The following is a 115,343-nucleotide window of genomic DNA, read 5'->3' on the forward strand; positions in this document are numbered from 1 at the left end:
GCGCACGAGGCGGGAGAACACCCTGGGCCGCAGCCCTGAGAACGGCTCGATCCAACACTCCTCAGCCGCTGTCACCACACCCACCCGGGCATCCTAAACCCCTGCAGCACAAGCAATAACGGGACAGCCTTTAGTGTGGTTCGTTGGTCGGGGGAGAGGCGGAGGTAAAGCGATCGGGGAGTTCGGCTTGAGACGCTCTCGACGCTGTATTCTCCTGCCGCGTCTGAGCGCCAAGAAGGGCCTGAAGCTCTGGCGCTACTTGGGAATGGGCCTGACAGGCGCCGGATCAGGGCGTCTACCTGCGGCGGAGTGTTCAAGTAGGCGAGTATTAGCCCGACTTGTGACCGCGTGTGAACGCGTGTGACCGGTTGTGAATAGATGTGAACGGCCGTGGCCGGGTATGATCTCGCGATTGTGCCCGGCCATGGCCGCTGCACTGTTCTGCAACTGTTGAGCTTGCGCGTGGCGTCAACGCCAGAGGATCATGACTGCAGCATCATGGCCATCCTCCGCCGGCCCTCCATGCGGGGCGGCTGTTTCTCGGTTGCACCAGGCGAAGCGAAGTGGTTCAATCGCATAGAAAACGCTATCTAAGCGACCCCTCTCCCCGTTTGGACTGTACTTGCGACGCCTTCACGCCCTGGTCAGCGATCGGTTGATGTTCCTGCGACTCCTCCGGCACGCCGGCACGGGCACACTCTGGGCTGTGGTTGTCCAGGGCCTCATCATGGAGACCCTCCCGGCGGTCGGCGCGGTGGCGACCGGCTGGCTCCTTACACGGTTGGACGGCGACTTCACCGCCCCGCTCATCGTCCTGGGCGCGGTATTCCTGCTTGGGCAGATCAACGGGATCTCCTCCCGCTGGATCGCCCTGCTGGCCATCAGCCGCATCGACAACCACCACAAGTCAGCCGTCGCAACCGTGGCGACCGGTACATCCACAGTGGAGATCATCGAGCGACAAGAGGTCCAGAACCTGCTGAAGAGCGCGGCGGCCGACCCCGGCGCCTGGACCGAGAAGACGCCCGGACAAGGGGCTCTCGGTGCGCTCTACATTCTCCTGCGATACGTCGGCCTCATCGCCTCCGCGTCGGTCGTCGGCGCCTGGTCGCCCTGGCTCGTCCCCATCCTCCTGCTGCCGGCGTTCGCCTTGCGCGGCATCGTGATCCGCATGTGGAAGCGCCACTTCCGGATCTATGCGGGCGGGTTCGAGCACCACCGCCGCTACCGGTACTGGGGCGAAATGCCGCTGAAGCGCTCCGAAGCCAAGGAACTGCGAGTGTTCGGCCTGTCCGAGTGGCTGGTGAACCGACACCAGGACGAGCTGCACAACCACCTTGATCCGGTATGGGAGAACGACCGGGCCATGGCCCGCGCCCAGTGGAGGCTCGCCGCGCTCTCCCTGCTTCCACTGGCCGCGGCCTTCTGCGCGATCGCGTACACGACTGCCGCCCAAGGCAGTTCAGTGGGCGTCGCCAGCGCCGCTCTCACGGCCGCCTGGGGCATTTTCAGCCTGCTCGCCAGCTCCGGCGAGGTGATGAACATGGAGGGTTCGCGCCACGGCATCACGGACCTGGCCGAACTCCGGGAGCGACTGCGTCCCGCAGAACACGACCGACCGCGGACCGGCGGCGAACCGTCCGGTCCTCCACTGATCCGCTTCGAGGACATCGCCTTCGGCTACAGCCCCGACGCACCGGTCATGAAGGGCCTCAACCTGGACATCCGGCCCGGGGAGCGGCTGGCCGTGGTCGGCTTCAACGGCGCGGGCAAGTCCACCCTGACGAAACTGCTCGCCGGGGTGTACCGGCCCACGAGCGGACGCATCCTCGCGGACGGCACCGACATCGCCGACGACCCGCAGTGGCGCTCTCGCCTGGCGGTCGTCTTCCAGGACTTCATCAAGTACCAGTTGACGGTCGCCGAGAACATCGCCTTGGGCAGCCCCGGGGCACCCGACCTGGACTCGATCCGCAAAGCCGTGGACGAGGCCGGATTCGGCGATGTCGTCGACGGACTCGAATCCGGCCTGGACACCCCGCTGGACCGTTCCCGAACGGGAGGTGTCGACCTCTCGGGCGGGCAATGGCAGCAGCTGGCGCTCGCCAGAGCGCTGTACGCGGTCGACCGGGGAGCGCGAATCCTGGTACTGGACGAACCCACCGCGCACCTGGACGTGCGAACGGAGAAGGACCTCTTCGACCGCCTCGGCGGCCACGACGAGCACCTCACCACCGTCTTGATCTCGCACCGGCTTTCGACCGTGCGTGACGCCGACCGGATCGTGCTGCTCGCTGACGGCGCGGTCGCCGAGTCGGGGACGCACGACGAGCTCATGGCGCTGGGCGGCACATACGCCCACATGTTCAACCTCCAGGCGGAGCGCTACAAGTCCGGATTCGACGACCGTTTGGAAGAGGGCGAACTCCGATGAGGAAACTCCGCACGTACGCCCGGCTGCACGCCGAGCTCTTCGCCGTCTCCATGCGGATCGAGCCGGGGATCACCCTCATGATGATCGCGGGCATGGTGTTTGGCGCGTTCACCTTCGCGTTGACCGCGGTGGGGGTGAAGGTCACCGTCGACGCGATGGCGGACCGCGACACGACGATGGCGATCATCGGCGGAGCCGTGGCGGCGGCGGCCTACGCGCTGGACTGGGTCATCGGCGCACTCACCGGCGTCATGACGAAGATGCTGATCGACAAGGCCGGCCACACCGGCATCGAACCGGTCGTCATGCGCAGTGCGGCGGGTGTTCCCGAAGTGGACCACCTCGAGCACACCGAATTCCTCGACCGCGTGACCGCCCTGCGCGGGCAATCGTGGGCGGTCATCTGGGGGTTCACGCTGGCAGTGCGAGCGATCGCCCAGCTGCTGCGGCTGATTCTGGCCGTGGTGCTCCTGGGAAGCGTCAGCCCGTGGCTGCTGCTCATGTTCCCGTGCGTGGCGCTCCAGCTCTGGTTGGACGGACGCGGCCAGGCCCGCGAGCGCCGAGCAGACCTCGCCTTGGCCGAGGACAAGCGGATCCAGGCCCACTTGTTCGACCTGTGCATCAGCGGGTCCGCCGGGAAGGAGATCCGCGCGACCGGGGCCGGCCCCGAGCTGATCGAGCGGCACGACGCCGCAGCCGAACGGGTGCGCTCGACGCGGCTTCGCGGCCAGCTCTCCGGTGGGATCTGGCGGGCCGCCGGGTGGGTGGTCTTCGCGATCGGCTACACGGTGAGCATCGGCTTCGTCGCCGCGCAGGTCGGTCGAGGCGAAGCGACCGCCGGAGACGTTATGATGGCCGCCACCATCGGTGCGCTGCTGCGCGACGTGGTCGGTCAGGCGGTCTCGACGGCCACCAACGCCAGCGGGACCGTGCGGGTCCTGGAACCGTTCCTTTGGCTGCGCGAGTACGCATCCGAACACCAGGACACCGAAGCCCGAACGCCGGCGCCCACTCGGCTGGACCGCGGCATCAGCCTGCGGCACCTGACGTACACCTACCGGGGCACCGACACTCCAGCGGTGGACGACGTCTCGGTCGACATCCCGGCGGGCTCCGTGGTGGCCGTGGTCGGCGAATACGGTTCGGGCAAGTCCACCTTGATGAAGCTCCTCGCGAAACTGCACCGGCCTGTTTCCGGATCGATCCAGGTCGACGGCACCGACCTGGCCGCCATCGACACCGCGCAGTGGCGACAGGCCATGAGCGCCGCGTTCCAGGACTTCGGCCGCTACGAGACCAGCTTCGCCGAGGCGATCACCATCGGCGATCTCGAACGCGGCGGCCACGACGCCCTGGACGCGGCCGTGGCCGCCGCCAACGCCGAAGGCCTTCGGGAGAAACTGCCCGACGGCGACCGGACGCAGCTCGGCACCAAGTTCGGGGGAGTGGAGCTCTCCGAAGGCCAATGGCAGAAGGTGGCCTTGGCGCGCTCGTGCATGCGAGCCGAACCGCTGCTGTTCCTCCTCGACGAGCCGACCGCCTCGCTGGACGCTCCCAGCGAGCAGGCGGTGTTCGACTCGTACATGGCCAGGGCCAAGCAGATCGCCTCGGCCACCGGCTCGATCACGGTGATCGTCTCCCACAGGTTCTCCACAGTGGCCGGGGCGGATCTGATCCTGGTGATGAAGCACGGCCGTCTGATCGAGTCCGGCGGCCACGAGGAACTGCTGGCCGCCGACGGAGCCTATGCCGACCTGTACGAAATCCACGCCACCTCCTACTCGTAAGCGGCTCACTGGCGAACGCAAGGCCCCCGAGATTATTAGGAGGCGCTGTCTCGTGCCGCGCTTATCAGCCGCTTGACACTGCGGATGCTGATGCCATACTGGGTCGCAACGTCACGCTGCCGGACACCGGATGCGAACGCGGCGACCAGCGCGGCGCGCTGGGTCTGGGACAAGCGTCGTCGTAGCGGGCGTGCGATACGCCCAGAAGTGTCCTCAATGGTGAAGCCGGTCGTCGCAGAATGCTGGGATGGGCCCGAAACGCTGTCAACGGCGAGATACGGGCCGGACAGGCGTCCGGGGAGGCTGTCTACCTGCGGTGGAGTGTTCAAGGTAGCGAGTATTAGGTCGACCGTGTGATGTCTCAGGACATCGGAAACAGGTCGAACCTGCAAAGGTTCGGCCTGTTTTGCTATGCAGGTCTGGCGGGGCCTTTGAGACGGCCGGTGGGTTGGTAGTCGCGGGTGGGGGTCGAGCTTCAAAGCTCGGATGAGTTCGCCGGTTGTGGCGTGGATGACGCGGATGTCGAGTCCTTCGACGATCAGGATGACGCGGGTTCTTTCGTAGGTTCGGCCGATGCCGATGTGGTGGAGTTTTCCGTTGTGGCGCAGGGTGACGGATCCGGCTTTGTCGACGGTGTCGGTGCGGATCCGGCCGGGGTCGGGGGCCTGGAGGTCGGTGCCGGGGTGGCTCTGGGCCGGGTGGTGTAGACCGCGGCCGGGGTGGCTCGATGCGGGAGCGACCGGTGGGGCCGGTGGTGGTTGTAGGTCTCGGTGAAGGCGTCGATCAAGGCTTGCAGGTCGGCGAGGGTGGCCGGTTGCGGGTTGGCGGCGGCGAGGTGCTTCTTCATGGTCTGCTGGAAGCGTTCGACTTTCCCGCAGGTGGTGGGCCGGTTGGGGCGGGAGTTCTTCTGGGTGACGCCGAGGCGGGCGAGTTCGTGTTCGAGGGCGTTCTTGCCGCCGCGGCCGCCGGCGAGGCGGGTGGTGAAGACCAGGCCGTTGTCGGTCAGGGTCGAGGCCGGGACGCCATGCGCTTCATAGGCGGCTTGGAAGGTGCCCTGGGTGATCGGGCCGGTGACCCGCTCGTGCGCGGTGACCGAGAGCGCGTAGCGGGTGCAGTCGTCGAGCCAGGTGAGGATCTCGGTGTCGGCGCCGTCTGCGAGGCGGTAGTGGGTGAAGTCGGCCTGCCAGCACTCGTTGGGCATCGCGGCCTCGAAGCGGATGTAGGTGGAGCGCGGACGTTTCCTCGGCGCGGGTTCGACCAGGCCGGCTTTGGTGAGGTAGCGGCTGATCGTGGCGGCCGAGACGGTCGTCTTGTGGTGGTGGGCCAGGTGCCAGGCGATGGTGTCGGGACCGGCGTCCAGGCCCGCCGTGCTGAGCTTCTCGCGCAGTTCTGCGATCAGGCCGACCACGTCGGTGCCGATCGCTGTCGGTGAGGTCTTCGGGCGTCTGGAGCGCGGTTCGAACGCTGCCGCGCCTTCGGCGCGGTAGCGGGCGACGAGCTTGGACACCCAGCCTTTCGAGACGCCGTACTCGTGGGCGACCTCAGTCTGCGAGCGGCCTTCGAGGATGACGGCGGTGATGACCAGACGGGCTTTCGACATGCCCGAGACTAGACACCGAAACGTTTCCTATGACTTGAGAGATGAGTTTCCTATGTCCTGAACGAGGACACTGTCAGCCCGACAGTGAAGCCCCAGGCCAGGGACAATGTCCCAGGCCTGGGGGCATTGTCGTCTGTAGCTCTCGCTTGTCATTCGCTTGTCTCGATGAACCAGGATGCCTCGGTCCGCTTGGGCACGGAACCCTCCAGGTCTATGATCTGGGGCACGCAAGCCTCTGGTTAATCGTTGCTCCAGGTCAAGAGCTGCCATGTCGCAGATGTGAGAGCCACATGGCGAGAGAATATATCGATGGCAATGTATTAGGTCTTGATGGTGGCTCCCGTCCTGGTCGGCTGCGGAATGCAGGCCAGGTGGTCATGCTAAGGATATGAGTGAACGGAGACGGCTCGGCCGGCGTGCAAAGGCGCTGCGGGGGCTCCACATTGCGATCGCTGGGGTCGAACTCGGTAGCCTGGCGCATGTGTGGGTCTGCGCGTTGAGCGGGCGCCCTGACCGAATGCTCCCCTTCTCGATCGCGGCCCTCTCTCTGGAAGGCGTCGGCCTGCTGATCGGTCGGGGCGACTGCCCGCTTACGCCGCTGCAACGACGTGTAGCAGATCCTGTTCCGCTGTTCGAGCTGGTGCTGCCGCCGCGGGCTGCGAAAGTAGCCGTGCCGGTGCTCGCTGCGGTCTCGGTCGGCGGCATCGTCACGGTCGCGCTGCGGTCTCGACCGCGACGCTGAGACCCTGAATCGCGGGCTCGGTCAAGAGGCCAGGCATGGCAGGAGCACCTTGATGCAGCTTTGGGTGCGGGCATCCTCGACGGTAAGGTCGCCGCTGAGGTAGCCGCTCGGCATTGAAGGCAGGTAGCCAATTGCCATTTCAGGACCGTTGCGGGCGTCAGAATTAAAGATGGTCACTTCGGCCAACTGGGCGCTGGGAGCTGATGATCTTGAGAGCCGACAAGAGTCCGCGTGGGGGAGGTCCACGGAGGTCGTCGGAGCCCAGCTCAGTGGGACCAGCGGACACGCTCGAGCGGCGCGGACTCGTCATCGCCCGGCGCTTGACCTACATGATCGTGATGCTGATGGCGGTCTCGTCTGCGGCCGGCTTGTGGATCCCCGGGCTGTATCGCGACGCCCCTGCGACCGAGGCCATGTTCCGAGGTTACGACCTGGTGTCGTTGATCATCGTGTCTCCTGGGCTGCTGGCCGCCACTCTGCTAACGCGGCGGGGCTCGGCGCGGGCGCGGCTCATCTGGGCGGGCTTGCTGGCCTACGGCGTGTACGGATACGCGTTCTATGTCTTCGGGACGGCCTTCAATGACGTGTTCCTGGCCCACGTGGCGGTCTTCACGCTGTCGGTTGCCGCCCTCGTGCTCGCACTGGCGAACCTCGACGTGGTCGGCATCGCCAACAGCTTCGGCGAGCGCACGCCGGTGCGGACCGTCAGCGTGCTTCTCCTCCTTCTGGCGGTTCCCATCGGTGCATTCTGGGTCTTCTTCTCGCTGCGTATGGCTGTCACGGACCAGCCACCTGCCGACACGTTGCTCGTGCAGTCTCAGTCCGGGCTTCACCTCGCGTACGTCCTCGACCTCGCTCTGCTAGTCGTGCCTTATGTACTGGCGGCGGTGCTGCTCTGGCGCCGGGCACCATGGGGCTATGTGGCGGCGGCGGTGCTGTCAGTGTCCGGCCTGGTGCACCAGCTGAGCTACATCGCGGCGCTGGCGTTCCAGGCGCAAGCGGAGGTGCCCGGGTCAACGGCTTTCGACCCCCAAGAGCCCGTGATCGTCGCCGTATTCCTGATCGCTCTCACTCTGCTGCTGGTCAACCTGCCGAGCAGAAAGCGTGCAGCCCGGGCCCGGGCCGTTCCATGAGAACCCGGATAAGCGTCCGAACGAGTCGAACCGAGTGCTGCGGACGTATCCGGTCAGGGCTCAGCGAAGAGCTCGACCGAGGTACCGAATCCCGTAATCAGGACCCTGGGCAGCGCTCGTGAGCCGCCGAAGACCGAAGGGTGTCGGTATATCTTCCCGGGCTGACGACACACCACAGGCTGCCGCAGGGCATGGGCTGGTCGTTCCAGGTCCGCCAGCTGAGGCCGCTGGCCCGGCACTATGACGTGTGGTGGGTGCAGCGCCGACAGGGAATGGCGTCCGGTACCACAATGGCCGACATCGCCGGCGACTACGCCGTCGCGCTGCACCACCAGTTTCGCGACCCGGTGGACATCGTCGGCTCCTCGACCGGCGGATCCGCCGCTCTGCAGCTTGCCGCCGACCATCCCGGGGCCCTGCGCGGGATGGTGCTCCTGTCCTCAGCGGCCCGGCCCTAGAGTTGTCCACCCCGCCCCTCAATGCCAACCAGCTGCACCTCGTGCCCGTGGATGCAACGGACTAAAGGGCTTCGCGGGTGCAACGGAACCGTGAACGGCACGGTGCGTGTCACTTCCGTCGCTTTGCGGTGTTGCTGGCGTGCGCTGCGGACAGGTCGAGGGCGATGGCCAGGATCAATGTGCCGGTCCAGGCGTTGACCGGGTCGAAGAGTAGTGGCTCGTTGGTACCCACGAGGTTCGCGATGAACCAGACGATGAACCAGATGAAAGTCATGACCGGTGCTCCCTTCAGGCTGGTCGTGCGTGCCGGGTGTCTCCTGGTCCAGGTTGAGACCCTTACGGTGCATCCGGTCCTGCTCAGTTTGTCAAGCCAGCGTGACCGGTATTGCCTCTTGTCGAAACTGCGGGACGGTGGACGCGTGATTCCATGCGGAGTTTCCTCGCTGAGGAGCTCAGAGCAGACTGAAGGCATTCTCTTCTTCTTGGGCGTTGTGGAGCCGCATGATCGCGTACAAGCCGTAGAGGCCGGCGCGCAAGTCAGTGAGTTCGTCGGGTTCGGGTTCCTCGCCGATGTCGTCGAAGCCGCGTCGGAGGCGGCGTACCTGGTGCTCGATCTCGGCGTGGGTGCGGCTGAAGGCGCCTGTCGGGTCGGGGCCGCCGAGGGCGCGGGCGATGATGGGAAGGAGCTGCTCCTCCTCTGCCCGTTCGTGCGGCAGCAGGTCGAGTTCGAGCCGGTCGAGCAGTTCGCGCAGCCTCTCCAGGTCGGGTCTGGAGCCTGAAAGGTCGTCGGCGACCGCGCGGACTTGCTCGATCAGCGGACCAAGGGCGGTGTGCTGCTCGTACAGTCGCCGGGCGGCGGCCAGGTCCGCCTCCGATAGAACCACGGTGTGAGTCCGCCCGGGCAGTAGGACTGTCAGCGCCATGGCGATGGCGGCGACGTCGATGCCCTCTTGAAGGATCGCGCCGAGCGTCGGCGTCAGGAGGCCGACCGCGGCGAGTGCCATCGCGGCGGCGGAGAGCGCCATGCCGGTCCCGGCGGCGCGGCGGGCGATGCGGCGGCTGCGGTGGGCGATGAGGATCGCGTCGGCCAGGCCGTCGACGCGGTCGGAGGTGAGTACGACGTCGGCGGCTTCGGCTGAGGCGGTCGCGCCACGCGCGGCGAGCGCTACCCCGACACCGGCGGCGGCCAGTGCGGGGGCGTCGTTGATGCCGTCGCCGACCATGATCGTCGGCGCGGTGGCCTGCTCTTCCTGGACGATCGCGAGCTTCTCGGCGGGGTCCCGGTCGGCGTAGACTGCGTCGGTCCCCACGATCCTCCCGACGGATGCCGCGATGTCGGCGCGGTCCCCGGTAACCAGTACAGTCCGGGTGATGCCCGCGTTCCTCAGCGCACGCATCATGCGAGGCGCGTCGGCGCGGAGTGGGTCGGTGAGGAGGAGGACGCCCGCCGGTCGCCCGTCGACTGCGGCGAACACCGTCAGCGATCCGTCGAGGGCGGCCCGGCGCCGGGCGCGGCGGACCCAGGCGGGGGGCGGGCCTTCAAGGATCCAGGCCGCCTTGCCGAGCCGGACTACGTGTCTGTCCACAGTGCCCCGCAGGCCATAGCCGGGCTGTTCTTCCGCTCCGGACGCACTCGAGAGGGTGAGGCCGCGATCGCGGGCGGCGGTGACGATGGCGGCCGCCAGGACATGCGCCGACGTCTGATCGAGGGAGGCGGACAGGCGGAGGAGCTCGTCGGCGTCCGTGTCGTCTGCGGTGATGATCTCGCTGATGGAGGGGCGCCCGCGGGTGAGGGTGCCGGTCTTGTCGAACAGGAGCACTCGACCGGCGGCGAGCTGTTCGAGGGCGGCGCCGCCTTTGATGATGACGCCGTACCGGGAGGCGCGCGACAGGCCGGACATGATCGCGATGGGGGCGGCCAGCAGCAGCGGGCAGGGGGTCGCGACGACCAGTACCGCGACGGCGCGTACGGGGTCGCCGGAAAGTACCCACGCGAGGCCGGAGACCGCGAGCGTCAGTGGTACGAACGCCAGGGCGAAGCGGTCGGCGAGGCGCACGAACGGCGCAGTTGAGGCTTGGGCCTGCTCGACCAGCCGCACGACGCCCGCGTAAGCGGATCGATCGGCGGTCTCGGTCGCAACCATCCGCACCGGACGCGCGGCGTTGACGACGCCGCTGCGGACATCATCGCCGGCGGGACGCTCGACGGGCATCGGCTCGCCGGACAGTGCGGACTCGTCGAACGAGGCGGATTCAAGGAGCCGGCCGTCGACGGGGACGATCTCACCAGCGCCCACCAGGAGGCGGTCGCCGACCCCGACTTCGGTGACCGGGATTTCGTGAACGCCGTCGTGGTCCTCGCGGCGCGCGATCCGTGGTGCCCGCGCAGCGAGGGCGCCCAGCTCTCGTTTGGCTCGCGCCGAGGCGCGAGCTTCGAGGAGACCGCCCGTGAACAGCATGATTGCGATGATTGCCCCAGCGAGGGGCTCCCTGACCAGCAGTGCGCCGACGAGGGCCAGCCAGGCGATCACGTCCACCGAGGGCCGATGATGCCGCAGCGCCACCGCGATGGTGACCGTGGAGTAGGCCAGGCCGAGCGCGGTCGCCGCGATCCACGGTCCGGCCGCGAGCTCCTCGTCGCGTGCGAGCGCGAACGCAGCGCCTACCAGCAGCATCGCGGTCGCCGCGATGAACAGCAGCACCTCACGGTCGGCTCGCAGCAAACCGAGAGCCCGCCGCAGTCTCGAGGAATTCACGGCATCTGTCGCCTTCCCTTCGGTTCCATGGTCCCACTGGAGGACACCGGTCCCTGGGCTGAACGTCCCGACTCGTTGAAATGCGACGCGATGACCGCCGACCCGCGCTCGTGCGAAACGCTGTTTCAACCCCTGCCGGAGGCATTGCAGGAAGACTGAGACCGAGATCTGGTCGAAGGGAGTGCGGCGGTGTCACGAGGAGTGCGCCACGGACGCATCGTGGTGGGTGTCGATGGCTCGCCTTCGTCGGTCCAGGCCCTGAGATGGGCGTTGGACCAGGCCGAGTTGACCGGTGCGGCAGTCCATGCGGTCAGCGCCTGGGAAGCGCACGGCGGTCAGGGCGGGAATGCGCGGGTCTATCCCGACGATGTTCCGGCCGAGCGGGCGGCGGTTCGGCTGTCCGAGGCGATCGGCGAGGCGGCGACCGGGCGAGCATCGGTCGAGGTGTCGCACAAGATCGTTGAAGGCCACCCCGCAGACGTTCTCATCGAAGCAGCCCGGACGGCGGACATCTTGGTCATGGGCAACCGAGGCCATGGACGGTTCACCGGCGCATTGGTGGGGTCGGTTACGCATCGCTGCATCCAGCATGCGAGCTGTCCGGTCGTGGTGATCAGAGCCGAGGAGTCAGATGACGAGCGACGGTGAGGCCGCCGTGTAAGCGTCCCGAATCCGGCAGTCCGGGTATGACGCGCCTGAGTTGAGCGGCCGTGTGTTCGGGTGGTACGGGGTTGACCGCCGTTCCGGTGCCTATTTCGAATCCGGCAGCGACGACGAGGCGGGGCAGCACGTCGAGGTGCCAGGAGAAGGAGGCCGCGTGCTTCTCCTCGCTTGGGGCGCTGATGATCACGTAGTTGTAGGGGATGTCGCCGAGCAGTCCCCGAAGCGCCACAAGCAGGCGGCGAAGCATTCGGCCCGTCTCGGTGAGTGTCTCGTCGGAGACGTCTGCGAACGAGGCCTGGTGGTCGCGCGGCACCACTCGCATCTCGTAGGGGGCGGTGGAGGCGAAGGGCGCGAGCGCGACGACGTGATCGGACATGGCGATGACGCGTGTGCCCTCGTCGAGCTCGGCGGCGGTCACGTCGGTATTGAGAGAGCTGCCGTGGTCGTCGTAGTAGGCGCGGGCGATGTCGAATCGCTGCCGGAATCGCAGCGGCACGATCGGGACGGCGACGACTTGGGAGTGCGGGTGCTGCAGGGAGGTGCCCGAGGGGGCACCGTGGTTGCGAAACGGCAGCACCAGGCCCGGCCGAGTGGCGCGGAGCGCGCGGGATCGGGCACGGTAGGCCTCGAACACGGCGGTCACTGCTGCATCGTCGAGGTCGGGCAGGTCGAGGTCATGGCGCGGCGTCTCGATGACGATCTCGTGCGCACCGAGGCCGTCGGCCGTGACGAACGGGCCGTTCACGCGGCTTCGGACCGGACCGGATCCGGTGGCCAGGATCGGGTAGCGGTTGGGTACCACCCGAATCGCCCAGCTCTCGTCGGCGCCGTGCAGCCGCCACAACTCCGGTGGGGTGCGGTCCTCATTGCCGGGGCAGAAGGGGCAGTCCGGGTCGATAGCCGGAAGCCGTGCCGATTCGACGGTCGGCTCCGGCACCTGGTGCGGGCGACTGGCGCGTCCTGGAGCGATGACGACCCAGTCGCGGGTGAAGGGGTCCTGGCGCAGTTCCGGCGCCGTATCCTCCGTCCCGGCCTCGCCCTGCAGGGGATGACTCACAGGCCCGCTCGCTTCGCGGTGCGCAGGAACAGCTCCGGGTTCGCGGCGAACTCCCGGGCGCAGGAAGCCGAGCAGAAACGGTACCGCCTCCCGCCTCGGCTGAGCTGGTGCTTGGTGTCGTCGTGAAGCCGCATACCGCACACCGGGTCGCGGTCCTCGCCGGTGATCCCGGCCGCCGCCGGCGTTCGCGGCGGCGCCGGGTGCTGTTCGAGCAGATCGGCATAGAGCCGGAGTTCATCGCCGATGAGACGGGGCAGCAGGAAACGGCGCCGGACCAGTTCGCGGCCGGCGAGCGCGAGGCGGCGACCGGACTCGGGGTCCCTCAACAGGTCCAGGATCCGCTCAGCGCACTCCTCGACGCTGTCGACGAGGTAGCCGCCGACGCCGTCGGTGAGTTGCAGCGGAATGCCGCCTGCCCGGCCGGCGACGACCGGTGTGCCCTTCCAGGTCGCCTCGGAGATGACCAGCCCGAACCCTTCGCGCAGCGACTTCTGGATGACGACTTCGGCTAGGCGCTGGAAGGCGTTGACCTCGATATTGCCCACCCCGGTGAGGTTGGTGAACAGGTAGATGTCAGGGTCGTCGGCCGCCTCCGTGCTGATCTCGTGGTACACCTGCCAACCCTCGGGGTCGTCGAGCGCCATCGAACCGACCAGCGCCAGCTGCACACCCGGCATTCGGCGTTTGACGATCCGATAGGCGGCGATCACGCCGAGCGGGTCCTTCCAGTGGTCGAACCGGGAGACTTGGACCAGCAGCGGCCGGGTGACGTCCACCCCTATCCAATCCAGGATCTCGGTTGTCAGGCCTTTGTCGAGGTCGATGTTCTTCGGGCTGAGCGGATCGATTGCGGGAGGGATGATCTCCACTCGGCCGGGCGGCGCGTCCGGTGGGGCGAATGAACCGAGGGTGTACACCGCGGCGTCGTATTCGCCCAGCAGCGGTGCCAGTTTGGCGAGCACCGCCGGGTCGGGCGCCGAACTGTCGATGTGGCATCGCCAGATCCAGACCGCGTCGCGGCGGCCGACCAGATGCCGCAGCATAAGCGGCTGCGGATCGTGCACGACGACGATGTCGTAGGACTCCTCGACATTCTCGGCTGCCCGCGCGGACGTCTGCTCGTAGATCTCCCATTCGGCCGGCGTCACCCCGCGCGTTCCGCCTTGGAGCGCATTGTGGATCGCCTTTGTCACGGCGAAGAACTCGCTGGAACCGGGAATGGTCTTCCATCTCGCGACGATGCCCAGGTCGCGCAGCAGTGGCACCTGCGACCGCAGGATTTCGGCGACACCGCCACCGTAGGCGGTGGCGTTCAAATGCAGCACCCGCAGCCCTTGCAGCGGCGCCGCCAGCCTGCGCAGCTCCTCCACCGCCGCATCGCCCGCGCTGGCACGGTACGTGTCCAGACTGCTGCGGCCCACCTCAACGTTCTGAAGCATCATCATCGCCTCCGTCAGCTGTACCGGCACAAGATCTTCGCTTCAGCGCAAGCGGCGGGCGATCGGGTCGGGTTCGTCACCGATGCGGGCCAGCCGCAGATTCACGTTCGAGAGAGGGTTGAGGTCGAGTTCGGCGATCTCGGGGACGAGGGAGCCGAACCGGGGATCGTGAACGATGCCTGCCGTCAGTTCGAGTTCGGTTTCGAGCATCGGCTGCAGCACTACAGCGGCCCGCTTGTCGCCCTTGGCGATCGCCGCGACCTGCTTGAAGGCGGCTCTGACTTCTCGCGGGCTGCGCAAGTCGAGGCGGACGGCTCCGGCCTCGGACTTGTGAACCAGCCCTGGGGCATCGGCCTTGACCGCCACGGGGTATCCCAGATCGCGGGCAGCGGCGACCGCCCGCGACTTCGAGCTCACGGTTGCGGTCAGTGCGAGCGGGATGCCGTAGCACTTGAGGATGGCGGCTGCCTCGGCGACCGTCTGCCACTCATTGCCGTCCTCGAGCAGCCGCTCGACGATGCCATGGGCCCTGTGCCGGTCGATGCCCTGCAGCTGCGGTCGTTTACCGAGCGGGCTAGTGCTCCATCGGGCGTATGCGGCGGCGCGGCCCAGAGCGGCGACAGCGGTCTCGGGGAAGTCGAACACCGGGATTCGCCTGGCGCCCAAGTCGGTCGACGCGTCCAAGACGACGACGGCGGGAAGGCCTGGCAGAGCGTCGAGCGCGCGGGCGATCGCAGTCAGGTTTGCCTCTACGTCGCTGGCACCGGTCGCGGCGACGACCGCGAGTTTCGCGTCGACTTCTCGAGAGGCGCCGAGGAAGGCGAGTGCTTCGCCGAACGCCTCGCGTCCCGCGGCCGCACCCAGGTCGACCGGGTTGTCGGTCGCGGCCTCCCTTGAGACGCCCTGTGCGATGTGCCGGCGAGCGTGCTCGCTCAGTGCTTGAACCTCCAGGCCAGCGGCCTGGGCGGCGTCTGCGGCGACGACGCCGACGCCACCGGCGTTCTCGGCGAACCCCGATGAAATGACGACGGCCCCCCGCACCCAGGCTGCGCCCGCCTCGCGCAGGACTTCAGCGACGGCCGGTGCCGGGACGGCCACCACGACGAGGTCGACCGGCTTGGGCGCCTCGGCCAGCGAGGACCAGGTCCGCCGCCCGGACGCTTCGGGGTGGATCGGGTAGACCGGTCCGGTGAAACCGCCGTCGACGATGGACCGGAGGATGCGGGCGCCGATGCCTTTGCCGGAACGGCTGGCGCCGACCACTGCGACCGAGGCGGGGTCGAGCAGCGGCCGCAGCGATATGCGCTCGGAAGCCCGCTCACGCTCGGCCACTTCCTCGGCAAGGGTCTCGTCGAAGTCGGTTTCGACGACCAGGTCCGCCACGCCGCCTTGATACGGCGTGGCAATGCCGGGCACGAGACGCTTCGCCAAACGCAGCATCTGCAAGTTCACGGCCAGCACCTGGCCTGACAACTCCCTGATCCAGGCGGCGGCCGCGGCCGATGCGAGGTGTTCGAGCATCAGCGTCCCCAGACCGCGGTGCTGATGGTCGGGGACGACGAGGACCCCGAACTCGGCCCGGTCGGGGTGATCCGGAACGGGGGCGAAGGAGGCCGCTCCGAGCAGGCGACCCTCGTCCTCGACGGGGAGGGCCGCGCCCTCACCGGTCTCATTGAGACTGATGAGGCGGCCCGCTTCGATCGCGAGAGCGCCCCGACCGCTGCCGAAGAACCGATAGCGCAAGTCCGAAGCGGCGCAACGCTCGTGCCTGGTGATGAGCGCTTCGAGATCGTCCGGAGCGATCGGCCGGAGGCGGACGATCCCGCCGTCGGCGTCGAGCGCGTCAACCGCTGGTGGGGGACGAACGTTCACAGTGCCTCCTTCGAGCGAGGATGTGGCAGCCGAATGTCCGCTGCCCGGGCGAAACGTTCACACTTTGTCGTGGATGACAACGACCGGACAAGTCGCGTGGTGGGCGCAATGGCTGCTCACCGAGCCGAGCAGCGCGCCCGCGAACCCGCCGTGGCCTCGGCTGCCCACGACGAGAAGGTCGGCGCCCTCGGCCTGCTTCAGCAGGACTTCGGCGGGATGCCCTTCGAGGACCCGCCGCTCGACCGGCACCTGGGGCCACTCGGCTGAAGCAGGCGTGATGATCGATTCCAGCGAGTTCCTCGCTTCATCGGCCCATTGCACACCGGACGCCACCAGCTCAGCGGTCCCGTACCCGGTCGGCGCACGCCAGGCCAGCACCGCCTTGATCTTCATCCCGGTGGCTTCGGCCTGCCGCAACGCCCAGTCCAACGCTCGGCGCGACGACGGTGACCCGTCGACACCGACCACGACCACGCCCTGTTCCTGCTTCCGATCGGACATGTCGCTCCCCCTCAAGCTGACTCTAGATCGATCGGTGGGCCGCCGCCCGGCCGAGCGGAAAGTCCTCGCCTGAAAAGTCCGTGCGGTGCCTGGAGCCGCGGCGACTCGCGAGTTTCAGGGTTTCACCGATGAGGCGCATCGGCAAGGGCCACCCTGAACTGTCAGCACACGACGAACAGGGGGGACCGATGGGCAGGCTTGAAGGAAAGGTCGCGCTGGTGACCGGTGCTGCGAGTGGCATCGGGCGGGCCACGGCCCTGCGTCTGGCCGCCGAAGGTGCGGCGGTGGTCGTGACGGACGTCCAGGACGAACCCGGCGAAGCGGTCGCCGAGCAGGTCCGCAGCCTCGGGGCCCGTGCGGTCTACCTGCGGCACGATGTCAGTGACGAGACTTCATGGCAGGTCGCAGTCGACCGGGCGTCCGCTGAGTTCGGCCGCCTCGACGTCCTGGTGAACAACGCCGGCATCGGCGACCTCGCCACGATCGAGGACACGTCAAGGGACGACTGGGAGCGGACGATCGCGGTCGACCAGACCGGCGTGTTCCTCGGCATGAAGACCGCTGCGACGGCGTTGAAGGCCTCCGGCCGCGGCTCGATCGTGAACATCAGCTCTATTTTCGGAGCCTCGGGAGGGTTCGGCACCTCACCTGCGTACCACGCGGCAAAGGGCGCCGTCCGGATCCTCACCAAGAACGCCGCCCTGCACTGGGCGACGGAGGGCGTGCGCGTCAACTCGGTGCACCCCGGCTTCATCGACACGCCGATGCTCGAGGCCGCCAAGGGAACCGAGTTCGAATCCGGGATGATCGCACTCACCCCGATGGGCCGCTTGGGGAGACCCGAGGAAGTCGCGGCATGCGTCGCATTCCTCGCCAGCGACGACGCCTCCTTCATCACCGGTTCCGAACTGTACGTAGACGGCGGCTACCTGGCTCGATTATCGGGAACCCGGATCGAGCGCGCCGGCCGGTCGAACAGCTGCCGACCTCACGGCTCGATGTCGCCGTCCGGCTCGTCAAGCCTGGCTGGGATCACGCTCCGCTTCGGACGACGACGACAGGGCAAGTCGCATGGTGAATGCAGTGCAGGCTCACCGAACCGAGCAACGACCTGGCGAAACCGCCGTAGCCTCGATTCCCGACCACCAGCAAGTCGGCGTCCTTCGCCCTAGCGAGCAGCACGCTTGCGGGATTGCCCAGCACGACGCGGCGTCGCACCGTTACGCCCGAATCGCCAGCGGTGACTTTCCCGATGGCCGCGGCCAATGCCGTTCCCGCTTCAGCTTCAAGGTCCTCGCCTGGTAGGAGCGCGACCGGAGCCCCGAAGCTGATCGGATACTCCCAGGCGTGGACAGCCTCCACCTCGGCTCCAGTCGCTTCCGCCTGTTTCACCGCCCACCGCAGTGCCACCATCGAGGACGGCGAGCCGTCCACACCCACCACGATGCGATCCCGATGCTGTTCCTTCTCGGATGTATTCATTGACCCCTCCCGGCTCCGCCTCTAGCGTGCCTGAGATCAGCAGGCGAGGCGCTCTAACGCGCGGATCTCCGCCGCCACCAAGAGGCGTGTCCGGGTGATTCTTCGAGCTTGATCCGACTGACGGTCGGGCCGCCCGCCCCCTGATATCGTCGAAAATGAAGTCGGGTCGCGTCTTCATGCTCCACGCACCGAGACCTGCTGAACTGAGAGGGGCGAAATGGAGAACCAACGAGTCCCGATTGAACTCGACCCGAAGCTCGCTCTCGGCCTGCTCGGCCACGTCGAATTCGGGCGAGTCGCCTTTGTCGCCAACGGGCTCCCCACGATTCGACCGCTCAATCATGTGATGGTCAGCGGCCAGATCATCGTCCATACACGACACACGACTGCGTTCGCGCAGACTGTGCGCGGGCACGCGGGCCTGCGAGTGGCCTACCAGGCCGACGAGATCGAAAAGGACAGCAGGCTCGGTTGGAGCGTGCTCGTCTCCGGCATCGCCGGTGACATCACCGACAAGCGCCGCGACGAAAAACTCGGCCCGCAGGTCCGGTCCTGGATGGCTCGCCCGCTGGACACCATCATCGCCATCAAGCCTCTGGAAGTCACCGGCCTGCGCCTCACCATCGCGAGGTGACTCCGGCCGTCCCTGATTATTGTCGTCCAGTGGCCGTGCGCGTACGGCCACGACGAGGTCCTAGCGCCGAACCCGGCACCGAGAACCACCAATGCTGACGCGCCGGTGTCGTCGCGGTCGCGCTCAGCGCGCGTCTGCCGGTCTGGTGTAGCGGGCCGGTTCGCTGTCGAACGAGGCAGCACACCCGTCGGAGCAGAAGTAATAGGTGACACCGTCCACCACGCGCGTGTGCGCGGCGGTGTCGGGCGTGATGGTCATGCCGCACACCGGGTCGACGACGGTTCGGCTCGTGTCCTTGGCGTCGTGGTCCATGGTGGACTCCTCACGTGCCGGTCGGTCTGGTTGTGGTGGTCCGGAGGTACCGGTCTGCACTCGCGGCTCGATGGGACGCGGAGCGTCGGGTGCCAGCGGGGCGGGATGCCAGCGGCGCAGCCGGTTGGCGTTGCCGACCACCGACAGCGATGATGCCGCCATCGCCGCGGCGGCGACCATCGGCGAGAGGCGGACGCCCAGGAACGGGTACAGCAGGCCTGCGGCGATCGGGATGCCGACCGCGTTGTAGATCAGTGCGAAGAACAGGTTCTCGCGGATGTTGCGCATGGTCGCCCGTGACAGGCGGATCGCGGTGACCACGCCCCAGAGCGACCCGGAGATCAAGGTGACGTCCGCGGACTCGATCGCGACGTCAGTGCCGGTGCCGATCGCCAGGCCGACGTCGGCCTGGGCCAGCGCCGGCGCGTCGTTTATGCCGTCGCCGACCATGCCTACTCGGCGGCTCTCGGTCTGCAGCCGGGCGATCTCGGCCGCCTTGTGCTCGGGCAGGATCTCCGCCAGCACCCGGGGCACCCCGACCTGGGCGGCGATGGCCGCAGCGGTCCGTGCATTGTCGCCGGTGATCATCACCGTGTCGATGCCGAGACCTTGCAGCGCCGCCAGGGCGTCGACCGAGTCGGGTTTCAGGGTGTCGGCCACCGCCAGCACGCCCGCCGCCCGACCGTCGACCGCGGCGTGGACGGCCGTCTTGCCTTGCGCCGACAGTTCGGCTGTGATCGGTTCGAGAGCGCTGGTGTCGATGCCTGCGTCCGTGAGCAGCCGGGCGGTGCCGACCAGCAGGACGCGCCCGTCGACGCGGGCCTGGATGCCTTTGCCTGTGGTTGAGTCGAACGCGATCGCGCCGGGTAGGTCGAGCCCACGCTGCCGAGCGCCCGCGACGATCGCCGCGGCGAGCGGGTGCTCGCTGTCGACCTCCGCGGCGGCCACCAGCCGCAGCAGCGCCCTCTCGTCGACGTCGCCGACCGGGACGACATCGGTCAGGGCGGGTTTGCCGGCGGTGATGGTGCCGGTCTTGTCCAACACCATCGTGCCGATCTTGTGCGCGGTCTCCAGCGCCTCGGCCGAGCGGATCAGGATGCCCGCCCTCGCGCCCTTCCCGGTGCCGACCATGATCGAGAGCGGGGTGGCGAGGCCGAGCGCGCACGGACAGGCGATGATCAGCACCGAGACGCCTGACACCAGGGCCAGGGTCAGCGCCGGAGGCGGCCCGGCGACGAACCAGATCGCGAAGGCGGCGACGGCGATCGCGATGACCGCGGGGACGAAATACGCCGAGATCCGGTCGGCGAGCCGCTGGATCGGCGCCTTCGACGCTTGCGCTTGCCGGACGAGCCGGATGATCTGGGCGAGCATCGTGTCAGCGCCGACCTTCACCGCGCGCACCCGCAGCGAGCCCGTGGTGTTGATGGTGGCGCCGATGACGGTGTCGCGTTCGCGTTTCGTGTCCGGGATCGGTTCGCCGGTGACCATCGACTCGTCCACGGCGGACTGTCCGGAGAGGACGACGGCGTCGACGGGGATCTTCTCCCCGGGTCGGATGACCACCTCGTCGCCGACGGCGACCTCCTCGACGGGGATTTCGGTCTCGGTACCGCCTCGCACGACGCGGGCGGTGTGGGCCTGCAGGCCGAGCAGGGCTCGGATGGCCTCGCCAGTACCGGCCTTGGCGCGGGCCTCCAGCAGCCTGCCGAGCATGATCAGGGTGATGATGACACCGACGGCCTCGAAATACACCTCGCGGACCTCCGCGGGCAGCACCGCGGGGGCGATCGTGGCCAGCAGGCTGTACCCGAACGCGGCCACCGTGCCCAAGGTGATGAGGCTGTTCATTTCCGCACTGCGATTGGCCAGGGCGAGCCAACCGGTGCGGTGGACGGGCCAACCGGTGTAGAACATGACCGGGGTGATCAGCGCGAGCTGCACCCAGTTGTCGAGCAGGAACGGCGGTACCCACGTCGCGCCGAACAGGCTCTCGGCCATAACCGCGACCAGTACCGGAGCGGTCAGGGCCGCCCCCAGGACGACCCTCCGGGTCAACCCGGCGATCTCCGCGCTGCGTCCGGCTGACTCGAAAGCCTCCTCGTCCGCCGCCGAAGCGGACGAATCCGCAGGTGTCGTGCCCGCGGGCGTCTCACCGGCTCTCGCGTCGGCGGTCTCCCCGGGTTCGACCTGCAGCGTGCCGTGCACCATGTTCATCCCGCAGGCGAACCCGAACGAACCCGCATACGACGGTGTCAGCCGCACCGTGGTCCGCTCGAACGCCGGGAGGACGGCCGATACGGCGAAGTCGCCGAACACCACCCGCGAGGTGCACTCCCCGGACTCCTGCCGGTCGAAGACCAGCTCCACCGGCACGCCCTGGCGGACCCGGATGACATCAGGGTGGTAGCCGCCGCGCACGGTCACCTCGATGCGCTGGACCCCGTCCTCGAACGTCGCGGCGTGGGCTTTGCGGGGTGCGAAGAAGTACCAGGCCAGCGCAATGATCGCAGCTGTCGAAGCGGCGAGGACGGCGATATCGGCAGCGCTCACGGCGCACCTCCAAAGGGTCGGCGAGTCCTGCATCCGACCCTGCCTCGAACGTACCCCGACATGGAGGGGGCGTTGGGCCGATGTCTGAGGGACTCCGGACCATCCCTGACCTGCCGGTTCGCGCGTCGAAGGTGAGTCCTACCGAAAGGGGAATCCGATGCAACACCGACCTTGGGGCCTGTACGCGATTGCGCTGGCCACCGTGATCATGGGCCTCGTATCTAGGCGCATCCGCCTCGACGCTGGCCATCGGTGCGTTGGTGCTGGCCTGCCCGGTGGCGACGATCTTCATGATGCGTGCCATGCACGACGAAGACCGCTCCGACCATGACGCCCATGGCGACCCGCATGAGCATGGAGGGCACAGCGACCGCCGCACGCCACACCTGTGACCGGGACCGAGACGATGGTGTGCACCGGTCTCAAGACGAAGGACTTACCCGTGAGCCGGTCCGACTCGCCGCGGAGAAATCGGCGATCGCGCCGGGGACTGGGGCGATGGCGCGGCGGTACGCGACCGCGACCAGTACCGCCAGCGCCGCGAGCCAGGCCAGGCCGTAGAACAAGGGCCGGGTCTCATTAAAACTGCTGGTGAGAGCGCCGTCGAGCAGGACTCGCGAACACCCGTAACCGGGCAGCAGCTGAGCGGCCGCTGCGGGCTCAGGGCGAAGCATCGGACTCTGGGAGATCCCGATGTCCAGGAACGGCAGCAGGAAGGCCAGGAACACACCGCCAACACGGCCGAAGACCGGTGCGAGCAGCGCGCCGACGAGCGCGTAGGTCAACGCGAGCAGGATGTTCGCCCCGATGTAGACGGGCCAGCGTACGGCGTCGAAGACGACGGCGGTGGCCGCCAAGGAGATCGCGGTCGCGGCGAGCGCAGCGGCCGCGAGCACGCCGAGGCGGGCCGTGAGCAGTGCTCCGGTGCGCATGCCGGCGAGGGCCGCCCGGCGGTCGCCGTCGCGGGCGTCAGCCATCGCGAACAACCCGACCAGGGCAGCCAGCGAGGCGATCGCGATCGGAGCCATAGTCGCACCATGCACCTCTGGCATGGAGTAGACGGCCGGCAGGTGCTCGCCGGCCTCACTGATCGTCAGGGCGATCGGCTGGTTCGGCGTGACCGCGTCGGCGGTCCAGATGAACACCACCGGCACCACCGCGAACAGCACCCACAAGGCAGGATTGCGCCCGGCGTCGCGCCACGCCGCCGCACTGGCCGCGAGGACCTGCGCGTGCACGCCGCCGGGACGTGCCGCGCGCCTGGTCCGGGAGCGCCGGGTGCGGGCGATCGCGACCAGCCAGGCCAGCGCGACCGCGCCGATGGTCCAGGCCAGCGCCCAGCCCAGGTCGCCGAGCCGTCCGCCGTGTCCGGAAGGTAGGTCGACCATCCACAGGGTGACGAAGTGGGTGGGAAACGGGCGGGTCGCCCACCGGTCGGCAGCGGACATCGCCGGTCCGAAGAACACGTCCAGGATCCATACGAACAGCACGATGATCGTGCCGTTGACCGGGTTGCGCACCAGCGTGCCGATCACGGCGCCGATCGCGAGGTAGATGAGTGCGAACATCACCGTTCCGGCGACGATCCGGGCCGGGTCGTCGAAGCCAGTGCGCGCCGCGAGCGCGACCAGGGCGACGGCGGCGGCGAACAACGCTAGGGCGGCTCCGGTGAGCAGCCTTGCCGCGACCATCTGCGCGGGCGGCAGCCCGGCGAGGACCACCCGCCGGTCGACCTCGCGGGTGGCCGCGGTCTGAAAGTACATCGCGACACCTGCGAGGAACGCCGCCGCCCACCCGGCGCTGGCGGTCTCCACCGCCGGACCCGCCGAGTAGCTTCGCGGCGTCGGCGAGGCTGGTGGCGACCACGACCACGAATACCGTCGGGACGAGGGCGAGCAGGAGCAGGTTGACCGGGTTCCGGGCGTAGTCGGCCAGGAACCGGCGCACGAATACGAGGACGGTCACCGCGGCACCGTCTTCCCTTCGGTCAGGTCGAGGATGCGGTCGAACCGCTCCTCGTCGACGACGAAGTGGGAGATGATCAGCGCGCTGCGCCCCGCCCTGCGGCGGTCGGCGACAAGGTGCCAGAACTTCTGGTAGGTGTCGAAGTCGAATCCGGCGTACGGCTCGTCCAGCAGCAGCACCTGCGGGTCCGCCAACAGCGCCAGGCCGAGGTTGAGCTTGGCAAGGGTTCCGCCGGAGAGCTGGTCGGCGCGGGTGCGCGCGTAGCGGGCGAAGCCGAGCGATTTATAGAGCGATTCGCGCGAGGCCTGCACGGCGGGTGCGGTCATGGCGTAGGCGCTGGCGAACAGGTCGAAGTGCTCGTCGCAGGTTAGACGGGGGTATACGAGTGGCTCCTGGGGGCAGTAGCCGAGCCCGCCGACGCGGGTGACCGTGCCGGCGTCGGCCGCCAGGGCGCCGACGAGAATCTTCATGAGCGTGGATTTGCCCGACCCGTTCTCACCGACCAGGCCCACGATCTCTCCTGCGTCCAGGGCCAGGTCGGCGCCGCGCAGCACCGGCACGCTGCGACGGGCCGGCCACAGTCCACGCCGATACGACTTGACGATCCCGGAAGCGGCGAGCACCGGTCCGATGCCGCCCTGTGCCGCCGTCTGAACCGGATCCTCCATCGTGTCCTCCTCACTCGGGTAGGCTGACGCGCTTGAGGCTAAGCGTGCACTAGAACGGCAGGTGGCATGGCGCATCGCGTGTAATCTGACCGTCGGGCCGGGTGGGAAGGTCGCGTTTTCGGGACTTGTCCAAGTCTTCCGTCTAGGGTCCTCCGTAACGCGGTGCAGGCGCTCGGATGCATCCACTTGGGAGGGCGGTGGTTTCGGTGAGCCTTACGCACCATGAATTCTGGACCCTGGTCCACGGGATGGTGTTCGGTGCGGTCTTCCTGCTCGGATTCGCAGGGGGGCTCGAAGGACTGTGGAGCCTGCGGCCACATCTGATGACGGCCGAAGGCATCCGCGGCCGGGCCCTGCGTCTGAAGATCGGCACGACCGCCATGGCCGTCGCCGCCTGGGGCACCGTCTTGACCGGTACCTGGATCGTCTATCCGTGGTACCGCGAAGACGTCCCGGACAGTCCGCGGTCGGTCCTGCTGGCCGACCCGGCCAGGGAGCAGTGGCATCACTTCGGGATGGAGTGGAAGGAGCACATTGCGTGGATCAGCCCGATCCTGGCCACGCTCGTCGCTTTCATCGTCCTGTACTACGGGGCCGGCCTCATTCTCCACGAGCGGCTGCGCAGAACCACGCTCGCGCTGTTCGTGCTCGCCTTCTCCATCGCAGCGGTCGCGGGGATCCTCGGAGCGCTGATCACCAAGACCGCCCCCTTGATCTAGGAGTGCTGCGACATGACCTCGAACGCGGACGCCGGCACGACCGGGCCCGAACTCGGCGACTACACCGACAAACCGGAGGGCCCTGTCACGGCGGCCATCCTCGCCGCCGGGATCGGCTCCTTCGCCTTGGGCCTCTTGACCACGCTGGCGGAGGCCAACGAGCGCATCAAGGAGTTCCTCAACTTCTACGACCCGGTGGGGCCGCTGTCGGGAAAGACCGTCGGAGCCGTCGCCGTCTGGCTGGTCGCCTGGATCGTCTTGCACGTGCTCTACCGGGGTAAGGCGGTTGAGTCCCGGAAGGAACTCGCCATCTCGCTCGTCCTGATCGGCCTCGGTCTCCTCGGGACGTTCCCCATCTTCTTCCAGGCGTTCGCACCGCCCGAATAAGCTCCGGTGGCCGAAATGGGGTATCCCCCCAAGGCCCTGGTCGGACACTAGAAAAACGCTGATCGTCGTCGTCCGCAGCGCGAATTAAGGCCTTCGAGGCCGAAGGCGTCCTGTCCTCCCACCTGGAGGCACCGTGCGCCGGGGGCACTGACCACCCGCGTCGCCGAGCTCCCGCGGCGTGCCTGTAGGGCCGTTGGACTGCCTCATTCGTGACCATGTTCGCTTCAACGCGGGGAGGATGAGAGAACAGGATGGACTCGGCGACTGCGAGGTGGGTCGGATGAAGTATCAGATGTGGCAGAACGATTGGGACGGCCGATCGGACCACATGTCGGGCGGTGACTGGTGGTGGATGGCGTTCATGATGCTGTTCTGGGTGGCGGTCCTGGTGCTGCTGGTCTGGGCGGTGATCAGGCTGAGCCGCGCGATCGAATCGCATCACGTCTCGGCCCAGGGCGTCCAGCCGTCGGGGCACCATGAGGCACCTCGTGAGGTGCTCGACCGCCGCTACGCCGCCGGTGAAATCGACTCCGCGACCTACAGCGAAATGCGTGCCCGTTTGGAAGGCAGCGACCCCGCTGCGGGTTTGGGTTCGAATAAGCGAGAGTTAGGCCGACCGCTAGTCACCGCTTCGATCTGGTCGCCGCGGTGCTGCCGCTGGCCGACCGCCCCGCTCTCGCGGAGGTGCGCCTCGGTGAGCTCGAATCCGAGGTCGGCACGGACCGCTTCCGTCGTCTCGCCGCCGCGATCCAGCGCGTCAGCCGCATCCTGCCCTCGGACGCCGCGCCGGTGTCGGAGTTCGGTCTCCTGACGGCCGCAAGCGAACAGCGGCTCATCGCCGAACTCGGCCGCACGGAAGGCGCCGATGGCGGACTGAGCGACCGGATCGCACTCGCCGCCGGCCAACTCTGATCGTGGGCACCCTCGACTGGCAGTGAGCCACCACAGCCGGTCTCTTTCATGCCTTCTGCGAACCACTGGCCGTAGCACATTCGCGGCATCGGCGGGTGACGCGCTTTCGACCGTGTCCCCATTGGGACATCACTGTTGCATGCGGTGCGCGACTTCGGAAACATTGCGCTCGTCAGCAACCTCACCTACACCAAGTAGGTCTATTTAGGATTGGGGAACGACATGCGCAAGTTCGAAGTCGCTCTTGAGGGGCACGGGAACATCTGTGCCCGCTCCTCCTACTCCCCCCTGATGTCTCCGGACGAGGGGTCCGAGGAGACCTTCGAGGCGGCGCTCATGGCCGCCCTGGAGCAGTCCGAGGCCGTCGAGGCCCCGGCCGCCGAATTGGCGGAAGCGGCCAGTCGTTAACGGCTGACTGGGTTCAACGTGCGAGGACGCATTCCTCCACGTTGAACCGTCAACCCGCCGAGGAGTACAGCTCCCGCGGGATTCGAAGTCACCTCGAAATCGATCCGTGATCGCCAGTACGTCGCAGGTCCCGGTGAATTGGAGTAGAAGCGTGCAACTCTTCCTCGATCGCTATATCCACCTGATCGAACGCCAGGGACAGCATTTGGCCTTCAACAGCGTCAGCCTCGACTCCTGGGAGCTGACCAGCGCCGAAGCCCGGGTGCTCAAGGAGCACGCCGACGGTGCGACGGCAGTGGACACCGTCGGCGTCGACGTCGAGGCCCTGGTCGAGGAGGGACTGCTGGTGTCGGTCCGCACCGAACCGGGCAAGGCGATGGAACGCCTCATGGAGAGCCGCAAGTCCAAGTCCGCCAAGGGCCGAGGCCACTTCAACAGCCTGCGGATGTCGCTCACCGAGCGCTGCAACATGGCGTGCACCTATTGCTTCCAGCAGGCGCTCTACCCCGAGGACCAGCCTCGCATGAGCGAGGAGACGATGGCCCAGACGCTCGAATGGTTCATCGACCAGGCCGAGGGCGACTCCATCAGCCTCCAGTACTTCGGCGGTGAACCCCTCCTCGAATGGCCGCTCATCCAGCTCGCCAACGCGACCGTCGCCAAGGCCCTGGCGGAGGGCCGGATTTCCGGTTACCGCCAGACGATGACCACCAACGGCACCGTCCTGACCGACACCCGGGCGAAGTGGCTCCTCGAGCAGCAATTCGAGCTCATCTTCAGCTTCGACGGCCCTCCCGAGATCAACGACCAGATGCGCATCTTCAAGAGCGGCCGCGGCAGCTACGAGAAGGCCGCCGAGGGCATCAAGCGCTGGTCGGCCCTCGGGGGCGAACCGGCCATCCTGATGACGGCCACCCAGCTCAACCTCCGGTCCCTGCCCCGCTACGTGCGCTGGTTCGCCGAAGAATCGGGCATCAATCCGGCCGTCATCGCGCTGAACTCCCCGCAGCCGACCGAGACCGGTTGGGAGACCGGCGGGGTCGAACTCGCCCAGGCCGTCTTCGAGATGTGGCTGTACTGCGACGAGCGCGGCATCGCCTTCCAGGCCCCGGGCACGTTCATCCCGCTCCACCTGCGTACGAAGATGCCCCAGTCCGACCACTGCATCGACGGGAACCTCTTCGGGACCGAAGCGGGCACCTGGCCCGTGTACGTCAGCGCGGACGGTCGCCGTTCGCTGTGCCTGGTCCACCACAACGACCACCGCGTCGAAGTGCCGAAGGGCGGCGATCCGATCGAACTCGGACGACGCTGGCACTTCGAAGGCCCGACCGTCGAGGAGTGCGACGGCTGCATCGCCAGCCAGATCTGCGGTGGCCCCTGCACCCTCGAGAAGCTGCTCTGGGGTGGCGACAAGCTCAGCGCCGACCGCTGCGACTTCATGCGCACCATGACCACCGAAGTCCTCACCTCGGGCCGTGGGGAATGAACGGGTCCAATCCGGACGACGCCGCGGAGCAGATGGCGGAGGCGATCGACGGACTCCGTCCCACGCCCGGCCGGCTGCTGATCGTCGCGCGCGGAGTCCATCCAGTGTGGACTAATCTGGCGGATCGCTGCCGTCTGCGGGGCTGGACCGTGGTCCAGCGGACCCTGGCGGTCGACGACCGCCGGTGGGCCCCTCCCGTTCCGGACGGCCTTGCGGCCCACGTCGAATTCCAGGGCGAGCGCATCGGCTGCGATCTGGTGGTCTACCACGATCCATTCGGGGGCAACGAAAGCCAGGTAGGCGGACCAGTGTCGCTGCGGCGCCTGTGCGGCGGCGGCATCGCGTTCGTCAGTGTCGACTTCCCGCACGGACTCGCCGACCCGGTCCTCGCGGCGTCGCTGGAGGCGGTCTACCTGCGCGCCCTCGCAACGCCCGTGGCAGCGCTGCGCGACCGCGCCGACCGGCTCGCGTCGACGCTGGCAGACGCGGACTCGATCGAAGTCCACTTCGGAGACCGCCGCGTGCTCCACGTGCGGGGTCCCTGGAACCTCCGTACCGACTTCGGCTCCGCCCAAGCGGACCTGCCGATCCTGCAACTGCCCCTCGGCGAGGTCTGGATCGCGTGCCGGCCCGAATCGGTCAGGGGCGACCTCGAAGTGCAGGATGGTCCCGGAGTCAATGGCCCGCGCCGGTTCACCGTCGAAGAGGGACGGCTCCGCGAACCGCGGAGCGGACGATTCGCCGACCTCCGTCCGGTCGTCGAGATCGGCTTCGGCGTCAACCCGGACGCGCGATGGCTGCCCATGACCTCCTTGGGAGAGAAGGCCGCCGGTTCGATGCACGTGGGATTCGGCGACAACGTGCTCATCGGCGGCGACGTCGCCGACGACCGCCACTACGACCTCCCGCTGCCGCGATCGGCGCAGGTGAAGCTCATGACGGCTGCACGAGGAGCGGAAGCGGTGGCACTGTGAAGCGCATGCCGCTCGCGTTGGACCCCGCCGGCGTCACCGAACCGATCGTCGCGGGCGTCGGCGACCCGGCCCTCGCCGGGTACGAGTTCGACGCCCTCCTCGACAAGAACATCACCGATGCCTTGCGCCGGGAACGGCTCGCATTCCACAATCTCGACGTCTTGGAGCGCCTGGCGGACCCCCGGGTCGGCGAACTCATCGCGGTGCCCGGCGGTGACCACGGATTCGTGTACCGCGCCCGGTTTCGCGCGGACGGCGGATACGACGGCGGCCCGGTCTGGGGCCGACTGGCCTCCGCCTGGCGCTGCTGCCTCGCCGAGTTCGGCCCGATCGACTGGGACGTCGAGGTCTACTCCAGCGGACACGAGTGGCCCCGCGCGCTCTCCCTCCCCGGAACCGTCCTGATCTCGCATCGCCTCCCGGCGTCCTCCGTTGGCGCGCAATGGCTATACGTGCTGCACGAACTGCTGCACCAGTGGTTCGGCGCGCGAATCCGGCTCGCACCCGCCTCCCACGCCAGGTGGGAAGCCTGGGTCGACGCGATCGCCTGGACGATCGCCGCGCGAGTGCTCGGCGCCGAAGCCGACCAGATCTACGCGACCGTGTACAAGCGGCAGATGGTGACGAGCGAGCCGGGCCTCGCCGAACGCGGATCGCTCGTCTTGGCCGCCCGCCGCATCCTTCGCGACGACGACGCCGGACTCGCAAGGTTCGCAGCCGCCACGACCGAGGCCGAGCGGCGCGCACGGGCCCGACTGCCGCGCACGGTCGCGGACGCACCACCGCTCGACGCGATGAAGGGACCCTCCGATGCTGTCTGAGCAGACGTTCATGATCGCCAACTCCTGCAACCTCAGCTGCACCTACTGCTGGTACGAGGTCGGCACCTCCGAATACGCGCCGACCCCGGTCGGACCCGACACCTACCGCCGCTGGTTGGAACGGTGCAAGAGCACCGGCGTCTCGATCGACCGCGTGAACTTCACCGGCGGCGAACCGCTGCTGCGCGAGGACTTCCCGGGACTGCTCGACGTCGCGACCCGCCACGCCGGGAGCGTCGCCGTCTTCACCAACGCCGTCCTCGTCCGCGACGAGACCGCCGAGCTGCTGGCCTCCAGCGGCACCGAAGTCCACGTCTCGATCGACCACGTCTCCGAACACATCGGCGACCGGGTGCGCGGCGGCACAAAGGCCACCCTCAAAGGGATCGCCCGGCTCGTCGAGCACGGCGTCCGCAAACTCCAGGTCTGCGTCGTGATCACCGCCAAGAACCACACGGACCTCCCCGAAATCGTGCGCTTCACGCAGTCGCACGGACTCGACCTCGAACTCATGCCGGTCGGCGTCCCCGAGACCCACCCGTTGAGCTTGCGCTCGATCGACCCCGAGGCCACGGCGTCGCTGTCGGCGCTGATCGAAGAGCACCGGGGCCTGCTCGGCCGGGAGGGGTACTACCGGCGCTTCCGCAGATTCCTGGGAACCGGGCAGGTGTCGCCCACTCCCGGCTGCGGGGCCGCCGAGCGCGGGGTCTTTGTCAACTCCGACGGCGAGATCTGGATGTGCCCCCAGCGGAGCGCCGAGACGTTCGGCAACATCGCCACCGCCGACCCGGAGGAGGTGCTGAAACGCAAGCGCGCCGCCGCGGCCGCCAAGCGCCCCGGTTCCTGCGTGAAGCTCGACTGCCTGGTGCTCACCTGACGCCTCCCGGACCCGAAGCCCGCCTGCGAATGGAGCCCCTGACATGCAACGCGTACTGATACGGCGCCTTGGCATACTCGTCGCCCTGGTCTCGTTCGCGGACTTCATCTTCGGCGCCACCGTCGTCGTCCACATGTTGAACGGCGGCCTGACCGGAGCCACGATCGGCATCGCGCTGGCGGTCTCCGGGGTGCTGTCGCTCGCGGTCGAGACCCCCAGCGGCGCTTGGGGTGACAAGCACGGCCAGCGCCGGATCCTCGTGATCGGCCTGGTGCTGTGGGGCCTTGGACTGCTGGCGTTCGGGTTCGCGCAGTCGATGCTGATCTTCACCGTCGCTCTGGTCCTGTGGGGCATCGGCCAGTCCTGCTACTCCGGCGCGCCGACCTCGCTGGTGCTCAACCGCTTGCACGAGGAGATCGGGGACGAGGGCATCGCCGGGGTGATGCGCAAAGTCCACGTGATCCGGTGGACCGCCTCCGGCGCGGCCGCCGCGAGCGTGTTCCTCACCGCGGAGCACTTGGCCGTCGACACGACGATCATCGTGGCCGGAGCGCTCCTGCTGCCGGTGGCGCTGTGGGTGCGTCTGCGGTGGCCCGAACAGCGTTCGGAAACAAAGGATTCCACGGCGCGGCTGCTCGGGCGCGGCCTGCGGCTGGCGGTCACCGGCGAGCTGCGCACGCAGATGATCCACGCGGCGCTCATCGGGTTCCTCCTCACCGTCCTGATCTTGACCTGGCAGCCGCTGTCGATGGAGACGATCGGGCTGCGACCGGAGTCGCTCGGCCTGGTGCTACTCGTGTTCACGGCGGCCTCGGCCGTCGGCGCTTGGGGCACCAGATTCACCGAGCGATTCGGGGCCCGTCGGGTGCTCCCCATCGGGCTGGTCCTCACCTGCGCCGTGATGCTCACGGTTGGGGCGGGTGCCGTCGCGACCGGCGCGGCCTTGGTGGCGGCCGAAGCGCTCACGGGTCTACTGATGTGCCTCAACGCGATCAGGGCGCAGCAGCTGTTCCCCGACGCGCTCCGCACGACCATGACCTCGATCATGAGCGCCGTTCTCGGGCTTTCGATGGCCTTGGGGGACTTCGTGACCGGACTGCTGTGGGAGTTCATGGGAGTCGAGGCGGCCGTCCGCTGGTGCGCGCTCTCCGTGGCGGTCGGCTGCCTGGCCGTCTATATCGCGGATCGCTTCAAGTCCGCGGCGAACCCCGAGGTTGCGGGTGAACCGGAGACGTTCGAACCGGTGGGACAGCGCGGCTGACGAAGACGAAGTCGGCGGCGGCGAGCCGCCGGAAGCTCAACGAGAGGAACGGTCGGATGGAGAATCGAATGGAGCGGCTGGCAGGCTGGCTGATCCGGGACAAGGGCACGGACTACCTCGCGACCATGCGCGGCTGGATCGAGCTCGAAGGCGTCCCCAGAGGACTTCCGCGGGAGGCCCCCGCGGTGGTGTTCGGCGAGCGCGCCGAACCGGCCCGGCTCACCGTCGCGAAGATTGAAGTGGACTCGACCGGCGACTCCGGCACCCGCCGGCGGCCCCGGCTCGCGGTGCGCCCGGCGGGCCACCTCTCGACCGCGTCCGGACTCCGCCAGACCGCGCGGGAATGGCTGGTCGAGAGCGGCTTCGACGAGATCGTGCTGCCCATGATCTGGTCGCGCTCCGAAGAGTACGGAGCCGAGGAGTTCCAGCTCGCGCACAGTCGGATGGACGACATCGACCTGCGGATCCTGCAATCTCCTGAGTTCCCGCTCTACACTGCCCTTGCCGAGGGCCTGGACCGCAGCTTCGCCTTCGGGCGCTGCTTCCGCTACGAGGCAGGCGACGGCGCCGCCTCCTCCGAGCACTACCTGATGGAGTTCGAGCAGCTCGTGTTCGCGACGACGTTCGAGGGTCTCGGCGACTGCATGGCGCAGGTCGAGGAACTCATCCGCACGCTCGCGAAAGCGGTCAGCGTCGATCTCGACGACGTCGACTTCCTGGTGAGCGCACCCGAGGGAATGTCCGATGTAGCCGCCAAGGGGCGGGCCGTCGAGCTGGAGCGGGTTGTGCTGTTCACCGTCCCCGCGTCCTGGCCCGCGGCCGCCCGGCGCGTCCTCGTCGACCGCTTGGAGCAGGCGGGGGCGAGCGTCATCGCCCTCGAGGGCGATGACGACGTGCTTCGCGGGGGCACCGAGGTGCGACTGGCGGTCGAGACCGGCGACGCCACCGTGGCCACCGTGCACCGCATCCTGGACACCGCCGCCTCCTACGTCATGCCGGGCAACGGCATCTCCGCCGCCATAGCGCTCCAGTGGAACCCGGCATGGGAGGCCTACCTTCCTCTGGAGTGGAGGGAGGACGAGCAGTCCGAATCGGCCTACCCCGTCCGATCGATCACCTCCAGGCGCGAGACCGACGCGGACGGGAACGAGCGGATCGCCGATGCGGAGCTGTACCTCAAGGGCATCGAGGTGGCACACGTGCGGGCGTACGCCGACCGGACCCAGTTCGAGGAGAACCTCGCCAAGGCCGGGATCAACGACCCCAACGGGCGCTTCGGATACCTGCTCGACGCGCTCGAATCGGCGCCCCCGGGCATGGTCGGGATGTTCATCGGCTGGGAGCGTCTGCTCACCGTGCTCGAAGGGCTCCTCGCGACCCAGGAGGCGCAGCTCTACCCCCGGGACGGTACCGGCCGCCTCGTGGGGGAGACCGGCCCGCACGCCCACCGCCGCACCGACCGCGACGCCGACAAGGAATGACCATGGGAGACCTACCCGTTCCCGGCGCCGAGGGGTTGACGAGGCGCTGCCCGTTCTCGGTGATCGAGGAGTACGAAAAGGTGCGCGACACCTCAGGGGTGGCGCCGCTCGACACGCCCAGCGGCAGGCCCGCGTGGCTGCTCGCCTCGTTCGAGGAGACCAAGGCGACACTCGCCGACCCCCGGTTCGCCTCGGCGGTGAACGAGCCGCCGCCGCTGGACGACGGCAACCCCATCCCCGGCTGGTTCTTCGGGCTGGACGGCGCCGAACACTCCCGGTACCGGAAGCTGCTCACCGGCCAGTTCACGATGCGCGCCGCGCGGAAGGCGGCGCCCCGCATCAGGGCGATCGTCGTCGAGCACCTGGAGCAGATGCGGCGGCAGGGCTCGTCCGCGGACCTGTTCGAGGCGTTCGCCTGGCCGGCTCCGGCCCGCGTCATATGCGACCTGCTCGGCGTGCCGCGGGACATGGAGGCGCTCTTGACCTCCCAGATCGAGATCATCGACGGGGACGACCCCCGCGCGGACCGTCTCGGTGCGATGCAGACGATGTGGGATGCGCTGGTGGGCCTGACCGCCGCGAAGCGGCTGCGGCCCGGCGACGACATGCTCAGCGACCTGCTCGCCGGGAACGACGTCAGCGACCAGGTCGGCGCCTCGTTCGCGCTCGCACTGCGCATCGCGGGCCACGCCCCGGTCTCCCACGTCGTCGGCATGGGGGTCCTGTACCACCTGACCGAGAATGGGCTCGACGGCCGGTTCGGCGACACCGGCCGCCGCGATGCGACCGTGGAGGAACTGCTGCGGTTCCTGCCGACCAACAACCTCGGCGTGCTCCGCCTCCCGACCGAGGACGTCCAGATAAGAGGGCAGGCGCTCCGCGCGGGCCAACCGGTCGTCGCCTCGCTTGCGGTGGCGAACCGGGATCCGGCCCGGTTCGAGGACGCCGAGTCGTTCCGCCCCGAACTCAGACACCCGTCGCACCTGGCCTTCGGCTACGGTCCGCACCAATGCCTGGGCCACAACTTCGCGCGGGTCGAACTCGGCGTGATCTTCGAGGAGCTCTTCGGCCGATTCCCCGGCCTTCGACTGGCCGTGGCCCTCGACGAGGTCCCCATGCAGGACTCCGCGCAGTCGTACGGCGTCACCGCGCTGCCGGTAGCCTGGTAGGAGTCCAGTATGGAATTGGCTACCGAGGCGCGGGGGCCGGTGGCGCTCCCCAGGACGATTCGATCGTCCGGCGCCCTGCGCGAGCGCACGGCAGCGCTCTCGGAGCCCGGATCGTTGACGCGGTTCATCACGCGCTAGAACGATGTCGATGTGCTGCTGACCGACTCGCGGCTGGCGGCGCAGCCCGCGACGGAACCGGCATCCGCCGCGGGTCCACCGACCGCGCGGGACCGATTGGACGCGCTGGCGGGCCGATGGCCGGCGTTCACGGACCCGCCGCACTGGACTGTCCTGAGAAGACTGATGCATCCACTTTTCCAACCCCGACACATCGATGCCGCGGCCGTCTCGGTGGTGAGGCGCTCCGGAACGGTCCCTCCTCTGAAACACCGCGGCAGCTGCGCGAAGTCATTGGCGCCGCCCTGAACGGATTCGCATAGACCGGAAGGCTCGTTCACCCTGCCGTTCGGGAAGGGGGCCATGCCTGTATCGGGGCGCCCTTCGCTCGAAGGACGGTAGTCGCGGTGCTGGAGGCAAACGGAATCGGCACTCGGCTTCCGGTGGATGGATGGGACATCGCCCCGGACATGAGACGGTGGCTCACCTGAGCACCGACGGGCCTGTGGCATGGCTCCTGCGCTCCGGGCCCGCCTTCGACGAATCCTGCCGGTTACCCGCCGGTCATCTGCCTTGAATTGAGCCCGGAACGATATTTGAATAGTCCCTATCAGATTCACGCCGTGAACCGCCATAGCCGGACAGCGATCGCGCCCCGTCATGAAAACGGCCTCAACCGCCGCCGGATCCTAGATGGAAGCCCCGCCGTTCCCGATGAATATGGGTGGAAAGGACTGCAAGTGAGCCCTTCTGGACCAGGCATCGCAAAGATTGCGCCGCTCACTGAATCAGAATTGAAAATCCTCTCACACGTCATCGCCGCCCCGAATCAGTACACGGCGGCGGAGTGGCTGGACATCTCCCGCCGTCATCTACGGCGGCAGATAGAAGCGATCAACGAGAAACTCGGTGCCGAGACCATTCTCCAGACGGTGGTGCTCGCGACGATCCGAGGACTGGTGGACCCGAAGTCGCTTCCAGAAGGCAGTATCGAGGAACGTGCGTTTCAGCTGGGACGCTCGGGCAAATGCCGAGCAGTATGCCCCCTTGGCAGGTAGGCAGCCGGCGCCTTCAGAGATTGAAGCCATGCTCTCCCGCCACGTCTGTGCGCCACGAAGGGCCTGAAGCCCTGGAACCGCGGGGGAAATGTGCCCTGGGCCTTCTCAAAATCGAAAGGCTTGCCTGACCAGGCAGGTTGTTCTCGGCGGCCCACGACCCATCGGTGGGAGTGGTCCGCCGTCCGGCCCGTTCGTAATCCTCGTCCGCGATTTCGCATCGCAGCCACTCGGCGCGCCATACGATCAGCACCATGCTCAGCGACTACGAACACCTTGACGCCGGCACGCTTCACGTTGACGGCGAACACCCTATCGACGGGCGAGTACTTTTCCGCCTCGGCATCCCGAACCATCAGGGCGCCGAATTCCACACTGAACCCCTCACACAAGAACAAGCGACCATCATCAACGGCGGCGGGATGACCCTGTCGCTGGTGCACGGGGACGCGGAGATCGAGATCGGCCCGGAAGCGCTTGTCATCGGTGCCGCAGTGAAGGCAGGCGATGAGGTTGTACAGCTTCACGCCAGTGACCCGCAAGGATGGCCACTAGACCTCTAACGCAGCCTAACCCTACGCTGACCGGCTTATCCTGCTCCAATGCACGGACCTGAGGAGCGTCCAGGGTATGCGTCGAGGCCCGTGCGGGAGATACGACAGCGGCAGAACGGGGTCAAGGGGTCCCAGGTTCAAGTCCTGTCAGCGACAAACGGACACCGGGAACATCGATGATGTTCCCGGTGTTTTCGTATTTCGTCCATTGATATAGCGGAGTTACTGGTCGGTAATTTCGGGCCGCCGGGCGCGATCGGGAGGTTCCCGGCGGCCGCCAGCAGTCGGTTTCGCGAATTTTGCGTGTGTTGTTGTACTTCTGTCCTGGCTTCGAATAAGACCCTCATGTGTGGATGCTCGGTCAGATCCCCGCGCCGCAATAGGTTCGATATGGAAGTCTCCTGTTGAGTTCTGTTGTGTCACAACGGAACTCAACAGGAGTCTTTCTCAGTCCGTAAACACGGCCTAAGCGTCTCGTCGGGTCACAGGTAGGGGCTCTGAGTGAGCAGGTGGCTCCGGTAGCCTTCGCCCACACCGGGCTCCGGGGTGCCGGACCAGTCCTTGATGAGGACCGCGCCGCTGGTGCAGCCCCACGGGTTCCAGGTCCACGCCAGGTAGCCCAAACCATTCGCGTCGGCCCAGTCCACCAGCCCCTGCATGTAGTCGAACCCGCAGTTGTCCTGGCCGAACTCGCCGAGGACGACCGGCACCTCCTGCATCAGCGGGGCAATCTCACTGTCCCAACAGGACTCGGTGACGCACCGGTTGAAGCTGTACGAGTGCCAGGACGCGGCGATGTTGTTCAGCGGGTCATTCGGCATGTAGGCCAGCCATTCCCGCATGTCGTTGGTCCACTCAAGCCCGCTGACCATGAGTATGTTCGTGGCACCGGTGTCGCGGACCGCGTCGACGAGGTCCTGCATGCCGGCCACCTCGTACCCGATGCCGGCGCAGGTGCCGCCGTCGCGCAGGCACTGCCAGCCCAACGTCTTGTCCCAGTTGCTGGCCATATCCGGGTACGGTTCGTTGAACAGGTCGAAGACGACGGCGTCGTTGCCCTTGAAGGTCTCAGCGACGCCGGCCCAGAACTGCGGGGCGTACTGCGCGTCGGGCATCGGCTTCTGGCAGGTGGCGTGCACGTCGGTGCAATGCCAGTCCGGTCCTGTGGTGTAGGCGCCCCAGGTCCAGTGCAGGTCGAGGATGACATTGAGGCCGTTGGCGACCAGGAGATCGACGTAGTCCTTGATGCCTTCCTGGTAGGCGGCGCCGCTGGGTGAGCCGTTGAGGCCGAGCCAGCACTCCTCGTTGAGCGGGAGGCGCACGGCGTGGATGTTCCAGGCCTTCATGGCGTCGACGGACGCCTGGTCGACCGGGCCGGAGTCGAACAGGCCCTTGCCCTGCACGCACGCGAACTCGGCGGAGGACCGGTCCACACCCAGCAGCCGGTACGGATCGCCGTCCTCGGTGACGATCTGGTTGCCCGAGACGCTGAGCTGCGGCGCCGGCCCGTCAGGCGGGGAGGTGGTCGGGTCCTCGCTGGGGGTGGTGGTCGGACCCCCGGTCGGTGTCGTCGAGCCGGTGCAGGGCGTGCCGTTGAGCGCGAAGGACGCCGGTTCGGGGTTGGCGTCGCGCCATGCACCGACGAACCCGATCGAGGTGGAGTCGTCGGTGTCCAGTGACCCGTTCCAGCTCATGCTGGAGGCGGAGACGCCGGCGCCGGATTGGGTCCAGACGGCACCCCAGCCTTGGGTGACCTTCTGGCCGGAGTTCGGGAAGTCGAAGGTCAATGTCCAGTCGGACATCGCGTCGCCGAGGTTGGTGACGTTCAAGTCGGCGCGGAATCCGCCCGGCCACTCGCTCTGCACGGTATAGGTGACCGTGCAGCCCGAGGTGGCCGCCGATGCGGGAAGGGTCGCCGTTGCCAAGCCGCCCAGTACTAGTGCGCCGACGGCGCCGGCGACCAACAGTGTCTGACGATGTCGCATCTAAGCTCCTTGATGCTCGTGAGGGAAGGATGGGAGCGCTTCCGTTTTCACCTTAGTTAGACACCCGAATAAAGTCAAGCATTCACATGGATCTATGCTTAGTGATCATCGTGCAGCCGATCGGGCGAAAGGGCGAGCAGGCGGGTAAGTAAGGCGGCCTGACAAAGCACAGCGAAGGAGGCACACGTGGCGCTCAGCCCGACGTGGACGAGCAAGTCGAGGACCAGGGGTCTGATCCTGGACGCCATCCGTGCGGCCCGCACGATCAGCCGGGTCGAGCTCGCGGCAGCGACGGGTCTTACCGGCGCCACGATCTCCGAGCTCGTGCGGGAGCTCATCGACGACGGCTTGGTCGTCGAGGCCGGCCGAGGTGCGCCGACCGGCGGCAAGCCGCGCACGCTGGTGCAGCTCGACCCCGGGGCCCGCTACAGCGTCGGAGTCCAGATGGAGCGCAACGCCTGCGTCATCGTCATCGTCGACTTGGCCGGCCGGCCGGTGGCCCGAACTTCGTTCCATGGTGTGGCGTCGATGCCGCCGGACCAGGCACTGCCGATGATCGCATCGCAGGTGGACGCCCTGCTGGCCACGGCTGCAGTCGACCGCGACCGGGTGCTGGGGGTCGGGCTGGTCAGCTACGGCCCGCAGGACCGCCGCGCGGGGATGCTGTTGAGCCCGCAGCCCTCCGAACCATGGCTCGAATACCCGGTCGCGGAGCGACTCGCGCAGAGCCTTGGCCTGCCCGTGCTGCTCGACAACGACGCCGCGGCCGCCGCGATCGGCGAATACTGGATGGGCGCGGTCGACCGACGAAGCACCTACGGCTGCATCTACATGGCCAGCGGGATCGGCGGCGGGATCGTGGTCGCCGGCGAGGTATACCGAGGCAGCTCCTCCAACAGCGTAGAACTCGGCCATATGTCGATCGACGTCAACGGCGACGAGTGCCCGTGCGGCAACGTCGGCTGCCTGGAGAACTACGCCGGCCCGTCAGCCCTGGTCCGGCAGGCCGCGGCCACGCCCGCGCTGGCCGAGCGACTGGTGCCCGACCCCGACACCGCCGACTTCCTCACTGAGTTCGCGCGGATCGCGGCTGCCGCCAACGCCGGCGATCCGGCCGCCCGTGACCTCATCGAGCGGTCGGCCCGCTACCTCGGTGCCGCCGCCGTCACCATGACCATCCTCTTCGATGTGGACGCGATCGTCCTGGCCGGTCCAAGCTTCGCGGTAGCGGGCTCTATCTACCAGACCGTGATCCAGGAGGAAGTGGACCGCCGCACCGTCACCTGGCGGACGCACCCGGTGCGGGTGATGCCGTCGGTCAACGGCCCCGACGCAGCAGCGATCGGCGCAGCGGCCCTCGTGCTGCAAAGCGAGCTGACCCATGGCCGGACTCGGACTGAGGAGGGCAGGGGCGCCGGCAGCCATGCCCGACCGGTGGTCGCTGTCGCGGGTGCCACCAGTGCATCGATCTGAGTTGGAGTCAGGCGCTGGTGCGGCGAGCGCAGTCGACGCAGCTCTTCTGCCGAGTCCACCGCTCGCCGGCTGTTGAAAATGACTCTCCACCGATCTTGGTCAATTGACCAAGTCATCTGACCGAGTCATTTGTGCAAGACTGCTAACATGGCGCGATGAGCATCGAATCCGGCGCTTCACGCCGCAGCCTTACCGAGCGACGGCAGCAGCTGATGGACGCGGCGGTCGAGGTCATGGCCGAGCGAGGCGTCGTCGCCTCATCCACAAGGGCCATCACCGAGGCCGCCGGAGTGCCGCAAGGGATGTTCCACTACTGCTTCGACTCGAAGAGCGCGCTCCTCCGTGCACTGCTCGAGCGTGAGAGCGAGCGCACCCTGGCGACCGCGTGGCAACTCGACCCTGGCAGCGATTCCTTTACGGCAAGCCTCTCAAAGGTGCTGCATGCCCAACTCGCTCGAGTGAGGGAGAATCCAGCGCAGTATTTGGTGCTCGCCGACCTGACGGTCGCCGCCCGCACTGATCCGGAACTGCTCGAACTCAGCCGTTGGGAGCGCCGACAGTTCTCCGACCTCGTCGTGCATCAGTTGGAACGATGGCAACCCGATCGCCCCAGCGTTGAGCTCCGCACGCTCGCAGCGGTGATTCTCGCCGGAATCGACGGACTCACCGAGCACTGGCTCACCATGCGCGACGACGAGGCCAGCATCGCCGCCGTCGAACTTCTCGCCAACTGCGTCAGCAACCCCGTTGCGTCCCAGGATCGGTGATTCGATGCCGTTGGGAGCGACTTCGCCAGCCCTGGTGCGTCAGACCGAGCGGTGGTTCGTGCGGCAGGGCATGCCGACCATGATCGAGGGATACGCCTTCGTCTCGCATGTGCTGCCCAGGATGCTGCCTTCGTTGGCGATCGTGACGTTCGCGAGCCTGGCCTGGCTGGTGCCACTGAAGTCATTGGGCTCAGAGCGCTGGGTCTGGCTCGGCGCGGTCCTGGCGTTGACGGCCGCCGCATGGCTGGGTGTATCGGTGTTCGTTCGGCGCCAACCGCATTTCTCGCGAACCGCGATCGGCGTCATCCTCATCGCCTACGCGGCCATGCCGTTCGCCGTGCCGCTGCTGCAATTGGCGGTCGACGACGTGATCACACCACCTGGGGATAACGCGGTCGGACTACTGGGTTTCGTGATCTTCTTCGGGCTCGTGTTCACGGCTACCGCGCTGGCGACGACGTACGGCCTCGGCACGCTGCTGCGCCGTGCGACTCGGCACCTCGTGTACGACCTGCGCAACAGCCTGCATCTGCTCGGGCGGGCACTGCCGGCGATTCTGTTCGTCACGCTCTTTCTGTTCTTCACCGGGGAGATCTGGCAGGCCATGAACCGGTTGCCATGGTGGCGGGTCGTCCTCGTGGTCGCCCTGTTCGGGGTGATCACGGTGCTGGCGGCGGCCACTCGTTTGCGCGATGAAATCGGCCGGGTCGAGCAGGATCTGCGCCCTTCGGTGCTGGCCTCAGCCTGCAGCAAGACGCCGATGGCGGCCGTCCCGGTCGAGGAACTGACAGACGGCGGGCCACTTCCGCCGACCCGTTTGAACGGCCGTCAAGTACGCAATCTCCTGGTCATGCTCGCAAGTCGCCAACTACTGCAAGCAGCATTCATCGGTGTCGCACTGTTCGCGTTCTTCGTGCTGCTCGGCGTCGCGGTAGTCACCCCCGCGACTGCCGAGCAGTGGATCGGCGGCCCGCCGGTGTATTCCGTTATCTGGAGCGAATTGCCCGTCGCGCTGCTGAAGAACGCGACGTTGTTCGCCGCGTTCGGCAGCATGTACTTCTCGGTAATCTCGATGACCGACGCCGAGCACCGACGGGAGTTCTTCGCCCCCATCATCGACGATGTCGAACGCACACTGGCGGTGCGTGCGGTCTACCTTGCCGTGAGGGCAGCGGGCGCTGATCAGCCGTGAAAAAAGACGGCCCTGGCCGGACAAAACCCTCCAATTCCGCCCGGCCATGGCCGTTCTCTATCAGGGCGGCATGCCTTTCCACCGCCTGAAACGCTCCTTTGAGGATCTCGATGCACCGGAAGCGAAAGCAGTGAACCGTTCCAGGTCGGCGTCGGCGCGGCCTCTCACCAAACTTGTAACAAGAAATGTTACGATCGGTGGGATTCGGAACGCACGCAACAGGAGGCGCACATGGCGGCCAACAGCCGGTTGACGACCGCCGTCCATGCGCTCGCTTGGATGGCGCTGGCCGGTCGCCGCGGCCGCGAGGTCATGACCTCCGAGGAGATCGCCGCGAGCCTTGCCACCAACCCGGTCATCGTGCGCCGCAGCCTCGGCGAGCTCCGCGCCGCGGGACTCGTCGCGTCGCGGCGGGGCGCCGGCTGGAGCCTGACCCGCGAACCCGAAGCCATCTCCGTGCTCGACGTCCACGAAGCCCTCGGCGCCGAACCGCTGTTCGCGCTCCACCCCAGCACGCCCAACCTCGAATGCCCTGTCGGCCAAGGCATCAGGCCGGTGCTCACCGAGGTCTACGCCGCCGCCGACGCGGCCGTCCGGCGGGAACTGGCCGACCGCACCATTGCCGACGTCCTCGCCCGGACCCTCGCATCCCAGGAGACGACATGACCGCCCCCGGCGCCACCGTGTTCGAACTGCGCCAGTACACCCTCTGCACCGGTCGGCGCGATGACCTGATCGAGTTGTTCGACCGCGAGTTCATCGAATCCCAGGAGGCGACCGGCATGTGGATCGTCGGCCAGTTCCGCGACCTCGACCGCCCCGACCGCTTCGTGTGGGTCCGCGGCTTCCGCGACATGGCCTCCCGCGCCGACGCGCTCACCGACTTCTACACCGGTCCGGTGTGGAAGGAGCACAGTGGCGCGGCCAACGCCACCATGATCGACTCCGGCAACGTGCTCCTGCTCCGCCCGGCCGCTCCCTGGGCGGGGTTCCCGCGACCCCGGCACGCCCGCCCGGGGCTGCGGGACCGCCCGGCGCCGACGCGCCTCACCGCGGCCGTGCACCGCGTCGACGCCGACTCGGCGGAGGCGACGGCCGAGCGGGTCCGCGCGGCCCTCGGTGATCGCCTGGCCGCCTGCTTGGTGACCGAACCCGCCGAGAACACCTTCCCCGCTCTGCCGGTCCGCACCGGCGAGCACGTTCTCGTCTGGTTCGCCGCCGGCGAGATCGACGCGCCCGAGCGCATCGCACCCGAGTTGATGCAGACGCTGCGTCTCGCATCCACCGCGCGCTCACAACTGCGCTGACCGGCAGCCGGGACGCCGACACAGTCGGGCCGTCCCGCAGTCGCTTCCGCGGGCGTACACCTGCCAACGAGCAACCGCCGATCATCAGCGTTCCACCGTTGCCCGCGGCGGCAATAAACGGCGCGGCCGCCCTTCAAGACCTTGAACTGTCCTGGCGCCACATCGAACACCCCTCGGGTCGATATCGAGGAAGTTCACAGTCAGGGCGTCGCTGTCCGGGACGCCGCGATGCGGGCGACTGTTGGATCTGGCATGCTGGCAAGAATTTTTGGCTCCTACAACATGTGGAGACCTGGAATGGCAATAGACGGCGGAACGTACGTCTTCGGGTCCGATCACGGACGGCTGAGCCTGCATACCGGTCGTACCGGTCTGGGGCGGCGAGCTGGGCATGATCTGACGATCGAAGCCTCGAGTTGGCAGGGGAGGGCTTCGGTCGATACCACCGAGCCCGCTTCGAGCAGCGTGGCTATGGCAGTGGAGGTCAACTCCCTGAAGGTCGTCGAGGGCACCGGGGGACTCAAGCCGCTCACTGCCGGCGATCGCGCCGAAATCGTCCGGGCCCTGCGCGGCGACCAGCTCCTGCACACCGCTAAATACCCGGATATCAGGTTCGTGTCCACTCACATCAGCGGGTCGCCCGACGCGTTCGCTCTCCATGGCGATCTCTCGATCGTCGGTCGGACTCGCCCGATCACGGTCGACTGCACCATGATCGGTGCTCGTCGTGTCCAAGGCTCTGCGATTGTTGCGCTGTCGCGGTGGGGCATCGGTCCGTATTCGGTCTTCATTGGTGCCCTCAAGCTGGCGGACGAGGTGGGCGTCGAGTTCGAGACCGAACTCGTTCCGACCGAGGCCGGGATGCCGTAGGACTCGCAGGCGGAGCTGAAGGTGTCGAGGGGGATGAGCTTGGGTTTCCTATGGCCTGAATGAGCACACTGCCAGCCCGACCCGAGATGGTCTATTCGAACCTCGGTCGCCTTTCACTGGTGACCGGGGTTCTTCCGTTTCTCCGGATTTGTCGTTGGAGGTTCGGAGTTCATTCGCTGCTCCGCGGGATTGCGGCGGGCGCCGATGTCGCGGAGGCGGATGTTCGGCTCCGCGGCCGGCGTCTTCTCGGGAAGGTCGCTCGCTCTGCCGATCATCGCCCCGTATCGGGCGGCCAGCGGCGACGCGGAGAGTCCGTGCAGCACCACGGAGAGGAGGATCGTCCATGTCGCGGTCTCCACGAGCAGCCTGCCGTTGCCTTCCTCGAACTCCTCAAGGGCGAGCAGGGTGAAGACGACCGAGGCGAGGCCGCGCGGGCCGAACCAGCCCATGAAGACCAGGGTTGCCGGTCGGAGGCGGGTGCCGATCATCGCGATCAACACGGGCACCATGCGGATCACGGTGAGGCTGAGGATCGCGTAGAAGATCGGGCGTGCCGACAGAACGTGGACGAGCAGTTCACCGACGAACAGGGCGCCGAACAGCGACCAGACGACGAATCCGGCGGACAGTCCGAGCGTCTCGGTGAACTCGGTGCGCTCGGCGAGGCGGCGCTGGGTCGCGGCGCCGAAAAGCAGGCCGCCGACGAACGCCGCGACGAATCCGTTGCCGCCGATCGCGACGGACCCTTGGTAGGCGAGGAGCGCGAGGGCGAGGATGCAGATCTGCTCCGATACCACCGAAGTCCATCCTCGAGCCTTGGCGTGGGACAGCAGGGCCCCGCCGAGGTAGCCGACGACGGCCGCGGCGGCGATCGCCAGTCCGATCTCCTTGACCGCTTCCAGCCCCCAGGATTTGTCGCCAAGGGACTCTTCGGCGACCACCATGGCGATGAACAGGGTGACGATCGGTGTGGCGATGCCGTCGTTGAGGCCACTTTCGATGTTGAGCGCGCGCCGGATCCGCACCGGCACGGCCTTGTCGGTGACGACCGCCAGGCCGAGCGCGGCGTCCGTGGGTGCCAGGATGGTTGCGATCAATGCCGCCGCCGCCCATGTCACGCCGGGAAAGACCAGGTGGGCCGCGACTGCGCCGGCAATGATCGTGAGCGGCAGGCCGATGAACAGCAGCCGGTTGGGCAAGCCCAGGTCGTCCCGGACGTCGCGCAGCGGGACCGTCGATGCGGCGGTGAACAGCAGCAGCGCGAGGGTCAGCTCGGTGATGGTCAGCACCGCTCTGTTGCTCAATGACAGCGGCAGCAGGTCCAGGCCGCCCGGCCCGAGGAGCGCCCCTGCGGCTACGAACACCATCGGACCGGTGATCCACCACCGGTCGAGCTTCGACGCCACCAGCGTGTAGATCACGATGACGACCGTGAGCACGGTCAGTCCGGCCATCAGATCTCCTCGCCATCCGGCGTCCAGGGTTTCGGCCGGTCGCCCGCTCCTGCTGACTACGGGGCTTCCGGCGGCACGACAAACGCCATCGTAGTGGCGAAACGTGTCGTCATGGCCCGTTTGGCCGGTTGGGCCCTGCTGACAGGCCGCTGCAGCCGTTGGGAACTCGTTGCCGTCGTGCAGGGCTCTGCAGGATCCCTAACGCGCCTGGTTGCTCGGTCTCGGTCATGCTGGCCAGCATGCTGACCTCGACGGAGCGGACCGCCGCGCCTGATTCGACGTTCGTCGCGATCGTCCTATGTGTTTGATGGGGCGGGAATTTCGCCGCTGCCGCGTTCGATCAAGGTGGTGTCGACGGTGATGCGCTGTGCTGGGGAGTCGTCGCCGTCGAGTCGTGCGAATACGCGCTCGGCCGCGATGCGTCCGATGTCGTCCGGGTGCTGGGCCATCACGGTCACTCCGGGGTCCATCAGGTCGGCCAGGGCCACGTCGTCGAAGCCGATGAGGGCGGTGTCGCGGTGGCGTCCGCGCTCGCGCAGGGCGCGGAGCGCGCCGATCGTGATCAGGTTCTGCGCGCTGAAGACCGCGGTGGGCGGCTCCGGTCCGTCGAGGAGGCGCAGCAGGGCCTTGCGGGCCACCGTCTCGTCGTGGAGGTCTTCGACGATCACGGCATCGCCGACGGGAACGCCGGCCTGGCCGAGTGCTTCGAGGAATCCGCGGCGGCGCTCCCCGGCGGTCTGGATGGCAGGGCGGTCGCCGAGGTAGGCGAGTCGTCGGTGGCCGTGGGCCAGCAGATGCCGCGTGGCCGCCGCCGCGCCCTCGGCGTTGTCACTGACGACGGCGTCGCAGGCGATCCCGGTCGGTCGGCGGTCGACGAACACCACTGGGGTGCCCCGGCGCACCTCCGGCTCCAGATAGCTCTGTTCCTGAGCGGAGGTGGTGAGGATGAGTCCGTCGACGCGGCGCCTGGTGAACGCGGCGACGGCCTCCTCCTCGCGCTCCGGGTCGTCGTCGAGGCTGGAGGCGAAGACGGCGAAGCCGCGGCCGATCGCCGCGTCCTCCACCGCGCGGTGGATGGCCCCGGCGAAGGGGTTGTCGACGCTGCTGATCAGCAGGCCGAGGGTTCGTGTGCGGCGGTCGGAACGGCGGAGGTTGCCCGCGTGCGGGTCGGGCTGGAAGTCGAGGGCGGCGGCCGCGCTCAGGACACGCCGGAGCGTCGCCGGCGCCACCGACGGTTCCCCGTTCACGACGCGCGAGACGGTCTTGACGCTCACCCCCGCACGCTCCGCCACCTGCCGCATGGTGGAGCGGGGGCGTCCTCCGGGTGCCGGCGCCGCATTTGACAACGATGTCACGATTCGATCTCCAATTCTCGCCTTGCGGTTGACTATATCGGTGCTCATGCCATAGACCTGTAGGTGACATCGTTGTCAAGAGGGCTGCGGCCCTCGCACCCCGGAGGAGATTCCCCCATGAATCGCACCATTCGCGGCGGATTCCGCCGCGCCCTTCCGATCGCGAGCACGCTCGCCCTGGGCGCCGCGCTGGCGCTGAGCGGATGCGGGTCCGAGTCCGACGGCGACACGATCGGCGTCTCCCTCATCGTGAAGACCACGTCGAACCCGTTCTTCGTCGCCATGCAGGAGGGCGCCGAGGCCGCCGCCGAGGATGCGGGAGTGGAGCTCTCGGTCGCGGCGGGGCAGAGCGACGGCGACGAGGAGACGCAGATCCAGGCGATCGAGAACGCCATCTCGCGCGGCGACGCCGGCATCCTCATCACCCCGAACGGCCCCGGCGTCGAGGACGCGCTCATCCGGGCGCGCGACGCGGGCCTCTACGTGATCGTGCTCGACACGCCGCCCTCGGACACCGAGGCCGCGGACATCACCTTCGCCACCGACAATTTCCTTGCGGGGCAGAAGATCGGCCAGTGGGCCGCCGCCCAGCTCGGCGGCGAGAAGGCCGTCATCGGCATGATCGACATCTTCGACGACAAGATCGTCTCCGTCGACGTCCAACGCGACCAGGGCTTCCTGGACGGCATGGGCATCGACATCGGCGACCCCGCGGTCATCGGCGACGAGGCGTCCACCGGCCAGTACTCCGGCGGCGAGTTCGAAATCGTCGGCCACGAGGCCTCGCAGGGGGCAGAGGACGGCGGCCGCACCGCCGCCGAGAACCTGCTCAGCGCCAACCCCGACATCAACGTCGTCTACACGATCAACGAGCCCGCCGCCTACGGCGCGTACGAAGCCTTCGAGGCCGCGGGCGCCACTGAGGACCTGGTCGTCGTCTCTGTGGACGGCGGCTGCGCCGGAGTGGACGCGGTGACCGGCGGCATCATCGGCGCCACCAGCCAGCAGTATCCGGTGAAGATGGCCGAGCTCGGCGTCGAGGCCATCAAGCAGCTCGTCGACACCGGGGAGGCCCCCGAGACCACCGAAGGGCTCGACTTCTACAACACCGGCGTCGAGCTGGTCACCGACCAGCCCCACGACGGCATCGAAGCCATCACCACCGACGAGGCGAAGGAGCTCTGCTGGGGCTGACCCGGCCGCATCCTCAAGTCCCTCTTCGGAAATCGGTTGGGCCGGCGCGGCGGCGCGCCAGCCACCCCTCGCCCGCCGGCCCGGCCGCCCGCAGTCACGAACAACGGAGTACACGTGAGTCAGCAATCCGCATCGGAGGTCCCCGCCTCCGCCCCCGACCTGGCCGAGGAGTTCCTCGACCGCACGACGCCGCTCGACCGGGTCAGGGGCGTCCTGCACCGCCACCCGGCGATCAGCCCCGGCATCGTCCTCGTCCTCGCCGTGATCGTCTTCGGCGGCCTCAACGACCGGTTCCTCGAGCCGTCGAACCTCTCGCTCGTCACCCAGCAGGTGGCGGTCGTCGGGACGCTCGCCCTCGCCCAGACCCTCATCATCCTCACCGCCGGCATCGACCTGTCGGTCGGCGCGGTCATGGTGCTCGCCTCCATGGTCATCGCCCAGACGACGGTCAACAACGGACTCCCGCCGCTCGCCGGACTGGGGCTCGGCCTCGCAGTCGGGCTCGCCGCCGGCGCGGCGAACGGATTCCTGGTGACGCGGCTGAAGCTGCCGCCGTTCATCGTCACGCTCGGCTCGCTCAACGTCTTCCTCGCGCTGACGCTCCTGTACTCGGGCGGCGCCACCGTGCGCGGGCGCGACATGCCGTCGCAGCTGACACTGACCGGCGAGACGTTCGCCCTCGGCGGCGTCAACATCTCGCTCGGCGTGGTGATGATGAGCGTCCTCTATGTCGCGGTCGCGCTCATCCTCCACGGCACCGCGTGGGGCCGCCACGTGTACGCCGTCGGCGATGACCCCGAGGCCGCGCGCCTGGCCGGCATCCGGGTGAGCCGGGTGCTCACCAGCGTCTACCTTGCTTCCGGCGCGATCCTCGCGGTCGCCGCGTGGATCCAGATCGGACGGTCGAACGCCGCGTCGCCGAACATCGGCGTCGATCTGAACCTCGATTCCATCACCGCCGTCGTCATCGGCGGCACCAGCCTCTTCGGCGGCCGCGGCGCCGTCTGGGGCACGCTGCTCGGCGCGCTCATCGTCGGCGTGTTCCGCAACGGACTCTCGCTTGCCGGACTGGATGTGCTCTGGCAGACGTTCGCAGTCGGCGTGCTCATCATCGCGGCCGTCTCGGTCGACCAGTGGATCAGGAAGGCGCGCAAGTGAACACCGACAAGACTCCGATCCTCGAAGCGCGCGGTCTGGTCAAGACCTTCGGTCGCGTCGTCGGCCTCGACGGCGTGGACCTCGAGCTCTACCCCGGAGAAGTCCTCGCGGTCATCGGGGACAACGGGGCCGGGAAGTCCACTCTGATCAAGTGCCTCACCGGCGCCGAGATCCCCGACGAGGGCGAGATCTGGCTCGACGACCGCCTGACGCGTTTCAAGGGCCCTCAGGACGCCCGCGCCCACGGCATCGAGACGGTCTACCAGAACCTGGCCCTCTCGCCGGCACTCGACATCGCCGCCAACCTGTTCCTCGGCCGCGAAGAGCGCAAACCGGGGCTGCTCGGATCGCTGCTGCGCGTCGTCGACACGAAGGGGATGCGGCGCCGAGCGAGGGCCGAATTGAGCGCCCTCGGCATCACCACGCTCCAGGATGTGACCGTCCCGGTCGAGAACCTCTCAGGTGGCCAGCGCCAAGCCGTGGCGGTCGCGCGGGCCGCGGCGTTCGGCTCCAAAGTGGTCGTTCTCGACGAGCCGACCGCGGCCCTGGGCGTGCGCGAGTCGAACCAGGTGCTCGAACTCATCCGCAATCTCCGGGACCGGGGAGTCCCGGTCATCCTCATCTCCCACAACATGCCGCACGTGTTCGAGGTGGCCGACCGCATCCATATTCAACGGCTCGGCAAGCGCGCCGCGACGATCACCCCCGAGACCCACTCGATGACCGACGCGGTGGCCATCATGACCGGAGCCCGGGAAGCGGGGGAGTAATGAGGGTCCCCGCGTCGTGTCTCGGACGGACTCGGCGAGGCGGCTGAAGCCGCTGCGGTGGAACACCGGCGGCCCCGAGGTGCCCGCGAGCTGGAATCTCTCGCGGGTGGCCGCGCCATCTCCTGGCGGCGAAGGAGCGGGCCCGGACCTCGGATCTGGTGGAGTGCGAGTGCATCGGGGCGCCGAAGGGCTGTCCGTTTGATTCGGTGCTCGGCACACTACTTAAGAATGCTTATAATAGGACAAATAGGGTCTAAGTTATTATCTTCTGCATGTTCGCCTTCGATACCGAAACTGATAAAAGGGAAGTAATCGCCGTAAAGCCTCGGCGAAGGCGGTTTCGGTTCGGGGTGATCGCCGTGGCGGTCGCGGTTACGTTCCTGGCCGGCTTGGCCGGGCACGGGGTCTCCCGGTACCTGGTCAACGGTGGGATGGTCTCCTCGGAGTCGGAGTCCACACTGGCGGATGCGGCGCTGGCGGAGGGGTTCCCAGGTGCCGAGCCGAATCTCGTACTCGTGGTTCGTTCTGAGCTGCCGCTTGACGATCCGGCGGTGCGCGAGGCTGGACTCGCCCTCACCGACCGGTTGCGGAGTGAACCGGGCGCCACTGCGGTGGCCTCGTATTGGGCTCCCGGAGGCGAGGCGCTGATCGCCGCCGACGGGAACTCCGTGTTGGTGACGGCGCGATTGCCGTTCTCGACCAGTGAGGATCGCACAGCCGCAAGGCGGCTGCTGGACGAGGTTGACGGGGCGTTCCCGCCATTGCAGGTGCAGGCGGGAGGTCCGCTGGCCGTCGCCCAGGACATCGAGGACCGGTCGGCCCACGATCTGCATCTGGCCGAGCTCTTGGCGCTGCCGCTCATGCTGCTGCTCATGCTGCTGGTGTTCCGGGGTCTGCTGGCGGCGATGCTGCCGGTACTGGTCGGCGTGATCTCGGTGGTGGGCACCTTTGCGGTCCTGCGGGGACTGACCGAGTTCATGGACGTCTCGGTCTTCGCGCTGAATATCACGACCGCACTGGGGTTCGCCATGGGCGTGGACTTCAGCCTCTTCGTGGTCAGCCGGTTCCGCGAGGAGCTCGCCGGCGGTTCGAACGTCTCCGATGCGGTGGCGGCCAGCGCACGCAGAGCGGGGCGGATCGTGGTGTTCTCCGCATCGATCTCGATCATGACCTTCGCCGGCCTGCTTGTGTTCCCGCTGGGGTTCTTGCGCTCGATCGCGATGGCGGCCATAGCGGTGATGGCCCTGGCGGCGGTCGTGGCGCTCACCGTGCTGCCCGCGCTGCTCGCGGTCTTCGGGCGGAACATCGACCGCTTCGACCCGTTCGCGAGGCTGCGACGTCCGCGGGGGATCCCAGGACGTGAGGGCTTCTGGCACCAGACGGCGTTGTTGGTGATGCGTAGGCCGGTCGTGATCGCACTGCCGGTGGTGACCGTGCTGCTCGTGCTGGCCTCGCCATTCCGCGACGTCGCGTTCTCCCTGGGCGACGACCGACTGCTGCCCTCTTCGGCTCCTGCGTACCAGGCCACTGAGGCGTGGCGCACCGACTTCCCCTCCGCTCCGACCCGAGTGGACGTGGTTCTCGATGAACTTGACGTCGCGGATACGGAGGCCCTTGACGGATACGCCCGGTCGTTGTCGGCGCTGCCCGAGGTGGCGTCGGTGGAAACGGCGTCCGGCCGGTACTCGGCCGGGGTGCGCCTGTCGCCCCTGTGCGACCCGGCGACCGCCCCCACCGTCCCGGACTGCGCCGGCCTCGACCGCTACGCGAGCGAGAGCGGCGTCTGGATCGCGGTGCGCAGCGAGGTCGAACCCGACTCCGCTGCCGCCGCGAACCTGGTGCGCGCGGTGCGCGCCGAACCGGCTCCCGAGCCGGTGCTCGTGGGCGGCAGCGCGGCCGAACTCGTCGACGTCAAGGCCGTGCTAGCCGAGCGCCTGCCGTGGTCCCTCACGTGGATCGCGCTGGCGATGCTGTTCCTGCTGTTCCTGCTGACCCGGAGCGTGTTCCTCCCGGCCAAGGCGATCGCGGTGAACCTGCTCAGCCTGACGGCCACCTTCGGTGCGATCGTGTTCATCTTCCAGGAGGGGCACCTCCGTTGGCTCGTCGGCGACTTCCAGGTCACCGGCACGACCAATCTGCTGATGCCGATCCTCGTGTTCTGCCTCGCGTTCGGGCTGTCCATGGACTACGAGGTGCTCCTGCTTTCGCGCATCCGCGAGGAGTACCTGCGCACGGGCGACACCGTACAGGCGACCGCGCTGGGACTGGAGCGCACCGGCTGGCTGTTCACCTCGTCGGCGGCGATCGTCGCGACGGTGACCGTCTGCCTGGCCACCTCGGGGATGACCCCGCTGAAGCTCCTCGGTGTCGGCCTCACCCTGGCCGTGCTCCTGGACGCGACCCTCGTCAGGGCGCTACTCGTCCCGGCCGTGATGCGCTTGGCCGGGTCGGCCAACTGGTGGGCGCCGCGTCCGCTCCGCCTACGGCGGTGAGGGCACGCGTCGCGGCCGAGGTTGATGACGGTGGCGACCTCGGCGGCGCGCTCGCGCTCTCCGCGCGGGGATCGGCTGACACCACACCAGAAAACCGGAATAATGCTCAATTTCTGATTATACCCTTAAACCGGTATTAAATCCCATTATGGCATAATTGGGAATTATGGACGCGATGCCGCACAAGCTTGCCCGCACGCCCGTCGCCGTGGTCGGCGTCGCCGGTGTCTTCCCCGACGCACCGAATGTGGGCGAGTTCTGGAACAACATCCTCGCCGGCAAGGACAGCATCGCCGAGGTGCCCGAGAGCCACTGGCGCGCTGAGGACTACTACGACGCCGACCCGCTCGCCGCCGACCGGACCTACGCCCGGCGGGGCTCCTTCCTCTCCGCCGAGACCTTCGATCCGCTCGAATTCGGCATCACTCCGCGCTCAGTCGACTCGATCGGCCTCGTCCAGCTCCTGAGCCTCAACGTCGCGCGCGACGTGCTGCGCGACGCGGGCTGCGCCGGCGCCCCGTGGTTCGACCCGGCCCGGACCGGGGTGATCCTCGGCGTCTGCGGAGCGAACTCCACTGGGAGCCCGCTCCTCGCGCGCCTTCAAGGACCGGACATCGAGCGGGCCGCGGCGGACGCCGGACTCGCCCCGCAGGACGCCGCTGAACTCTCGCGCCGGTACCTCGCCTCGCTGCCGCAGTGGACGCCCGAATCGTTCCCGGGGCTGCTCGGCAACGTCGTGTCCGGACGGATCGCGAAGCACTTCAGCCTCGGCGCAGCAAATGCCACTGTCGACGCCGCCTGCGCGAGCTCTCTCGCCGCGCTCCGCACCGCGGTCGACGAGCTCGTCCTGGGACGCGCTGACCTCATGCTCACCGGCGGCTGCGATGTCGACAACTCCGTCTTCGCGTTCATGTGCTTCAGCAAGACACCCGCCCTCTCGCCCAGCGGACGGATCCGCCCCTTCGACGCCGCCGCCGACGGCACCCTGATCGGCGAGGGCATCGGCATGCTCGCGCTCAAACGGCTCGCCGACGCCGAACGGGACGGCGACCGCGTCTACGCTGTGATCCGCGGGATCGGCAACTCCTCCGACGGGCCGGCCACGAGCATCTACGCGCCGTGCGGCGAGGGCCAGGCCCTCGCCCTGAAGCGCGCGTACGACGACGCTGAAGTACCGGCCGCCTCCGTTTCGCTGATCGAAGCGCACGGGACCGGCACGCCGACGGGCGACAAGGTCGAGCTCGCCGCACTCAACCGGTGCCTCGACGGCGCCAGGCCCCGCTCGGTCGCGGTCGGCTCCGTCAAATCCCAGATCGGGCACACCAAGGCCGCCGCGGGAGCCGCAGGACTCATCAAGATGGCGCTGGCACTGCACGACCGGATCCTCCCGCCGCACATCAACGTGGACGAACCCTGCGAAGAGGCCCGTCGGCCCGACGCCCCGATCTACATCAGCGGTGCCGCCAGGCCTTGGATCAAGGAGCCGCAGCGACCCGTACGCCGGGGCGGCGTCTCTTCGTTCGGATTCGGGGGAGTGAACTACCACGTGGTCCTCGAAGAGCACGAAGGAGTTAGCGGTCCCGGTCGCCGAGCCGCGCGCAGCGTGCCGAAGGCATGCCTCTGGCACGCGCCCGACCCCGCGGCGCTGCTCGACCTGCTCCTCTCAGGAGCGCCGGGCGACCCCGCGGCACCGATCCCCGCCGACCACGCCCGCATCGGGTTCACCTCTGCCGACGAGCGTGAGTACGAGGCCCTGCTCGCGGCCGCAGTCGAAGGCCTGCGCGACCACGCAGGCATCGACGAGTGGGCCCGCGACGGCGTCTACTGCCGCCGCCGCGCGATGGCGCACGGGACCCGGATCGCGGCGCTGTTCACCGGTCAGGGCAGCCAGTACCCGGATATGGGCAGAGACGCTGTGAGCGCCTTCCCTCCGGTGCGGGACGCATTCGATCGCGCCGCCCTGATCTGCCCCGACTCGCCGTCGCTGCCCGAAGTCGTGTTCCCGCTGCCGGGAACCGACCGGGACACCGCGAACGAACGGCTCCGCCGCACCGAGTACGCCCAGCCCGCCATCGGCGCGCTCGCGATGGGCCAATATCACTACCTCACCGAACTGGGCTTCGCGCCGGACACGAGCCTCGGCCACAGCTTCGGCGAGCTGACCGCCCTCTGGGCAGCGGGCGGCCTCGACGACGAGGACTTCCTGAGGCTCGCCGCCGCCCGCGGCAGGGCGATGGCGGCTCCCGCCTCGACCGACCCCGGAGCCATGGCCGCGGTGCGCTGCACCGAGGACCGGCTCTCGCCGATCCTGAGCGCGCATCCGGATGTGGCCGTGTGCAACCGCAACGCCCCCGACGAACTGGTCGTGGGAGGCCCGACGAACGCGGTGGAGCAGATGATCGCCGACTGCAGCACGCGGGGGGTGCACGCGAAAGCGCTCCCGGTCGCAGCGGCGTTCCACACCGGACTCGTCGCCCACGCGGTCGGCGCCTTCGCCGAGGCCACCGCTACGGCGACGTTCCGGCCACCGGTGCACCGGGTCCTGGCGGGAGCGCCCGGCGCGGCCTACGGCGAAGACGCCGACGCGAACCGGTCGACCCTGACTTCGCAGATCACACAGCCCGTCGACTTCCAGCGGCGCATCGAGGAACTCCACGAGACCGGCCACCGAGTCTTCGTCGAGTTCGGACCGCGCGGCGTCCTCTCCGGACTCGTCGAACGCATACTCCCCGGGACGGACATCACCGTCCTTCCCACCGACATCGGCCCTCAGCGGGACGGAGCCGCTGCACTGAAGGAGGCCGCGGTGCGCCTCGCGGTCCTCGGAGTCCCCCTCGGGGACCTGAACCGGTACGACCCGCTGCCCGCCGAGCAGCCCGCGCTGTCACCGGTCGCAAGGTCCCTATGCGGCCCCAACTTCGCGGTCAACGCCGTCCGCGACGCACTCGAACCGGCCGCGCAGCCCGCGACTCCTGTCCGCCAGGGCCCGGCGCCAGCGGTCCGCCCCGACAGGCCCGCCGTCCCGCGGCCCGCGGCCGAACCGGACGGCGCCGGCCTCGCGCAGATCGCAACAGAGCATCTGGAACTCCACAACCGCTACATGGACGGGCAGCTGCGGACGGCCCGGGAACTGACCGGCATCGCGCGCGTCGCCGCCGACCGGGGTTCGTCCGCGGCCCGGGAGATCGAGGCGATACGCGACCACGGCATCGCGCTCGGCCGCGCCCACGCCCTGGCCAACGAGGTCTTCCGGGAACTCGTAGGACTCGATTCCGGTCCATTGCGGACGGATAGCACTTCAGCCGCCGAACCGTTCGCGCAGACGCCCGCCGCACCGATCGTCCAGCCGACGCCGCCCGCGCAACCGGAACCCGAACCGGCGGACGTGGACCGCGCCGCCGACCTCGCCGACATCGAGCAGTTGATTCGGGAGACCATCGCAGACAAGACCGGCTTCCCGCTCAGCATGATCGGACTCGACCAGGACATCCAGGTCGACCTGGGTATCGACTCGCTCACCCAGGTCGAGATCGCCGCGGAACTGTGGCGGCACTATCCAGATACACCCCGCGAGTCCCTGTACCGCCTCTCCACCGGACGGACCGTCGGCGATTTCGTCGACCTCTCCAGGGCGATGCTGACCGAGACGAGCACCAGGCCTCCGGTACGGACCAACCGCGTCCTGCCACTCGGCCGCGCCCACGTCGCCCTGCGTGAACTTCCCGACTCGGACTACAGAGTCGACGCGTACCGGCCCGAACCGACCGCCCTCGTCGTCGATGACGGCGGAGCCGTGGCCGCCGCCGTCATCGAAGCGCTCGAACATTCCGGTTGGCGCACGACCGTGCTCGCACTGCCCGGAGTGTCCCCCGACCGGAGCACTCCATGGCGGGGCCTGGAGGGCTGGAGCGAGCCGGCCCTCGCCGGCGCGCTGTCCGAACTGATCGCCGACGACGGCATCCTCGACCTCGCTGTCATCGCCCTGACCGAAATCGGAACGGTCGCCGACGCGATCCGGCGCCTCTCGCACACCCTGCTCGTCGCGAAGGGGCTGCAACCGGCACTGGAGTCCGGAGCGGCCGGAGGGACACGGGCCGCTCTCGTCACGGTGACCGCACTCGACGGCGCGCTCGGTTACGCGGGGTCGCGCGGCCGGCCGGAGCGAGCCCTCACCGGCGGCGTCGGCGGGCTCATTCGGACCGTCGCGCTCGAGACGAACGGCCTCTTCTGCCGCTCGCTCGACTACGCTCCCGAGCTCGCCGCCGAGCACGTCGCCGAACGCCTGCTCCGGGAGATCGCCGACGCCGCGACCGACCTGCGCGAAGTGGGCGACGACGGAACGGCGCGGTGCACTCCCATGCTCTCCGAGACGCCGCAGCCCCTGCTCCCTCCCACCCCCGTCGAGACAGCCGAGGTCACCGAGGACGACCTGTTCGTCGTGACCGGTGGCGCCCGGGGCGTCACCTCCTGGTGCGTCATCGAGACGGCGCGCCGCTACCGCTGCGGGTTCCTGCTGCTCGGACGGACCACGCTCTCCGGCGGAGCGGACTCCTCGCCCGAAGAACGCGAGATCGAGACCACGCTGCAAACCCTGCGCGCACTGGGGGTGCGCGCCGAGTACCTCGCCGCCGACGTCACCGACGCTTCAGCCGTCGCCGCCGCCCTAGCCCCCTACACGGCCGACATCACCGGCGTCATCCATGGCGCCGGCGTGCTCGCCGACCAGTGGCTGAAGGACAAGACCGCTGAGACCGTCGCGCGCGTCGTCGGGCCGAAACTCACCGGCCTCGACGCCGTGATCGGAGCCGTCGACGCCGAGCGGCTGCGCCACCTCGTGGTCTTCAGCTCCGTCGCCGGACTCAACGGCAACCTCCGCCAGTCCGACTACGCCATGTCCAACGAAGCCCTCAACCGTTTCGCCTGCGCCTGGAAGGCCGGTCGGCCGGCATGCCGGGTCTCCGCCATCGCCTTCGGTCCCTGGACCGGCGGGATGGCCAACGCCGCCATCCGCGCCATCTACGCGCAGCAGGGCATTCCCCTGCTCACCAGGGAGAACGGCGCGTCGCTGTTCGTCGAGCAGCTCGGCGCCGAGCACCAGGACCACCTGGTGACGGTGCTGGGGCCGACCGTCCCGCTGTTCCAGAGCTTCGAACGGCTCACCCCGCCGGGGGCGACCGTGCGCCGCGACCTGTCCCGCCTCGGATCCCACCCGGTCCTCCGCGACCACGCCTTCGACAAGCGGACCCCGGTGCTGCCGGCGAGCGCGGCGATCGGCTGGTGCGCCCACGCCCTGGAAGGACTCCACGGCGGACAGCCCGTGGTCGAGGCCCGCGACGTCAGGATCGGCAGGGGCTTGGTCTTCGACGGCTCGGAACACGACCGGTTCGAACTCGAGGCCGCTCCCTCGGGCGACGGCGACTGGGTCGACATCGCGATCCGCAGCCACCCTGCGTCCGGCCCTTCCGTCCTCCGGTACCGGGGACGGTTCCGGACGGCGGCCGAGCCGACCGAACCGCCCCGAATGGACGGACTGGACTCCTACGAGCTCCCACCGTTCGAACCGCACCCGTACTACGCCGAAGGCTTCCTCTTCCACGGGCCCGTCCTCACCGGGCTCGGACCGGAACTCGCCGTCGGACCCGACCGAGTGGTCGTCATGGCGCGTTTGGCCGCGCCTTCCTTGCCCGGCTTCAACGGCCGGTGGTACAACGGCGCCTCTGCCGACCTGCTGCCGCAGGGAGCTCTGCTCCTTGAACGGCGGCTCACCGGCCGCAGGAGCCTGCCGCTGACGATCGACGCCGTCGAGATGTACGCGCCCCTGCCGGACGACCGGCCCTTCCTGATCGTCGCCGACCTCGACGAGCAGCGCGCCCTGGACACCCGCTATACCGTCAGCGCCTGCACGGCGGACGGCCGAATCCTCCAGCGCTGGCGGGGGCTGGCGATGCTGACCGTCACTCCGGAGATGCTGGCCGACAGCAAATGGGTCCAGGTCAGCGGCCTCGTCGAGCAGGAGCAGGCCTTCGGAACGGGGCATCATGCGTGACGACGAGCTGGACTTCGACGGCGTCCCGATCGGGGCCTATCCGACCTGGGACGCCGAACAAGCGCCGTCAGCCGCGGAACCGCCGCCCCCGGACGCCCCTGCCGACGACCGATTCCTGGCCGAGGCGATGCGGGTCCACCGGGCGGTCATGGACGTCCACCGGCTCGTCGCGGAGCACCTGCTCGCCGCGGCCCGGTCCGCTGCCCGGGACCCCCGCGACCGCGTACCGCGGCCGCGACCTGAGATCCCTTCGCCCCGAGCCTCGACCGCGTCAGCGCCACGACCGCCGACGCCCCCCGCAGCTCCGGCCGACACTCCGCCCGCAGGACCCGACACGGCCCGGCCGGTGATCCGTCCCCGGCTCCCCGCAGGGGGCATGCGCATGGTCGGCACCGAGCTGGCGTATGAGGGCGCACCGGGCGGGTACGAAGTGGGATCCGCACTCCTCAGCGACTTCCCGGTCCCCGCCGACGCCTGGTTCCGATCCGAGGACCGGTCCTCGCTCGTGAACCTCGCCTGGCAGGAGATCGTCCTCCAGGCCGCGGGAAGGCTCGCCTTCCGCAGCGGCATCGCGGCGGAAGCGCCAGGGGAGGACCTGGTCTGCCGCAACCTCGAGGGCCGCGCGCGGCTGCTGCGCCGCGTCGCGCCCTGCGGCCGCACCCTGCGGGTGCGGACCGAACTGCTCGGGCATACCCCGCTCCACCGGGCCGTCATGCTGCGCTTCGCCTTCGCGGTCGACCTCGACGGCGAGACCTGCTACGACGGCGAAGCGGTGCACGGGTTCTTCACCCCTGACGCGCTCGCCCGGCAGCAGGGCCTCGACGCCGGCCGACATGTGCCGACCTGGCTCGAACGCCAGAGCAGCCCGCCGCGCGCCGCCGAGACCGCGCCCCCCTCAACAGGGGACCGCCGGCTCGACTTGATCGACGACCTCCGCGTCGTCCTCGACGGCGGCGACCACGGCGCGGGATACGCGCTGGCGCGCAAGCGGATCGATCCGGGCGCCTGGTATTTCGACGAGCACTTCCCCGGCGATCCCGTGATGCCGGGGTCCCTCGGCGTCGAGATGCTGCTCCAGGCAGTGCAGGCCTGCGGCACCGCGGCCGGTCTGACCGCATCGATGCCGAACCCCTGCTTCGCCCCCGCGCCCGGGCCCGAACTGTCCTGGAAGTACCGGGGGCAGGTGCTGCGCAGCCACGACCAGGTCCAGGCCGAAGTGCACCTCCGCGGCGTCGAACGGGAACCCGATCGCATACGCATCCACGCCGACGGCAGCCTCTACAGCGACGGCCTGCGCATCTACCAGGTGGACGGCATGTGCCTGGAACTCGGAGAAGGACGACGCCCATGAGCCGCGACCTCGAAAGCACCTACCGGGCCCTCGCCGACCTCGACCGCCCCTGCTACATCAGCCGCTCCGGCGGACGGATCACCGCGGGCAACGAACCCCTGCCCGGAGCGGCCCTCCTCGCCGTCGCGCCGCCGTTGCCGCCCGAGAAGCTCGGATCGCCGCAGTTCACCCGCCGCCACGGGCTCCGCTACCCGTACATGGCGGGATCCATGGCGGGCGGCATCGCCTCGACCCGGCTGGTCGCGGCCCTCGCGAAGGCGGGATGCCTCGCCTCGTTCGGCGCCGCCGGGCTCGACCCGCATCGGATCGAAGCGGCAGTGTCCGAATTGAGCCAGAAGCTGGGCGAACTTCCATACGCCGCCAACCTCATCCACTCACCGCAGCTTCCCCGGAGGGAACGCGAAACGATCGACGTCTACCTGCGCCACCGCGTCAGGTGCATCGAGGCCTCCGCGTTCCTCTCACTCAGTCCCGAACTCGTGCGTTACCGCCTCTCCGGCCTCCGCACCGACCCGGCCGCCGGCGTCCATGCGGAGCACCGGCTCATAGCCAAGGTCTCACGCGCCGAGATCGCCGCGCTCTTCCTCAGCCCCGCACCCGAAGCCGTCGTCACGGAACTGCTGGCGGCCGGAGCCGTCACCGCGGAGCAGGCGCGGCTGGCCCGGAACGTGCCGATGGCCGACGACATCACCGTCGAAGCCGACTCCGGCGGACACACCGACCGCCGGCCGCTCGCGGTGCTCGTCCCGCAGATGCTGCGCCTTCGCGATCAGGCTGCGATCCCCGGCTGGCCGCACCCGGTGCGGATCGGCGCCGCCGGATCCATCGGCACACCGCAGGCCGTCCACGCCGCTTTCGCCCTCGGCGCCGAGTACGTCGTGACCGGCTCGGTGAACCAGGCCTGCGTCGAGGCGGGTACCTCACCGGCCGTCAAAGGCCTGCTCGCCCAGGCCGGGCCGACCGATTGCACGATGGCGCCCGCCGCCGACATGTTCGAGGCCGGCGCCGAAGTACAGGTGCTCTCGAAAGGCACGCTCTTCGCCCAGCGCGCCGCCCTGCTCTCGCGGCTGTACCGCAGGTTCGACAGCATCGAAGCCATTCCGCAGTCTGAAATGGATCGCTTGAGGACGCAGGTCTTCCAACGCGACCTCGACCGGGCCTGGGACGACACCGCCGCCTACCTGCGCGACCACGATCCCACCGGCCTCGAGCGGGCCGAGGCCGACCCTCGGCACCGCATGGCCCTGCTGTTCCGCTCCTACCTGGGCCTGAGCTCCCGCTGGGCGACCAGCGGGTCGGAGGACCGGCTCGGCGACTACCAGATATGGTGCGGTCCGGCCATGGGCGCGTTCAACCTCTGGGCACGCTCGACCTTCTTGGAGCCGCTCGAGAACCGCCGAGTGGCCGACATCGCCGAGCACCTGCTGCTCGGGGCCGCGTTCCACTCCAGAGTCACTCAGCTGCGTTTCGCCGGAGTGCGGATACCGCCAGCTTGCGCCGAATACCGGCCGTCGCCGCTTCCTGAAGCCGTTGCGGCCGCCTGAGGAGTCCGAGATGCGCACCGTCACCTTCATCGTCTCGGCCGGGCGGAGCGGATCCACCGCACTGTCACGGATCCTCAACCGGCACCCGGACATCCTGAGCATCAGCGAGCTGACCCAATGCCTGCGGCTGTGCGCCCCGCTCGGCCCGGTGACCGGAGCCGAGTTCTGGCGTACGCTCGCCGAACCGAATATGCTGCACGACGCGATAATCCGCAGCGGGATCGACGTTCCCGAGTTCGCCTACCTCCGCCTCCCGGGGACCAGATACAGCGCCGATCTGGGCGGCATTCCGGCGCTGGCGCTGATGACCCTGCCGCATCTCGACGACGATCCCGACCGGACGCTGGACCTCCTCGCCGCCGAGGTCCCATCGTGGCCCCGCCGTCCGGCCCGGGACCACTACCGGCAGCTCATCGACCGTCTCGCCTCCCACTACGGCGGCTTCGCCGCAGTCGAACGCTCCGGCAACTCCCTGGACTCGATCCCGTGGATGCACGCCTGCTTTCCGGAGGCGCGCTTCGTCCACCTGCACCGCGACGGCCCGGATACTGCGATGTCGATGCGCGCGCATCCCCTCTTCCGCCAGATCTGGCTGCTCCGCGACTCCTTGCACCGCCATCCCCGAGTGGCGGAAGTGATCGACTGGCTGCTCGCCAGCCTCCCGCGCGAACGCGTCGACCACCTCCGCGGGTTCGCCGACGCCGCGGCGCCCGGGGCCGTCCGGGCCACCGGCATGCAGATGTCGAATCTCATCCGCGAGGCCGCCGCAGCCTTGGGATTCGACTCGCCCGAGAAACTCCCCGACCGGTTTCGGTCCCTGATCCCCGAGGACCTCGTGTCGCTGCTCAGCCAGGAGTTCGATCCGGCCCTGCTCATGGAGCGCGACATGGACCTGGGGGAGTTCGGAGCACTGTGGTCGGAGTCGATCGTGCGCGGCCTCCGCAACCTCGCCGCGCTTCCTGGAGGCCGGATCGGAAGCCTGTCCTATGAAGACCTTCTCGACGAACCGCGCGAGCACCTGACCGCGCTGGCGGACTTCATCGGCGTCGAACCTCGCGAGGACTGGCTCCGACTTGGCATCGGCATGCTGGATCCGAGCCGCCGAGGCGCAGCACGTCGACTCCCACCGGCCGAGTTCGCGGCTCTCGACCGGGCCTGCGAACCAGGCCGGACAGCCTTGGCGGGGACCCGAACACACCTCACTGCGAGTTGACGGAGCATGACGTCGGCGACGGTTCGGTAGTGCGCGATGACGTCAGCTTTGGTCACGCTCTCGCCAGGGTAGAGCCGGCCTGTTCTCCGTGCTCGCGTGTGATGCGGGGCAAGTCGGACAACGGTCGCGAACGTTCTGGGCGTCACGTTGGTGGTGATCCGTTGCGGGGGTTCCTGTTGGGCATCCGTAGATCACCTGCCTCATCAGTGGTACGGCCCTGCCGTGCGTGAAAGGAGTCTGCATGTTCGGAATCAAGTCGAAGGCCAAGCGGCGCTTGACGCAGGTCGCCGCTCTCGGTTTCGCCGCGTCTGCCGCGGTCGTCACGCTCAGCGCCGCCCCGGCGCAGGCCGCCGGGGCGCCGAACTGCCCGAATGGCAATATCTGCATGTGGGAGGACACCAACTACCAGGGCGACCGGTGGGTCAACTGGAAGCCGGACGGCCCCAACGACAAGCACAACATCGACGGCTGGGACGGCGACAACGAGATCAGCTCGGTGTGGAACGACTCGAACTACGCCGTAATCCTCTACGGCAACGACGACTACACGGACTACCTGCTCTGCATCCCTGCGCAGAGTTCTGCCCGTGCGTCGTTGGGGTCCGGGTGGAACGACGAGGCGGAGAGCGCGAAGACCCGTACCGTCGACCACTGCTACAACTAGGCCTGTCCTGTGAATCGTTGAGCCAGATCATGGTCGCGGCGATGATCAGGCCGGCGTGCTGGATGGTCGCCCGTTCGCGTCGCGGGTGGCCAGGTCCCGCCACTGCTTGAGCCGGTTGCAACACCGCTCGACGACATTGCGTTGCTGGTAGGCCGTCCGAGGAGCGCCGCCAGCGCCCGCGCCGCAACCGCGAACGCGCGGCGCGGCTGCGCACCCGCGCCGACACCGTCCGGCCGCATGTGGGCCAAGCGAGCTCGACCACCGCCGACTCCAGCTCGTCCGGAGGGCGGCGCAGCATCACCCGCGACCGCTTGAACCCCTCAACGTCAACCTGTCCGGCCGCGGCGGCAATGGAGTGGTTGCGGTGCACCTCTTACTGCGCGAAAGGGTCGAGTCCGGTGAGATCGACGCAGGCGGTCCACAGTCGAGCGGCCAGCGCGGTGTCGGCCAGCGCTCCCCGCACCGGTTCGAGCCGAGGTCGACCGCGAAGCCCGAGCATCCGGGGACCCCACATCTGCCCGCCGCGGACGGCTGGATCGAGGACCGCGCGGACCGCGGGCCATGCGGCGGCGTGCTTGCCCTGCAGGAGGATGCTTGCTGGCAGGCCGCGCAGCCATTGGCCCTTGGTCCGCGTATGGACCGGCGGGCGGGACGGGGTGAGGAGGTCCAGCGCGCCGCCGGGATGGTTCACGACGCTCGCGGTCGTGCTTCCCGCCGCCCGCAGACGTCGGTCGAGTTCGAAGGCGAACAGCATCTGTGCCAGCTTCGAACGGGCGTAGGCGTCCTTCGGCTCGTACCCGCTGGTGACCTGAAGGTCGGCGAGATCCAGTCGTGCCGATTTCGCCACGAAGCTGCCTGTGGTGACGACCCGGCCGGCTGGGGCCGCCGACAGTAGCGGTGCGAGCCACCCGGTCAACGCGAAGTGCCCGAGGTGATTGGTGGCGAACATCAGTTCGCGTCCGTCCAAGTCTGCACGCCGTTGCGGATGGTCGAGCAGTACTCCGGCGTTGCACACGATCGCATCGAGTCGATCGAGTTCCAGTGCGTCCACAGAAGATTTGAGCCCGGCCAGTTCGGCGAGGTCTAGTCGGAGGTGACGAACGCGGGCATCCGGGACGCGGGAACGGATCGCCGCCGCGGCGGAAGCGGCCTTGGTGCTGTCGCGGCTGCCCAGGATGACCTGGGCCCCGGTGCTGGCGAGCTGTTCGGCGACGAAGTAGCCGATGCCAGCGTTGCCGCCGGTGACCAGGAAGTTCTTGCCCTCGGCGGAGGGGAGTCTATGAACGTCCCAGTCTTGCGTGGCGGTGCGGTATGGCATGTCGGCTCCCCTGAATCGGCGATCGCGCGGGACGTTCGGCCCCAACACATAATCGAACTGACTTCGATTATGCATGCGCTTCGATTTCGGAGTAGAGCCGGTGGGATGATAATCTGACGCCATGACGGAGACGGAAGCGCGGGCACCGGGTCGACGTGAGCGCAAGAAGGCCGCCACCCGCCAGGCCTTGGCCGCCGCGGCGCGGCGGCTGTTCTTGGAGCGGGGGTTCGACGAGGTCACCGTCACCGAAGTCGCCGACGCCGCCGACACGGCGGTCTCGACGCTGTTCGCGCACTTTCCCGGCGGGAAGGAGGCGCTGATCCTCGGTGACGGCAAGGAACGTGAGCAGTCCTTGACGGCCGCGGTGCGACAACTCCCGTCGGGTGCCTCTGTGCTGCAGGCACTGCGGGACTTCCTCGCCACGCGAGGGCCGTTCGACCCCGACCCGGAGCCGGAAGCGCGTCGGATCGCCAACCTCGTGATCGCCACACCGGCACTGCGGGCCTACGCAAGGGCACTGTGGACCGGCTGCGAAACCTCGCTCGTGCGAGTCATCGCTGAGCAGACCGGCCGTGACGCGGACGACTTGTCCCTTCGCCTGCTCGTCCGCTACGTCTTGGAGATTCCCGATCTCGCCGGAACGGATCCGGACCCGGCAGCCGCTCTGGACACCGCTTTCGCCCACCTCAAGCGCGGCTGGCCCGACCTATAACTCAACCATGTTGCATCCGCTCTACTGATGGGCACCTTTGACGACGGCGCTGTAGCGGTCAGCGAATCTATGCCGAAGCTCCTTGAGTTCAAAGGCCGCTTCAGCTGTCATGGTCTCGCTCAGCAGTGGATCGCGCCTGTCCAGGGTTCACGATCTCAGCATGACATTGCTCCTCGGAGGAGGTGGGACTGGATTCCGGTCCTGCTCATTTCGAGTTCCTGGTTCGTTCGCGCCTGGGCGTGGGTTGCCGTCTGATCCCTTGGCGGGGGCGCGGTCGGCTGGGATGAAGGGGTTCAGCAAGCTGAAGTCGATACCCCTGTAGGGTATATGATAGATCCGAGGACGGCCCGCATGTCCGCCGTCCTGGATTGCCGCATGCTCTGTAGGGCAGGCGGTTCAAGCGCCTTGAGAGCCGATTGGACGGTGCCATGGTTCGCAGACTCGCGCGCATTGCGCTGGTCGCGGTGCTCATGGTGGGCGTGGTCGCGATGCACTCATGGGGCCACCGCGGGCACGGCGACGAAGCCGAACCCGAGACCGCCGCTGCCGCGATGCACCACCACGCCGGCATGGTGCACCACGACGCGGCGGAGCCCGACCCCGACTCCGATGAGGACCCGTCCGGCCTCCTGTCGCTGCTGGGATTCATGGTCTGCGGCGGCGTGATCCTGCGCGCCGCCGTATCAATCCTGCGTCCTCTGATCACCCGGGTGCTCAGTCTCATTGCGGTGCCCACGTCGGCGATCGAGGCCGCACCCGTTCGAACCCGCCAGTGGCCCCCACCACTCAGGCCCAGTCCGACCTCGTTGCTGCTCAATCGGATCGTGGTGCTGCGGATCTAGATGCGGCCCCCGACAGGGGATAAGCGTCCGCTTCCAGATTCACCGCAAACCGAAAGGCAATTCATCATGCGTGCACTGACACGTCGATCCGTGCTGCGCGGCGGAGCCGCCGCGCTCCCCGTCGCCGCCCTCACCGCTTGCGCCGACGACGAACCCGCCGTCCCTTCGTTCGTCACTCCGAACTCCGAGCGGGTCGCCGCGTCCGAGGCCGCCCGCAACCCCGGCACGGTCCGGGAGTTCCAGCTGGGCCCCGTCGCCACCGAAGTCGACCTCGGCGGCCTGGTCGTCCCGACCTGGTCCTACGGCGGCCAGATCCCGGGATCGCCGATCCGCGTGAACCGCGGCGAGCAGGTGAAGGCGGTCGTGGTCAACGGCCTGCCCGAGCCCACGACCGTGCACTGGCACGGCCTCCAGATGCGCTGCGACGCCGACGGCGTCCCCGACCTCACTCAGGCCCCGATCCAGCCCGGCGCCACCTACACCTACCAGTTCACCGCTCCCGACGCGGGCACGTACTGGTTCCACCCGCACATGGGCACCCAGCTCGACCGCGGGCTCTACGCCCCGCTCATCGTCGACGACCCCGACGAGGATGTCACCTGGGATCTGGAGTGGACGGTGGTCCTCGACGACTGGATGGACGGCGTCACCGGCACCCCCGACGACGTCCTCGCCGAACTCGCCCAAGGGATGGACATGGACGAGGTCGGCTCCGACGGCGGCCACACCGGCCACGGCCAAGCCCCCACAAGCGACTCGTTCCTGCTGCACGGGGCCGAGTCGGACCTCCTGGGCGCCGAGGCCGGAGATGTGCGCTACCCGCACCACCTCGTCAACGGCCGCGTCCCGGCCGACCCCGAAGTGTTCGCGGCCGAACCCGGTGCGCGCGTGCGCATCCGCATCATCAACGCCGGAGCCGACACCGCCTACCGAGTCGCGCTCGCAGGGCACCGGCTCACCGTGGCGCACACCGACGGCTTCCCCTGCGAGCCGGTCGAAGCCGACGCGATCCTGATCGGGATGGGCGAGCGCTACGACGTCCTCGTCACGCTCCACGATGGCGTGTTCGCACTCGTCGCCGAGGCCGAGGGCAAGAACGCCCGCGGTCGGGCCCTCGTCCGGACCGGAACCGGCGAGGCCCCTGCGGCCGACTTCGCGCCCGCGGAGCTGACCGGGCACGTCCTCTCCTATGCCGAACTCGCCCCGGCCGAGCCCGTTGCGCTACCCGGCAAGGCACCCGACCGGACCATCGACCTGGAGCTCACCGGCTCCATGGAGCGATTCGACTGGGCGATCAACGGCCGCCCGCACGACCTCGCGAACCCCTACCCGGTCGAGGAAGGCGAGCGAGTCCGGCTGCGGTTCATCAACGGCGATGCGATGTGGCACCCGATGCACCTCCACGGCCACACCTTCGCGCTCGCCGACACGGGCCTTCGCAAGGACACCGCAATCGTCCTGCCAGGGCAGACCCTTGAAGTCGACTTCGACGCGGTCAACCCCGGGCTGTGGATGCTCCACTGCCACAACCTCTACCACGGCGAAGTCGGCATGATGGCCGCCCTCGGCTACCTCGCCTAGACACCCGTCGGGGGGGGCGGGGCCCCCCCCCCCCCCCCCCCCCCCCCCCCCCGCCGCGAACTCCCTCGGCAGAAAGTCCATCCATGCGCGCATTCCGTACCCCGCTCCTGGCCAAGCTCCTCGTCGCCGGCGCAGGGATCATGAGCCTCGCCAACTCGGTGACGATCCCGTTCCTGGCCGTGTTCCTGCGCCGCGAACTCGGACTCGAACCGGCCGCCGTCGGCCTGGTCATCGGCTCCTCGGTGTTCTTCTCGATCGCCGCCGCGTTCTTCGGCGGCACCCTCTCCGACCGCTTCGGCCGCGCTCCGGTCCTCCTCGCCGGACTCGGCGGGGTTGTGCTGTCCTTCGCGGGCTTCGCCGCTGCCGAGCACCTCGCCGCCGTCATCGCCGCCAACGCCGCACTCGCCTTGTCCAGCAGCGTGTTCGCGCCCGTGAGCAAGGCGATGCTGGGCGATCTGCTACCCGAGGGCACCCGCGTGCGCTGGTTCTCCCACCAGTACCTGGCCACCAACGCCGGATACGCCCTCGGCCCGCTCCTGGGCGTCGCTCTCGGTCTCTCCGGTGCCCGCGTCGCGTTCGGCGCGGCCGCGGCCGTGTACGGCCTCTACCTCGCCGCACTCGCGGTCGCCGTCAGGGTCGCCCCGGCCCTGCCCGCCTCGGCAGCGAAGACCGAGGGCCCGCGCGGATCTGACCGGTTCCTGGGGAGCCTGCGCGCCGTCGCCACCGATCCGCGTCTGCTGATCCTCCTGTTCGCCGGGCTGCTCCTGGAGTCGGTGCAGCTGCGCATCTCCGCGCTCCTCGCCCAAGACCTCGACATCGGCTTCACGAACGGCACGCAGATCCTCGCCGCGGTCATGACCGCCAACGCCGTCACTGTCGTCGTCTTCCAGCTCCTCGCCGCCCGGTTCGTGCTGCGACTCGAGGCGGTCACCGCCATCACCGTCGGCGGGCTGCTGCTGTTCGCGGGCATGGCAGGGTTCGCGTTCTCGGCTTCGTTGTGGCACTTCGTTGCCGCGATGGTCGTGTTCAGCTTCGGGGAGGTGTTCATCGTGCCCTCCGAGTTCGCCCTCATCGACCGCATAGCCCCGCCCGCGGCCCGCGGCGCCTACTTCGGCGCGCAGTCCTTCACCCAGCTCGGCGGCTTCGCCGGACCTTTCCTCGGCGGCCTGCTCCTCGCGCAATGGGACGGCACCGTCATGTACCTCGGGATCGGCGCCCTCGCCCTCGCGGCCGTCTCCGTCTACCTCGTCCTCGGCCGCCGCGTCCCAGGGCTTGCGCGCAAAGCCGTGACCGCAGCCAGCAGCGACACCCGCTGAAGTTCACGGCGAGCCGCGGGTGCTTGTCACTTGCGTCGTCTTGCGGTGTTGCCGGCGTGCGCTGCGGACAAGTCGAGGGCGACGGCCAGGATCAACGTGCCCGTCCAGGCGTTGACCGGGTCGAAGCGCAGCGGTTCGCTGCCGCCCACGAGATTGGCGATGAACCAGACTATGAACCAGATGAGTGTCACGACCGGTGCTCCTTTCGGGCTGCACGGTATAGGTGCGGGTCTCCGTGTCATTCCATTGAGGACGCGGCAGGTGATGCACGCCGCCGTCCGGCTGAGCCCTCATACAGGGTCGGGAACGACGACCACCGGGCAGGTCGCGTGGTGCACGCAGTGGTTGCTCACCGAACCGAGCAGCGCGCCCATGAACCCGCCGTGGCCCCGGCTTCCCACGACGAGGAGATCGGCGCCCTCGGCCTGCTCCAGCAGCACTGCAGCCGGATGTCCCTCGATGACCCGCTGCTCGATCGGCACGTTCGGCCACCGCGCGGAGAAGGTCTCGACGGTCGAATAGAGAGCGGCCCGGGCCTCCTCGGCCCACTCGACGCCGGGCATGACCATCACCCCGGTTCCGTACCTGGTGGGCGGGCGCCAGGCGTACACCGCCACGATTTTCATGCCGGTCGCCTCGGCCTGCCGAACTGCCCACCGCAGCGCCCGCCGCGAGGGTGGCGACCCGTCGACACCGACGACGACCGCGCCCTGCTCCGGTTTCTTCCGATCGGACATGTCGCTCCCCCTCAAGCCGACTCTAGATCGATTGACGGATCGCCACCTGACGGAGCGGAAAGTCCTTGCCCGAGCCGCCGAGGTCTTTGGGGGCGACGCTGACTGGCGACCGTTTGCCGGAGGTGGCTGATATCGTTATCGTGAACCTTCACGAATTCGGTCCCATCCCGCTCGGCGTGCCGCGCCCCCACGCCCGTCCGCGCCGCAAGTGGTCGATCGCATGAGGATGTGCAACGGAATGGTGGCTCAATGAGCAAGCGCGTGACGATCCTCGATGTCGCCGCGGCGGCCGGAGTTTCACGGCAGACGGTGACGCGTGCGATGAACGACATGGGGGACATCAGCGAAGCCACGCGGCTGAAGGTGCTCGAGGCCGCCGGACGGCTCGGCTACCGGCCGAGCCGTTTCGCAAGGAACCTCGTCAACCGCCAGAAGACCCACGCGATGGGCCTCGTGGTCGCCTCCTTCCGCAACCCGTACTACACCGACATCGCCGCGGACATGCTCTCGGTCGCCGGCGAGCGCGGCTGGCAGCTCATGATGGCCGCCTCCGAGGGCGAGCCCGCCGAAGCCGTGCAGCTCTTGTCTTCGGAGGTCGATGTGGTGGTCGGGCACTTCGAGGCCACCCCCGCCCTGGTGAAGGCCGCCGGCGCCCTGCCGCTGGTCTGCCTAGAATCGGCGAGCGACATGCCGGGGGTCCACTCAGTCCAGATCGACATCGAGTCCGGGATAGTCGACGCGGTCCAGGCACTGCGTGAACGCGGTGTCCGCCGGTTCGGCATGGTCGACTCGGGCTACTCCGTGCAGGTCCGCGGCGTCTACGAGCCCACGCCGAAGCGGGAGTGGTTCGAAGCGGCGGTGGGCGCCGAGCTCACCGGCGTCATCGTGGGGGAGGAGACGATCTCCGGCGGCGGCCGCGCGTTCGCGGACCTCATGCGGATGCACCCGGACACCGAGGCCGTGCTCATGTTCAACGACCTCATGGCACTGGGAGCGGTCCAGAACGCGCATGCCACCGCTATCGAGGTCCCCGGAGACGTCCGGATCATCGGCGTCGACGGCCTGGCCCTCGGGGAAGCGGTCGACCCGAAACTCACCTCCATCTCCCTCGACCGTCACGAGCTGGCGTCGAAGACCTTCGACATCGTCGAGATCCTGGCGAAGGCCGATTTCGCCCAGCTCGACCCGATTCATCGCACTGTGCCCTCCATGATTCTGTGGCGCGAGTCCGCCTGAGCTGAGATTCCTCGTTTCCGGCGCTTGACAAGATAGACCCCGGTCATTACCGTGAACCTTCACGGATTCACCGTGAAGGTTCACGGAACGATTCGCGAAGGAGCGATGGTGCAGGTCATGAACGGGGAGCGCCGCCATACGGTGCACAGGACATCGAGGGCGGATCGATGACCGCGACGGTCGAGGCGCGGACGGCCGCGGAGCTTCGTGGGCGCCGTCGCGATACCCGCCGGCGGAATCTGCGCCGGCATTGGCAGTTGTACGTGCTGCTGGTGCTTCCGGTGGCGTACTTCGTGGTGTTCCAGTACATCCCGATGGCGAACAACGTGATCGCGTTCAAGGACTACAACGTGGTCGACGGGATCTGGGGCAGCCCTTGGGCGGGACTGGAGCACTTCGAGCGGTTCTTCGCCAACCCGGTCGCCTGGGACCTGATCCGCAACACGCTGATGCTGAGCCTCTACGGCTTCCTGGCCGGGTTCCCGATTCCGATTCTGCTGGCGTTGGCGCTCAACGAGGTTCGGGTCCGGTTCTTCAAGCGCACCGTCCAGATGGTGACCTACGCGCCGCACTTCATCTCGACGGTGATCGTGGTATCGATGCTGATCCTGATCTTCTCGCCCCGGATCGGATTCATGGCGAACTTCCTGGGGTTCTTCGGGATGGACTCGAACCTGCTCGCTGACCCAGACGCGTTCCGCAGTGTGTATGTCTGGAGCGACATCTGGCAGTCGGCCGGCTACTCGGCGATCATCTACATGGCCGCGCTGGCGGGGATCGATCCGACTCTGTACGAGGCCGCGAAGCTGGATGGCGCCAGTCGCCTGCAGAAGATCTGGCATGTCGACCTGCCGGGCATCGCACCCACGGTCGTCGTGGTGATGATCCTGAGCGTCGGCAGTGTCATGGCGATCGGGTTCGAGAAGGCGTTCCTGCTGCAGAACCCGCTGAATCTCTCGCAGTCGGAGATCATCGCGACCTACACGTACAAGATCGGCCTGCTCAACGCCGACTTCAGCCTGGCGACGGCGATCGGGCTGTTCAACTCCGTCATCAACCTCGTCCTCCTCCTTGCGGTCAACACCGTCTCCAAACGCGTGACCGGCAACGGCCTGTGGTGAAGGGAGCCCCTGCAATGACACTCACAACCGCCGCCCGGGCCGGGTCCGCGACCGAATCCCCGGAAGCCAAGGCCCGCAGGCCGAAGCGCCGCCGCGCCCCTCAGGTGCAGGACACTCCTGCCGACCGGATCTTCATGGTGGGCGTCTACATCCTGTTGACCACGTTCCTGCTGATCGTGCTCGTGCCGCTGATCAACATCGTGGCCAGCTCCTTCTCCAGCCCCGCGGCGGTGTCGGGCGGCCGGGTGTTCCTGTGGCCGGTCGACTTCACGCTCATCGGCTACGAGGCGGTCCTGTCGAATGAGGACATCCTCACCGGTTTCGGCAACTCGCTCTTCTATGCCGTAGTGGGGACCTTGGTGAGCATCACCCTCACTGTGATGATCGCCTACCCCCTCTCACGGGCTGAACTCGTGGGCCGGAAGGTCCTCATCGGCGGGGTCCTGTTCACGATGCTGTTCTCGGGCGGGCTGATCCCGACCTACATGGTCGTCCGGGCCCTCGGGCTGCTGGACACCCGCTGGGCGATCATCATCCCGGCCGCGATCGGGGCCTGGCAGGTGCTCATCGCGATGACGTTCTTCCGCTCCTCGATCCCGGCCGAGCTGTACGAGGCCGCGCAGCTCGACGGCGCTTCGGACTTCCGGTTCCTGTGGTCGGTCGTGCTGCCCTTGTCGAAACCGCTGCTGGCGGTCATCGCGCTCATGTACGGCATCGGGCAGTGGAACTCCTACTTCAGCGCCCTGATCTACCTGCGTAGTGAAGAGCTGTATCCGCTCCAGCTGGTATTGCGGAACATCTTGGTGCTGAACAACAACAGCGGCGGATCGGATCTGGCGAACCAGATGGCGGCCGAGCAGATGGCCGACCTCATGAAGTTCTCCCTGATCGTCATCTCCACCGTCCCAGTGCTGCTCGTGTACCCGTTCGTGGCTCGGCACTTCACCAAGGGCGTGATGCTCGGCTCCGTCAAGGGCTAGTGCACCCGCCTCCCAAGGTTCTCCCCTCAAAGCCCATCAACTCCTCAATGAAAGGCAGTCAACGATGACCAGCAGATTCACCCGAGCGGCAGCGGCCGGAGCGGCGCTCGCCGTGTCGGCCAGCGCGTTCGCCGCGTGCTCCTCGGAGCCGGAGACCACTCCGGACGACGTGATCACCATCTTCGCGCCCGAGAACGCCGACATGGACATGGACAGCAACGCGTTCACCAAGGTGATCGAGGAGAAGTTCGACGTCGACCTCCAGTTCGAGACGACCACCTACGACGGTGCCGCCGCGGGCGAGAAGCGCCAGATCTCCCTCGCCAGCGGGGACTACCCGGACGCTTACATGATGATTCCGTGGGTCGACCAGTTCAACAACGACGAGCTGCTGGAGCTCGGCGGCCAGGGCGTGATCGTGCCGCTCGACGACCTGATCGGCGAGGACACCCCGAACATCGCCGCCGCGTTCGAGGACGAGCCCGACTTCAAGAACGCTGCGACGGCATCGGACGGCAAGATCTGGGGCCTGCCCCAGTGGAACGAGTGCTTCCACTGCTCGTACGGCACGAAGCTGTGGATGAACTCGGCCTGGCTCGAGGCGCTGAACCTCCAGCAGCCGACCACGCCCGAGGAACTGCGCACGGTACTCGAGGCCTTCAAGACCCAGGACCCCAACGGGAACGGCAAGGCCGACGAGATCCCGCTCTCCAGCAACGTCGGCGGCACGCTCCTGCCGTACCTGATGAACCCGTTCATCTACACCTCGGGATTCAACGCCGAGGGCACCACTCCGGCATCGCTCGCGGCCGTCAACGGCGAGGTCGTGCTGCAGCCGACTCGCGACGAATGGCGGACCGCCATCGAGTACGTCAACTCCCTGTACGAGGACGGCCTCATCGACGAGGCGGCGTTCACGCAGAACGGCGAGGCGCTCTACGCCAAGGGCAACAGCGCCGAAGGCGTGATCCTCGGATCGGTCTCCATCCTGCACCCCGCGGCCTTCGTCGACCTCGCCGCCGCTGACGGCCGCGCCAACCAGTACGACGCGGTCCCGCCGCTGACCGGACCGAACGGCAGCGACACGTCCTGGGGCGGCTCCGGCGGCGCCGCCGGAGCTTCGTTCGTGATCACCAACCGGGCCAGCGAGGCCAAGCAGAAGAAGCTCATGCAGATCATGGACTTCATCTTCTCGACCGAGGGTCACATCCAGGGCGAGTTCGGCGTCGAAGGCGTCAACTGGGAAGGCCCGGGGGACGACGACGTCGCTCTCGACGAGTCCATGGAGCCGCTCTACGAGATGCTCGCGGCACCGGAGGCCGTGAACAACGCCTGGGGCGCGATGACGCAGTACTTCAGCGACGAGACGTTCCGCGGCAGCCAGATCGTCGGCACCGACATCTACACCCAGTCCGGCTACGAGCGCCGCCTGTTCGAGGCCACGAAGCTCTACGAGGGGCACGAGTCCGACGAGGCGTTCCCGCACTGGGACGTCCCGATCACCGGTGACGCGGCCACGGAGCTCGCGACGATCCAGACCAATGTGGAGAGCTTCGTCATCCAGGCGTCGGCGGAGTTCGCGACCGGCAGCCGCGACATCGAGAGCGACGAGGACTGGGCCGAGTTCCAGCAGAACCTGACCGACCTCGGCGCCGACCGCTACGTCGAGATCTACCAACAGGCCTGGGACGAAACCAAGTAGTCCCGCCGCATTCCGGGGCGGGCCGCACGCACCATGCGGCCCGCCTCCTGAACACCCATGTGCTGAGAGGTCCACTTGATTCGCGAACAGCGCTTCATCAACGACGACTGGACGTTCGCCTTCGGCGAGCACCCCGGTGCGGAGGCCGAGGCTCCGGATCCGGAATGGTACGACGTCGGTCTGCCGCACTCATTCGACCTGCCGGACTTCCGCGAGCAGCGGTTCTACGTCGGCCACGGCTGCTACCGCCGCACCGTCGAGGTCCGTCCCGAGTGGATCGGGCACTGGATCGCCCTGGAGTTCCTCGGCGTCTTCCAGGCCGCCGAGGTCTACATCAACGGGCGCTTCATCGGACGCCACGAAGGCGGCTACACGCCATTCACAATGGACATCTCCAGTGCGGTGGTCGAGGGACTGAACGACGTGTTCGTCCGCGTCGACAACCTCTGGAACCCGCGACTGGCGCCGCGCGCCGGCGATTACAGCTTCAACGGCGGCATCTACCGCGACGTGAGCCTCATCGTCGCCGACCGGGTGCGCATCGACTGGTACGGCATCGGTGTCACCACACCCGAGGTGAGCCGTGAGCGCGCCGCAGTGGCCGCCTCCGTGGAGGTGGTCAACGACGAGCCTCGCCCGATCCAGGTGAACGTCGCGGCGGTGCTTTCCGACCCCGAACGCTCGGTCGCGTCGCTGCCGACCGTGCGCCGCACGATCCCCGCCCGGTCTCGCGTGGTCGTTGAACTCGAAGGGGCCGTGGCGAACCCGATCCTGTGGCACCCCGACCAGCCGCACCGCTACAAGCTGACCGCCGCGGTCTCGGTCGACGGCATCGCCAGGGACTCCCAGCAGACCTCGTTCGGCTTCCGGTGGTTCGAGTTCACCGCCGACCGCGGCTTCTTCCTCAACGGCGAGCACCTCGACCTCCACGGCGCCAACGTCCACCAGAACCGGGGCGGCTGGGGCGATGCTGGAACGCGGGCGTCCATCCGCCGCGACGTCGCCATGATCAAAGACCTGGGGATGAACCTCATCCGCGGCTCTCACTACCCGCACCACCCTTACTTCGCAGAGGAATGCGACCGGCAAGGCCTGCTGTTCTGGTCCGAGCTCCACTTCTGGGGCATCGGCGGTGAGAACGTCGAGGGCTTCTGGTTCGCCAGCGCCTACCCGATCGACGAGGCTGACGAACCGGACTTCGGGGAGAGCCTGCGCCGGGCCCTGCGCGAGATGATCCGCACGCACCGCAACCACCCGAGCATCATCACCTGGAGCATCGGCAACGAGGCGTTCTTCAGCGATGACAAGGTGATCGGCAAGGCCAAGGCGCTCACGAGCGAGCTCGTGGCGCTCGCCAAGGGGCTTGACCCGACCCGCCCGGTGGCGGTCGGGGGCGCGCAGCGCAAGGGCTTCGACGTGCTCGGCGACATCGCCGGCTACAACGGCGACGGCGCGGAGCTCTTCATGGACCCCGGTATCCCGAGCGTCGTCTCGGAATATCACGGCGTGCGCGGTGAGGGACCGGGGGAGTACGAAGTGGAGTGGGAGCACGGCGTCGAGGCCGACTACCCGTGGCGCTCAGGGAAGATCTTCTGGTGCGCGTTCCACTACAAGTCGATCGCGGACGGTGCCGGGCTGCAAGGCCTGGCCGACTACTGGCGGATGCCCCGGCGCTCCTATCACTGGTACCGCGAGCGGTTGCGCGGAATCGCCCCGCCCGTCTTCCCCGAGCCGGGCAGGGCGGTCGCGCTGCGGCTGACCTCCGACACCGAGACGATCCCGACCGACGGCACCGGCGATGCCCGGCTACTGGTCGAGCTGGTGGACGAGCACGGGATCCGTGTCGTCGACGACCGGGCCGTGCACTTCACCGTGGTCGAGGGCGAGGGCCTGTTCCCCTCCGGTCGGAGCATCACGCTCGGGCCTGAGTCCCACAGCCTGTGGGGCGGTGCGGGCGCGATCGAATTGCGCGCCTATGCGCCTGGGACGCAGCGCATCAGGGCGACCGCTGAAGGATTGACCGCCGCCGAACTGGTCCTGGCGGCGATTGGTCCGCGCAAGGCACCGCGTGCTTGGCGCCTGCCGCCGGCCGCGCCGTCCGTGGCCGAGCCGCCCAGCGGGCAGGGCGAGGCCTCGCTGGCCGCGTACCGGCCGGTCGCGGTGAGCAGCGCCGAGCCGGCGCATGAGGGCGGGAACGCCACGCTCACCGGGAGCGGCACGTATTGGCGGGCGGCCACTCGGGACCCGGGCGAATGGCTCGCCGCGGACCTCGAGTTCCCGTACGAGATCAAGCGGGTCGAGGTCGTCTTCGCCGAGCCGCCCGCGCATCCGTGGACGGTCGAGACGAGTGTCGACGGGCGCGACTTCGAACGCGTGCACCGCGGCGAGCCCGAATCCCAGGCGCTCTCGGCGTACCTGGCGTTTCCGGCGCGGACCGCCCGGCTCGTGCGGATCTCCTTCCCTGAGAAGCCGATCGACGTGGAGGAGCTCCGCGTGTACTGAGGTCCGCCCAAAGCTCCGAGCAGGGGCGGGGGAGTCTCGGCCCCCGTCCCTGATCGGGTGTGCGGAAATGTCGAGTATCGGATTTTTTCATTGAAAGATGGAGATATGTTGTGCTACAATGATGTGGACGGGACACGTTCCAACATGAACCGTCACGAGTTCGCGGTGGCATTCCCCGGCATCGCACACCGCATGGCGCAAAGGAGCTCCATGCTCATCGGACAACAGGATCAACCCCGCCCGCGCGCGGGCCTCAACCGCCGCAACCTCATCAGAGGCGCGGTGGCCGCGGGCGGCATCGCCGCCCTCGGCGCCCCCGGCACCGCCTACGCCCAGAACGGCGTCCACCCCGGCATGCTCCACACGCAAGCCGACCTCGACCGCATGCGCCAGAAGGTCTACGCCAGGGAAGAGCCCTGGATCTCCGGCTGGAACCGGCTCATCGCGAACAGCCACTCCTGGCCCGGCTGGACCCCGCGGCCGGTGGCGACGGTGGTCCGCGGGGGCGGCACAGGCGAGAACTACTCGCTGCTCTACAACGACATGCACGCCGCCTACCAGAACGCGCTGCGCTCGAGGATCCAGAACAACACCGCCCACCGCGACACGGCCGTCAACATCCTCAACGCCTGGTCCGGCACGCTCCAGGAGATCACCGGAAGCGCCGACCGCTGGCTGGCCGCCGGCATCTACGGCTACCAGGCGGCGAACGCGGCGGAGCTGGTCCGCGACGCCCCCGGCTTCGACCGCGGGCGCTTCCAATCGATGCTGCGGAACATCTTCTACCCGATGAACGAGGACTTCCTCGTGCGCCACAACGGCGCCTGCATCACCAACTACTGGGCCAACTGGGACCTGTGCAGCATGGCCTCGATCATGGCGATCGGGATCTTCAACGACGACGACGCGCTGTTCGACCGGGCCGTCGACTACTTCTGGAACGGCGCGGGCAACGGGTCGATCAAGAACGCGATCCCGTTCATCCACGGCGCCCTCGCCCAATGGCAGGAATCGGGCCGGGACCAGGGGCACTCCATGATGGGCATGGGCCTGATGGGCTCGATCATGGAGATGGCCTGGAACCAGGGTGTCGACCTGTACTCCGCCCGCGACCACGCCTTCGCCCGGACGGCCGACTACGTGGCCCGCTACAACCTCGGCTACGACGGCCTCCCGTTCACGAAGTACACGTGGGGCTCCGGTGTCAACTGCAGCTACAACGAGCACACGGTGATGGGCGCGGGCGGGCGCGGCCAGGCCCGGCCGGTGTGGGCGCGCGTCTACGGCCACTACATCTCGCGGTGGGGCTTCACCCTGCCCAACCTGAAGCAGATGGTCGAGCAGAGCGGCGCCGAGGGCGGCGGCGGCGATTACGGCACCACCTCCGGCGGCTTCGACGACCTCGGATTCGGGACGCTCACGCACTCGCGCTGACCTCTGGGATCCGCCTCCAGCGGCGTTCGGCCGCGACCACAGGCGGGGCCGGAACCGTTCCGGCCCCGCGACCTTCCCTTCCCTTGCAACGAATGAGGAACCATGACTGAGAACCCTTCAACCCCCAGCCTGTCCCGTCGCACCGTGCTCCAGGCGACCGGTGCCGCGGCCGTCGCCGGATACCTGGCGACCGCCGCGGGTCCCGCCGCCGCCCAGGAGGCGCCGGCGAACGCGATCGTCACGTACCCGGTCCCGGCGGGGATCGCGCAGAACGGCAGCTTCGAGGTGAGCGTCCGCAACGGCCAGAGCGAGTGGCAGCGGCTCGGCGTCTACAACACCCGCCTGAAGCTGATCGACGCCTCTACCGGCGCCGGTCCCCTCTACAACTCCGCAGTGGCCTACTTCGACTTCTCCGGCGAGGTCGAAGTGAAGGTGCGATACGTCAAGAGCGCCATCGAGAAGGCGCGCATCCGCCCCCTCTCCTACGACATCGAACCGGTCGTGGAGGAGGACACCGTCGAGTTCACGCTCACCGAGCCCCGCAAGATCGTCGTCGAGGTCAACGACGAACTGTACGACTGCCTGCACCTCATCGCGCACCCCATCGAGACCGACGTGCCCGACCCCGAAGACCCTTCCGTGGTCTACTTCGGACCCGGCGTGCACACCGGTGAGTCCGTTGCCGTCGCGAGCGGCCAGACCGTCTACATCGCCGGCGGCGCGGTGGTCAAGCGCAACATCACCTTCGACAACGTGGCGAACGCGACCCTGCGCGGCCACGGCATGATCTACGGGGTCCAGTGGGGCGCGGCGCCCGTCAGGAACTCGAAGAACATCCTGATCGACGGCATCACGATCATGAACAACCCCACCGGCAACGCGCTCGACATCGACGAGTCCGAGCAGGTCACGGTCCGCAACCTGAGCTACTTCAGCTCCGGCAGGTGGGGCGACGGCATCGACGTCTTCTGCAGCAGCGAAGTGCTCCTCGAAGGCCTCTTCATGCGCAGCTCGGACGACTGCATCGCCCTCTACGGCCACCGCAACCAGTGGTACGGCGACGTCCGGAACATCACGATCAGGGACTCCTCGCTCTGGGCGGACGTGGCGCACCCGATCAACGTCGGCACGCACGGGAACACCGACGCGCCCGAAGTGCTGGAGAACATCACCATCAGCAACGTCGACATCCTCGACCACCGCGAGCCGCAGCTGAACTACCAAGGCTGCATCGCGCTGAACCCCGGCGACAGCAACCTGGTCCGCAACGTGCGCATCCAGGACGTGCGCGTCGAGGACTTCCGGTGGGGCCAGATCATCCACATGCGCGTGGCCTACAACAAGACCTACAACACCTCGGCCGGCCGGGGCATCGAGCAGGTCTTCGTCAAGAACCTCAGCTACGAGGGCGACAACGCCGGGCTCGGGATCATGCTCGGCTACGACGCCGAGCACGCCATCAAGGACGTCGTCTTCCAGAACTTCACCGTCAACGGCAAGCTCATCGCCGACAACATGCGCAAGCCCGGCTGGTTCAAGACCTGGGACATGATCCCCATGCACGTGAACGAGCACGTGACCGGACTGCGCTTCCTCGACTCGGCCACCGCCCCGTCCACGACGGCGCCGACCCTCGTCGCCGCCGACGCCCTGGCGACCACCGCGGGAGCGCCGACGCTCTACACGATCAGCGCGACTGGCTTCCCCGAGACGTTCGCCGCCTCGGGTCTGCCCGAAGGGCTCGCGGTCGACGCGGCCACCGGCGTCGTCTTCGGAGCGCCCGCCAAGGCCGGCACGTACGAGGCGGTCGTCAGCGCCGCCAACGCGAGCGGGACCGCCGAGAAGACCGTCACGATCACGGTGCAGTGATGGATCGATACCAGACCACCCGCCGCACGCTCCTGCGAGGCGCGGCGGGCTCCCTCATCGCGGTCACCGCCGCGAACGCGCTTCCCGCCCAAGCCGGACAGGCCGCGCCCCCCACTTCGACCGCCGGTGCGGCGTTCGCGCACCCCGGCCTGCTGCACAGCGCGGCGGACCTCGAGCGCATGCGCACTGCAGTTGCGGCGCAAGAGGCTCCGATCCACCAGGGGTTCACCGCGATGGCCGCGCACGCCCGCTCCTCATTCGACTACCGGATCCGCAACACCGGCCAGATCACCTCGTGGGGCCGCGGCCCCACCGACAACACCGCCGAGGCGGCCGAGGACGCCGGCGCCGCCTACCAGAACGCCCTGATGTGGGCGATCACCGGCGACGACCGGCACGCGGACAAGGCCCGCGACATCCTCAACGCCTGGTCGGCGAGCCTGAAGACCATCACCGGCGCCGACGGCCAGCTCGGCGCGGGCCTCCAGGGCTTCAAGCTCGTCAACGCCGCGGAGATCCTGCGGCACGGCGAGTACGACGGCTGGGCCGACGCGGACATCGCCAGGTGCGAGCGGTCCTTCAAGGACGTCTGGTACCCGTCGGTCTCCGGGTACGCGCTGTTCGCCAACGGCAACTGGGACGTCGCCGCCCTGCAACTGGTCATCGCGATCGCGGTGTTCTGCGACGACCGCGTCATGTTCGAGGACGCGGTGCGCTACGCCGCGGGCGGGGCCGGGAACGGCTCCATCACCGGCATCGTCGTCGACGAGTCCGGCCAGGGGCAGGAGAGCGGCCGCACCCAGGCCTACGCCCAGCTCGCGATCGGCCTGCTCACCGATGTCGCCGAAGTAGCCTGGAACCAGGGCGTGGACCTATACGGCCACAAGGGCAACCGCATCCTCGCGGGGTACGAGTACGTCTCGCGCTACAACCTCGGCGAAGACGTGCCGTTCACCGCCGACCTCGACCGGACCGGCAAGTACCTGAAGACCGTTGTCGCCACCGGGAACCGGGGGCAGTGGCGACCGATCCACGAACTCGCATACGGCCACTACGCGACCCGGATGGGGCTCGCAGTGCCCTACACCGAGCGGGTCGTCTTCCGGGGGACCGGTGGCACCCGCTTCATCGAGGGGCACAACGACGACCACCCGTCCTGGGGCACCCTCACTTTCGCGCGCTCGCAGGCCGACACCTCCGTCCCGCAAACGCCACCGCCCGCACCCGCAGGTCTCGCCGCTCATGGTTCCCCAGAAGGGATCACCGTCAGCTGGGTCGGCTCGGTCGATCCGGCCAGTATGGCCGCCGCAGACGGCTATACCGTCAAACGCGCGGCCCTCGACGAGGACGAGTACGAGGTGATCGCCACCGGAATCGCGTCCACTTCGTACACCGATGAATCGGTCGAGCCGGGCCGCACCTACCTCTACGTCGTCGCCGCCGCGAACGAGGCCGGCACGGGCCCGGACTCGCTCGGCATCGCCGTCTCCGCCGGGCTGCCCGCACCCTGGGAGGCCGCCGACATCGGCGACTCGGCCCCAGCGGGCGGCACCGACTTCGACGGGCAGGCGTTCCGCATCAAGGCCGGCGGCAACGACATCGCCGGCGTGGAGGACCGGTTCCGGTTCACCCACCTGCCGCTCACCGGCGACGGCACCATCACCGCTCGGATCGCCCACCCCGTCAGCTCGCAGTACGCGAAGGTCGGCCTGATGATGCGGGAGAGCCTGGAACCCGACGCCGCGCACGCGTCGATGCTCATCCAAGGCCTGCCGCTCCACACCTGGAGCGGCGTCTGGACCACCCGCACCACCACAGGAGGCGACACCGCCGGAACCGGCAGTACCCCGGTCCCGCCCACACAGCAGACCGAGATCACTGTCAACGCAGGGTTCCCCATCGCCGATCACGGGTCCCTCCCGTCCTCGGCGACGCCACTGCCCGCGCCCTACGTCGAAGGCGCGAGTGACGGCTACCGCTGGCGGCGCCCCTACTGGGTCCGCCTGCGGCGCAAGGGCACCAAGTTCACCGGGTGGATCTCGCCGAACGGCGAGGACTGGGAGAAGGTCGGCACCTCCGAACTGGACCTCCCGGAGGACCTCTACATCGGCCTGGCCGTCTGCTCGGTGCTCGGCGGCGACGCGGACCACCCCGAGACCACCTCGGCGGTCTTCGACAACGTCACCGCACCGGGCTGGTCCGTCGGCGCCCCCGCCGCCCAGGTGGGGGACCTGCGTGCCTGGACGGGCGCGAGCGCCGTCGAACTCGCGTGGAGCGCAACGGACCTCTCCGGCCGCTACACCGTCAAGCGCGCCCCGGCGAACGGCGGCCGGTACACCGTCCTCGCCTGCGGCATCGGTCCGGTCGGATTCGGCGTCCAGGTCCGCTACGCGGATCCGACCGGCGCGCCCGGAACCGAGTACCGCTATATCGTCTGCGCCTCGAACACCGACGGCGACGGTCCGCCGTCACTGGAGGCCCGCGCGGTCATGCCGACCCCGCCGAAACCGGAGATCACGGCAGCGGCAACGGCGTTCGCCAACGCTGGCAAACCCTTCCACTATTTGATACGCGCCGCCAACGACCCCGCCGGGTTCACCGCGACGGGTCTGCCCGACGGGCTCCACCTCGACGCGACCACGGGGACCATCACCGGAACCGCCACGGCCGCAGGCGCATTCACCGTCGAAGTCGGCGCGGTCAACGCGACCGGCTCCGCCGCCGGGAGCCTCGCGATCACCATCGGCTCCCCGCCGCCCGCGCCGTGGACCTACCGGGACATCGGCGACCGGGTACCCGACGAGCGGATGCTGGGCTCACGGAGCGTCGTCGCGATCCGCGCGCCCGGCATCACCGGCCACGACGCCGACACCGGCACCTTCACCCTCCGCGGCGCCGGTGCCGACCTCAATGTCATCAACCAGGGCATGACCGCCCACTTCGCCTCCGTGCCAATGGAAGGCGACGGCACGATCACCGCCCGCCTCTCCAGCTGGACCGGCGCGTCCGCGAACGGCCGCGTCGGTCTGGCGATGGCCAAGTCGCTCAACCCGTTCGACCAGATGACCGCCACAGTCCTCGGCGCGAACGGCACCGTCCAGTTCTTCCGACGCACCCGTGTGGCCTTCCGCCCCAACACGACGGACGGGCCCAATAACGTCGGCGCCCCGATCTGGCTGCGGCTCAGCCGAACCGGCGACGCCTTCGCGGCGGCGACCTCCGCCGACGGGCAGACCTGGACGCCCATCGGCGAACCGCACGCGATCCCGGCCTTCGGGACCGCGCCTTACCACGTCGGCCTGGCCGTCGTCTCCGGCGATCCGACCGCGCTCAGCACCGCGGTCTTCGACCAGGTGACGGTGACCGGCTCCGGTTGACCGCAGTAAGCCCCCGGCGCGGCGCACCCGCCGCGCCGGGGCACACACCAAGAAGGAAACAGCACATGGAACACCGCTTCAGCGAGCACACCCGAGCATCCCTGCCCGACCGCGTCAGAGCCTGGCAGCAGGCCAAGTTCGGCATGTTCATCCACTGGGGACTCTATGCGATCCCGGCGCGCGGCGAATGGGTCCAGTTCGCCGAGGGCCTCCCGGCCGAGGAGTACGGGCAGTACGCCCCGCAGTTCGACCCGAGCGGCTTCGACGCCGCCGAATGGGTCGCGCTGGCCAAGGCCGCCGGCCAGAAGTACCTGGTCTTCACCGCCAAGCACCATGACGGCTTCTGCATGTGGAATACCGCGCTCACCGACTACAACATAGTCAAGGCCTCGCCGTTCGGCCGCGACCCGATCGCCGAACTGGCCGCCGAATGCGAACGCCAAGGGCTCACCTTCGGCGTCTACTACTCCGTCAAGGACTGGCACCACCAGGACTACCCCACCCGGTACACCTACCGGACAAAGCGGCACCCGGACGGCTTCCACGGCCGCCCGAAAACCGACGCCGACTTCATGAAGTACATGGACTACATGGAAGGCCAGCTCCGGGAACTGATGACCGGGTACGGGCGAATCGGGACGCTTTGGTTTGACTGGTACGGCGACGCGTTCGAACGCGAGGACGAGCGCGAGCGCGCCCGGCAGATCATCGACATGGTCCATGACCTGCAGCCCGACTGCGTCGTCAACGACCGCCTCGGCGGCGTCGGCGCGGACTTCACGACCGCCGAGCAGACGATCCCCGGCAGCGCCGGGGACCGGCCGTGGGAAGCATGCATGACCGTCGCCGGCAGCTGGGGATACTCGGCGAACGACACGGTCAAGGACGGCCCCACGCTGATCCGCGACCTGGTCGACATCGCGGGCAAGGGCGGCAACTACCTGCTCAACGTCGGTCCGAACGAGCAGGGCCGCATCGGTGAGGCCGAAGCGGCGTCCCTGCGCGAAGTCGGACGCTGGCTGGAGGCCAACGGCGAGTCGGTGCACGGAACCGCGGCCGGCCCGTCGATGCGCTGGGAGCCGAACCTAGCCGCGGCCACCCGCCGCCCCGGGAAGGAGTACCTGCACCTCGACTCGTGGCCCGAGGACGGCCGGATCTTCTACAACCAGGCCCTCCGCACCGTGACCGGCGCATACCTGCTCGCCGACCCCGAGTGCACGCCGCTCCCGGTCGACGTGCACCACCGGAGCGTGATGATCCGCCTCCCGGCCGAGGCCCCCGCGTCGGTCGGCAACGTCATCGTGCTTTCCTACGAGGAGCACTGACCCGATCACGTCGGCTGGAGCGGGGGTCGGGTCGCAGGCAGGCGCGAACGCCTAGGTCGGCGGCTTGGGCGGTACGCCGGGAACGGCTGAGCGCCGCGCCTGTCCGGGCGGCGTTTTCTGGCCGTCTGTCCGGATCGCGTTCCCCCTCGGCCGCTGCGGTGTGCGCGGTCACATTAACGTTGCGGCGATCTTGACCTGCCCGAAAGGATGAGTTGAACCCGGTACCACCGTATAACCGGGGTCTGCGATAACACGGATGAACGGTGAGGAAGCGGATGGCGAACGCTTCACCATAACTTCCTGGCGAAGATCTCAAGGAAAACCAGTCCATCCTGAATCGCTTGCGGATTCGGAGCCGCCTGGAAATGACGAACGTCGCCCCTCGTAGCTCCACCCTTACGTTTGGTCAGTGCGAAACCGCCAGACGAATGAAGGCGTGACTGGCCTGGACCAGAGCGCCGCCCCTTCCATCCGCAAGCGAACCGACTCACAAATCAGCGTGCTGCTCGAGCAGCTCCGGAGCTGGACAGTCCGGGTAGGACTGGCCGTAGCGGCCGTCGCCGGGCTCCTCTGGGACAGCGCGAGTCCTGTTGTGGCGACGCTCGCTGGACGACTCCGCAACGCCGCGGCTCCCGCCATCGAGCGAATCAAACGATCGATCGCCTGGTCGGCCGAGCGCGTCCAACCATGGATCGCCCTGCTGAAGGACGTCGCGATCGTCGTCGACGAGTCGGCGAAGCCGGTGGTCTCCAAGGTCGCCGACCCCGTGAGGCGCCTGGTCGCCAAGGTCATCGATCGATTCGGTCTGCGGGCGACCGTCATGGGCGCGGCCACCGCGATCTTCCTCGGTTCCACCGGCAGCGCCGCGGTCGCCATTACCAGCCTGGACACCGAACCCACCATGGGGTCACAGAGCGCCGTCGTCGCAGCCGATGCCGCACTCTCCGAGGAGGCCGCATCGGCGGCCGCCACGCAGATCGCAAATGACCAGCGTGAGGCGGCTGCGGCAGCGGCTGCAGCGGCTGCGGCGGCTGAGGCGGCTGCGAAGGCCAAAGCCCAGGAAGCAGCCGAGCCCAAGCCGGTCGGCGGGCTCAGCAAGCTTCAGATGTCCAACGCCATCGCCATCATCGAGGCCGGCAAGGACGAAGGCCTCAACCAGAAGGCCTGGGCGATCGCCTTGGCGACGGCGATGCAGGAATCCAAGTTCAGGAACTACGCGAATGTGAACGTCGCGGAGTCCTATGACTACGAGTACCAGGCCGAAGGCTCTGACCACGACTCGGTCGGCCTCTTCCAGCAGCGCCCCTCCTCGGGCTGGGGCAGCGTCAAGGAACTCATGGACCCGAAGACCTCGGCTTCCAAGTTCTACGACTCGCTCAAGAGGGTCGACAACTGGGAGGACATGCCCGTCACCAAGGCCGCTCAGACCGTCCAGGTCTCGGCGTTCCCGGACGCCTACGCCCAGTGGGAAGACCTGGCCTGGGACATCATCGCCGCTTACAAGGGCGAGTAAAGGGCCGAGGGCTACTCCAAGCGCTTCTCGTCGAAACCAGTCGGGCGTTCCTGAAACGCCGTGAGCACAGGCGAATGACGGGATCGAAGGGCCGCAGACCATGAGATGGTCTGCGGCCCTTCGGCTATGCAGCGGCGGGCGTGCGCTTGATGCGGCGCGGTAGCTGGGCGCTCAGGGCGACCACGATCATGGACGGACAACGAGGTCGTCCACAGCGATGACGATCCGGGCCCGGCCATGGACCGCTTCTACACAGCCGACATCGTCCAATACGCCGACGGCGTCCGCCTCGCGCTCGGAGACTAGACCAAAGTGGAGGAGTAGTAGGTGTAGACCTCCACGTCCCAGGAATTCAGCAGCGCCATCTCGATGACGGCGCCCTCGACCTTTTCGCTTTCGATGACGACGCATCGGTTGGCGGTGAAGGTTTCGCCGGGCGCGACTTCGTCGACGTCGAGGACGTCATTGGGGACGAGGCCGCAGTCGCTTTGGTAGGTCCAAGATCCGTTGCGGAGGCCGACCAGGAGGTCTGTGGGCGCGGCGGCGGCGTCGGCCTTGTTCGTGCCGGTCAGCGTGATCATGAGGTACTGGGAGCCCTCGGCGGGGGCCGCGTTGGTGGCGTCGGCTTTCAAGATCGTCTCGGTCGCGTCGACTTCCACGGCGGTGACGGCGATGTCCCACGTGTCGACCTTGCCGGGCGTGCACATGTCGAGCGGGGCGTCGATGCTCTGGCCGGCTTGGGGATCGGCGTCGGCGGGCGCGTAGTCGCATTCGATGACCACTGGGGCGGCCTCGGCCTTCGCCTCGGCGGTGGCCTCGGCGTCGGGGTGTTCACTGGAATCGGCGGCGGTGCACGCGGTGAGGCCGGTGAGTCCCACGAGACCGATCCCGGCGACGGTGAGGAGTCTCTTGGCGGCCAGTGCGGTGATGAACGGGTCCACGATCGGCCTTTCGGGCGGAGGCGGGTGTGACGCCTGTGAATCTACTTGACTAGTGCCACGCCCCGATTCCAAGCGGCGACGGCCGGGGTCGGTGCCGAACTACGCGGCCGACGAGTCGGGTTGCAGCGGAGGGGAGATTCGTACCAGCCGCCCGTCCCTTGGACCGCGCAGTAAGCAAAGTGGACACATCCACCGTTTCCGTTCCGGTGACGGCAACTCGGGCATCTGCCTCTGATAGCCTCACGGAACACCCGGCAGGAGGTTCCCCATGCCATCTGCAGACACCTCCGTTTCCCCCTGATTCCAAGGTGCACAAGGCAGGCGATGAACTTGAGGATCCCTTACCGCACCATCGTCGTCGGTGCTGCGGCATTTACCCTCGGGATGGTGTGGCAGGCCCAGCGGCGGCGGGGGGCGGAGGTTTCCGAGCTCACCGAGCGGGTCGCGCGGTACCAGGAGGCCCAAGAGGCCTCTCACCGAGAGCTCGAGTCGATGCCCAGGTCGACCAAGCGGCTGATCCGCGAGTGGTCTCGCGTCGTCTACGCGGAGTTCGAGGACCTCATGGCCCTGTACCGGGACATCGGCCCGGAGCAGGCGCTGCCCCCGATGCACGGGTGGGCGGCCGGGCCGGACCTGGCCAGGTTCCTCTACCGGGAGGTAGTCGAGCACGGCCGGACCTCGGTGCTCGAATGCGGTTCGGGAAGCACCACGGTGATCCTCGCGTACGCGTGCCGCGCGATCGGGGCGGGACGCGTCGTCGCGCTCGAGCATGACGCCCGGTTCGCCGCCGCCACAAGGAAGATGCTCGACGAGCGCGGGCTCTCGAAGTGGGCCGAAGTCCGGGACGCCCCGCTGACCGAAGTGCGAATCGGCGATGCGACATGGCGTTGGTACGACCCGGCGGGCCTGGTCGATGGCCCGTTCGACCTGGTGCTTGTGGACGGACCTCCCGGCAGCACCGGGCCCGAGGCCCGCTACCCGGCGGTGCCGATGCTCCTCGACCGTCTCGCGGACGACGCATTGGTCGTGCTCGACGACGCCAGGCGAGCCGACGAGCGAGCCATCGGTGAACGCTGGGTCGCCGAATTCGACGGGTTCTCCCTCGAATGGCTCGCCCACGACCACGGCACCCTGCTGCTGCGTCGGGGCGCCGACGCGGGCACGGAGGGGCAAGGCGCTCAGTCCTGACGAGTGCGTCTGGGCATGGAGGACTGTCCTGTCGGCAGTGCCGCGCAGGTACGGGTCGAGTACGGGTTTCAGCGTCATTCTCGTGCAACCGGGGGCTTCTAGGGTCGAATGCAGGTCGGAACTCCTCCCTTGAGGAGGCCGGCCGCACTCCCGAAATCAGACCAGAGAAGCGGAGACCCCCATGGCCTCGCAACCCGAACAACCGAACCTCTCCCGACGCCGCCTGCTCCGGGCAGCGGCCATCGTTCCCGCGGTGGCGATCCCGACGCTCGCCGTCGCAAGCCCAGCCCACGCCGGCTACCTGGGGAACATCTCGCGCTCGAACGTGATGACCCGAGCCCGCGACTGGTACGACCGAAACATCCAGTACAGCTACGACTACCGCGCCAGGGCCACTGACAACGACGGGGACCACGAGTACCGCCGCGACTGCTCCGGGTTCGTGTCAATGGCCTGGCACAGCGCGACGCCCGGGCACAGCACCCGCGACCTCACCGCCATCTCGCACCCGATCTACTGGAGCAGCCTCAAGCCGGGAGACGCCCTCAACCACTACGACGACCACTGCATGCTGTTCCACAAGTGGATCGAGGAAGGCGTTTCGTTCAAGGTCTACCACCTGGTCGACCCGGATCATGACATGGAGTACGACACGAAGTACGTGTCCAGCCTGAAGGACGCCGGCTACAGCCCTCTCCGCTACGACAAGATCTTCGACTGAGCCACAGCGGTCAGCCGGTGCATCGAGCACGGTGCACCGGCTCACTGGCTCTGGCGCGAATGCTCCGTCTCGACCCGTGCGGCCATGGGTTCCGCACCGGCGGCCCGGTACAACGTGACGGCCGCGGCGGCGAGCCGTGCGGCCGCCGCCGGGTCTTCGGTTGCGACACAGCGGGCCTGCGTCGACAGCGCGTCGGCCTCAAGGACAACGTATCCGCGTCGGCGTGCCTCTTCCAGGGCGCGTTCCACATGTCGCCGCGCACCGGCGTTGCCGCCCAGCGCCAGCAGCGCATTCGCCGTGCCGATGGTCGCGCGCGTGGTGAGGAACGGGAACTCCTCGGCGAGTGCGAGCACCCGCTGGAACGCTTCCTGTGCCGAGGGAACGTCACCGGCGCCCAGTTTTGCTTCGCCGAATGCGATCAACAGCGCCGCCTGCGCGCGCTGGTCCCGGGCGATCACCGCGAGGTCGTACCCTTGCTCCGCGGCGCTCACCGCTGCGGCGCTGTGGCCGCGTTGCGCGTGCAGCAGGCTCAGTTCCTCCAGCGCGGCCAGCTCACCGTTGATATTGGAGGTTCGCCGGTGCCCGTCCAACGCGGCGCGCAAGTGCTCCTCGGCAGCCGACTCGTGCCCGAGTTGGCGGAGCACCATGCCGAGGTTCGAGCGGTTGGCCAGGAGGGATTTCTGCCGCCCCGTCTTCTGGTTGATGCGCAAGGCGGCGCCGAAGTACTCCGCCGCCTCCGCGAGTCGGCCCTGGTCGAAGCAGACATAGCCCAGGCCGTTGAGCGTCACCGCGCGTACATGCCCCAGTTCGTCGTCGCTGAGTTCGAGCGCGAGGTGGAAGGATCGCTCCGCCTCGGCCAGTCGGCCCTGTTCGGCCAGCACCCAGCCGATGTTGTGCCGCAGGTAGGCCGCCGCCTGCCGCCATCACCGCCAGCCAGGCAGTAGCCCGACACAACGCTGCCGGACCCGTAGGTCCGGCAGCGTATGCGGTCACAGTCCCTTGACCTGCAAGGGGAACTTGACGATCGAGGCCTTGTACCCCAGAGGCAGCCCTGACGCCGTGAGCTCAATGCGCTCGTTGAGCTTGTACTGCGCACGGTCGTCGGGGAATCCCGACGGCTTCCCCGACAATTCGACCGGGACGGTCGCGGCGAGCGCCAGGGGCTCGTCGATGCCAGCGGGCAGGCCGAGCGCCTGCGTGTTCGCGATCGTGATGATGCACGGCAGCGCGAGCGTGTGCTGGAATCTGGGCGAATCCGCCGAAACGCGGCGCAGCCTCGAGGCGACGTGCCGGATCCCGGTGCGCTGCTCGAGGTCGACGGTTACCGTGATGCCTTCGCGAAGACTCGTAGTGGCGAGGTGGAACGCCTTGATCCTGGTTCGCACCGCGGACGGGTCGGTCTGGTTCGCCTCGATCTCGAACGCGGCCCGTCCCTGGAGCGGTCCGGTCCGGATCTTCCGGCCCGCCACGACCAGCTCGATGCCCTTCGAGAGCAGCTCGGCCTCGGTGGTCGCGCCCGGTGCCGGAAGCTTGGGAATGACCCGCTCGGTGCGGTTGGCCGCCACGGCGACCCCCGCGACCGCCAGGCCCACGGCCGTACCGGCGGCCACGCCGGTCGTCACTCGTCGCAGCGTTTTCGCCCGCCGCTTCTTTCGCGTGTTGATCATGGTCATCGCTTTCTGTGCCTCCTCTGGAGTCGGAAAATGACTCCCTGAGGCTAAGTCGTGGATGCGGAAATCTCACCTAAATGCGTGAAATTCGCTGGTTCACCTGGGCCCCTACGCGGCGAATTGCGGGACTTGAACCCCCTGCCGCTCGCCGCCAGCGTCGCGAAATCCGCATCGCCCGAGCGCTTTACTCATCAGGGTCCACCTGGGACACCGGGCATTGCGCGGCCTTTCCGATCCGTTGCGCCGCAAGACGCCTCGGCGCGATGCGCCCTCGACATTCCAAGGACGACCGGGATTGGAACAGCCAGGTCCCCGTGCCAATCCGCCCGAGGCCGGGCGACGGACGCGGCCGAGCCGCCCGACCGTACGACTGGCCGCATGCGCCGTGCTGGGCGCCGCAGTCCTCGTGCACGGGTCGGCGGGCAGCTGGAAGTACTTCGGCTTCGTCCTGCCGCAGGCGTGGAGCGTCTTCGCGCTCGCCGTGGCACTCGTCGCGGGCCGCCGGATTCCGCGGACGGCGATGCGGTGGCTGCGATGGTCGACGCTACCGGGGATGATCCTCCAGCAGCTGGCGTACATGGCCGATCACCAGCGCGGGGACCTGCTGGTCCTCATCGCCGGGCCATCGGCCTGGAACTGGCCGAGAACACCCCCCGCACGGCTGCGCGGAACCTGGGCTTAGGAACCGGCTGGGGTGGCGCTCAATCGGAACCTTCGCCCATGCCCCGGGCACTCCCCGCCGCCATGAAGTGGTATCGCCGCGCCAACTTGAAACCGGCGGACTCGGCCGTCCGGTACGACCCTGGATTGTCATCGTTGCAGTGCCAGCCGACCTCGGTCAGCCCACGGTCGAACGCGAGGGCGACCGCGGCCGCGGCGACCTGGACGGCCAGACCGCGGCGGCGATGTCCGGGGGCGGTGTGGATGCCGATCTCGGCGCGTTCGGCGACGATGCAGTCGGCCAGACTCCAACTGACGACGGCCTCGCCGTGCACCGCCGCCGCCCCGAAACCACGGGCGAGAAACGCGTCTGCCCCTCCCCAGTTGCCCTCGATCCATTCCCATACATGGTCGGGAACCTGCTGGTGCTCCAAGAGCGCGGCGTCGATCGGCGCGATCCGGTAGCCGGGCGGCAGGTTCGGCTCCAGCTCGGGCCGCTCGCCGCGATACAGGTAGTGCCTCCGTGTCACCTTGAACAGGAACAGATCGGGCACGATCGCCGCCGCGACTGACTGCCAGCCCTCATGGTCGAAGGACAGCACCAGGTCGCCGTCGCGTTCGGCATCGAAGACCGCAGCCAGGTGCGCACAAAGGTCGGTGACGAAGCGGTCGTTGGTCGGGTCGCCGCCGACGAAATTGCCCTCCGGGGAATGCACGAAGACCGCGCTGGGCCGTGCGGGGTCGTCGACGAACACCGCCCCCGGCATCGCACCGGCCAGGACCGCCCCCGCGCTCAGCTGGTAATCGAGTCCGGTCAGCAGATCCGCAGCCCTGCCATACGTGGACGGAGCGAGTCGAGTGAGCAATATGCCTCCTGATGCCGCTACCCGCACCGGGAACACGCCTTCCGCGACCCTGGCTGCGGCAGCCGACAGGAAGCTAGCACCGCATCGAACCGCAGAACAAGCGAAATAGTCCTAGCGCGCTCTCGGCTGTCCCGGCGCCATGACGGCGCTGGCGCCCGGGCTCAGCTCCAAGACGCCACCGCCGCTTGCCAGTGGTCGGGAAGCTCGTCGAGGCCGGGCATCGCCGGGTCAAGCGTGAAGCAGACCGTCGCGGTGTCGTCGTAGGTCAGCAGCACCACCGCCACCGGGACGCCGAGCGGCGCCCACATCACCGGCGAGACACGAGTGACGCGTGCGCCCTGGAAGCCGAGTCGCCGCGGCAGCGCCAGGCTGGAGGCGAGCGTCGCCGCGTGGGCGGGTCTTGACACCTGTCTGCGCCCCTTGGCCATCACGGCGGTCGGGGTCAGGGCCGTGATGCGGCGCATGGCTTCGCGCAGGCGCGCCGACTTCAGCACGCCGGTCGCGCCCGGCGTCAGGGCGAGCCGCTCCTCGGCGCCGCCCCGCCCGCCGGGGACGACGATGGAGGCTAGGACGACCCGGTTGCCAGGTGCGTCCTCTTCGCCGGGGCGGCGCAGGTTCACCGGGACCAGGAACGGCACCGCAGCCGGGGCCGAGGGCAGCTGCCGTGCGGCCTCCGTCAGTGCGTGGGCGAGTGCGGCGAGGTAGACGTCGTTCACGCTGGCGCCGCGGGCGCGCGCGACGCGGCGGAGCCGGTCGACCGGCACCTCGCACCAGCGCGGCATCCGCTCTCCGGAGAACCCGGCCGGATACGACGCCCAGGTCCCAGCCCGCCGCATCCCGCCCAGGAACGCGCCCGCGGCGGTGACCATGTCCCGCAACGAGACCCGTGGCACCTCGGCGATCACCGGGCGCTCCGCGGACGAGGGAGCCTCGGCACCGTCCGCGAACAGCGCCTCCAACGTGTGGACGACACCGCCGCCGTCTTGCAGCGAGTGGTGGACCCGGTAGAGCAGCGCGAACCCGTCCTCGGTGTGGCCGTGCAGCAGATGGAGCTGCCACGCGGGGGCGTGCTCGGGCAGCGGTGCGCGGATGAGGTCGCCCACCGCCGCCTCGAGTGATGCCGGTGCGGGCGCGATACGCCGCTCGACCACGTGCGGCTCCAGGTCGAGATCGGCCGCGATGCGCCAGCGCTTCCCGGCCGGAAGGCTCCGCAGCGCCGGGACCATCGGCAGCCGCTCCCTGACGTGGGCGGCGATCCGCTCCAGGCTCGGTGGCGCGCCCGCACAGTGCAGCACCACGCCCACATGCGGCCGCGTCGCCGGCGAGACCGCCGGGGTGGACCACAGTGCCCGGTCCATCGACCTCCGCGGCGCCGAGGCCCGCCTACCGGACCCGCGGGCCGCCGCCGTTCCAGTCTCGTTCACCACCGGATGATAAGCGGCGACAAAGCGCCTACTCGGCACCAAAGGCTGCACCGCGCCGCGTCGGTTGCGAGGCCTGACCTGCTAGGCGAGTCGGGCGCACCGGGTGCTCGCGCCCTGCCGGGGGACCTTTGCAGCGGTTCAGGCGACGGGCAGGCCGGCGAGCCCGGCGATGAGCCCGAGGGCGGCGCAGACGCCGAGGACCCGCAGGACCGACCAGCGCAGGGCGAAGACCAGCACGAGGGCGACCGCGGTGATCGCGACGGCGACCGGCCGCACTGTGGCCAGTTCCGGGACGGCGAAGTGGAACGGGCCGGAGTCGACGGCGCGGCTCTGGGCGAACAGGGTGTTGACGGCGAAGTAGAGCGCGAGGTTGGCGATGACGCCGACGACCGCGGCGGTGATGCCGGTGAGGGCGGCCGAGAGCCGCTGGTTGTTGCGGAGCCGCTCGATGTAGGGGGCGCCGAGGAAGATGAACAGGAAGCAGGGCACGAACGTCACCCAGGTGGTGAGGAGCGCGCCGAGGACGCCTGCGGCCCATGGGTTCATGTCGCCGGGGTTGTTGTAGGCGCCGAGGAAGGCCACGAACTGGACGACCATGATGAGCGGCCCGGGTGTGGTCTCGGCCAGCGCCAGGCCTTTGACCATGTCGCCGGCGGAGAGCCAGGCGTAGTGCTCGACGGCTCGCTGGGCGACGTAGGCGAGGACGGCGTAGGCGCCGCCGAAGGTGACCACCGCGGTGCCGGAGAAGAACAGTCCTTGGGCGGTGAGCACCGAGTCGGTGCCGGTCAGCAGGACGACGGCGAGGACCGGTGCGGCCCAGAGGATGAGGCCGATGACGATGACTCGGGTGGCGCGTTTCGCGCTCGGGGGCTCGTGGTGGAGGGCGTCGTCGGCGATCAGCGGTGCCGGACCGTCGTCGGTCGTGCCGTGCCCGCTGTTCTTCAGGATCCCGGGGTTCCAGTGCCCGATGGCCCATCCGGCGATCGCGGCTGCGGCGATGACGATCGGGAACGCGATGCCGAACAGCGCCAGGGCGGCGAAGGCCGCGACGGCGAGTGCGATCAGGATCGGGTGGGAGAGGGCGCGCCTGCCGACGCGGTGGACCGCCTGCGCGACGATCGCGACCACTGCGGGGGCGAGGCCGGCGAACAGGGCGGTCACGACCGTGGTGTCGCCGAAGGCGACATAGACGATCGAGAGGGCCAGGAGCGCGAGCATGCCGGGGAGGACGAACAGGATGCCCGCGGCGAGGCCGCCCCTGACGCCGTTGAGGAGCCAGCCGACGTAGATCGCGAGTTGCTGGGCTTCGGGTCCGGGCAGGAGCATGCAGTAGTTGAGGGCGTGGAGGAACCGCTGCTGGCCGATCCAGCGGCGTTCGTCGACGAGGGTGCGCTGCATGACCGCGATCTGCCCGGCAGGCCCGCCGAAGGTCTGGAGCGAGATGAGGGACCAGGCTTTCAGTGCGGTCCGGAAGGGGACCACGTCGCCGCGGATCGCTTGCGGCGGCGCGCCGGGAGTCGGTCGAGCCTCGTCGGGTTGTGCACTCACTGCGTGGGTGATCCTTTGCGTCTCAGGCGGGTTCGCGGCCGAGAAGGGCGGCGCGGCGGTAGTACTCGTAGAGGCCGTCGAACAGCGGCCGGGTGTGCGCGATGGTCTGCTCGTCGTCGCACACCATCGACATTGCGCGCAGTGCGATGTCGATGCCGTGGGCTTCGGGCACGTCGAAGCGCTCGTCGTCGAGGTCGGCCTCGTGGACGGTCTCGGCGATGCGCCACAGCACCGGGTCGGTGATCTCGTAGCGGCGCAGGATCGTCTCGAAGGAGCAGTCGCCGCCCTGGTGGCCGAGGTCGACGCCGCGCATGTCGAACGCCGTCGCGTCGGCGGGGACGTGGGCGGGGTCGGCGACGAACACGAACTCGGCGTCGGGGTCGATGGCGCGCTTGATGAGCCAGACGCACGCAGCCCGGTCGATGTGGAGGTTCGCCCGCGTCGCCCACCTCATGCGCGGGCCTCTTCGGAGGTGCCGCTCAGGGCCGCGACCGCGCGGCGGGCCTGCTCCCGCTCGGGCGGCGGGAAGTAGTCGCGCCGCCCGATGCGCTGCAGTTCGGACCGCAGGCGCCGCACCGCGGCGGCGCGTTCGCCTTCCGGCAGCCCGGCGGCGGCAGCGGCGGTTTCGAGGACGGCTCGGTACTCGGCGGCCCGGGCCTCGGCCATCGCGGCGGCGAGCTCGCGTTCCTGCGCGAGTGCGGCGGGACGGGCGATCCAGATCCCCGCCGTACCGCCGCCGTCCTGGACTTCGTCGGCCATCCACTCCAGGTGCTCGCGCGTCCGGGCGTCTGCGGGGAGCGCGACCAGACCGTCCGAGATCTGCGCGACCCCGAGCCGTTTCAACTTGCGCCACACCGCGATCCGAGGACTCGAGGGTTCGCGCGGCAACCGGTACGAGAGCAGCACCCAGTCACCGGGTCGCATCGCCTCATTCATGCAACCATGGTTACATCAAGCCGGGATCATGCGCAGCCTGATCCCGTCCAGTGGGATTCGCGGGGTGTTCGTACCCCGCTGTCCAGGCCCGCAACGGCGTCGACCGTGGCGCGGATGGCCTGGGCGAACGAGGCGACGTTGCCCGCGTCGGCAGGTCGCCGAAGCTGTTGGGCGGGGATTGCGACCAGCGCCACCGCTCAGTCCGACCGCACCGGGTGCTCGCTCATGACCGAGACCCGGTTGAGCGCGTTGATAGCGATCGCCAACCAGATCACCGCGGAGATCTGGTGCTCGGTCAAGGCGCCGCGAGCGGCCTCGTAGGCGTCGTCGCGCGCCTTGGCGTCGGCGAGATCCGTCGTGGCCTCGGCCAGTGCGAGCGCGGCCCGCTCCGCAGGCGAGAACACCTCGGTGCCGCGCCAAGCCGCCAGCACCGCCAGCCGCTGGGCGGACTCGCCGGCTTTCAGCGCGGCCTTCGTATGGCGGTCGAGGCAGTAAGCGCAGCGGTTGACCTGCGAGATGCGGAGTTCGACCAGTTCCACCAGGATCCGGTCGAGCCCGGCCTCGGACGCGGCTTTGCGGGCCGCGCGCGAGGTCTCCCGCATCGCCTGGAACACCTCCGGGGTCTGCTTGTCGATGTAGATCTTCGGAACTGCGGACCCGTGCGTGCTCACGTCTGATCCTCCTCCTCGCGGCGCCTTCTACAAGAATGGCCGCTGGCCGAGTGCCCCGCGTACATGATGGGGGCTATGCTCGAGGAAATTTAGATGATGTGACAACTAGTTCGGATTGCGGGTGGTCCCGATGAGCAATGTCGAAGCGGCTCCGGAGGCGATGCAGTGCGCGGCCGAGGCCGACGGCGCGACCGGGGTCGAGGTGCTCACGCCGCGCGAGGTGCCGCTCGGCGGTCCGCGCGCCCTCGAAGTGCGGCGCACGCTGCCGCAGCGGGCCCGGACCCTGATCGGGGCCTGGTGCTTCGCCGACCACTACGGCCCGGTGCGGGTCCCGGCCACGGGCGGCATGGACGTCCCGCCGCACCCGCACACCGGACTCCAGACCGTGAGCTGGCTCTTCGCCGGCGAGGTCGAGCACCGCGACACCCTGGGCAGCCACGCGATCATCCGCCCCGGCGAGCTGAACCTGATGACCGGCGGCCTCGGCATCGCCCACTCCGAGGTCTCCACTCCGGACACCGCCGTCCTCCACGGCGTCCAGCTCTGGGTCGCGCTGCCCGAAGCCGACCGCGACGCCGGCCGCGACTTCCAGCACCACGTGCCCGAGCCGGTGCGGCTCGACGGCGCCGAGATCCGGGTCTTCCTCGGCTCGCTCGCGGGCGACACCTCCCCGGTCCGGACGTACACGCCGCTGCTGGGCGCCCAGGTCGACCTCGAACCGCACGCCGCGATCACCCTCGACGTCGACGCCGGATCCGAGCACGGCCTGCTCGTCGACAGCGGCGAGATCCGCCTGGGCGGCACGGTGATCCGCCCGGCCGAACTCGGCTACCTGGCCTCCGGCGTGGAAGTCCTGACCCTCTCGAACTGCTCGGACGAACCGGCCCGCGCGATCCTCCTCGGCGGCCCGCCGTTCGAGGAGGAGATCGTCATGTGGTGGAACTTCATCGGCCGCAGCCACGACGACATCGTCCAGGCCCGCGAGGACTGGGAGGCCGGCTCCGACCGCTTCGGGACGGTCGAGGGCTACCCCGGCCGCCGCCTCCCGGCGCCGCCTTTGCCGAACGCGGTCATCATGCCGCGGCGCAACCCTCCGGCCCGAGAGCGGGCCGAGGCGCCGGGCGAGCCGGTGGTGCGACGGGTCGACGCCGAACGGCTCTACGAGATCGCCGTGGACGGTGTCCGCGCCGGACTGACCGCCTATCGCGACCGCGGAAATCAGCGGATCTTCTACCACACCGAAGTGGACAAAGCGTTCGCCCGCAAGGGCCTCGCCTCGGCACTGGTCGAGGAGGCCCTGGCCGATACGCGGGCGGCCGGGAAGCGCACCGTCCCCGTCTGCCCTTACGTCGCTCGGTTCATCAAGAAGCACTCCGAGTTCGACGACGTCGCCGACCCGGTCGCGGCCGAGCTTCTCCAGTGGCTGGAAGTCGAACTCGCCTCGCAGGGCTGAGGAGGCGGGCTAATCGCCGGGCCCCTTGAGCCCGGCGAGGTGGTCGCGGAGGGTCTCGGCGATGTCCCGTGCGGCGGCCAGCTGCCCGGGGGTGAGCGCGTCGATGAAGAGCTCGCGGATGGCATGGAAGTGCGGGACGCTCGACCGGCGCAGGGCATCGTGGCCCTCGTCGGTGAGCACGGCCTCGGCACCGCGGTTGTCGCCCGCTGCCGTGTCGCGCGTGAGGAGTCCGCGCTTCTCCATGCGGCCCAGGTGATGCGAGAGTCGACTGCGCTCCCAGCCGATCGCGTCCGCCAGGTGCGAGGACCGGAGCCGCCGGCCCGGGGCCTCGCTCAGCTCCAGCAGCACCCGGTAGTCCCCGACCGAGATCCCGCTTTCGGCCTGGAGCCTTCCGGCGAGGGCCGTGCGCAGGTCCTCGGTCGTCTCGATGAACACGCGCCAGCTGTCGAGCTCGGTACGGGTGAGCGCGCTGCGGCCCTTCCGCTGGGACATCGGAACCTCCGGAGATACCTGATTGACACGTCAATGTTAGGCGCCCCGCGGTGGGCGCCGGACGAGGTCGCGACGAGGCTCGGCCGGTGGTTCGCGGATCAGAAGGCGTGGGGTCCGAAGCGGCCCCAGGCCAGGACGGTGGCCAGGACCAGCAGGATCACGTTGAAGACGATCGCTTGGCCCTCCTTGCGGCGGCCGTGCGTGATGGCCGCGCCGGCCATCAAGACCGCCAAGCCGGCGGCCGCCAGCGGCACGAGCACGGTGGCGAAGTCGATCACCGCGGGAACGATGAGCCCGACGGCGGCCAACACCTCCAGGGCACCGATCAGCTTGATCACCCCGGGGTCGAAATCCGCGGCCCAGCCCATGCTGGGGGAGGAGAGCAGCTTCTCCTTCGACTGCGCCAGCTTGTTGAAGCCCGCGAAGGCGAAGAACAGGGCGAGCAGGCCCGCCAGGATCCAGAGGACGATGTTCATCGGTCACACCTCACGATAGTTATTTGATGCATCATGTATCCGATCTCGAAGATGCATGACGTATCAATTACCCTAGCGCTTAATAGATGATGCGTCAACTAAGAGGTGCTGTAGGCAACTGGAGTCCCCGCAGGCGTTCGACCCGGCCGTCGAATCCGAGACCCGCACCGATACCATGCCCTCTGAGCGACGCCATCCAGGTGCCGTGCGAGGGGACTCGCGATTGGGAATCCGTTCGCATTGAGGAACACCTTGCATCCGTTGACGATCGCTCTTCACCGCCTCTCGGCCCCCAGTCAAGGGCTGCCGCAGACGCGTACCTTCCGAGGCGAGCACCGCGCCCATCAGCACCCGCAACCGTTGCCGGGCATGGCCGTGCCGCGCCCCGCGCTCGACGGACCGCGCTGAGTCCGGGACGCGATCCCAAATGAACCCTGAAATCGAGGTGAGTACCGTGACCGACCTGACCATGCAAGACGCCCTGGCACGCCTGACTACTTTCTGGAGTGGCCACGGTTGTCTCACCGTTCAGCCGATGAACACCGAGGTCGGAGCGGGAACCCTGAACCCCGCGACGTCACTGCGGGTGCTCGGACCGGAGCCGTGGAAGGTCGCCTACGTCGAGCCGTCCGTGCGGCCCGACGACGCCCGGTACGGCGACAACCCAAACCGCATCCAGATGCACACCCAGTTCCAGGTCATCCTGAAGCCCGAGCCCGGGAACGCCCAGGAGCTGTACCTGGAGTCCCTTGCGGCACTGGGCATCGACACCAGAGCCCATGACATCCGCTTCGTCGAGGACAACTGGGCCTCGCCCGCCCTCGGCGCCTGGGGGCTGGGCTGGGAGGTCTGGCTCGACGGGCTGGAGATCACCCAGTTCACGTACTTCCAGCAGTCGGGCGGCGTCGCCCTGGACCCGGTCTCCGTGGAGATCACCTACGGAATGGAGCGCATCCTCATGGCGCTCCAAGGGGTCACGCACTTCAAGGAGATCGCCTACGCCCCCGGGATCAGCTACGGCGAGATCTTCGGCCAGGGCGAGTACGAGATGTCGCGCTACTACCTCGACGACGCCGACATCGCCACCCACCGGGAGCTCTTCGACCGCTACGGCGACGAAGCCGCACGCATGGTCGAGCTCGGCCTGCCGATCCCCGCGCATGTCAACGTACTGAAGATGTCGCACGCGTTCAACGTGCTCGACGCCCGCGGAGCGGTCTCGACCTCCGACCGCGCCACTGCCTTCGCCCGGATGCGGAGCCTCGCCCACGAGGTCGCCGAGCAGTGGATCGCCAAGCGCGGCCAGGAGGGCTTCCCGCTCGGCACCGTCGCATCTGAGGGCAAGGCGGCCGCGGGGTCCGTCGTCGTTCCCGCCGACACCGATCCGCAGACCGCGGTGTTCGAGATCGGCGTCGAGGAGATGCCGCCCGCCGAAGCGCACGCGGCCAGAACCCATGTCGAGCAGCGCCTCCGGGCACTGCTCGACGCCGCGCACCTCGATCACGGCGACGTGGCGGTGCATGCGACCCCGCGTCGGATCGTCGCCCGCATCGAAGCGGTCGCGGCGTCCGAACCCGACCGGACAGTGACCGTGCGCGGGCCCAAGACCGCCGCCGCATTCGACGCGGACGGGAACCCGACCAAGGCGGCCCTCGGCTTCGCGCGTTCCAACGGCGTCGACGTCGCCGACCTGACGACCGTCGAGGCCGCGGGAGCGACCCATGTCGCGGTGGTCCGCGTCCAAACCGGCCGCCACGCGCTCGAGGTCCTCGCGGACCTCATCGGCGACATCGCCGTCGGGCTGCGTTCCGGCAAGAACATGCGCTGGTCCGACCCGAACCTGACCTTCACCCGTCCGATCCGCTGGCTCGGCGCGATGTGGGGACCGCATGTCGTCCCCGCCGTCGCCTCCGGGCTGGCCGCGGCGGACCTGACCCGGGCCCACCGCTCATCAGATGAACCGGTCCTGCGGATCGCCCACGCCGACGACCTCGCTTCGGCATTGGAGCGCAACGGCATCGTGCTCGACGAGAGCCTTCGGCGTCGCATCATCGTGGAGCAGGCCGCTGACGCGGCGCGCGCGGTGGACGGCACGATCGATTTCGATGCCGAGGCGGCACTGGTCGATCAGGTGACATTCCTGGTCGAGCAGCCCGTGGCGGTCCTGGGGTCCTTCGAGGAGTCCTACCTGGACCTTCCTGACGAGGTCCTCACCTCGGTGATGCGCAAGCATCAGCGCTATTTCCCCGTTCGCGGCCAGGACGGGGCGCTGCTGCCGCACTTCGCGGCCGTCGCGAACGGCCCGATCGACGAGCCGACCGTCCGTGCGGGCAACGAAGCCGTGCTCCGTGCCCGCTTCGAGGACGCCGCGTTCTTCTACCGCGCCGACCTGAAGACGCCGATCGAGGAGATGCGGCAGCGGCTCGGCCGGCTCGCGTTCGCCGACCGGCTCGGCTCCATCGCCGACCGTGCCGACCGCATCAAGGCGATCGCCCTCAGCCTGGCCGACGCCGCGGGCATCGCGGACGACGACCGGCGCGTCCTCACCGAAGCGGCGGCGCTGGTGAAGTTCGACCTCGGCTCGCATCTGGTCACCGAGATGACCAGCCTCGCCGGGACGCTCGCACGCACCTACGCCCGGGCGGCCGGCAGGGACGACGCCGTCGCCGAAGCGCTTTTCGAGGCTGAACTGCCCCGCCACGCCGGGGACCTGGTCCCCGCGAGCACGGCCGGGGCGTTGCTGGCGCTGGCCGACCGCCTCGACTTCTTCGTGGGCCTCGGCTCGACGGTGGGCATGCCGACCGGCTCGAAGGACCCCTTCGCGCTGCGCCGAGCCGCATTGGGCCTCATCGCCGTCCACCGCTCCGCCGCTCCCGCGGTCGCCGGTGTGTCGCTGCGCGAGGGCATCCGCGTGGCGGCTTCGGCGCAGCCGGTCGAGGTGACCGCCGCGCATGCGGACGTCATGGAGGGGTTCCTGCGGGATCGACTCGCGCAGCAGCTCATCGATGAGGGTCACCGCTTCGATCTGGTCGCCGCGGTGCTGCCGCTGGCCGACCGCCCCGCTCTCGCGGAGGTGCGCCTCGGTGAGCTCGAATCCGAGGTCGGCACGGACCGCTTCCGTCGTCTCGCCGCCGCGATCCAGCGCGTCAGCCGCATCCTGCCCTCGGACGCCGCACCGGTGTCGGAGTTCGGTCTCCTCACGGCCGCAAGCGAACAGCGGCTCATCGCCGAATTCGATCGCTCAGCGGGCGCCGATGGCGGACTGAGCGACTGGATCGCACTCGCCGCCGGTCTGCCCGAGGCCGTGGACGCCTTCTTCGAGGAGGTCCTGGTGATGGACCCGGATCCGCAGATCCGGTCCCAGCGCCTCGGCCTCCTGTCCGCCCTCGACCGGAACGCGGCCTCCCGCCTGGACTGGAGCGCCGTCCAGCTCTGATCGCGGGCACCCTCGGTCCGGGGGGGCTGGATCAGGTTTCGGACTCGACCGTCCAACTGCGACGGTGCAGTCCGGGAGGCAGCACTTCGGTGCCTCCGGCGGGGTCTTGGAGGAGCCCCTCGGCGCCGATCGGCACTCGAATCTCGGCCTTGACGAGGTCCTCGGTCCGGGACCAGTCGATCGACGCCCGCCCGTAGGGGGTGTCGCAGGCGGCCTGCGCCGCAGTGACACCGGTGTCGAATCCCGGTCGGTACCGGATCGAGCGCCAGCCGGGGGCCGCGGCGCTCATGCCCGCGATCGTGCGGTGCATCCAGTCGGCGACGGCGCCGAACGCGTAGTGGTTGAAGGAGGTCATGTCGCCGGGGTTGACCTCGCCGCTGGGCAGGAGGCTGTCCCACCGCTCCCAGATCGTGGTGGCGCCCATGGTGACCGGATAGAGCCACCCGGGGGCGGTGCGCTGCTGGAGCAGGGCGAGCGCCACGTCCAGGTGGCCGGTGCGGGTGAGCGCATCGAGCAGGACGGGGGTTCCGAGGAATCCGGTGGTGAGGTGGTCGTCGGCTTCGCGGACGAGTTCGGCGAGACGCCGCCCGGCCGCGGCCTCCTCCTCGGGATCGAGCAGGTCGAACATGATCGCGATCGCGTAGGCGGTCTGGGAGTCGGAGGACAAGCGCCCGGGGCCGGTGCGGTAGCGCGAGCGGAACCCGTTGCGCGCCAGGGACGCACGTTCGGAGAGGTCGGCTTCCTGCTCGAACCGCAGTTCGGCCGCCATCGCGGCGAGGACGGCGGCCGAACGCGCGTAGTAGGCGGTCGCGACCAGGTGCGGGTCGGTCAGGCCGTTCGCCGGGTCGTCGGGCGGGGCGGTCGGGTCGAGCCAGTCGCCGAGCTGGAAGGAGCCGTCCCACACGTGGTCGTCGCCGGCGAGTCGATGTTGGAGGTCGGCCCAGGCGGCCGCGCTCGGCCACTGCCGACGCAGGAGGTCCGCATCGGCGAAGCGCTGGTGCAGCGCCCACGGGACGAGCACGGCGGCGTCACCCCAACCGGCTCCCGGCTCCGGCTTCCAGCCGGGGATGGAAGGGACGTACCAGGGCACGGTCCCGTCGTCGTGCTGCTCGGCGGCGACGTCCTGGAGCCAGGAGCCGAGGAGCCCCGCGCAGTCGTAGAGGAACGCCGCGGTGGGGGCGAACACCTGGATGTCACCGGTCCAGCCGAGGCGCTCGTCCCGCTGCGGGCAGTCGGTGGGCAGGTCGACGAAGTTCCCTCGCATGCTCCAGACGACGTTCTCGTGGAGGCGGTCGAGCAGGGGGTCGGAGGAGGAGAACCAGCCGGTCCGTCGCATGTCGGTGTGCAGGACCCGCGCGGTGATGCGGCCCTCGACGGGCGCATCGCCCCAGCCGGACACCTCGGCATAGCGGAAGCCGTGGATGGTGAACCGGGGCTCCCACGTCTCGGTCGGCCCGCCCTTGCGGGTGTACCGGTCGGTGGCGAAGGCGCCGCGAAGCGGCCTCGTGCACAGTTCGCCGTCCTGGTCGAGGACTTCGGCGTGGCGCAGCTGCACCGTTTCGCCCGCCGCGCCCTCGGTGGTGATCCGGATGCGGCCCACCAGGTTCTGACCGAAGTCGAGGATGAGGCGGCCGTCTGCGGTGCGGCGGATGTCGACCGGTTCGATGGCCTGCGTGCATCGCACCGGGGGACCGGTCGGCGCCACAAGAGCGTCGAACGCGAAGTCGCGCTTGGCGACCGGGGCCCACCCGGTGAGGCCGGCGCCGGGGCTCGACCACTGCGGGACTTCGTCACGGGCGTCATAGGCCTCGCCCTCGAGCAGTCCGCTGGTGAGGATGGGGCTGCGCTCCGCCCACCAGTCGGGGCCGGTCGCGATCACGGTCCGGGTGCCGTCGACATGGGTCACTTCGAGTTGGGCGGCGAAGGCGGTCCGCTCTCCGTAGAGGTTCGTGTGCCCGCCGCCGAATCCCAGTCGGCCGCGGAACCAGCCGTCGGCCAGGAACGCGCCGATGGCGTTGCCGCCCTCGCGGACCAGCCCGGTGACGTCGTAGGTGTAGTACCGCAGCCGGTGCCCGTAGCTCGTCCATCCGGGGGCTCAGCTCGTCGTCGCCGACGCGTCGGCCGTTGATCTCGGCCTGGTAGAGGCCGTGAGCGGTGGCGTAGAGCCGGGCCGAGGCCACGGGCGAGGAGAGTTGGAACTCGCTGCGCAGCAGCGCGGGTCGGCGCATCGCCTCGGGGTCCTCGTCCCAGGCCGGTCCGATGGCGACGGCCTGCCAGTCGGACGGCTCGAGCAGCCCAACCTCTACTGTGGTCGGCGGGCTCCATTCGCTCGCTTCGCCGTCGGCGCCGAGGACGCGGACGCGGACCGACGCGCGCTGCCGGGAGCGGAGCGGCTCGAACGGCCAGTCGAGCAGCACCGATCCGCCGCCTTGCACCGCTCGGGTCTGCGGCCGGCCGTCGAGATCGAGTTCGATCAAGGCCTGCTGCTGTCGCCAGCCTTCAGGGGCGGCGGAGACGACCCAGCTGATCCTGGGACGGGCCTCGCCGATGCCCAGCGCCTCTCGATGGTGTTCGAAGGTCGGTGCTTCGACGACCGGGTGGTTCACGGGATGGCTCCTGTCGGGGGTGGGACACGCGGGGGATCGGGGCCGGGTCGGGTACGGGGCAGGACCCGCCGGTTGAGGAAAAGATACAGCAGCAAGTTACCGGTGACATCGGTGCAGATCACGGCGCGATGAGACCCCGGCCGGTCGCTTCCACGACGTGGAGGTCGTCGTTGTACTCGGTGGCGCTGAAGGTCATCTCGGGCATGGTCGGAGGCGTTCCGGCGCCGGAACCCTCATCCGGCTGCTGACCGCAGCCGCTCAGCAGGAGGACGGCCGCGGCAAGGACGGTGAGTCTCAACATGCGTCTGAGACGCGCCCACGGCGATCGCGGTTCCCGCCACTCCGGCATTTGAGCCGATCGGATCATCGGCTGCGCAATTCGAGTCAAATGCGAGTACGCTCCTTGACTCCGGTCCGAACCCGTGCATAGCATCAGTCCCGCAAGGGAAATGCTCTGAAATCCACCTGATTGGACGAAGACGTGCCTGATCGAGCATCCGGCACTGCCGGCAGTCTCCGCCCGCTTCGGCTGCGGGCGCTGATGACGCAGGAGGAGCTCGCCTCGAAAGCGGGCGTGGGGATCCGAACGATCCGCGACATCGAGTCCGGAAAAGTGCGCCCCCAGCCGCGGACCTTGCGCCTGCTCATCGAGGCGCTGGGGCTGGACGAGGGGGATCGGGCGCTGCTCACCGCGTCCCCGGGCCGGACCGCGGCGGCGGCTCGCGAGCTGCCGCACGCGCTCGCCGGTTTCGCGGGCCGGGAAGCGCACTTGGACGCGATCGTGACCGCGGCGGGCGACGGCGCCGCAGTCGTCGCGGTGCACGGCATGGCAGGCGTAGGGAAGACCTCGCTCGTAGTGCAGGCCGCCCACGCACTCGCTCCTCGGTACCCCGACGGGCAGCTCTTCGTCGACCTCCACGGCTTCACATGCGCCCCAGGGCCGCGCCCGGGCCCGGCGTCGATGCTGACGCGCCTGCTGCGCCGCCTCGGCGCGCACGAGCGAGACCTCCCCGAAGCGATCGACGAACTCACCGCGCGCTACCGCAGCGCCGTCGCCGACCGCCGTGTGCTCCTGGTGCTCGACAACGCCGCGAACGCGGAGCAGGTGGAGGCACTGCTGCCGGGGACGCCGGGCAGCCTCGTGCTGGCGACCAGCCGCCGCGATCTGTCCGTCCTGTCCGGCGCCTACTCGGTACCGCTCGAACCGCCGCCCATGCGCGAGGCCGTGGCGATGCTCGGCGCCGGAATCGACCGGATCACCGAGGAGGAGGCCGCCGCGATCGCGGAGCGCTGCGGGCGCCTGCCGCTGGCCATCGGTCTGGCGGCGGCCCGCCTGCGCAGCCGCCCCCTCTGGCGGGCCGCGGACCTGCTGGCGCGGCTCGACCACGAGGACCGGCTGTTCAGCGAACTCGACATGGGCCACCGCGGTGTCGCCGCGGCGCTGCGCGCCTCGTACCTCGAACTCGACCCAAACCATCAGCGCCTGCTCCGCCGCCTCGGCCTGCTCCCCGGCGACGACCTGGACGTCCACGCGGCCGCCGCGCTGTGCGGGGACGACGAGGAGCGCGCTTCGGCGATGCTGGAGTCTCTTGTGGACATCCACCTGTTGGAGACCCGTACACCCGGGCGGTACCGGCTGCACGACCTGGTGCGGCTCTTCGCAAGCCGACTCGCCAAGCTGGAGGACACCAAAGCCGAACTGGACGCGGCCTCCGTCCGGCTGCTCGGCGTCTACCTGCACTTCGCCTACCAGGCCGCGGCGAAGCTGCATCCGAACAAGCGCCGATTCACCGAAGGCGCGGCCGCGCACGACACGGGCCTCTCCGGCTTCGCGGACCAGGCAGGCGCGCTCTCCTGGTTCCAGGCAGAGCGCAGCAACCTGGAGGCCGCCGTCACCGCCGCGGCACACGCGGGGCGAAACGAGCAGGCCTGGTACCTGGCCGCGGCGTTCAACGCGTTCTTCGTGCACGACTCCGACATCGGCCCGCACGCCACGGTCAACCGGATCGCGCTCGACATCGCCCGTCGCACCGGGGACGGCCGAAAGGAAGCGTTCACGCTCGGAGACGCGGGGCGGCAGCTGCTGGCGGCCGGCAGGCACCGCGAGGCGATCGACTGCCTCGAACGGTCCGTCGCGCTCAAGCTCGACCTGGGCGAGAACGGCGACGCGGCCCTGACACTTGCCAACATCGGCATCCTCTACCGGCGCTCCGGCCGGTTCGCCGAATCGGTGGCGGCGCACGAGACCGCGCTGGCTCAGGCGGAAGCGGCCTCGGACACGGCTGCTGCCGCGCTCATCAGGACGAACATGGTCGTCCCGCTGCTGCGGCTGGGGCGCTTCACAGAAGCCGAACTCCAGTTGGCGGAGGCGGAGCGGCGGCTCGACGCCGGGGACGACCACTACCGCATCCGCATCGAGGTCTTCCGCGGAGTGCTGGTCCGCGAGCGCGGCGCTCCAGCGGAAGCCGCGACCGTGCACGCCGAATGCCTTGAGGCCTACCAAGGTGAGAGCATCAAGGCCGATATCGTCGCAACGCTCATCGAACTGGCCGAGGACCTGCTGCGCCTCGGCCGCGTCGACGAGGCCACCGCCCACCTGGACCGGGCCGTCGAGAACGCGGTGAAGCTGGCCGACCCGTCGCTGGAGCGGACCGCCCGGAACGGCCTCGGCCGCGCGCTCACCGCCGCAGGCCGCCCCGAAGCCGCGATCAGCGAGCACGAGCGGGCGGCAATGCTCGCCGAGTCCCATGAGGACACCTACGAACTCGCTCGGGCGCACCACGGCCTCGCCGAAGCCCAGCGGCTTCGAGGCGACCAGCCCGCGCTGCGGCGGCACCTGGCCCTCGCCGTCCGGGGGTACGCCCACTGCGGGGTGCCGGAGGCAGCGGTCGCCGAACAGCCGGACCTCGTCGCATTGGGGTGAGCGACCGCCGGCCCGCGGCGACAGTGATGTTGCGCCACATCGGCATCAACCTGGAGGCGAAGGCCGCCTCCCGTCATGGCGCCGACCCGATCCCGCGTCCGTAGCCCCGACGATCGGGGTCCCGGTCAGGTTCGCAGCGGTGGTCGGGGCGAGCGTCGGCGACGGATAGCCGCCTTCATGCACCGAGAGGTGCATGGCGGCCAACGGATCCAGCGGCGCCCGGTGATCTCGGACTGACCGATATTCATCCTACTTGTCGGTAATAGCGCGATTTACCGTGATCTGGATCATGGGCAATTGACATTCATTCTCGGCTTGATTGAAACTTCTAGTACTCCGAAACTTCCGCTCGCCTAATGGGAGAGCGGACCGGGCGCGGCCGCGGTTGGGTCGGCCGCGCCTACGGCTCCCCGCCGTGGCAGTCGACCGCCGACCCCACAGCCGGCCCCGCCTCCGAACCTCACGCTGCCGGGTTGCGGTCGGAGGCGGGGTCTTTCGCACGCCACTCCCGCAACCCGGGCCCACCGAGTCCCCGCCGATGCGGCTCCGCATCAAGCGCTGCCGAGGCCGATCGGTGCTGCGCGGATCAGTCCCCGACACGTCGATAGCCGTCGACGGGCAGGTAGTCGAGCGAGGTGACCTTCACCGTGTCGCCCGGTTTGGAGGCGTGGACGACCTGATTCCCGCCGACATAGATCGAGACGTGGCCCAACCCGTGTGAGAAGACCAGATCTCCCGGAGCCAGCTCACCGCGGCTGACCGGTTCGGACTGAGCCCATTGCGATTGGGACGTGCGGGGAAGGGACACGCCCGACCGCGAATAGGCGGCTACGACCAGCCCCGAGCAGTCGTAGGCGTTCGGGCCGGTCTTCCCTGAACCGTACGGCTTCCCCACCTGGTCGTATGCGAACCCGACGACTGAGCCCGTGTTGGCCGGGGCCGGTCCGGGGTCCGATGAAGTCGCGCTCGAGCGGACGGCCGCCTCCTCGCGGTCGCGGTCGCGGTCGCGGTCGCGGTCGCGTTCGCGCTCCTCTGCCTCCTTGAGCGCGCGTCGCGCGGTTCGAATGTCCGCGGACAGGTTTTCGGACCGGTCGGTGAGCCGGGTGAGCATTGGAGCGATCACGTCGAGGCGCTCGCCGGCCCGCTCGGAGGCCTCGTAGCGGAGCGCTTGCTCGGTCCGCAGGTCCGCCAGCGGCTCGAACTTGCTCGAGAGGTCATCGCTCGCGGCGTCGATCGCTTCGGTAGCCAGCGTGAGCTGGGCCTCGATCGTGCCGAATTCCTGATTGGTCTGCTCGATGAGAGCGCTCAGTCTCGACTGTTCGGCGGTGAGTCGTTCCGCTTCATCCTTGACGGAGGCGCGGTCTTGCACGAGATCGTCTACGTATGCCCGGATCTCGGAGCTGTCGGCCCGGGCGAGGTCGATGTCGTCAGCGTGCGCCGGTGTCGCCGCGACGACCATTGCCGCCGTGACGTGCGCCAACGTCAGCGCGGTCATCCTGCGGACCGTCGCGGCCCGCGCGAGTGATCGACGCGGCCGCGGATCGAGATCGGGTTCGATGTGTTTCAACACGGAGATAGTCATCCTTCAGGCGCCTCGCAGGGGACTGTCGGCGGATCCGGATGGCACGCAAGGTGATTGGATTGCGCGTTCGATTGCGATGGTATTCATGAATGTCCTCCCTGTCGCGATCCGGCAGGCCCTCGGATGAGGATGCCGCTCGCTCCCTACGCTGACGCGGGTGTGAGACATTGGAAGGAGTTTTCGGAAGTTCGATACGCCGAGTGCCAGTCGTCGTATTGTGACCGGTTTGCAACACTTCACACGTTTGCTCAGCTCGCCTGGGCAGGAGGTGTGCATTGTTCGCGACATTTGATTCGCGAGGGTCACTTGCGCTTCGGAGGCCGGCGGGCCGTCCTGAAGTGCTAGAGCGCCTGCGGCTGTTTGAACTGGCGGTAGGGCTCGCACTCGCCGGTCGAGGAGTAGACGAGCTTGTAGCCGTTGCCGGAGAGCGTGTCGAACCCATCGCCGGGGCAGACCTCCTGGAAGCGTCCCCAGTCCCCACCGGAGTAGCCGACCAGGTAGTAGTCGGGCGCCAGGAGCGCCTCCTCGATCGCGGCGATATCGGCCTCGGGCAGGGCCGGGAGTCCGGCGGTGCCGGCGCCGTTCGGGAGTCCCTTGAAGACCTCGGGCGTGATCGTCGCGCCGGGCTCGAGGGTCTGCTCGATCCTCCAGAACGACTGCACGATGCCGCAGCCGACCTCGGGGTCGGTGATCTCGATCGGATCCCCGAAGATGATGTCGAAACCGTTGTCGCAGATGACGGACCCGTTGTTCCAACCGGTGACGAGGAAGAACGTCGGCGTGCTGAGCGGCGCGGTGACGCCGGCGACCGGTGCGAGCTCGATCGCGCGGCCCTCGGTCCGGTTCACCATCTCCACGTTGGTATCGACACCCAAGTACAGCGAGGCCTCCCCGGGCTTGTCGGCGACCGCGTCCTGGACGACCTCGGTGACGTCGTGGTCGATGACGAAGTCGAACTGGTAGCCGTCGATGTCGGTGACCGTGACGGTCTCGGAGAACGTGGCGAGCGCAGCAGGTTCGGGCGGAGGGGCGGAGGACTCTGCGGCCGTGGACGACTCGGCTTCGACCGGGCTCGCGGACTCGATCTGGCCGGGGGGATGGGAGGTGGAGCAGGCGGCCAGGAGGGCAGCGGAGAGCAGGACGGGCATGGGCAGGAGCCATCGGCGTGGCATGGGCGTTCCCTAACGTTGTGAGTGCCGGCTGGGCCGGGTCGGGCTTTTCGAGGATCGTGTTCGAAGGAGCGGGCGTCGGGTTGCGCGCCCGCTTCAGACTTTGTAGAGGATCGATGTCGCGGCCGCAACGCCTTCGATATCGCTGGGCAGCAATGAGTCGAAGTACTGGAAGTAGACGGTGCCGCCCTCTCGGTGCTGCAGTGAGATCAAGCTGCCCTCGGCGCATCGGCTGTCAGGGTCGTCGGTGATGGTCTGCTCGAGGACCAGCGTCGCCTCCTCCGCGTCGATCGATTCCATGGTGAGGGTGCCGCTGCAGCCGAGTCCCGGGTAGCGGATGGTGCCGACCTCCCCTTCGGCATACTCGCCGAGGCTGAGGTCGACCTCGTATGCCGTCGCGGCGTCGGGATCGAAGACTTCGCCGTGCCAGTCGCCGGGGTACGGGGCGTAGATCTCCGCGTTCGTGGGCGGAACGGCGGCCGCGGATTCGGCGCTTGCGACTTCCGGGTCTATCAGAGCGAGGCAGTAGAAGACGTCTTGATCGGTCTCTGGCCGTACCCGGCGGTCGACTCCTGTGGCGGAGCAGATGTTGCTGCCGTCGTCGTCGTCGATGCCGACGATCTCGTAGTCGTCCGCCGCCGCGTCAGCGCATTCGATGAACTCGTGGGAGTCCTCACCGACGCGGACGCAGTCGCCGACGCCCGGCAGCGCGTTGTATCGAACGATCGCGATGCCGACGGCGGCGGCGATGACCGCGATGCCCGCTGCCGCGGCGAGATACCGGCGGTTCTTGGTCTTCTTGGTGGATCGCATCAGACCGTGCAGGGCCGACTGCGCCTGCCCGCTCAGACCGGGGGCGGCCGCCCCCGGCGCGTGCCGTGATGCTCGGTCGAGCATCACCGCATGCTGCAGGCCCGCGCCCTTGTATTCGCCGGACGCGGCCTTGGCCAGTTCGGCAAGCATGCCGGCGTCGCCGAAGTAGGGCTCTCGCAATCGCGAGTACGGCGGTGCACCGGCGTTGAGCTCGAGCACCGCGGCCGGGCCGCGTACCGTGCGATCCGAGGTCAGGGACGTCTGGAGTCTGGCGGCCGCGTTGAAGGACTCGACCGCCGCGGTGCGGTTGTTCGCGCACCACTGGGCTTGCGCGAGCTTTTCGTGGGCCTCCGCGAGTTCGACGCGACGCTCGATCTCCGAGCCTTCGCGGGCGTCGATGTCGTTGCTGACGCGCTTGAACCACCTGATGGCGGCCTCTCGGCTCCCGTTGGTCCACAGTGCGACGGCGAGGTCTTTCATGATCTGGATGTGCTCTGGCGGTTTGACGCCGACCAGCGGCGGCTGCTCGATGTTGAGGGACCTGACGGCCTCGTGCAGGAGTTCCGCGGCCAGCACGGTTTCGCGCAGGCGCCAGACATGAAGCGCCAGCATCTCGAGTTCGGAACCGTATTCGGGCAGAAACTCCTTGCGGGACTCCGCAATCAGACGGCGCAGGCCACAGAACGCACGAATCTGGTCTACTTCGGAGAGGTCTCCTACGGTCGTCTTTGCGAGGAACTGGGCGGACTTGACACGTGCGACGATCTCGCGGAGCGTCGAGCCGGCGATGTTCGGGTAGTCGAGGCGGAGACGGACGGCGTGGCGGACCGCGGTGAAGCCGTCCGCTTTGCGGCCCCGGAGCATGCTCTGCTCGGCGAATGCGTCGAGGAGCTCCAGGTATCCGTTGCAGAGGACGGCGAAGTGCTCATCTGCTCCGTGCTCCCTGACGCCGTCGGTCAACCGCGTCGCGAGTTCCGCGAAATCGCCGGACGCCGCCATCGCGGTGAAGCGTTCCAGCCCCCAACCGATGGGGCGCGATGCGGTGACGCTCTCTCGATCGCGTCCCGCGAGTTCCGCGGTGATCAGTTCCAGCGCGCGTTCAGGTTCGTCCGTCCGGAGGAACCCGTGGAATACGGCGTCGACGTGCTCCCCGTACTGCGGGTACGGATCGAGGTCGCCGGACCCGTTGATCCACGAGACCTGCTGGAGCGCGGTCCGCGCGGGGAGCCACGCTTCCTCGTCGATCAGGGTTTCGACGAGCGATCGCAGGCCGGCGCAGAGCGCGGCCTCGTCACCGGCATTGCGGTGGTGCTGGTTCGCGAGCTCGAGGAGGGCGCGCTTGAGATCGGCGAGCTCGGGGCGGTCGAGTCCTTGCGGCAGGGCGGTCTTCGCGATGACCCTGACCGCGGTCGCGTCGTCGTGGAGTTCCCGGAGTTGGGCGGTGAGGAGTTGCGCGACGGTCAGATCGTCGTGGCGCACGGCTTCGTCGACGGCCGTCTCGATCAGCTTGGGCAGGCTCTGGCCCAGCACTTCCGAGATCGAGCCGAAGGACTCGCCTCTGCGGGTCAGCGTCTCGAAGGTCAGGCGCAGGGCCTTCTGGAAGTGCGCTCGCGCATGCGGGTAGTGGTCGCGGGTGAGCGACAGGATGTGGAGCATCCTGGTGAAGTGCCGGTCCTCGAGCGGGAACTCGAAGAGGTCTTCGAGGATCTGGTCGAGGTCCTCGACGCTGACCAGGAGGTGCTCGGAGACCAGGTCGGGCTCGATGGGGGCCGCGCGCATCGGCGCCATCGCTTCGAGCGGGCCGAAGCCGGGGTAGAGGCGGATGACCGCGGCGGCGGCTTCGCGGCGTGCGATGTTGTCCTGATCGGACCATAGGCTCGACGCCTTGAGGAAGTCCTGGGCCTGTTTGGCGGTGGGTTCGGTCAGCGTCATGATCGCGACCGCGTGCAGGGCCTGCGAGCTCTGGTCGGGGCGGTGGCCCGCCGTGACAGTCAGGTTCGGTTCGCCCGTCCAGCGCATGGTCCGCTCGCGTTGGACGAGGTAGTCGAGCAGTTCGTTCTGGAGCCGGCCGGCGGGGGCGCCATAGGGCAGGTTGGATTCCCGGGCGGCGAGGAGCGCGGCTATGTGGACCAGGAGCGGCGATTCGAACCGCTGGTCCAGTATCGGGAAGAAGTGTTCCGCCGGGGGGCGCCCCTCGGCGTCGGCCGGGAGGAACTGCCGGTACGCCGCGGCGAAATGCAAGCGGCGCATGGTGTCGTCGAAGGCCTTCTCCGAGAGCCGGGTCTCCTTCTGAATGCGCATCTGGCGGGCCATGCCGGCGTTGACCTGTTCGAGCCAGTTCGCGGTCGAACGCGAGACCAGGAGGATCCGGACGGAATGGGCCACACGGGAACCCAGTGCGTCGAGGCGCGAGAGGAGCCGCGCGACCTTGGACGCGATCGTCGGGCGCTCGACGTAGTCGAACACGATGAGCGTCGGACGGCGGGGCACGTACCCGTCCCAATCGGCGAGCTCGTCCTCCCGGGCGAACCCGGCCTCCCAGCCTTTCGACGCGGCCTGGAGGCGGCAGCACAGCTCGGACGCGAGCCGGGTCTTCCCCGCACCGCCTCGGCCCGTGAGGATGCGGACGGAGACATCGCTCCCGGCGTCGTCGGGGCGGTCGCACCAAGCCTCGAAATCCGCGAGGGCCTCGCCGTGGCTCTCCTCGATGAAGTCGACCTGCCCGTACCGCGCCGTGATGAGCTTGAAGTCGGTCTCCTCGCCGAGCTGCTCGACCGCGGGCTTGATGACGGGATGGTCGGCGGAGACGGACCGCAGTCGGGGTGTGCCCAGGTGGGCGCGGATGCCGGGCTCTCGCAGGATGACCGAAGCGGGCACGATGCCGAACCGGCCGACCCATTTGGTCGCGACTGAGGCGACGACGCCGAGTAGCAGCCCCGCCTCGTCGCGGACGACGGCGCCGGAGAGGCCCTGCCAGTCCTGCAGGGCCGTCGGCTGCGGCGATGTCACATTGAGCACCATCCGGTTCAAGGACATGCCTTCACCGGGCGTGAAGGTCCCTTGGACGGCGGTGAGGTGATACGAGAGG

The 115,343-nt window shown here is 68.6% G+C and carries 88 protein-coding genes and 3 pseudogenes (1 of these 91 running past the window's edge); 56 read left to right on the forward strand and 35 right to left on the reverse strand.

Annotated elements, in window-relative coordinates; translation table 11 throughout:
* The first annotated feature begins 706 nt into the window (after nt 1-706).
* Together O1R50_RS14760 and O1R50_RS14765 are read left to right on the forward strand one after the other, a co-directional pair.
* The gene (locus tag O1R50_RS14760; protein WP_270110846.1) at nt 707-2,434 is read left to right on the forward strand and encodes an ABC transporter ATP-binding protein; all 1,728 of its coding nucleotides are present in this window, start codon (nt 707-709) and stop codon (nt 2,432-2,434) included.
* Complete coding sequence (locus O1R50_RS14765) at nt 2,431-4,221, forward strand: ATP-binding cassette domain-containing protein (protein WP_270110847.1); 1,791 nt, start codon at nt 2,431-2,433, stop codon at nt 4,219-4,221. Before O1R50_RS14760 ends, O1R50_RS14765 begins: the two co-directional genes overlap by 4 nt.
* Before the next feature lie 409 nt (nt 4,222-4,630).
* On the opposite strand, the pseudogene O1R50_RS14770 reads toward O1R50_RS14765, so the two are convergent.
* A pseudogene (locus O1R50_RS14770) lies at nt 4,631-5,821 on the reverse strand (IS481 family transposase).
* A gap of 388 nt (nt 5,822-6,209) precedes the next feature.
* Between O1R50_RS14770 and O1R50_RS14775 the strand changes: the two are divergent.
* Complete coding sequence (locus tag O1R50_RS14775) at nt 6,210-6,563, forward strand: hypothetical protein (RefSeq protein ID WP_270110849.1); 354 nt, start codon at nt 6,210-6,212, stop codon at nt 6,561-6,563.
* 21 nt (nt 6,564-6,584) lie between these two features.
* On the opposite strand, the gene O1R50_RS14780 is transcribed toward O1R50_RS14775, so the two are convergent.
* On the reverse strand, nt 6,585-6,749 hold the full coding sequence (locus O1R50_RS14780; RefSeq protein ID WP_270110850.1) for a hypothetical protein: 165 nt from the start codon (nt 6,747-6,749) through the stop codon (nt 6,585-6,587).
* Between the two features lie 134 nt (nt 6,750-6,883).
* Here O1R50_RS14780 and O1R50_RS14785 point away from each other — a divergent pair, with 134 nt between their 5' ends.
* On the forward strand, nt 6,884-7,696 hold the full coding sequence (locus tag O1R50_RS14785; protein WP_270110851.1) for a hypothetical protein: 813 nt from the start codon (nt 6,884-6,886) through the stop codon (nt 7,694-7,696).
* Nucleotides 7,697-7,836: 140 nt separating this feature from the next.
* Nucleotides 7,837-8,154 carry an alpha/beta fold hydrolase gene (locus O1R50_RS26180; RefSeq protein WP_333490264.1) on the forward strand — a complete coding sequence of 106 codons (318 nt, stop codon included), beginning with the start codon at nt 7,837-7,839 and terminating at the stop codon, nt 8,152-8,154.
* A 109-nt stretch (nt 8,155-8,263) separates the two neighbouring features.
* Here O1R50_RS26180 and O1R50_RS14795 read toward each other — a convergent pair whose 3' ends face one another.
* Together O1R50_RS14795 and O1R50_RS14800 are read right to left on the reverse strand one after the other, a co-directional pair.
* Nucleotides 8,264-8,428, reverse strand: a complete 165-nt coding sequence (locus tag O1R50_RS14795; protein WP_270110854.1) for a hypothetical protein — start codon at nt 8,426-8,428, stop codon at nt 8,264-8,266.
* A gap of 178 nt (nt 8,429-8,606) precedes the next feature.
* A complete protein-coding gene (locus O1R50_RS14800) occupies nt 8,607-10,910 on the reverse strand; it encodes a heavy metal translocating P-type ATPase (RefSeq protein ID WP_270110855.1) in 2,304 nt (767 codons plus the stop codon).
* Nucleotides 10,911-11,099: 189 nt separating this feature from the next.
* On the opposite strand from O1R50_RS14800, the gene O1R50_RS14805 reads away from it, so the two are divergent.
* Nucleotides 11,100-11,558: a universal stress protein gene (locus tag O1R50_RS14805; RefSeq protein ID WP_270110856.1), complete on the forward strand. Its 459-nt coding sequence runs from the start codon at nt 11,100-11,102 to the stop codon at nt 11,556-11,558.
* Here the strand turns inward: O1R50_RS14805 and galT are convergent.
* From galT to O1R50_RS14825, 4 genes are read right to left on the reverse strand one after another with little or no spacing between them, the layout of a single operon-like run.
* Nucleotides 11,524-12,630 (reverse strand): galactose-1-phosphate uridylyltransferase, encoded by a 1,107-nt coding sequence (gene galT / locus O1R50_RS14810; RefSeq protein WP_270110857.1) that lies wholly within the window; start codon nt 12,628-12,630, stop codon nt 11,524-11,526. The two genes, O1R50_RS14805 and galT, sit on opposite strands and share 35 nt — an antisense overlap.
* The gene (locus tag O1R50_RS14815; RefSeq protein WP_270110858.1) at nt 12,627-14,099 is read right to left on the reverse strand and encodes a glycosyltransferase; all 1,473 of its coding nucleotides are present in this window, start codon (nt 14,097-14,099) and stop codon (nt 12,627-12,629) included. The genes galT and O1R50_RS14815 overlap by 4 nt, the downstream gene beginning before the upstream one ends.
* Before the next feature lie 12 nt (nt 14,100-14,111).
* Nucleotides 14,112-15,941 (reverse strand): GNAT family N-acetyltransferase, encoded by a 1,830-nt coding sequence (locus O1R50_RS14820; protein ID WP_270110859.1) that lies wholly within the window; start codon nt 15,939-15,941, stop codon nt 14,112-14,114.
* 57 nt (nt 15,942-15,998) lie between these two features.
* A complete protein-coding gene (locus O1R50_RS14825) occupies nt 15,999-16,442 on the reverse strand; it encodes a universal stress protein (protein WP_270110860.1) in 444 nt (147 codons plus the stop codon).
* A gap of 188 nt (nt 16,443-16,630) precedes the next feature.
* On the opposite strand from O1R50_RS14825, the pseudogene O1R50_RS14830 reads away from it, so the two are divergent.
* Nucleotides 16,631-17,314 (forward strand): annotated as a pseudogene (locus tag O1R50_RS14830) (SDR family NAD(P)-dependent oxidoreductase); the annotation flags it as partial.
* A gap of 160 nt (nt 17,315-17,474) precedes the next feature.
* On the opposite strand, the gene O1R50_RS26375 reads toward O1R50_RS14830, so the two are convergent.
* Nucleotides 17,475-17,924 (reverse strand): universal stress protein, encoded by a 450-nt coding sequence (locus O1R50_RS26375; protein WP_408612702.1) that lies wholly within the window; start codon nt 17,922-17,924, stop codon nt 17,475-17,477.
* Between the two features lie 217 nt (nt 17,925-18,141).
* On the opposite strand from O1R50_RS26375, the gene O1R50_RS14835 reads away from it, so the two are divergent.
* Nucleotides 18,142-18,558, forward strand: a complete 417-nt coding sequence (locus tag O1R50_RS14835) for a pyridoxamine 5'-phosphate oxidase family protein (RefSeq protein ID WP_270110862.1) — start codon at nt 18,142-18,144, stop codon at nt 18,556-18,558.
* 123 nt (nt 18,559-18,681) lie between these two features.
* On the opposite strand, the gene O1R50_RS14840 is transcribed toward O1R50_RS14835, so the two are convergent.
* From O1R50_RS14840 to O1R50_RS14850, 3 genes are all read right to left on the reverse strand, one after another.
* The gene (locus O1R50_RS14840; RefSeq protein ID WP_270110863.1) at nt 18,682-21,423 is read right to left on the reverse strand and encodes a heavy metal translocating P-type ATPase; all 2,742 of its coding nucleotides are present in this window, start codon (nt 21,421-21,423) and stop codon (nt 18,682-18,684) included.
* Nucleotides 21,424-21,845: 422 nt separating this feature from the next.
* A complete protein-coding gene (locus tag O1R50_RS14845; RefSeq protein ID WP_270110864.1) occupies nt 21,846-23,237 on the reverse strand; it encodes an ABC transporter permease in 1,392 nt (463 codons plus the stop codon).
* Nucleotides 23,238-23,384: 147 nt separating this feature from the next.
* Nucleotides 23,385-24,056, reverse strand: a complete 672-nt coding sequence (locus O1R50_RS14850) for an ATP-binding cassette domain-containing protein (RefSeq protein ID WP_270110865.1) — start codon at nt 24,054-24,056, stop codon at nt 23,385-23,387.
* A 206-nt stretch (nt 24,057-24,262) separates the two neighbouring features.
* Here O1R50_RS14850 and O1R50_RS14855 point away from each other — a divergent pair, with 206 nt between their 5' ends.
* The 13 genes from O1R50_RS14855 (at nt 24,263) to O1R50_RS14915 (ending at nt 36,289) form a co-directional block, all read left to right on the forward strand.
* Nucleotides 24,263-24,775 (forward strand): hypothetical protein, encoded by a 513-nt coding sequence (locus O1R50_RS14855; RefSeq protein ID WP_270110866.1) that lies wholly within the window; start codon nt 24,263-24,265, stop codon nt 24,773-24,775.
* Nucleotides 24,776-24,787: 12 nt separating this feature from the next.
* Complete coding sequence (locus O1R50_RS14860; protein ID WP_270110867.1) at nt 24,788-25,162, forward strand: hypothetical protein; 375 nt, start codon at nt 24,788-24,790, stop codon at nt 25,160-25,162.
* 648 nt (nt 25,163-25,810) lie between these two features.
* Nucleotides 25,811-26,074 (forward strand): hypothetical protein, encoded by a 264-nt coding sequence (locus tag O1R50_RS14865; RefSeq protein ID WP_270110869.1) that lies wholly within the window; start codon nt 25,811-25,813, stop codon nt 26,072-26,074.
* Nucleotides 26,075-26,296: 222 nt separating this feature from the next.
* On the forward strand, nt 26,297-26,482 hold the full coding sequence (locus O1R50_RS14870) for a hypothetical protein (RefSeq protein WP_270110870.1): 186 nt from the start codon (nt 26,297-26,299) through the stop codon (nt 26,480-26,482).
* A 151-nt stretch (nt 26,483-26,633) separates the two neighbouring features.
* The gene (locus O1R50_RS14875) at nt 26,634-27,971 is read left to right on the forward strand and encodes a radical SAM protein (RefSeq protein WP_270110871.1); all 1,338 of its coding nucleotides are present in this window, start codon (nt 26,634-26,636) and stop codon (nt 27,969-27,971) included.
* The gene (locus tag O1R50_RS14880; protein WP_270110872.1) at nt 27,968-28,945 is read left to right on the forward strand and encodes a hypothetical protein; all 978 of its coding nucleotides are present in this window, start codon (nt 27,968-27,970) and stop codon (nt 28,943-28,945) included. Before O1R50_RS14875 ends, O1R50_RS14880 begins: the two co-directional genes overlap by 4 nt.
* A gap of 5 nt (nt 28,946-28,950) precedes the next feature.
* Entirely contained in the window at nt 28,951-29,766 is an 816-nt protein-coding gene (locus O1R50_RS14885) for a hypothetical protein (RefSeq protein WP_270110873.1), read from the forward strand.
* Nucleotides 29,756-30,643, forward strand: a complete 888-nt coding sequence (locus O1R50_RS14890; RefSeq protein ID WP_270110874.1) for a radical SAM protein — start codon at nt 29,756-29,758, stop codon at nt 30,641-30,643. The genes O1R50_RS14885 and O1R50_RS14890 overlap by 11 nt, the downstream gene beginning before the upstream one ends.
* A gap of 43 nt (nt 30,644-30,686) precedes the next feature.
* A complete protein-coding gene (locus O1R50_RS14895) occupies nt 30,687-31,904 on the forward strand; it encodes an MFS transporter (protein WP_270110875.1) in 1,218 nt (405 codons plus the stop codon).
* Between the two features lie 56 nt (nt 31,905-31,960).
* Entirely contained in the window at nt 31,961-33,385 is a 1,425-nt protein-coding gene (locus O1R50_RS14900) for an amino acid--tRNA ligase-related protein (RefSeq protein WP_270110876.1), read from the forward strand.
* A gap of 2 nt (nt 33,386-33,387) precedes the next feature.
* Nucleotides 33,388-34,554, forward strand: a complete 1,167-nt coding sequence (locus O1R50_RS14905) for a cytochrome P450 (RefSeq protein ID WP_270110877.1) — start codon at nt 33,388-33,390, stop codon at nt 34,552-34,554.
* A gap of 740 nt (nt 34,555-35,294) precedes the next feature.
* The gene (locus O1R50_RS14910; RefSeq protein WP_270110878.1) at nt 35,295-35,729 is read left to right on the forward strand and encodes a hypothetical protein; all 435 of its coding nucleotides are present in this window, start codon (nt 35,295-35,297) and stop codon (nt 35,727-35,729) included.
* Between the two features lie 251 nt (nt 35,730-35,980).
* Nucleotides 35,981-36,289, forward strand: coding sequence for a hypothetical protein (locus O1R50_RS14915; RefSeq protein WP_270110879.1), 309 nt, complete (start codon nt 35,981-35,983; stop codon nt 36,287-36,289).
* A gap of 473 nt (nt 36,290-36,762) precedes the next feature.
* Here the strand turns inward: O1R50_RS14915 and O1R50_RS14920 are convergent, their stop codons facing one another.
* Entirely contained in the window at nt 36,763-38,265 is a 1,503-nt protein-coding gene (locus O1R50_RS14920) for a cellulase family glycosylhydrolase (RefSeq protein WP_270110880.1), read from the reverse strand.
* 186 nt (nt 38,266-38,451) lie between these two features.
* On the opposite strand from O1R50_RS14920, the gene O1R50_RS14925 reads away from it, so the two are divergent.
* From O1R50_RS14925 to O1R50_RS14950, 6 genes are all read left to right on the forward strand, one after another.
* Nucleotides 38,452-39,738: an ROK family transcriptional regulator gene (locus O1R50_RS14925; RefSeq protein WP_270110881.1), complete on the forward strand. Its 1,287-nt coding sequence runs from the start codon at nt 38,452-38,454 to the stop codon at nt 39,736-39,738.
* Nucleotides 39,739-39,893: 155 nt separating this feature from the next.
* Nucleotides 39,894-40,505: a TetR/AcrR family transcriptional regulator gene (locus tag O1R50_RS14930; protein WP_270110882.1), complete on the forward strand. Its 612-nt coding sequence runs from the start codon at nt 39,894-39,896 to the stop codon at nt 40,503-40,505.
* 34 nt (nt 40,506-40,539) lie between these two features.
* Nucleotides 40,540-41,697 carry a 6TM ABC transporter family protein gene (locus O1R50_RS14935; protein WP_270110883.1) on the forward strand — a complete coding sequence of 386 codons (1,158 nt, stop codon included), beginning with the start codon at nt 40,540-40,542 and terminating at the stop codon, nt 41,695-41,697.
* Nucleotides 41,698-41,928: 231 nt separating this feature from the next.
* Nucleotides 41,929-42,363 (forward strand): Rrf2 family transcriptional regulator, encoded by a 435-nt coding sequence (locus tag O1R50_RS14940; RefSeq protein ID WP_270110884.1) that lies wholly within the window; start codon nt 41,929-41,931, stop codon nt 42,361-42,363.
* A complete protein-coding gene (locus O1R50_RS14945) occupies nt 42,360-43,004 on the forward strand; it encodes an NIPSNAP family protein (RefSeq protein ID WP_270110885.1) in 645 nt (214 codons plus the stop codon). The genes O1R50_RS14940 and O1R50_RS14945 overlap by 4 nt, the downstream gene beginning before the upstream one ends.
* Nucleotides 43,005-43,256: 252 nt before the next feature.
* Nucleotides 43,257-43,874, forward strand: coding sequence for a YceI family protein (locus O1R50_RS14950; protein ID WP_270110886.1), 618 nt, complete (start codon nt 43,257-43,259; stop codon nt 43,872-43,874).
* Between the two features lie 113 nt (nt 43,875-43,987).
* On the opposite strand, the gene O1R50_RS14955 is transcribed toward O1R50_RS14950, so the two are convergent.
* Both O1R50_RS14955 and O1R50_RS14960 read right to left on the reverse strand, forming a co-directional pair.
* Nucleotides 43,988-45,328, reverse strand: coding sequence for a cation:proton antiporter (locus tag O1R50_RS14955; protein ID WP_270110887.1), 1,341 nt, complete (start codon nt 45,326-45,328; stop codon nt 43,988-43,990).
* Between the two features lie 296 nt (nt 45,329-45,624).
* Nucleotides 45,625-46,731 carry a LacI family DNA-binding transcriptional regulator gene (locus tag O1R50_RS14960; RefSeq protein ID WP_333490265.1) on the reverse strand — a complete coding sequence of 369 codons (1,107 nt, stop codon included), beginning with the start codon at nt 46,729-46,731 and terminating at the stop codon, nt 45,625-45,627.
* A 69-nt stretch (nt 46,732-46,800) separates the two neighbouring features.
* Here O1R50_RS14960 and O1R50_RS14965 point away from each other — a divergent pair, with 69 nt between their 5' ends.
* The 9 genes from O1R50_RS14965 (at nt 46,801) to O1R50_RS15005 (ending at nt 63,115) form a co-directional block, all read left to right on the forward strand.
* A complete protein-coding gene (locus O1R50_RS14965; protein WP_270110890.1) occupies nt 46,801-47,877 on the forward strand; it encodes a substrate-binding domain-containing protein in 1,077 nt (358 codons plus the stop codon).
* 114 nt (nt 47,878-47,991) lie between these two features.
* Nucleotides 47,992-49,035, forward strand: coding sequence for an ABC transporter permease (locus tag O1R50_RS14970; RefSeq protein WP_270110891.1), 1,044 nt, complete (start codon nt 47,992-47,994; stop codon nt 49,033-49,035).
* Nucleotides 49,032-49,805: an ATP-binding cassette domain-containing protein gene (locus tag O1R50_RS14975; protein ID WP_270110892.1), complete on the forward strand. Its 774-nt coding sequence runs from the start codon at nt 49,032-49,034 to the stop codon at nt 49,803-49,805. The genes O1R50_RS14970 and O1R50_RS14975 overlap by 4 nt, the downstream gene beginning before the upstream one ends.
* 359 nt (nt 49,806-50,164) lie before the next feature.
* Complete coding sequence (locus O1R50_RS14980; protein ID WP_270110893.1) at nt 50,165-52,297, forward strand: MMPL family transporter; 2,133 nt, start codon at nt 50,165-50,167, stop codon at nt 52,295-52,297.
* 175 nt (nt 52,298-52,472) lie between these two features.
* Nucleotides 52,473-58,343 (forward strand): type I polyketide synthase, encoded by a 5,871-nt coding sequence (locus O1R50_RS14985; RefSeq protein WP_270110894.1) that lies wholly within the window; start codon nt 52,473-52,475, stop codon nt 58,341-58,343.
* Complete coding sequence (locus O1R50_RS14990; RefSeq protein WP_270110895.1) at nt 58,336-59,694, forward strand: hotdog family protein; 1,359 nt, start codon at nt 58,336-58,338, stop codon at nt 59,692-59,694. Before O1R50_RS14985 ends, O1R50_RS14990 begins: the two co-directional genes overlap by 8 nt.
* Nucleotides 59,691-61,238 carry a PfaD family polyunsaturated fatty acid/polyketide biosynthesis protein gene (locus O1R50_RS14995; protein WP_270110896.1) on the forward strand — a complete coding sequence of 516 codons (1,548 nt, stop codon included), beginning with the start codon at nt 59,691-59,693 and terminating at the stop codon, nt 61,236-61,238. Before O1R50_RS14990 ends, O1R50_RS14995 begins: the two co-directional genes overlap by 4 nt.
* Nucleotides 61,239-61,248: 10 nt before the next feature.
* Nucleotides 61,249-62,451: a sulfotransferase gene (locus O1R50_RS15000; protein ID WP_270110897.1), complete on the forward strand. Its 1,203-nt coding sequence runs from the start codon at nt 61,249-61,251 to the stop codon at nt 62,449-62,451.
* A 241-nt stretch (nt 62,452-62,692) separates the two neighbouring features.
* On the forward strand, nt 62,693-63,115 hold the full coding sequence (locus O1R50_RS15005) for a peptidase inhibitor family I36 protein (RefSeq protein WP_270110898.1): 423 nt from the start codon (nt 62,693-62,695) through the stop codon (nt 63,113-63,115).
* 373 nt (nt 63,116-63,488) lie between these two features.
* Here the strand turns inward: O1R50_RS15005 and O1R50_RS15010 are convergent, their stop codons facing one another.
* On the reverse strand, nt 63,489-64,433 hold the full coding sequence (locus tag O1R50_RS15010; RefSeq protein ID WP_408612707.1) for an SDR family NAD(P)-dependent oxidoreductase: 945 nt from the start codon (nt 64,431-64,433) through the stop codon (nt 63,489-63,491).
* 121 nt (nt 64,434-64,554) lie between these two features.
* On the opposite strand from O1R50_RS15010, the gene O1R50_RS15015 reads away from it, so the two are divergent.
* From O1R50_RS15015 to O1R50_RS15030, 4 genes are all read left to right on the forward strand, one after another.
* A complete protein-coding gene (locus tag O1R50_RS15015; RefSeq protein WP_270110900.1) occupies nt 64,555-65,145 on the forward strand; it encodes a TetR/AcrR family transcriptional regulator in 591 nt (196 codons plus the stop codon).
* 428 nt (nt 65,146-65,573) lie between these two features.
* Nucleotides 65,574-65,987, forward strand: a complete 414-nt coding sequence (locus tag O1R50_RS15020; RefSeq protein ID WP_270110901.1) for a hypothetical protein — start codon at nt 65,574-65,576, stop codon at nt 65,985-65,987.
* A 66-nt stretch (nt 65,988-66,053) separates the two neighbouring features.
* Nucleotides 66,054-67,568: a multicopper oxidase family protein gene (locus O1R50_RS15025; protein ID WP_270110902.1), complete on the forward strand. Its 1,515-nt coding sequence runs from the start codon at nt 66,054-66,056 to the stop codon at nt 67,566-67,568.
* An 83-nt stretch (nt 67,569-67,651) separates the two neighbouring features.
* Nucleotides 67,652-68,884, forward strand: coding sequence for an MFS transporter (locus O1R50_RS15030; protein WP_270110903.1), 1,233 nt, complete (start codon nt 67,652-67,654; stop codon nt 68,882-68,884).
* A gap of 26 nt (nt 68,885-68,910) precedes the next feature.
* Here O1R50_RS15030 and O1R50_RS15035 read toward each other — a convergent pair whose 3' ends face one another.
* The gene (locus O1R50_RS15035) at nt 68,911-69,075 is read right to left on the reverse strand and encodes a hypothetical protein (protein ID WP_270110904.1); all 165 of its coding nucleotides are present in this window, start codon (nt 69,073-69,075) and stop codon (nt 68,911-68,913) included.
* A 99-nt stretch (nt 69,076-69,174) separates the two neighbouring features.
* Nucleotides 69,175-69,621 carry a universal stress protein gene (locus O1R50_RS15040; protein ID WP_270110905.1) on the reverse strand — a complete coding sequence of 149 codons (447 nt, stop codon included), beginning with the start codon at nt 69,619-69,621 and terminating at the stop codon, nt 69,175-69,177.
* A gap of 249 nt (nt 69,622-69,870) precedes the next feature.
* Here O1R50_RS15040 and O1R50_RS15045 point away from each other — a divergent pair, with 249 nt between their 5' ends.
* The 10 genes from O1R50_RS15045 to O1R50_RS15090 all read left to right on the forward strand — a co-directional run bounded on the left by O1R50_RS15045 (nt 69,871) and on the right by O1R50_RS15090 (nt 86,680).
* Nucleotides 69,871-70,857: a LacI family DNA-binding transcriptional regulator gene (locus tag O1R50_RS15045; RefSeq protein WP_270110906.1), complete on the forward strand. Its 987-nt coding sequence runs from the start codon at nt 69,871-69,873 to the stop codon at nt 70,855-70,857.
* 167 nt (nt 70,858-71,024) lie between these two features.
* Nucleotides 71,025-71,978 carry an ABC transporter permease gene (locus tag O1R50_RS15050; protein ID WP_408612704.1) on the forward strand — a complete coding sequence of 318 codons (954 nt, stop codon included), beginning with the start codon at nt 71,025-71,027 and terminating at the stop codon, nt 71,976-71,978.
* Nucleotides 71,979-71,992: 14 nt separating this feature from the next.
* Nucleotides 71,993-72,958 (forward strand): carbohydrate ABC transporter permease, encoded by a 966-nt coding sequence (locus O1R50_RS15055; RefSeq protein ID WP_270110908.1) that lies wholly within the window; start codon nt 71,993-71,995, stop codon nt 72,956-72,958.
* A 64-nt stretch (nt 72,959-73,022) separates the two neighbouring features.
* A complete protein-coding gene (locus O1R50_RS15060) occupies nt 73,023-74,660 on the forward strand; it encodes a type 2 periplasmic-binding domain-containing protein (RefSeq protein ID WP_270110909.1) in 1,638 nt (545 codons plus the stop codon).
* Between the two features lie 75 nt (nt 74,661-74,735).
* Nucleotides 74,736-77,162 carry a glycoside hydrolase family 2 protein gene (locus O1R50_RS15065; RefSeq protein WP_270110910.1) on the forward strand — a complete coding sequence of 809 codons (2,427 nt, stop codon included), beginning with the start codon at nt 74,736-74,738 and terminating at the stop codon, nt 77,160-77,162.
* 210 nt (nt 77,163-77,372) lie between these two features.
* Nucleotides 77,373-78,596 carry an alginate lyase family protein gene (locus O1R50_RS15070; protein WP_270110911.1) on the forward strand — a complete coding sequence of 408 codons (1,224 nt, stop codon included), beginning with the start codon at nt 77,373-77,375 and terminating at the stop codon, nt 78,594-78,596.
* A 102-nt stretch (nt 78,597-78,698) separates the two neighbouring features.
* Entirely contained in the window at nt 78,699-80,465 is a 1,767-nt protein-coding gene (locus tag O1R50_RS15075; RefSeq protein WP_270110912.1) for a glycosyl hydrolase family 28 protein, read from the forward strand.
* On the forward strand, nt 80,465-83,842 hold the full coding sequence (locus O1R50_RS15080; RefSeq protein ID WP_270110913.1) for an alginate lyase family protein: 3,378 nt from the start codon (nt 80,465-80,467) through the stop codon (nt 83,840-83,842). The genes O1R50_RS15075 and O1R50_RS15080 overlap by 1 nt, the downstream gene beginning before the upstream one ends.
* A gap of 65 nt (nt 83,843-83,907) precedes the next feature.
* The gene (locus O1R50_RS15085) at nt 83,908-85,167 is read left to right on the forward strand and encodes an alpha-L-fucosidase (protein WP_270110914.1); all 1,260 of its coding nucleotides are present in this window, start codon (nt 83,908-83,910) and stop codon (nt 85,165-85,167) included.
* Between the two features lie 436 nt (nt 85,168-85,603).
* Nucleotides 85,604-86,680, forward strand: a complete 1,077-nt coding sequence (locus O1R50_RS15090; RefSeq protein ID WP_270110915.1) for a hypothetical protein — start codon at nt 85,604-85,606, stop codon at nt 86,678-86,680.
* Nucleotides 86,681-86,982: 302 nt separating this feature from the next.
* On the opposite strand, the gene O1R50_RS15095 is transcribed toward O1R50_RS15090, so the two are convergent.
* On the reverse strand, nt 86,983-87,621 hold the full coding sequence (locus O1R50_RS15095; protein ID WP_270110916.1) for a hypothetical protein: 639 nt from the start codon (nt 87,619-87,621) through the stop codon (nt 86,983-86,985).
* Nucleotides 87,622-87,945: 324 nt separating this feature from the next.
* Here O1R50_RS15095 and O1R50_RS15100 point away from each other — a divergent pair, with 324 nt between their 5' ends.
* Nucleotides 87,946-88,809 carry an O-methyltransferase gene (locus O1R50_RS15100; RefSeq protein ID WP_270110917.1) on the forward strand — a complete coding sequence of 288 codons (864 nt, stop codon included), beginning with the start codon at nt 87,946-87,948 and terminating at the stop codon, nt 88,807-88,809.
* Between the two features lie 181 nt (nt 88,810-88,990).
* Nucleotides 88,991-89,530 carry a hypothetical protein gene (locus tag O1R50_RS15105; RefSeq protein WP_270110918.1) on the forward strand — a complete coding sequence of 180 codons (540 nt, stop codon included), beginning with the start codon at nt 88,991-88,993 and terminating at the stop codon, nt 89,528-89,530.
* 41 nt (nt 89,531-89,571) lie between these two features.
* Here O1R50_RS15105 and O1R50_RS15110 read toward each other — a convergent pair whose 3' ends face one another.
* Together O1R50_RS15110 and O1R50_RS15115 are read right to left on the reverse strand one after the other, a co-directional pair.
* Nucleotides 89,572-90,432 (reverse strand): tetratricopeptide repeat protein, encoded by an 861-nt coding sequence (locus O1R50_RS15110; RefSeq protein WP_333490266.1) that lies wholly within the window; start codon nt 90,430-90,432, stop codon nt 89,572-89,574.
* A gap of 87 nt (nt 90,433-90,519) precedes the next feature.
* The gene (locus O1R50_RS15115; RefSeq protein WP_270110919.1) at nt 90,520-91,203 is read right to left on the reverse strand and encodes a hypothetical protein; all 684 of its coding nucleotides are present in this window, start codon (nt 91,201-91,203) and stop codon (nt 90,520-90,522) included.
* Nucleotides 91,204-91,585: 382 nt separating this feature from the next.
* Between O1R50_RS15115 and O1R50_RS15120 the strand changes: the two genes are divergently transcribed.
* Nucleotides 91,586-91,882 carry a hypothetical protein gene (locus tag O1R50_RS15120; protein ID WP_270110920.1) on the forward strand — a complete coding sequence of 99 codons (297 nt, stop codon included), beginning with the start codon at nt 91,586-91,588 and terminating at the stop codon, nt 91,880-91,882.
* 19 nt (nt 91,883-91,901) lie between these two features.
* Here the strand turns inward: O1R50_RS15120 and O1R50_RS15125 are convergent, their stop codons facing one another.
* The 6 genes from O1R50_RS15125 to O1R50_RS15150 all read right to left on the reverse strand — a co-directional run bounded on the left by O1R50_RS15125 (nt 91,902) and on the right by O1R50_RS15150 (nt 97,305).
* Nucleotides 91,902-92,726 carry a GNAT family N-acetyltransferase gene (locus tag O1R50_RS15125; protein WP_270110921.1) on the reverse strand — a complete coding sequence of 275 codons (825 nt, stop codon included), beginning with the start codon at nt 92,724-92,726 and terminating at the stop codon, nt 91,902-91,904.
* Between the two features lie 161 nt (nt 92,727-92,887).
* Nucleotides 92,888-94,084: a wax ester/triacylglycerol synthase domain-containing protein gene (locus tag O1R50_RS15130; RefSeq protein WP_270110922.1), complete on the reverse strand. Its 1,197-nt coding sequence runs from the start codon at nt 94,082-94,084 to the stop codon at nt 92,888-92,890.
* 204 nt (nt 94,085-94,288) lie between these two features.
* The gene (gene chrA / locus O1R50_RS15135; RefSeq protein WP_270110923.1) at nt 94,289-95,698 is read right to left on the reverse strand and encodes a chromate efflux transporter; all 1,410 of its coding nucleotides are present in this window, start codon (nt 95,696-95,698) and stop codon (nt 94,289-94,291) included.
* A 22-nt stretch (nt 95,699-95,720) separates the two neighbouring features.
* The gene (locus O1R50_RS15140; RefSeq protein WP_270110925.1) at nt 95,721-96,152 is read right to left on the reverse strand and encodes a chromate resistance protein ChrB domain-containing protein; all 432 of its coding nucleotides are present in this window, start codon (nt 96,150-96,152) and stop codon (nt 95,721-95,723) included.
* Nucleotides 96,149-96,634 carry a Chromate resistance protein ChrB gene (locus tag O1R50_RS15145; protein ID WP_270110926.1) on the reverse strand — a complete coding sequence of 162 codons (486 nt, stop codon included), beginning with the start codon at nt 96,632-96,634 and terminating at the stop codon, nt 96,149-96,151. Before O1R50_RS15145 ends, O1R50_RS15140 begins: the two co-directional genes overlap by 4 nt.
* 197 nt (nt 96,635-96,831) lie before the next feature.
* Nucleotides 96,832-97,305 carry a carboxymuconolactone decarboxylase family protein gene (locus O1R50_RS15150; protein WP_270110927.1) on the reverse strand — a complete coding sequence of 158 codons (474 nt, stop codon included), beginning with the start codon at nt 97,303-97,305 and terminating at the stop codon, nt 96,832-96,834.
* A 130-nt stretch (nt 97,306-97,435) separates the two neighbouring features.
* Between O1R50_RS15150 and O1R50_RS15155 the strand changes: the two genes are divergently transcribed.
* Nucleotides 97,436-98,758 (forward strand): bifunctional pirin family protein/GNAT family N-acetyltransferase, encoded by a 1,323-nt coding sequence (locus O1R50_RS15155; protein WP_270110928.1) that lies wholly within the window; start codon nt 97,436-97,438, stop codon nt 98,756-98,758.
* A gap of 9 nt (nt 98,759-98,767) precedes the next feature.
* Here O1R50_RS15155 and O1R50_RS15160 read toward each other — a convergent pair whose 3' ends face one another.
* The gene (locus O1R50_RS15160; RefSeq protein ID WP_270110929.1) at nt 98,768-99,250 is read right to left on the reverse strand and encodes a MarR family winged helix-turn-helix transcriptional regulator; all 483 of its coding nucleotides are present in this window, start codon (nt 99,248-99,250) and stop codon (nt 98,768-98,770) included.
* Between the two features lie 98 nt (nt 99,251-99,348).
* The gene (locus O1R50_RS15165) at nt 99,349-99,726 is read right to left on the reverse strand and encodes a DoxX family protein (RefSeq protein WP_270110930.1); all 378 of its coding nucleotides are present in this window, start codon (nt 99,724-99,726) and stop codon (nt 99,349-99,351) included.
* 454 nt (nt 99,727-100,180) lie between these two features.
* Between O1R50_RS15165 and O1R50_RS15170 the strand changes: the two genes are divergently transcribed.
* A complete protein-coding gene (locus O1R50_RS15170; RefSeq protein WP_408612705.1) occupies nt 100,181-103,162 on the forward strand; it encodes a glycine--tRNA ligase in 2,982 nt (993 codons plus the stop codon).
* Between the two features lie 31 nt (nt 103,163-103,193).
* On the opposite strand, the gene O1R50_RS26380 is transcribed toward O1R50_RS15170, so the two are convergent.
* From O1R50_RS26380 to O1R50_RS15185, 3 genes and pseudogenes are all read right to left on the reverse strand, one after another.
* Nucleotides 103,194-105,227 carry an alpha-L-rhamnosidase gene (locus O1R50_RS26380; protein ID WP_408612708.1) on the reverse strand — a complete coding sequence of 678 codons (2,034 nt, stop codon included), beginning with the start codon at nt 105,225-105,227 and terminating at the stop codon, nt 103,194-103,196.
* A gap of 58 nt (nt 105,228-105,285) precedes the next feature.
* Nucleotides 105,286-105,768: pseudogene (locus O1R50_RS26615) on the reverse strand (glycoside hydrolase family 78 protein); the annotation flags it as partial.
* Nucleotides 105,769-105,886: 118 nt separating this feature from the next.
* Entirely contained in the window at nt 105,887-106,069 is a 183-nt protein-coding gene (locus O1R50_RS15185) for a hypothetical protein (RefSeq protein WP_270110931.1), read from the reverse strand.
* 180 nt (nt 106,070-106,249) lie between these two features.
* Here O1R50_RS15185 and O1R50_RS15190 point away from each other — a divergent pair, with 180 nt between their 5' ends.
* Nucleotides 106,250-108,691 carry an ATP-binding protein gene (locus O1R50_RS15190; protein ID WP_270110932.1) on the forward strand — a complete coding sequence of 814 codons (2,442 nt, stop codon included), beginning with the start codon at nt 106,250-106,252 and terminating at the stop codon, nt 108,689-108,691.
* A 586-nt stretch (nt 108,692-109,277) separates the two neighbouring features.
* On the opposite strand, the gene O1R50_RS15195 is transcribed toward O1R50_RS15190, so the two are convergent.
* The 3 genes from O1R50_RS15195 to O1R50_RS15205 form a co-directional block, all read right to left on the reverse strand.
* Nucleotides 109,278-110,186 carry a C40 family peptidase gene (locus O1R50_RS15195; RefSeq protein ID WP_270110933.1) on the reverse strand — a complete coding sequence of 303 codons (909 nt, stop codon included), beginning with the start codon at nt 110,184-110,186 and terminating at the stop codon, nt 109,278-109,280.
* A gap of 428 nt (nt 110,187-110,614) precedes the next feature.
* The gene (locus tag O1R50_RS15200) at nt 110,615-111,445 is read right to left on the reverse strand and encodes a hypothetical protein (protein WP_270110934.1); all 831 of its coding nucleotides are present in this window, start codon (nt 111,443-111,445) and stop codon (nt 110,615-110,617) included.
* Between the two features lie 93 nt (nt 111,446-111,538).
* On the reverse strand, nt 111,539-115,343 hold the 3' portion of the coding sequence (locus O1R50_RS15205; protein ID WP_270110935.1) for a S1 family peptidase. It continues 383 nt past the right edge of the window; only the last 3,805 of its 4,188 coding nucleotides appear in the window; the start codon falls outside the window, past its right edge; its stop codon occupies nt 111,539-111,541.

Source organism: Glycomyces luteolus (assembly GCF_027622875.1).
Lineage (GTDB): Bacteria > Actinomycetota > Actinomycetes > Mycobacteriales > Micromonosporaceae > Glycomyces > Glycomyces luteolus.

Bases quoted from the DNA above. Each gene is read 5' to 3' on its own strand.
- O1R50_RS14765 (WP_270110847.1), top strand. From the start codon at position 2,431: ATGAGGAAACTCCGCACGTACGCCCGGCTGCACGCCGAGCTCTTCGCC.
- O1R50_RS14775 (WP_270110849.1), top strand. From the start codon at position 6,210: ATGAGTGAACGGAGACGGCTCGGCCGGCGTGCAAAGGCGCTGCGGGGG.
- O1R50_RS14795 (WP_270110854.1), bottom strand. From the start codon at position 8,428: ATGACTTTCATCTGGTTCATCGTCTGGTTCATCGCGAACCTCGTGGGT.
- O1R50_RS14825 (WP_270110860.1), bottom strand. From the start codon at position 16,442: ATGTCCGATCGGAAGCAGGAACAGGGCGTGGTCGTGGTCGGTGTCGAC.
- O1R50_RS26375 (WP_408612702.1), bottom strand. From the start codon at position 17,924: ATGAATACATCCGAGAAGGAACAGCATCGGGATCGCATCGTGGTGGGT.
- O1R50_RS14835 (WP_270110862.1), top strand. From the start codon at position 18,142: ATGGAGAACCAACGAGTCCCGATTGAACTCGACCCGAAGCTCGCTCTC.
- O1R50_RS14850 (WP_270110865.1), bottom strand. From the start codon at position 24,056: ATGGAGGATCCGGTTCAGACGGCGGCACAGGGCGGCATCGGACCGGTG.
- O1R50_RS14860 (WP_270110867.1), top strand. From the start codon at position 24,788: ATGACCTCGAACGCGGACGCCGGCACGACCGGGCCCGAACTCGGCGAC.
- O1R50_RS14870 (WP_270110870.1), top strand. From the start codon at position 26,297: ATGCGCAAGTTCGAAGTCGCTCTTGAGGGGCACGGGAACATCTGTGCC.
- O1R50_RS14880 (WP_270110872.1), top strand. From the start codon at position 27,968: ATGAACGGGTCCAATCCGGACGACGCCGCGGAGCAGATGGCGGAGGCG.
- O1R50_RS14885 (WP_270110873.1), top strand. From the start codon at position 28,951: ATGCCGCTCGCGTTGGACCCCGCCGGCGTCACCGAACCGATCGTCGCG.
- O1R50_RS14890 (WP_270110874.1), top strand. From the start codon at position 29,756: ATGCTGTCTGAGCAGACGTTCATGATCGCCAACTCCTGCAACCTCAGC.
- O1R50_RS14895 (WP_270110875.1), top strand. From the start codon at position 30,687: ATGCAACGCGTACTGATACGGCGCCTTGGCATACTCGTCGCCCTGGTC.
- O1R50_RS14900 (WP_270110876.1), top strand. From the start codon at position 31,961: ATGGAGAATCGAATGGAGCGGCTGGCAGGCTGGCTGATCCGGGACAAG.
- O1R50_RS14905 (WP_270110877.1), top strand. From the start codon at position 33,388: ATGGGAGACCTACCCGTTCCCGGCGCCGAGGGGTTGACGAGGCGCTGC.
- O1R50_RS14915 (WP_270110879.1), top strand. From the start codon at position 35,981: ATGCTCAGCGACTACGAACACCTTGACGCCGGCACGCTTCACGTTGAC.
- O1R50_RS14920 (WP_270110880.1), bottom strand. From the start codon at position 38,265: ATGCGACATCGTCAGACACTGTTGGTCGCCGGCGCCGTCGGCGCACTA.
- O1R50_RS14930 (WP_270110882.1), top strand. From the start codon at position 39,894: ATGAGCATCGAATCCGGCGCTTCACGCCGCAGCCTTACCGAGCGACGG.
- O1R50_RS14940 (WP_270110884.1), top strand. From the start codon at position 41,929: ATGGCGGCCAACAGCCGGTTGACGACCGCCGTCCATGCGCTCGCTTGG.
- O1R50_RS14945 (WP_270110885.1), top strand. From the start codon at position 42,360: ATGACCGCCCCCGGCGCCACCGTGTTCGAACTGCGCCAGTACACCCTC.
- O1R50_RS14950 (WP_270110886.1), top strand. From the start codon at position 43,257: ATGCTGGCAAGAATTTTTGGCTCCTACAACATGTGGAGACCTGGAATG.
- O1R50_RS14955 (WP_270110887.1), bottom strand. From the start codon at position 45,328: ATGGCCGGACTGACCGTGCTCACGGTCGTCATCGTGATCTACACGCTG.
- O1R50_RS14960 (WP_333490265.1), bottom strand. From the start codon at position 46,731: ATGAGCACCGATATAGTCAACCGCAAGGCGAGAATTGGAGATCGAATC.
- O1R50_RS14965 (WP_270110890.1), top strand. From the start codon at position 46,801: ATGAATCGCACCATTCGCGGCGGATTCCGCCGCGCCCTTCCGATCGCG.
- O1R50_RS14985 (WP_270110894.1), top strand. From the start codon at position 52,473: ATGCCGCACAAGCTTGCCCGCACGCCCGTCGCCGTGGTCGGCGTCGCC.
- O1R50_RS14990 (WP_270110895.1), top strand. From the start codon at position 58,336: ATGCGTGACGACGAGCTGGACTTCGACGGCGTCCCGATCGGGGCCTAT.
- O1R50_RS14995 (WP_270110896.1), top strand. From the start codon at position 59,691: ATGAGCCGCGACCTCGAAAGCACCTACCGGGCCCTCGCCGACCTCGAC.
- O1R50_RS15000 (WP_270110897.1), top strand. From the start codon at position 61,249: ATGCGCACCGTCACCTTCATCGTCTCGGCCGGGCGGAGCGGATCCACC.
- O1R50_RS15005 (WP_270110898.1), top strand. From the start codon at position 62,693: ATGTTCGGAATCAAGTCGAAGGCCAAGCGGCGCTTGACGCAGGTCGCC.
- O1R50_RS15010 (WP_408612707.1), bottom strand. From the start codon at position 64,433: ATGCCATACCGCACCGCCACGCAAGACTGGGACGTTCATAGACTCCCC.
- O1R50_RS15015 (WP_270110900.1), top strand. From the start codon at position 64,555: ATGACGGAGACGGAAGCGCGGGCACCGGGTCGACGTGAGCGCAAGAAG.
- O1R50_RS15020 (WP_270110901.1), top strand. From the start codon at position 65,574: ATGGTTCGCAGACTCGCGCGCATTGCGCTGGTCGCGGTGCTCATGGTG.
- O1R50_RS15025 (WP_270110902.1), top strand. From the start codon at position 66,054: ATGCGTGCACTGACACGTCGATCCGTGCTGCGCGGCGGAGCCGCCGCG.
- O1R50_RS15030 (WP_270110903.1), top strand. From the start codon at position 67,652: ATGCGCGCATTCCGTACCCCGCTCCTGGCCAAGCTCCTCGTCGCCGGC.
- O1R50_RS15040 (WP_270110905.1), bottom strand. From the start codon at position 69,621: ATGTCCGATCGGAAGAAACCGGAGCAGGGCGCGGTCGTCGTCGGTGTC.
- O1R50_RS15045 (WP_270110906.1), top strand. From the start codon at position 69,871: ATGAGCAAGCGCGTGACGATCCTCGATGTCGCCGCGGCGGCCGGAGTT.
- O1R50_RS15050 (WP_408612704.1), top strand. From the start codon at position 71,025: ATGACCGCGACGGTCGAGGCGCGGACGGCCGCGGAGCTTCGTGGGCGC.
- O1R50_RS15055 (WP_270110908.1), top strand. From the start codon at position 71,993: ATGACACTCACAACCGCCGCCCGGGCCGGGTCCGCGACCGAATCCCCG.
- O1R50_RS15060 (WP_270110909.1), top strand. From the start codon at position 73,023: ATGACCAGCAGATTCACCCGAGCGGCAGCGGCCGGAGCGGCGCTCGCC.
- O1R50_RS15070 (WP_270110911.1), top strand. From the start codon at position 77,373: ATGCTCATCGGACAACAGGATCAACCCCGCCCGCGCGCGGGCCTCAAC.
- O1R50_RS15075 (WP_270110912.1), top strand. From the start codon at position 78,699: ATGACTGAGAACCCTTCAACCCCCAGCCTGTCCCGTCGCACCGTGCTC.
- O1R50_RS15080 (WP_270110913.1), top strand. From the start codon at position 80,465: ATGGATCGATACCAGACCACCCGCCGCACGCTCCTGCGAGGCGCGGCG.
- O1R50_RS15085 (WP_270110914.1), top strand. From the start codon at position 83,908: ATGGAACACCGCTTCAGCGAGCACACCCGAGCATCCCTGCCCGACCGC.
- O1R50_RS15100 (WP_270110917.1), top strand. From the start codon at position 87,946: ATGAACTTGAGGATCCCTTACCGCACCATCGTCGTCGGTGCTGCGGCA.
- O1R50_RS15105 (WP_270110918.1), top strand. From the start codon at position 88,991: ATGGCCTCGCAACCCGAACAACCGAACCTCTCCCGACGCCGCCTGCTC.
- O1R50_RS15115 (WP_270110919.1), bottom strand. From the start codon at position 91,203: ATGACCATGATCAACACGCGAAAGAAGCGGCGGGCGAAAACGCTGCGA.
- O1R50_RS15130 (WP_270110922.1), bottom strand. From the start codon at position 94,084: ATGGACCGGGCACTGTGGTCCACCCCGGCGGTCTCGCCGGCGACGCGG.
- O1R50_RS15140 (WP_270110925.1), bottom strand. From the start codon at position 96,152: ATGAGGTGGGCGACGCGGGCGAACCTCCACATCGACCGGGCTGCGTGC.
- O1R50_RS15145 (WP_270110926.1), bottom strand. From the start codon at position 96,634: ATGAATGAGGCGATGCGACCCGGTGACTGGGTGCTGCTCTCGTACCGG.
- O1R50_RS15155 (WP_270110928.1), top strand. From the start codon at position 97,436: ATGAGCAATGTCGAAGCGGCTCCGGAGGCGATGCAGTGCGCGGCCGAG.
- O1R50_RS15160 (WP_270110929.1), bottom strand. From the start codon at position 99,250: ATGTCCCAGCGGAAGGGCCGCAGCGCGCTCACCCGTACCGAGCTCGAC.
- O1R50_RS15165 (WP_270110930.1), bottom strand. From the start codon at position 99,726: ATGAACATCGTCCTCTGGATCCTGGCGGGCCTGCTCGCCCTGTTCTTC.
- O1R50_RS15185 (WP_270110931.1), bottom strand. From the start codon at position 106,069: ATGTTGAGACTCACCGTCCTTGCCGCGGCCGTCCTCCTGCTGAGCGGC.
- O1R50_RS15195 (WP_270110933.1), bottom strand. From the start codon at position 110,186: ATGACCGCGCTGACGTTGGCGCACGTCACGGCGGCAATGGTCGTCGCG.
- O1R50_RS15200 (WP_270110934.1), bottom strand. From the start codon at position 111,445: ATGCCACGCCGATGGCTCCTGCCCATGCCCGTCCTGCTCTCCGCTGCC.